This is a genomic window from Dyella mobilis (genome assembly GCF_016904945.1).
GTDB classification, from domain to species: Bacteria; Pseudomonadota; Gammaproteobacteria; order Xanthomonadales; family Rhodanobacteraceae; genus Dyella_B; species Dyella_B mobilis.
This window is the reverse complement of sequence record NZ_JADIKF010000040.1, coordinates 1,394,296-1,509,638: the sequence shown is the minus strand read 5'-3', so window position 1 is coordinate 1,509,638 and position 115,343 is coordinate 1,394,296. Positions and strand designations below refer to the sequence as shown.

Annotated in this window: 96 protein-coding genes and 1 pseudogene (2 of these 97 only partly in view); 56 read left to right on the top strand and 41 right to left on the bottom strand. The window is 61.9% G+C overall.

What is annotated here, in order from left to right:
• Nucleotides 1–226: the 3' portion of a DUF3828 domain-containing protein gene (locus ISS99_RS22990; protein ID WP_204633914.1), read on the top strand. Its footprint begins 230 nt before the window's first position; only the last 226 of its 456 coding nucleotides appear in the window; the start codon falls outside the window, past its left edge; its stop codon occupies nucleotides 224–226.
• A 53-nt stretch (nucleotides 227–279) separates the two neighbouring features.
• Here the strand turns inward: ISS99_RS22990 and ISS99_RS22985 are convergent, their stop codons facing one another.
• From ISS99_RS22985 to ISS99_RS22970, 4 genes are all read right to left on the bottom strand, one after another.
• Nucleotides 280–948: a hypothetical protein gene (locus ISS99_RS22985; protein WP_204633913.1), complete on the bottom strand. Its 669-nt coding sequence runs from the start codon at nucleotides 946–948 to the stop codon at nucleotides 280–282.
• Nucleotides 949–1,048: 100 nt separating this feature from the next.
• Nucleotides 1,049–3,208: an alpha-glucuronidase family glycosyl hydrolase gene (locus ISS99_RS22980; RefSeq protein WP_204634031.1), complete on the bottom strand. Its 2,160-nt coding sequence runs from the start codon at nucleotides 3,206–3,208 to the stop codon at nucleotides 1,049–1,051.
• A 5-nt stretch (nucleotides 3,209–3,213) separates the two neighbouring features.
• Nucleotides 3,214–4,338: a DNA polymerase IV gene (dinB, locus tag ISS99_RS22975; protein WP_425490495.1), complete on the bottom strand. Its 1,125-nt coding sequence runs from the start codon at nucleotides 4,336–4,338 to the stop codon at nucleotides 3,214–3,216.
• A gap of 12 nt (nucleotides 4,339–4,350) precedes the next feature.
• Nucleotides 4,351–5,277, bottom strand: a complete 927-nt coding sequence (locus ISS99_RS22970) for an ATP-grasp domain-containing protein (RefSeq protein ID WP_204633911.1) — start codon at nucleotides 5,275–5,277, stop codon at nucleotides 4,351–4,353.
• A gap of 326 nt (nucleotides 5,278–5,603) precedes the next feature.
• On the opposite strand from ISS99_RS22970, the gene ISS99_RS22965 reads away from it, so the two are divergent.
• Together ISS99_RS22965 and ISS99_RS22960 are read left to right on the top strand one after the other, a co-directional pair.
• The gene (locus ISS99_RS22965) at nucleotides 5,604–6,296 is read left to right on the top strand and encodes a type 1 glutamine amidotransferase domain-containing protein (protein WP_204633910.1); all 693 of its coding nucleotides are present in this window, start codon (nucleotides 5,604–5,606) and stop codon (nucleotides 6,294–6,296) included.
• A gap of 43 nt (nucleotides 6,297–6,339) precedes the next feature.
• Nucleotides 6,340–7,674 carry an APC family permease gene (locus tag ISS99_RS22960; RefSeq protein ID WP_204633909.1) on the top strand — a complete coding sequence of 445 codons (1,335 nt, stop codon included), beginning with the start codon at nucleotides 6,340–6,342 and terminating at the stop codon, nucleotides 7,672–7,674.
• Here the strand turns inward: ISS99_RS22960 and ISS99_RS22955 are convergent.
• On the bottom strand, nucleotides 7,671–7,925 hold the full coding sequence (locus ISS99_RS22955) for a hypothetical protein (protein WP_204633908.1): 255 nt from the start codon (nucleotides 7,923–7,925) through the stop codon (nucleotides 7,671–7,673). The genes ISS99_RS22960 and ISS99_RS22955 overlap by 4 nt on opposite strands.
• Nucleotides 7,926–8,197: 272 nt before the next feature.
• Here ISS99_RS22955 and ISS99_RS22950 point away from each other — a divergent pair, with 272 nt between their 5' ends.
• The 6 genes from ISS99_RS22950 to ISS99_RS22925 all read left to right on the top strand — a co-directional run bounded on the left by ISS99_RS22950 (nucleotide 8,198) and on the right by ISS99_RS22925 (nucleotide 17,703).
• The gene (locus tag ISS99_RS22950; RefSeq protein ID WP_284343703.1) at nucleotides 8,198–11,140 is read left to right on the top strand and encodes a ligand-binding sensor domain-containing diguanylate cyclase; all 2,943 of its coding nucleotides are present in this window, start codon (nucleotides 8,198–8,200) and stop codon (nucleotides 11,138–11,140) included.
• A 92-nt stretch (nucleotides 11,141–11,232) separates the two neighbouring features.
• Complete coding sequence (lexA, locus tag ISS99_RS22945; RefSeq protein WP_204633906.1) at nucleotides 11,233–11,853, top strand: transcriptional repressor LexA; 621 nt, start codon at nucleotides 11,233–11,235, stop codon at nucleotides 11,851–11,853.
• Complete coding sequence (gene imuA, locus ISS99_RS22940) at nucleotides 11,853–12,608, top strand: translesion DNA synthesis-associated protein ImuA (RefSeq protein WP_204633905.1); 756 nt, start codon at nucleotides 11,853–11,855, stop codon at nucleotides 12,606–12,608. Before lexA ends, imuA begins: the two co-directional genes overlap by 1 nt.
• A gap of 9 nt (nucleotides 12,609–12,617) precedes the next feature.
• Nucleotides 12,618–14,018, top strand: coding sequence for a Y-family DNA polymerase (locus tag ISS99_RS22935; RefSeq protein ID WP_204633904.1), 1,401 nt, complete (start codon nucleotides 12,618–12,620; stop codon nucleotides 14,016–14,018).
• The gene (locus tag ISS99_RS22930) at nucleotides 14,015–17,089 is read left to right on the top strand and encodes an error-prone DNA polymerase (protein ID WP_204633903.1); all 3,075 of its coding nucleotides are present in this window, start codon (nucleotides 14,015–14,017) and stop codon (nucleotides 17,087–17,089) included. Before ISS99_RS22935 ends, ISS99_RS22930 begins: the two co-directional genes overlap by 4 nt.
• A 20-nt stretch (nucleotides 17,090–17,109) precedes the next feature.
• Nucleotides 17,110–17,703, top strand: coding sequence for an alpha-ketoglutarate-dependent dioxygenase AlkB (locus tag ISS99_RS22925; protein WP_204633902.1), 594 nt, complete (start codon nucleotides 17,110–17,112; stop codon nucleotides 17,701–17,703).
• A 6-nt stretch (nucleotides 17,704–17,709) separates the two neighbouring features.
• On the opposite strand, the gene ISS99_RS22920 is transcribed toward ISS99_RS22925, so the two are convergent.
• Both ISS99_RS22920 and ISS99_RS22915 read right to left on the bottom strand, forming a co-directional pair.
• Entirely contained in the window at nucleotides 17,710–18,366 is a 657-nt protein-coding gene (locus tag ISS99_RS22920) for an HAD hydrolase-like protein (RefSeq protein ID WP_204633901.1), read from the bottom strand.
• A complete protein-coding gene (locus tag ISS99_RS22915; protein WP_204633900.1) occupies nucleotides 18,366–19,544 on the bottom strand; it encodes a phosphoglycerate kinase in 1,179 nt (392 codons plus the stop codon). The genes ISS99_RS22920 and ISS99_RS22915 overlap by 1 nt, the downstream gene beginning before the upstream one ends.
• Nucleotides 19,545–19,670: 126 nt before the next feature.
• Here ISS99_RS22915 and maiA point away from each other — a divergent pair, with 126 nt between their 5' ends.
• Nucleotides 19,671–20,339, top strand: a complete 669-nt coding sequence (maiA, locus tag ISS99_RS22910; protein ID WP_204633899.1) for a maleylacetoacetate isomerase — start codon at nucleotides 19,671–19,673, stop codon at nucleotides 20,337–20,339.
• 192 nt (nucleotides 20,340–20,531) lie between these two features.
• Here the strand turns inward: maiA and ISS99_RS22905 are convergent, their stop codons facing one another.
• The gene (locus ISS99_RS22905; RefSeq protein WP_204633898.1) at nucleotides 20,532–21,647 is read right to left on the bottom strand and encodes a PilT/PilU family type 4a pilus ATPase; all 1,116 of its coding nucleotides are present in this window, start codon (nucleotides 21,645–21,647) and stop codon (nucleotides 20,532–20,534) included.
• Between the two features lie 84 nt (nucleotides 21,648–21,731).
• On the opposite strand from ISS99_RS22905, the gene ISS99_RS22900 reads away from it, so the two are divergent.
• From ISS99_RS22900 to ISS99_RS22870, 7 genes are all read left to right on the top strand, one after another.
• Nucleotides 21,732–22,469, top strand: a complete 738-nt coding sequence (locus tag ISS99_RS22900; protein WP_239538314.1) for a DUF4398 domain-containing protein — start codon at nucleotides 21,732–21,734, stop codon at nucleotides 22,467–22,469.
• Nucleotides 22,466–23,092: a hypothetical protein gene (locus tag ISS99_RS22895; RefSeq protein ID WP_204633897.1), complete on the top strand. Its 627-nt coding sequence runs from the start codon at nucleotides 22,466–22,468 to the stop codon at nucleotides 23,090–23,092. Before ISS99_RS22900 ends, ISS99_RS22895 begins: the two co-directional genes overlap by 4 nt.
• 348 nt (nucleotides 23,093–23,440) lie before the next feature.
• The gene (locus ISS99_RS22890; RefSeq protein ID WP_204633896.1) at nucleotides 23,441–23,668 is read left to right on the top strand and encodes an HP1242/YdcH family protein; all 228 of its coding nucleotides are present in this window, start codon (nucleotides 23,441–23,443) and stop codon (nucleotides 23,666–23,668) included.
• A 171-nt stretch (nucleotides 23,669–23,839) separates the two neighbouring features.
• A complete protein-coding gene (locus ISS99_RS22885; RefSeq protein ID WP_204633895.1) occupies nucleotides 23,840–25,210 on the top strand; it encodes a pyridoxal-phosphate dependent enzyme in 1,371 nt (456 codons plus the stop codon).
• A 189-nt stretch (nucleotides 25,211–25,399) separates the two neighbouring features.
• On the top strand, nucleotides 25,400–27,229 hold the full coding sequence (gene glmS, locus ISS99_RS22880) for a glutamine--fructose-6-phosphate transaminase (isomerizing) (RefSeq protein WP_204633894.1): 1,830 nt from the start codon (nucleotides 25,400–25,402) through the stop codon (nucleotides 27,227–27,229).
• A 225-nt stretch (nucleotides 27,230–27,454) separates the two neighbouring features.
• Nucleotides 27,455–27,871, top strand: coding sequence for a hypothetical protein (locus ISS99_RS22875; protein WP_204633893.1), 417 nt, complete (start codon nucleotides 27,455–27,457; stop codon nucleotides 27,869–27,871).
• A gap of 101 nt (nucleotides 27,872–27,972) precedes the next feature.
• Nucleotides 27,973–28,362 carry a VOC family protein gene (locus tag ISS99_RS22870; RefSeq protein WP_204633892.1) on the top strand — a complete coding sequence of 130 codons (390 nt, stop codon included), beginning with the start codon at nucleotides 27,973–27,975 and terminating at the stop codon, nucleotides 28,360–28,362.
• Between the two features lie 15 nt (nucleotides 28,363–28,377).
• Here ISS99_RS22870 and ISS99_RS22865 read toward each other — a convergent pair whose 3' ends face one another.
• Nucleotides 28,378–29,784 carry an aminotransferase-like domain-containing protein gene (locus ISS99_RS22865; protein ID WP_204633891.1) on the bottom strand — a complete coding sequence of 469 codons (1,407 nt, stop codon included), beginning with the start codon at nucleotides 29,782–29,784 and terminating at the stop codon, nucleotides 28,378–28,380.
• Nucleotides 29,785–29,883: 99 nt separating this feature from the next.
• On the opposite strand from ISS99_RS22865, the gene ISS99_RS22860 reads away from it, so the two are divergent.
• Nucleotides 29,884–30,795, top strand: a complete 912-nt coding sequence (locus ISS99_RS22860) for a DMT family transporter (RefSeq protein ID WP_204633890.1) — start codon at nucleotides 29,884–29,886, stop codon at nucleotides 30,793–30,795.
• Between the two features lie 8 nt (nucleotides 30,796–30,803).
• On the opposite strand, the gene ISS99_RS22855 is transcribed toward ISS99_RS22860, so the two are convergent.
• From ISS99_RS22855 to ISS99_RS22820, 8 genes are all read right to left on the bottom strand, one after another.
• Nucleotides 30,804–31,319 carry a gluconokinase gene (locus ISS99_RS22855; RefSeq protein ID WP_239538312.1) on the bottom strand — a complete coding sequence of 172 codons (516 nt, stop codon included), beginning with the start codon at nucleotides 31,317–31,319 and terminating at the stop codon, nucleotides 30,804–30,806.
• Nucleotides 31,320–31,375: 56 nt separating this feature from the next.
• Entirely contained in the window at nucleotides 31,376–32,092 is a 717-nt protein-coding gene (locus tag ISS99_RS22850) for a peptidylprolyl isomerase (RefSeq protein ID WP_204633888.1), read from the bottom strand.
• On the bottom strand, nucleotides 32,089–32,796 hold the full coding sequence (gene narI, locus ISS99_RS22845; protein WP_204633887.1) for a respiratory nitrate reductase subunit gamma: 708 nt from the start codon (nucleotides 32,794–32,796) through the stop codon (nucleotides 32,089–32,091). The genes ISS99_RS22850 and narI overlap by 4 nt, the downstream gene beginning before the upstream one ends.
• 17 nt (nucleotides 32,797–32,813) lie before the next feature.
• Complete coding sequence (gene narJ, locus ISS99_RS22840; protein WP_204633886.1) at nucleotides 32,814–33,428, bottom strand: nitrate reductase molybdenum cofactor assembly chaperone; 615 nt, start codon at nucleotides 33,426–33,428, stop codon at nucleotides 32,814–32,816.
• 19 nt (nucleotides 33,429–33,447) lie between these two features.
• On the bottom strand, nucleotides 33,448–34,983 hold the full coding sequence (gene narH / locus ISS99_RS22835; RefSeq protein ID WP_204633885.1) for a nitrate reductase subunit beta: 1,536 nt from the start codon (nucleotides 34,981–34,983) through the stop codon (nucleotides 33,448–33,450).
• Between the two features lie 12 nt (nucleotides 34,984–34,995).
• Nucleotides 34,996–38,754 carry a nitrate reductase subunit alpha gene (locus ISS99_RS22830; RefSeq protein ID WP_204633884.1) on the bottom strand — a complete coding sequence of 1,253 codons (3,759 nt, stop codon included), beginning with the start codon at nucleotides 38,752–38,754 and terminating at the stop codon, nucleotides 34,996–34,998.
• 27 nt (nucleotides 38,755–38,781) lie between these two features.
• Nucleotides 38,782–40,023: an MFS transporter gene (locus ISS99_RS22825; RefSeq protein WP_204633883.1), complete on the bottom strand. Its 1,242-nt coding sequence runs from the start codon at nucleotides 40,021–40,023 to the stop codon at nucleotides 38,782–38,784.
• 255 nt (nucleotides 40,024–40,278) lie between these two features.
• On the bottom strand, nucleotides 40,279–41,610 hold the full coding sequence (locus ISS99_RS22820; protein ID WP_204633882.1) for an MFS transporter: 1,332 nt from the start codon (nucleotides 41,608–41,610) through the stop codon (nucleotides 40,279–40,281).
• 397 nt (nucleotides 41,611–42,007) lie between these two features.
• Between ISS99_RS22820 and cyoA the strand changes: the two genes are divergently transcribed.
• The 5 genes from cyoA to ISS99_RS22795 all read left to right on the top strand — a co-directional run bounded on the left by cyoA (nucleotide 42,008) and on the right by ISS99_RS22795 (nucleotide 46,941).
• Nucleotides 42,008–42,970 carry a ubiquinol oxidase subunit II gene (cyoA, locus tag ISS99_RS22815; protein WP_204633881.1) on the top strand — a complete coding sequence of 321 codons (963 nt, stop codon included), beginning with the start codon at nucleotides 42,008–42,010 and terminating at the stop codon, nucleotides 42,968–42,970.
• 19 nt (nucleotides 42,971–42,989) lie between these two features.
• On the top strand, nucleotides 42,990–44,981 hold the full coding sequence (cyoB, locus tag ISS99_RS22810) for a cytochrome o ubiquinol oxidase subunit I (protein WP_239538310.1): 1,992 nt from the start codon (nucleotides 42,990–42,992) through the stop codon (nucleotides 44,979–44,981).
• A gap of 4 nt (nucleotides 44,982–44,985) precedes the next feature.
• Nucleotides 44,986–45,624, top strand: coding sequence for a cytochrome o ubiquinol oxidase subunit III (gene cyoC, locus ISS99_RS22805; RefSeq protein WP_204633880.1), 639 nt, complete (start codon nucleotides 44,986–44,988; stop codon nucleotides 45,622–45,624).
• Entirely contained in the window at nucleotides 45,621–46,019 is a 399-nt protein-coding gene (cyoD, locus tag ISS99_RS22800; RefSeq protein ID WP_204633879.1) for a cytochrome o ubiquinol oxidase subunit IV, read from the top strand. Before cyoC ends, cyoD begins: the two co-directional genes overlap by 4 nt.
• Before the next feature lie 196 nt (nucleotides 46,020–46,215).
• Entirely contained in the window at nucleotides 46,216–46,941 is a 726-nt protein-coding gene (locus tag ISS99_RS22795; RefSeq protein WP_284343631.1) for an SURF1 family protein, read from the top strand.
• A gap of 271 nt (nucleotides 46,942–47,212) precedes the next feature.
• Here the strand turns inward: ISS99_RS22795 and ISS99_RS22790 are convergent, their stop codons facing one another.
• The gene (locus tag ISS99_RS22790; protein WP_204633877.1) at nucleotides 47,213–47,833 is read right to left on the bottom strand and encodes a TetR/AcrR family transcriptional regulator; all 621 of its coding nucleotides are present in this window, start codon (nucleotides 47,831–47,833) and stop codon (nucleotides 47,213–47,215) included.
• A 158-nt stretch (nucleotides 47,834–47,991) separates the two neighbouring features.
• Here ISS99_RS22790 and ISS99_RS22785 point away from each other — a divergent pair, with 158 nt between their 5' ends.
• The 7 genes from ISS99_RS22785 to ISS99_RS22755 all read left to right on the top strand — a co-directional run bounded on the left by ISS99_RS22785 (nucleotide 47,992) and on the right by ISS99_RS22755 (nucleotide 59,135).
• Nucleotides 47,992–49,131: an efflux RND transporter periplasmic adaptor subunit gene (locus ISS99_RS22785; RefSeq protein WP_439649141.1), complete on the top strand. Its 1,140-nt coding sequence runs from the start codon at nucleotides 47,992–47,994 to the stop codon at nucleotides 49,129–49,131.
• Nucleotides 49,128–52,304 (top strand): efflux RND transporter permease subunit, encoded by a 3,177-nt coding sequence (locus ISS99_RS22780; RefSeq protein WP_204633875.1) that lies wholly within the window; start codon nucleotides 49,128–49,130, stop codon nucleotides 52,302–52,304. Before ISS99_RS22785 ends, ISS99_RS22780 begins: the two co-directional genes overlap by 4 nt.
• Entirely contained in the window at nucleotides 52,301–53,755 is a 1,455-nt protein-coding gene (locus tag ISS99_RS22775; protein WP_204633874.1) for an efflux transporter outer membrane subunit, read from the top strand. Before ISS99_RS22780 ends, ISS99_RS22775 begins: the two co-directional genes overlap by 4 nt.
• A 90-nt stretch (nucleotides 53,756–53,845) precedes the next feature.
• Complete coding sequence (locus ISS99_RS22770; RefSeq protein WP_204633873.1) at nucleotides 53,846–55,006, top strand: VirK/YbjX family protein; 1,161 nt, start codon at nucleotides 53,846–53,848, stop codon at nucleotides 55,004–55,006.
• 14 nt (nucleotides 55,007–55,020) lie between these two features.
• Nucleotides 55,021–55,551 (top strand): RNA polymerase sigma factor, encoded by a 531-nt coding sequence (locus ISS99_RS22765; protein ID WP_204633872.1) that lies wholly within the window; start codon nucleotides 55,021–55,023, stop codon nucleotides 55,549–55,551.
• Complete coding sequence (locus tag ISS99_RS22760; RefSeq protein ID WP_204633871.1) at nucleotides 55,551–56,555, top strand: FecR family protein; 1,005 nt, start codon at nucleotides 55,551–55,553, stop codon at nucleotides 56,553–56,555. The genes ISS99_RS22765 and ISS99_RS22760 overlap by 1 nt, the downstream gene beginning before the upstream one ends.
• 132 nt (nucleotides 56,556–56,687) lie before the next feature.
• Entirely contained in the window at nucleotides 56,688–59,135 is a 2,448-nt protein-coding gene (locus ISS99_RS22755; RefSeq protein WP_204633870.1) for a TonB-dependent siderophore receptor, read from the top strand.
• 80 nt (nucleotides 59,136–59,215) lie between these two features.
• Here the strand turns inward: ISS99_RS22755 and ISS99_RS22750 are convergent, their stop codons facing one another.
• The 7 genes from ISS99_RS22750 to ISS99_RS22720 all read right to left on the bottom strand — a co-directional run bounded on the left by ISS99_RS22750 (nucleotide 59,216) and on the right by ISS99_RS22720 (nucleotide 66,254).
• Nucleotides 59,216–60,373, bottom strand: a complete 1,158-nt coding sequence (locus tag ISS99_RS22750) for an alkaline phosphatase family protein (RefSeq protein WP_239538306.1) — start codon at nucleotides 60,371–60,373, stop codon at nucleotides 59,216–59,218.
• A 111-nt stretch (nucleotides 60,374–60,484) separates the two neighbouring features.
• Nucleotides 60,485–61,897, bottom strand: coding sequence for a mannose-1-phosphate guanylyltransferase/mannose-6-phosphate isomerase (locus ISS99_RS22745; protein WP_204633869.1), 1,413 nt, complete (start codon nucleotides 61,895–61,897; stop codon nucleotides 60,485–60,487).
• 3 nt (nucleotides 61,898–61,900) lie between these two features.
• On the bottom strand, nucleotides 61,901–62,836 hold the full coding sequence (rfbD, locus tag ISS99_RS22740) for a dTDP-4-dehydrorhamnose reductase (RefSeq protein WP_204633868.1): 936 nt from the start codon (nucleotides 62,834–62,836) through the stop codon (nucleotides 61,901–61,903).
• A complete protein-coding gene (gene rfbC / locus ISS99_RS22735; protein ID WP_204633867.1) occupies nucleotides 62,833–63,390 on the bottom strand; it encodes a dTDP-4-dehydrorhamnose 3,5-epimerase in 558 nt (185 codons plus the stop codon). The genes rfbD and rfbC overlap by 4 nt, the downstream gene beginning before the upstream one ends.
• Nucleotides 63,387–64,274: a glucose-1-phosphate thymidylyltransferase RfbA gene (gene rfbA, locus ISS99_RS22730; RefSeq protein ID WP_204633866.1), complete on the bottom strand. Its 888-nt coding sequence runs from the start codon at nucleotides 64,272–64,274 to the stop codon at nucleotides 63,387–63,389. Before rfbA ends, rfbC begins: the two co-directional genes overlap by 4 nt.
• On the bottom strand, nucleotides 64,271–65,320 hold the full coding sequence (gene rfbB / locus ISS99_RS22725; protein ID WP_204633865.1) for a dTDP-glucose 4,6-dehydratase: 1,050 nt from the start codon (nucleotides 65,318–65,320) through the stop codon (nucleotides 64,271–64,273). Before rfbB ends, rfbA begins: the two co-directional genes overlap by 4 nt.
• A 97-nt stretch (nucleotides 65,321–65,417) precedes the next feature.
• Nucleotides 65,418–66,254 (bottom strand): hypothetical protein, encoded by an 837-nt coding sequence (locus ISS99_RS22720; RefSeq protein ID WP_204633864.1) that lies wholly within the window; start codon nucleotides 66,252–66,254, stop codon nucleotides 65,418–65,420.
• A 374-nt stretch (nucleotides 66,255–66,628) separates the two neighbouring features.
• On the opposite strand from ISS99_RS22720, the gene ISS99_RS22715 reads away from it, so the two are divergent.
• The 11 genes from ISS99_RS22715 (at nucleotide 66,629) to ISS99_RS22665 (ending at nucleotide 81,994) form a co-directional block, all read left to right on the top strand.
• Nucleotides 66,629–67,807: a trans-sulfuration enzyme family protein gene (locus ISS99_RS22715; RefSeq protein WP_204633863.1), complete on the top strand. Its 1,179-nt coding sequence runs from the start codon at nucleotides 66,629–66,631 to the stop codon at nucleotides 67,805–67,807.
• A gap of 181 nt (nucleotides 67,808–67,988) precedes the next feature.
• The gene (locus tag ISS99_RS22710; RefSeq protein ID WP_239538304.1) at nucleotides 67,989–68,813 is read left to right on the top strand and encodes an ABC transporter permease; all 825 of its coding nucleotides are present in this window, start codon (nucleotides 67,989–67,991) and stop codon (nucleotides 68,811–68,813) included.
• Nucleotides 68,803–70,227, top strand: a complete 1,425-nt coding sequence (locus ISS99_RS22705; RefSeq protein WP_204633862.1) for an ABC transporter ATP-binding protein — start codon at nucleotides 68,803–68,805, stop codon at nucleotides 70,225–70,227. Before ISS99_RS22710 ends, ISS99_RS22705 begins: the two co-directional genes overlap by 11 nt.
• Nucleotides 70,224–74,252, top strand: a complete 4,029-nt coding sequence (locus tag ISS99_RS22700; protein ID WP_204633861.1) for a methyltransferase domain-containing protein — start codon at nucleotides 70,224–70,226, stop codon at nucleotides 74,250–74,252. Before ISS99_RS22705 ends, ISS99_RS22700 begins: the two co-directional genes overlap by 4 nt.
• Nucleotides 74,249–75,277, top strand: coding sequence for a GHMP family kinase ATP-binding protein (locus tag ISS99_RS22695; RefSeq protein ID WP_204633860.1), 1,029 nt, complete (start codon nucleotides 74,249–74,251; stop codon nucleotides 75,275–75,277). Before ISS99_RS22700 ends, ISS99_RS22695 begins: the two co-directional genes overlap by 4 nt.
• Nucleotides 75,262–75,861 carry a D-sedoheptulose-7-phosphate isomerase gene (locus ISS99_RS22690; RefSeq protein WP_284343641.1) on the top strand — a complete coding sequence of 200 codons (600 nt, stop codon included), beginning with the start codon at nucleotides 75,262–75,264 and terminating at the stop codon, nucleotides 75,859–75,861. The genes ISS99_RS22695 and ISS99_RS22690 overlap by 16 nt, the downstream gene beginning before the upstream one ends.
• The gene (locus ISS99_RS22685; protein ID WP_204633859.1) at nucleotides 75,848–76,555 is read left to right on the top strand and encodes a nucleotidyltransferase family protein; all 708 of its coding nucleotides are present in this window, start codon (nucleotides 75,848–75,850) and stop codon (nucleotides 76,553–76,555) included. Before ISS99_RS22690 ends, ISS99_RS22685 begins: the two co-directional genes overlap by 14 nt.
• The gene (locus tag ISS99_RS22680; protein WP_204633858.1) at nucleotides 76,552–77,127 is read left to right on the top strand and encodes a D-glycero-alpha-D-manno-heptose-1,7-bisphosphate 7-phosphatase; all 576 of its coding nucleotides are present in this window, start codon (nucleotides 76,552–76,554) and stop codon (nucleotides 77,125–77,127) included. Before ISS99_RS22685 ends, ISS99_RS22680 begins: the two co-directional genes overlap by 4 nt.
• 5 nt (nucleotides 77,128–77,132) lie before the next feature.
• The gene (locus tag ISS99_RS22675; RefSeq protein ID WP_239538569.1) at nucleotides 77,133–78,227 is read left to right on the top strand and encodes an acyltransferase family protein; all 1,095 of its coding nucleotides are present in this window, start codon (nucleotides 77,133–77,135) and stop codon (nucleotides 78,225–78,227) included.
• 498 nt (nucleotides 78,228–78,725) lie between these two features.
• Nucleotides 78,726–80,735: a glycosyltransferase family 87 protein gene (locus ISS99_RS22670; protein WP_204633856.1), complete on the top strand. Its 2,010-nt coding sequence runs from the start codon at nucleotides 78,726–78,728 to the stop codon at nucleotides 80,733–80,735.
• Between the two features lie 329 nt (nucleotides 80,736–81,064).
• Nucleotides 81,065–81,994 carry a glycosyltransferase family 2 protein gene (locus ISS99_RS22665; RefSeq protein ID WP_204633855.1) on the top strand — a complete coding sequence of 310 codons (930 nt, stop codon included), beginning with the start codon at nucleotides 81,065–81,067 and terminating at the stop codon, nucleotides 81,992–81,994.
• 84 nt (nucleotides 81,995–82,078) lie between these two features.
• Here the strand turns inward: ISS99_RS22665 and ISS99_RS22660 are convergent, their stop codons facing one another.
• The 7 genes from ISS99_RS22660 to ISS99_RS22630 all read right to left on the bottom strand — a co-directional run bounded on the left by ISS99_RS22660 (nucleotide 82,079) and on the right by ISS99_RS22630 (nucleotide 90,658).
• Nucleotides 82,079–82,999 carry a class I SAM-dependent methyltransferase gene (locus ISS99_RS22660; RefSeq protein WP_204633854.1) on the bottom strand — a complete coding sequence of 307 codons (921 nt, stop codon included), beginning with the start codon at nucleotides 82,997–82,999 and terminating at the stop codon, nucleotides 82,079–82,081.
• A 109-nt stretch (nucleotides 83,000–83,108) separates the two neighbouring features.
• A complete protein-coding gene (locus ISS99_RS22655; protein WP_204633853.1) occupies nucleotides 83,109–83,531 on the bottom strand; it encodes a hypothetical protein in 423 nt (140 codons plus the stop codon).
• A gap of 73 nt (nucleotides 83,532–83,604) precedes the next feature.
• Entirely contained in the window at nucleotides 83,605–84,996 is a 1,392-nt protein-coding gene (locus tag ISS99_RS22650; RefSeq protein ID WP_204633852.1) for a sulfotransferase family protein, read from the bottom strand.
• 158 nt (nucleotides 84,997–85,154) lie between these two features.
• Nucleotides 85,155–86,099 (bottom strand): electron transfer flavoprotein subunit alpha/FixB family protein, encoded by a 945-nt coding sequence (locus ISS99_RS22645; protein WP_204633851.1) that lies wholly within the window; start codon nucleotides 86,097–86,099, stop codon nucleotides 85,155–85,157.
• 27 nt (nucleotides 86,100–86,126) lie between these two features.
• Nucleotides 86,127–86,873, bottom strand: coding sequence for an electron transfer flavoprotein subunit beta/FixA family protein (locus tag ISS99_RS22640; RefSeq protein ID WP_204633850.1), 747 nt, complete (start codon nucleotides 86,871–86,873; stop codon nucleotides 86,127–86,129).
• A 65-nt stretch (nucleotides 86,874–86,938) separates the two neighbouring features.
• Nucleotides 86,939–89,047 carry a glycosyltransferase gene (locus ISS99_RS22635; protein ID WP_204633849.1) on the bottom strand — a complete coding sequence of 703 codons (2,109 nt, stop codon included), beginning with the start codon at nucleotides 89,045–89,047 and terminating at the stop codon, nucleotides 86,939–86,941.
• A 9-nt stretch (nucleotides 89,048–89,056) separates the two neighbouring features.
• Entirely contained in the window at nucleotides 89,057–90,658 is a 1,602-nt protein-coding gene (locus ISS99_RS22630) for an electron transfer flavoprotein-ubiquinone oxidoreductase (protein ID WP_204633848.1), read from the bottom strand.
• A 180-nt stretch (nucleotides 90,659–90,838) separates the two neighbouring features.
• On the opposite strand from ISS99_RS22630, the gene ISS99_RS22625 reads away from it, so the two are divergent.
• From ISS99_RS22625 to ISS99_RS22580, 11 genes and pseudogenes are all read left to right on the top strand, one after another.
• The gene (locus tag ISS99_RS22625; protein WP_204633847.1) at nucleotides 90,839–92,236 is read left to right on the top strand and encodes an amidase; all 1,398 of its coding nucleotides are present in this window, start codon (nucleotides 90,839–90,841) and stop codon (nucleotides 92,234–92,236) included.
• Between the two features lie 77 nt (nucleotides 92,237–92,313).
• Nucleotides 92,314–93,219: a sulfate adenylyltransferase subunit CysD gene (gene cysD / locus ISS99_RS22620; protein WP_204633846.1), complete on the top strand. Its 906-nt coding sequence runs from the start codon at nucleotides 92,314–92,316 to the stop codon at nucleotides 93,217–93,219.
• Nucleotides 93,219–95,075, top strand: a complete 1,857-nt coding sequence (cysN, locus tag ISS99_RS22615; protein ID WP_204633845.1) for a sulfate adenylyltransferase subunit CysN — start codon at nucleotides 93,219–93,221, stop codon at nucleotides 95,073–95,075. Before cysD ends, cysN begins: the two co-directional genes overlap by 1 nt.
• Before the next feature lie 53 nt (nucleotides 95,076–95,128).
• Nucleotides 95,129–96,292, top strand: a complete 1,164-nt coding sequence (locus ISS99_RS22610; protein WP_204633844.1) for a DegT/DnrJ/EryC1/StrS family aminotransferase — start codon at nucleotides 95,129–95,131, stop codon at nucleotides 96,290–96,292.
• A 111-nt stretch (nucleotides 96,293–96,403) separates the two neighbouring features.
• Nucleotides 96,404–96,991: a class I SAM-dependent methyltransferase gene (locus ISS99_RS22605; protein ID WP_204633843.1), complete on the top strand. Its 588-nt coding sequence runs from the start codon at nucleotides 96,404–96,406 to the stop codon at nucleotides 96,989–96,991.
• A complete protein-coding gene (locus ISS99_RS22600) occupies nucleotides 96,972–97,616 on the top strand; it encodes an alpha-ketoglutarate-dependent dioxygenase AlkB family protein (RefSeq protein WP_204633842.1) in 645 nt (214 codons plus the stop codon). Before ISS99_RS22605 ends, ISS99_RS22600 begins: the two co-directional genes overlap by 20 nt.
• A gap of 82 nt (nucleotides 97,617–97,698) precedes the next feature.
• On the top strand, nucleotides 97,699–98,799 hold the full coding sequence (gene gcvT, locus ISS99_RS22595; protein WP_204633841.1) for a glycine cleavage system aminomethyltransferase GcvT: 1,101 nt from the start codon (nucleotides 97,699–97,701) through the stop codon (nucleotides 98,797–98,799).
• Between the two features lie 103 nt (nucleotides 98,800–98,902).
• The gene (gcvH, locus tag ISS99_RS22590; RefSeq protein WP_204633840.1) at nucleotides 98,903–99,304 is read left to right on the top strand and encodes a glycine cleavage system protein GcvH; all 402 of its coding nucleotides are present in this window, start codon (nucleotides 98,903–98,905) and stop codon (nucleotides 99,302–99,304) included.
• A gap of 578 nt (nucleotides 99,305–99,882) precedes the next feature.
• Nucleotides 99,883–100,077 (top strand): annotated as a pseudogene (locus tag ISS99_RS23435) (met regulon transcriptional regulator MetJ); the annotation flags it as partial.
• 39 nt (nucleotides 100,078–100,116) lie between these two features.
• Nucleotides 100,117–100,425 (top strand): hypothetical protein, encoded by a 309-nt coding sequence (locus ISS99_RS23430; protein ID WP_239538588.1) that lies wholly within the window; start codon nucleotides 100,117–100,119, stop codon nucleotides 100,423–100,425.
• 378 nt (nucleotides 100,426–100,803) lie between these two features.
• Entirely contained in the window at nucleotides 100,804–101,850 is a 1,047-nt protein-coding gene (locus ISS99_RS22580) for an energy transducer TonB (protein ID WP_204633838.1), read from the top strand.
• 69 nt (nucleotides 101,851–101,919) lie between these two features.
• Here ISS99_RS22580 and ISS99_RS22575 read toward each other — a convergent pair whose 3' ends face one another.
• Entirely contained in the window at nucleotides 101,920–103,245 is a 1,326-nt protein-coding gene (locus tag ISS99_RS22575; protein ID WP_204633837.1) for a serine hydrolase domain-containing protein, read from the bottom strand.
• Nucleotides 103,246–103,491: 246 nt separating this feature from the next.
• Between ISS99_RS22575 and ISS99_RS22570 the strand changes: the two genes are divergently transcribed.
• Complete coding sequence (locus ISS99_RS22570) at nucleotides 103,492–104,526, top strand: NTP/NDP exchange transporter (RefSeq protein WP_338081594.1); 1,035 nt, start codon at nucleotides 103,492–103,494, stop codon at nucleotides 104,524–104,526.
• A 234-nt stretch (nucleotides 104,527–104,760) separates the two neighbouring features.
• Nucleotides 104,761–105,117 carry a hypothetical protein gene (locus ISS99_RS22565; protein ID WP_338081593.1) on the top strand — a complete coding sequence of 119 codons (357 nt, stop codon included), beginning with the start codon at nucleotides 104,761–104,763 and terminating at the stop codon, nucleotides 105,115–105,117.
• A 10-nt stretch (nucleotides 105,118–105,127) separates the two neighbouring features.
• Here ISS99_RS22565 and ISS99_RS22560 read toward each other — a convergent pair whose 3' ends face one another.
• The 3 genes from ISS99_RS22560 to mtgA all read right to left on the bottom strand — a co-directional run bounded on the left by ISS99_RS22560 (nucleotide 105,128) and on the right by mtgA (nucleotide 107,379).
• Nucleotides 105,128–105,556, bottom strand: a complete 429-nt coding sequence (locus tag ISS99_RS22560; protein ID WP_204633836.1) for a CBS domain-containing protein — start codon at nucleotides 105,554–105,556, stop codon at nucleotides 105,128–105,130.
• A 44-nt stretch (nucleotides 105,557–105,600) separates the two neighbouring features.
• Nucleotides 105,601–106,569, bottom strand: coding sequence for a glycosyltransferase family 2 protein (locus tag ISS99_RS22555; protein ID WP_204633835.1), 969 nt, complete (start codon nucleotides 106,567–106,569; stop codon nucleotides 105,601–105,603).
• 63 nt (nucleotides 106,570–106,632) lie between these two features.
• On the bottom strand, nucleotides 106,633–107,379 hold the full coding sequence (gene mtgA, locus ISS99_RS22550; protein WP_204633834.1) for a monofunctional biosynthetic peptidoglycan transglycosylase: 747 nt from the start codon (nucleotides 107,377–107,379) through the stop codon (nucleotides 106,633–106,635).
• Between the two features lie 123 nt (nucleotides 107,380–107,502).
• On the opposite strand from mtgA, the gene hslO reads away from it, so the two are divergent.
• Entirely contained in the window at nucleotides 107,503–108,396 is an 894-nt protein-coding gene (hslO, locus tag ISS99_RS22545) for an Hsp33 family molecular chaperone HslO (protein ID WP_204633833.1), read from the top strand.
• 81 nt (nucleotides 108,397–108,477) lie between these two features.
• Here hslO and ISS99_RS22540 read toward each other — a convergent pair whose 3' ends face one another.
• The gene (locus ISS99_RS22540) at nucleotides 108,478–111,369 is read right to left on the bottom strand and encodes a bifunctional diguanylate cyclase/phosphodiesterase (RefSeq protein WP_204633832.1); all 2,892 of its coding nucleotides are present in this window, start codon (nucleotides 111,367–111,369) and stop codon (nucleotides 108,478–108,480) included.
• 284 nt (nucleotides 111,370–111,653) lie between these two features.
• Between ISS99_RS22540 and ISS99_RS22535 the strand changes: the two genes are divergently transcribed.
• Nucleotides 111,654–112,526 (top strand): hypothetical protein, encoded by an 873-nt coding sequence (locus ISS99_RS22535; RefSeq protein WP_204633831.1) that lies wholly within the window; start codon nucleotides 111,654–111,656, stop codon nucleotides 112,524–112,526.
• An 83-nt stretch (nucleotides 112,527–112,609) separates the two neighbouring features.
• On the opposite strand, the gene ISS99_RS22530 is transcribed toward ISS99_RS22535, so the two are convergent.
• The 4 genes from ISS99_RS22530 to ISS99_RS22515 form a co-directional block, all read right to left on the bottom strand.
• On the bottom strand, nucleotides 112,610–113,515 hold the full coding sequence (locus ISS99_RS22530; RefSeq protein ID WP_204633830.1) for a DUF4097 family beta strand repeat-containing protein: 906 nt from the start codon (nucleotides 113,513–113,515) through the stop codon (nucleotides 112,610–112,612).
• Nucleotides 113,516–113,536: 21 nt separating this feature from the next.
• The gene (locus tag ISS99_RS22525) at nucleotides 113,537–113,998 is read right to left on the bottom strand and encodes a hypothetical protein (RefSeq protein ID WP_204633829.1); all 462 of its coding nucleotides are present in this window, start codon (nucleotides 113,996–113,998) and stop codon (nucleotides 113,537–113,539) included.
• Nucleotides 113,998–114,546 carry an RNA polymerase sigma factor gene (locus ISS99_RS22520; RefSeq protein WP_204633828.1) on the bottom strand — a complete coding sequence of 183 codons (549 nt, stop codon included), beginning with the start codon at nucleotides 114,544–114,546 and terminating at the stop codon, nucleotides 113,998–114,000. The genes ISS99_RS22525 and ISS99_RS22520 overlap by 1 nt, the downstream gene beginning before the upstream one ends.
• Nucleotides 114,547–114,657: 111 nt before the next feature.
• Nucleotides 114,658–115,343: the end of a phosphoenolpyruvate carboxykinase (GTP) gene (locus ISS99_RS22515; protein ID WP_204633827.1), read on the bottom strand. 1,087 nt of this gene lie beyond the right edge of the window; only the last 686 of its 1,773 coding nucleotides appear in the window; its start codon lies off the right edge, out of view; its stop codon occupies nucleotides 114,658–114,660.

Below are 115,343 nucleotides of genomic sequence, written 5' to 3'. Positions count from 1 at the left end.
CGCCGGTCCGCCGCACGATGTCGATTATTTCCTCAAGGTGCAGGATTACGATCCGAAGGACTGGGCTGCCAACGTGGTGGTGCATCCGTCGACCACGCTCGGGGATGTCGTCGTGGTACCGGTGACGTTCGGTTCCAAGGACAAGATCAGCGTGTTGGTTTTCCTGCGCAAGCAGGATGGCCGTTGGAAAATCACCAAGGTGGACGACACCTGGGATTACGAATAACCGGAATCGACAGGCCGGCGCGCGGACCATTCGGTCCGCGCGTGGTTTGAAGCTTAGGTTCCCGCGGCCTGATCCGGCAAGGCGTCCTGCAGATGCTTCTGCAAGGTGGTCAGGCTGTTTTTGGCTTGGTCGAGCATCACCGCCATCTGCGCCACCACGTGCAGAAACTCGCGCGGTTGCACGTTGCCCGAGCGCAAGTCGGTGGAGACGTCGATCATCCTGGGACCGTTCATGGTCAGCGCAAGGTTCGCCGTAAAATTGCTGTTGGTCTGGCGCTGGTTGGCATAGGCGGCGGAGTAAGCGTACATGCGCTTGTCGTCGATCCAGCTGACCGACTGGTTCGCCACCGCCACGTCCCAGGCCTCCTGACGCAGGGTGGGCCAACGCAGGTTGAGATGAGAGATATCGTTGGGGCTTTCGGCCAGATTGCCTGTCTCGGCCATGATGTGTTGCACCATCACGGCATCCGGCGTATTGGCTTTCAGGTCCCGCTCCAGGCCGTCGCGAATCTTCGCCAGCATTTGCGCACGTTGGGCATCTTCCGCCAGTGCGCTGTTAACCTCGGCCAGATTGGCGCGGATTTCCGTGTCGATCTGTGCGCTGGCCGCCTCCGCCGCATGTTTGTGATGCGCATGTTCGATCCAGGCTTCCAACCCCAAGGCCGTGAGGATGCTGAGCACGATCATCAGATAGTGCTTGAGCGCGTCTTTCAGCGATTTCATTTGCGTTTCGGGCAATTCGAGATGCATGGCGGCAACCACTGGGCGGGACAGGTGCAAGCGTAACCAGTCTGGGCGCTGCGCGGAAAGTGAAACCGCAAGCTCACCAGGAAGAAAAGCCCGGCACATAGGGGAAGGAAAGCGACTGGTAATACTTGAGCGAATGCTCGGGCGGCGCATAGCCCGGTGGCAGGGGCTGGCCGGAGATGCTCTGGAAATAGGCGATACAGGCATCGCGCCACCACTGCGCTTCCTTTTCCTGGATCGCGAGGAAGCTGGCGGTCTGCTGGTAGCGCTGCTCGTCGACGTAGCCGTGCAGGCCGCGCCAGGTTTCGCGCATCCGCTTTACGTCTTCCACGCCTTGCGCGTAGTGCGCCACCAGCTCATACCAGAGGGTCTGGCCGGAGCGCATGCGATAGTCCCAAGGGACGTGGTGGAAGTAGAGCAGGAAGCGCTCGGGCGTTTGCTGGATGTCGCTGAACTGTGCGGCTACTGGCGGTGCATATTGCGCTGCCGCGTCGCTACCGCTGCGGGTGCGATCAAAGCCGATGCCTTGCTTGTCGGCGCGGTGGTAGTAGACCGGCCGCCAATCGGCTTCGGCTTCGCTGGCATCCCAGGGTGCCGGCCCATAGTGATGACCGGGGCCCATCAAGTGCACCAGGCCAAGCGGTGTCATGTAGTCGACGGCGGCTTCGCGCGAACCCATCATCATGTCGACCACGGGTTTGACGAAGGCGTCGTCGTTGCTGAAGGTCATGCGCACCCATTCTTCGGCAATGGTTCGCGATGACTGCGACGGGTTCCACGCGAGACGGCCGAAGACGTACCAGTTGGCCTGATTGAAATCCGAGCCGCACCAGTCGCGGTCCGTGCCGATGTTGGCATCGCCGGCCATGCCGGTCAGGCGATGGCCCTCCAGCGAACCGTCGATCACCTTGGCCACGGTGGAGCCTTTGCCGTGCGTCATGGTGTCGGACGACAGCACTTCTTCATACACCGGGCCGAGGTAGACCAGGTGCGTGGCGAAGCCGAGGTATTCCTTGGTGATTTCGAATTCCATCATCAGCGGCGTCTTCGGCATGGCGCCGAACAGCGGATGAAAAGGCTCGCGCGGTTGGAAATCGATCGGGCCGTTCTTTACCTGCACCAGCACATTGGCGCGAAATTGCCCGTCGAGCGGCTTGAACGCATCGTAAGCCTGCTTGGCGCGATCTTCCGGATTTGCCTGCGAATACACAAAGGCGCGCCACATCACCACGCCGCCGTGCGGTGCCAGGGCGTCGGCCAGCACGTTGGCGCCATCGGCATGCGTGCGACCGTAATCGGCCGGACCGGGCTGGCCTTCGGAATTGGCCTTGACCAGGAAGCCGCCGAAGTCTGGAATCAGGCGGTAGATTTCGTCGGCCTTGGCACGCCACCAGGCGCGCACCTGCGGGTCGAGCGGATCGGCGGTTTTCAATCCGCCGATTTCAATCGGTGCGCTGAAGCGGATGCTCAGGTATACGCGAATGCCGTAGGGCCTGAATACATCCGCCAGCGCCGCCACTTTTTGCAGATAGGTGGGCGTGAGAATGGTCGCACCGCCGGCGACATCGTTGAGCACGCTGCCGTTGATGCCGATCGATGCATTGGCGCGTGCATAGTCGGTATAGCGCGGATCGCGCCAGTCGGGCAGCTTCCACCAGTCCCAGATCGAAGCGCCGGCATAGCCGCGCTCCACCTGGCCGTTGAGATAATCCCAGTGGTCGAGCACGCGCAAGGTCAAATGCGGTGCATCGTGCAGGTCGAGTCGATCGATGTGTTGCCCGGTTTGCAGCAGGCGCAGAAAGCGGAAGGCACCATACAGTGCGCCGATATCGCTGTTGCCGACGATGGCGGTGGCGGCGTGTCCGTCGATCACTGCGCTGCGGATGAGATAGCCTTCACTGCCCAGGTTCCTGGTATCCCAGTGCAGCCGGGCGATCAGTGGCGAAGACGCGGCTGTGCCGACGACAATTGCACCATCGTGCAACACGGTTTGGGTGAGGGGAATGTCGCGCCCGAGCAATCCACTCAATCCACGTTGCAACTCATCCCGGGTCGCGCGCTGGGTGGGTGTGTCGGCGGCAAGCACCAATTGGGACGCCCGGCCGCCGTAAAGCTTCATCTGTGCCGGGGGCAGTGGACGATAGCGCAGCCACAGGTCGTAACCGTCTTCGGCACGCGCCCATCCTGCGCATGCCATCGTGAGCAGGATCACGGCAAACGCGATGCAGGCGCGCATCGGCTTCACGTAGGCGGCGCCGCGAGTGATTCAAACAGGTCCTCCTGCACCACGAAACTGTCCTGATCCACGAAGCCGGAAAGTCCCACGCCCACCAGGCGATAGCGGCTGTCGGCGGGGCGCTCGACGCGTGCGCGCAAGGCGCAGGCCACGTCGGCCAGTTCTTCCGCCGAGCGCGGATGCACGGAAGGGGTGAGGCTGCGGGTGAGGGTGTGGAAATCGGAGGTTTTCAGTTTCAGCACCACGGTGCGCGCCACGCGGCCACGTTGCACTTCGCGCTGGTGTGCGGCCCAGGTTTTTGCGGCCAGGTAGCGGATGTGCGGTTCGAGTTCGTCCAGCGTGAGGTCGTGCTCGAAGGTATCTTCGGATGACACCTGCAAGGTGAGCTGGTTGGGCTGCACGGCATGGTCGTCGATACCCAGCGACAGTTCGTGCAGGCGCACGCCCCAGCGGCCGAAACGTTGCTCCATTTCCAGTTCGGACAGGGCGCGCAGATCGCTCACCGTCTTGAGGCCCAATGCCTCCAGCTTCGCCTCCATCACCTTGCCCACGCCGGGCAGGCGCCCAACGGGGAGTGGCGCGAGAAAGGCCATCACCTGGTGTGGGCGTACCACGAACAATCCATCGGGTTTGTTCCAGTCGGAAGCGATCTTCGCCAGGAATTTATTCGGCGCCACGCCTGCGGATGCGGTGAGCTGCGTCTCTTCGCGGATCGCCGTGCGAATCGCCTCTGCCGTGGCGGTCGCAGAAGGCAGGCCGGTCTTGGTGACCGTGACGTCGAGATACGCCTCGTCCAATGACAGCGGTTCGATCAGGTCGGTGTGGCGCGCGAAGATCTCGCGCACCTGCCGCGATACCGCTTTGTAGCGCACGAAATCCGGCGGCACGAACACCGCCTGCGGGCACAGTCGTTCGGCGCGCACGGCCGGCATGGCGGAGCGCACGCCGAACTTGCGTGCTTCATAACTGGCCGCGCACACCACCGAGCGCGCGCCGCGCCACGCCACCACCACGGGCTTGCCACGCAACGACGGATCGTCGCGCTGCTCGACCGACGCGTAGAACGCGTCCATGTCGACGTGCAAAATTTTGCGTGATGGTGGGGTGGGCACGGCTGTGCATGGTGGGATGACGAACCGATTCTAGGGCGTCGTGCCGCTTCGTGCAGTGCCGCGCGAGCCGCTCAGCCCCTGTAGGCGTTCGAGCACACGTGCCGCAAAGCGCTCGGCGGCATCCGGCTTTATCGACATGAACAGCTGCGGCTCGGTCAGTTCCAGCTCCATGATGTGGAAGTGTCCGTTCATCACCACGCCGTCCACGCGGGCATAGTCCAGCTCGCAATGCCACAGGGCCGAAGTCGTCGCCAGGGCTTTATCCGCGGCCTGCACGATGGCCGCATCCGGAACCGCCAGGGCGGTGCTGCCGCCGTGCTCCTGCTGCACGCGGTAATCGCCGCTGGCGGGGCGTTTGAGCACGGCGTGGCTGTAGCGGCCGCCGAAGTAGAGCAGGGACCACTCGCCGTGCGCGGCGATCTCGGGCACGAACGGCTGTACCAGGAAATCCAGGTCCGCGGGGAGACCCGCCAGCGCTTGCTCGAACGCCGCGGTACCGCGCGTGCCGCGCACGGTATGCCAGGCGCCTCCGCTGACGGCGGGCTTGATCACCAGTTCGTCATCCACGGCGGTATGCACGATTTGCGCAAGCTGCCCGGCGGGCGCAATGCGCGTGGGAATGATCGCCACGCCGGCGCGCTCCAACTCCAGCAGATAGCGCTTGTCGGTGTTCCATCGGATCAGGTGCGTATCGTGAATGGCCGGTACGTGCAGCCGGTCGAGCGTATCGAGCCAGGCAAGAAAGGCCGTGTAATGCCGGAAATAATCCCAAATCGTGCGGATCAGCACGGCATCGAAGGCGCCCCAGTCCACCGCCGGGTCGTTCCAGATGCAAACGGTGGGTGTTATGCCAAGCTGTTCCAACTGCGTAACGAAGTACGCGTCGTCCGGGTAGACCTGCGGAAACTGCGCGCAGGTGGCGATGGCAAGGCGAAAACCGGAATGAGACAAAGACATGCGAACACCTCCAGTAACTGGGGTGGGCGCCCTTTGACGTTGTGGGTGGTCGGCCGGACCGAGCGTAGCGGACGCGATGTCCGTTGCAGCACCCCTCGGGGCCGATGCGCCAGCCAAAGCGGGTCATGGCGCGTAACGGGGGCGAGTATCCGGAGCGACGCCTTGGGGTGTCAATGGGACATTGGTCACTTCACGCCGATGCATCGTGCCGGGTGCGATCATCGGTGGCTGGTGCCCGATGCTCCGGAATGCTTGCCCTAGGCATCCTTACATCACCCTCCACGTGGGCGCTGATCGGGGCGCGCTTTTTACTCAAGGAGTGATCGATGAAAATTCTGATGGTTCTGACTTCGCACGACCGGCTCGGCAACACGGATCACAAGACCGGCTTCTGGCTGGAGGAATTCGCCGCACCGTATTACGTGTTCAAGGATGCCGGCGCCGAGATCGTGCTGGCTTCGCCCAAGGGCGGGCAGCCGCCGCTCGATCCCCGCAGCGACGAACCCGATTCGCAAACCGAAGCCACCAAGCGCTTTCACGCCGATGCTGCCGCGACCAAGGCGCTGGCTACCACGCTCAAGCTCGCCGATGCCGCCAAGGGCGAATACGACGCCGTGTTTTATCCGGGCGGCCACGGCCCGCTGTGGGATCTGGCCGAAGACAAGGATTCCATTGCGTTGGTCGAACGCACTTACGCGGCGGGCACGCCATTGGGTGCGGTCTGCCACGCGCCGGCCATCTTCCGCCACACGCGCGGCGCCGACGGTGAGCCGCTGGTGAAGGGCAAAGCGGTCACCGGCTTCAGCAACAGCGAAGAAGATGCCGTGGGCCTCACCAAGATCGTGCCCTTCCTGGTCGAAGACATGCTCAAGGCCAACGGCGGCCGTTACTCCAAGAAGGACAATTGGCAGTCGTACGCGATCACCGAGGGCAAGCTGATCACCGGCCAGAATCCGGCATCGTCGGTGGCGGCCGCGCAGGCGGTGTTGGCTTTGCTGGGTGGATCGCTAGGGCCATAGGTCACCAGACAATCGGTGCCGACTCAGGTTACTGTCGGCATCTATGACTGATACCAACTCGAACTCCTATCTTCGGCGGCTGGGCATTTGGGACGGCGCGGCGATTGTCGTCGGCGGCGTGATCGGCGGCGGCATCTTCCGCACCCCAGCCACCGTGGCCGAGCGCACCGCTTCGGGCCTGCCCTTGCTGGCGCTGTGGGCGATCGGCGGCCTGCTCACCCTGACTGGCGTGCTCTGTTACGCCGAACTCGGTGCGCGCAGGCCGCAGGCGGGCGGCATCTACATCTACCTGCGCGAAGCCTTCGGTCCGCTGCCTGCCTTCCTGTTCGGCTGGACCATGGCGCTGATCAATTACCCAGGCAGCGTTGCGGCCGTGGCCACGACCTTTGCCGACTACGCTTGCCGCGCCGCCGGCTTGCCGGGCTTGTGGGTGAAGCCGTTCGCAGTGGGCGCGATCGCCTTTATCGTCGGCGTGAATTTCTTCGGCATTCGCGCCGGTGCGTGGATGCAGAACCTGTTTACCGTGTTGAAGCTGGCGGCGATCACGATGCTGATCGTGGTGGGGCTGGCGATGGCGCATGGGCATCTGGGGAGCGTCGCGGAGGTGGATGTGGCGCATCCGGTGCCGCCCGGTGCGTGGATCGGCGCCTTGCTGCCGGTGCTGTTTGCCTATGGCGGCTTCCACTATCTCAACGATATGGCTGGTGAAGTGCGCGACCCGCAACGCACCTTGCCGCGTGCGCTGGCGCTGGGCATGACCGGCGTGGTGTTGTGCTATCTGCTGGTGAATGTGGCCTACCTGGTCGGCTTGGGGCACGCGGGGCTGGCATCGAGCATCGCGCCGGCCGCCGATGTGATGAGCCGCGTGTTCGGCTCGCACGGTGCCATGATCATGGCTATCGGCATCGCCTGTTCCACCTTCGGTTATTGCAGCATCGCCATCGCGGGCGGTGCGCGCGTGCTGCAGACGATGGGCGCCGACCGCATGTTTTTTCGCGCGGTCGGACAGATCGACTCGCGCTATCGCGCTCCGCAGATCGCGTTGGCGGTGCTGGGCGTCTGGGCGATCGTGCTGACCCTGTCCGGCAGCTTCAACCAGTTGCTGGATTACACCACGGTGGGCGAATGGCTCGGCCATGCCTTCGGCATCGCCACGCTGTTCTGGTATCGCCGCCATTTTGCCGACCAACCTTTGCCGTACCGCGTACCGCTGTATCCGCTGCTGCCGCTTGTCTTCGTCTGCACCGTGTCCTGCGTGATCGTCGCCACCGCGATCAACACGCCCGGCGATGCCGGCATGAGCCTGGTGATCATTGCCTGCGGCATCCCGGTGTACGCGCTGTGGCGGCGTTCGGAGAAGCGCCGGACAAGTACCTAAGGCTGCTCGGTCGAGTCGTTGTCCGCTTCGTGAGGGAGCGGATCGGAGCGGGACGCCTGCAGCGCGCGCAGGTTTTGTTCCAGCTCTGCGATGGTCAGCGGAAAGTAGCCGTCCTCGCCCTCCGACTTGAGCCACCCTTGCGCGCGCTTGCGCTCGACTCGAACGTCGGCCTTGGCCAGCGCCGAGACAACTTCGTCGACGCCGACGTGGCCGACGTCGCAGGTCAGTCGCCACAGCCAGTTCATCTTCATGGGATGGATTCCGCGATGAAGCGGAGGTGTCTTGTAACCCATGCTGGAATCCTCCCGCCGGTTATCCATGGCGCCGCGTGCGCGATGGACCATGGCACGTATTCCGGCGTGAAACGGGTGTGAAGCCCAGGACTTCGGGTCTGCCGATCCACCTTGGCTTATCATGCGCTTGGCTGAAAAGACGTTACGGACCTGCTCGCCCGCCCGGACTTGGCGCATGCGGGCCTGTAGCGGGGGGCATAGAGCGAACAGGGGCTCGCGCGTTGAAAGCGGTGGACGGTTTGCTGGACGGACCTGCGTGGGTGCGGCATTGCTGGCGCGCCCTGGTGGTCGTGCTCGTTGCGCTGGCCTGGCTGGGTTTGGCGCCGCCCGCTCGTGGGCAGGCAGCCAGTCTTGCTTCTTTTACCCAGGCGCAAGGTCTGGGGAGCCTTGAAGACAATTGCCTGCTGCAAGATCGCCAGGGTTTCGTCTACGTCTGCACGGAGTACGGGCTGTATCGCTTCGATGGCCGCGTGTTTCAGCGCATCGGCGCTGCCAATGGCTTGCAGGCCAGTTTCATTACCGCCTTGCATCAGGATGGCTCGGGCCGGCTGTGGGTGGGCACGAGTACGGGGCTCTACGTGGGCGATGGCGAACGTTTCGCGCCGGTTGCCGCTCCGGCGCATTCGCTGCAGATCGACGCGGGCGTCATGCTTGCCGACCAGGATGGCCGTCTATATGCCGTAAGCGAGCATCGGCTGTGGGTGATCGAGCCGGCAGGAAAAGGTTGGCGCGAGCGTTTGCGTTTCGATGATGCCGACGTGCGCGCGATGCCGGTGCTTGCCGACATCACCAGCGTATTCGCCGATGGGCGCGTGCTGTGGTTTGGCTGCGGCAAATCCCTTTGCCAGCTGACGGGCGACCACGTACAGGTGTGGGGCGGGCAGCAGGGCATTCCGCCGGATACGTGGACCTCTTATCTGCGTACGCGCGACGGCAGCTTGTGGGTGCGCAGTCCTTTCTACATTCGCGCGCTGGCGCCTGGTGCTCGCGTATTTACCAATCACGACCTGCCCGGCGCACGCGTCGCGACGGCCTACCTGGACATGGTCGAGGATGGCCAGGGGCGCCTGCTCACCCGTTCCAACGATGGCCTGGCTCGTTGGGATGGTCGCAACTGGAGCAACTTCAACGCCGGCAACAGCCTGCCCGACATCGGCATCAATGCGCTCCTGTATGACCGCGACCACGTGTTGTGGATCGCTACTTACGGGCGTGGCGTGCTGCAGTGGCGTGGCTACGACCAGATCCAGAGCTGGCAGATCGCGCAGGGCCTGGACAGCAGTCCTACCTGGTCGCTCGCGCGCGCCAGCGACGGCAGCTTGTGGGTGGGCGATGAACTGGGCGGCAGTGTGCTGAAGCCCGGCGCCAAGCGCCTGGAGCGTTGGCCTCTGAAGGCGCCGCCGCAAGCGCAGGAAACGATCGCGTTGCATGCATTGCCCAACGGCGATGTGCTGGCTGTTTATTATTCGGGCGAGTTGCTGCGCTATCGCGCCAGTGACGGAAGCACGGAAGAGTTGGCGCATTCGCCCGCTTATGCGCACGGTGCGTTTTTCGATAGCCAAGGGCGCACGTGGTTTTGTACTGAGCACGGCGTGTACGTTTACGACGGCCGTGCAGTGCAGCGCGCCGGCGAGGGCGTGATTCCCGACAGTGTTTTCTTTGCCGCAAAAGAAGATGCGCAAGGCCGGATCTGGGCCGTGGGCGATGCCGGGGTGTTTCGCTTCGATCACGGCCGCTGGGAGCGGGTGCACGTCGTGGGTACGCCATCGGATGGCAGTTATCTGGATCTGGATATTCTTTCAGATGGCGATTTTTACCTGGCCGGCACCTTCGACGGCTTGTGGCAGGGGCACATCACGGATGGCGACAGCATGCACGTGCAGCGTGTCGACAATCCGTTTCTGGATAACTCGCGCATCTATTTCATCCGGCACGATCGACGCGGCTGGCTGTGGATCGGCGGCAGCGACGGCGTGGAGTTTTTCAACGGCAAGCATTGGCGTCACCTGACCGAAGACGACGGCTTGATCTGGGACGACGTCACGGAAGGGGCGTTCCTGGAAGATCCGGACGGTTCGATCTGGGTGGGGACCAGCAGTGGCATTTCCCACATCCTGCATCCGGATTCGCTGACCACCTCCGAATCGTTGCGCGTGGTCATCAGCGAACTGAGTCTTGGCGGCGCAGCGCGGGCGCCGGCATCCAGCTATCGCTTCGATTTTTCGCCGGAGCAAGCGCTGACCGTGCACGTTGCCACGGTGGGCGCACCGACGCGCAGCACGCTGCAATTCCGCTATCGGTTGCGTGGACTGGAGCAGCAGTGGATGAGTTCGAGCCGATCGCAGATCGACTATCCGCCGCTCCCGCCCGGCGATTTCGTGTTCGAGGTGGCCGCGTACGATCCGGACAGCGGGCAGTTGTCGCCCGTCGCATCATTGCCGTTGAGCATCGTGCCGCCGTGGTGGCGGCGTACGCCGGCGATCGTCGGCGGATGCCTGTTGCTCGTGCTGGGCATCACGTTGACCTGGCTGCTGCGCACGCGGCATTTGCACGTCAAGGCGCGCAAGCTCGAGCAATTGGTGGCGCAGCGCACGCACGAACTGGAAGTGGACAAGAAAGCATTGGAAGAAGCGCGTGCCGCGTTGTGGCATCAGGCCAATCACGACACGCTGACCGGTCTACCCAATCGAGCCCGCATCTTCGACACGCTTGCCAAGGCCTTTGCCCACGCACAGGAGTGCGCTCAACCGCTGGCCGTGGCGTTGATCGACCTCGACCACTTCAAGCACATCAACGATCGTCACGGCCATCTGGCCGGCGACGCGGTGCTGGTCAAAATCACCTCGTATCTGTGCAAGGTGCTGCCGGCTACCGCCACGCTCGGCCGCTGTGGCGGAGAAGAATTCCTGGTCGTGTTGCCGGGCATGCAGCCGGGCGATCTGGCGCCTTTCGAAGCCTTCCGCCTGGCCATTGCCAACCATCCTCTCGATATCGAGGGTCTGCTCTTGTCGATGACCTGTTCCGTCGGCGTGACCTGGCTGGACCCGCGGGATCGCGTGGGGGTGGATCTGGTCCGGCGCGCCGATGCGGCGCTCTATCGCGCCAAGTCCGGTGGCCGCAATCGCGTGGTGGTGGGTGAGGTGCCGCCGGCGGATGCCGTCGCCCGCTCGTAGTTAGTACGCTAAAGCATTGATTATTCTACGCTAGTTCCAATGCACGGGTGGATCTTCTATTTTCACCCAAAAAGGTGAAAAATAGACTGGCCATGACCCTTCAGCTCACCAGCCGCCAGTCCAACATCCTCGCCTTTATCCGGGAGCGCACAGAGCGCGACGGCGAGGCGCCCACCTTGGAAGAAATCGGCCAGGCCATGGGGCTGCCGAATGTGAGCGCGGTGCTCAAGCACGTGCGTTCGCTGGAGGCGAAGGGCCGATTGGTGATCGAGCCCAACCGCACCCGCGGCATCCGCCTGGTGAAAGAGATCGATCCGCTGGCTTCGGACACGCTGGAGCTGCCGTTGATCGGCCGCATTGCCGCAGGCGAACCGATCTTCTCCGAGTCGCGGGTGGAGCGCAGCTTGCACGTCTCGCGTTGGCTGTTCCGCCTCAAGCCGGATTACCTGGTGCGCGTGATCGGCGACTCGATGCGCGACGAAGGCATTCTCGATGGCGATCTGGTGGCCGTGCATGCCACGCCAGTAGCGCGCCATGGACAAGTCGTCGCGGCGCGCGTGGAGGGCGAGCGTTTCACCATCAAGCGCCTGTACTGGCAGGGCGATGTGATTCGCCTGCTGCCCAACAGCCCCGGCTATCAACCGATCGATCCGGATCCCACCGAAGACTTCGCCATCGAAGGCTTGTTTGCAGGCTTGGTAAGAGGCAGCTGATGGGCGCGGTAGTCGCCCTCTCGAACCTGCTGGACGCGCGCCAGGTCTGGCGCGGTCACGCCGCGCCGCTGGCCGACGGCGAGCAGCCGACCGGCTGCGCGGCGCTCGATGCGGCATTGCCGACACGTGGCTGGCCGAATGCAGCGCTGACAGAAATCCTGCTGCCGGCCGATGGCGTCGGCGAATTGCGCCTGTTGCTGCCGACGCTGGCGCGGCTGACAAAAGGGCACCGTCCCGTTGTGCTGATCGCGCCTCCTTATGCACCGTGTGCGATGGGATGGCGTCAACGTGGCGTGGATCTGCAGCAACTGGAAATCGTCGACACGGAAGAAAAGCACGTGCTGTGGGCGGCCGAGCAATGCCTGCGCTCGGGCAGTTGCGCCGCCGTGCTGACGTGGCCGCAGCAGGCAGATGATCGCAGCCTGCGTCGCCTGCAAGTCGCTGCCGACACCGGTCGTGCACTCGCCTTCGTCATTCGCGACCGCAAGCATCTGACGAATGCGTCACCGGCATCGCTGCGGCTGGAATTGGATGGCGCGCCGAATACGCTCATCCGGGTGCGCAAATGCCGCGGCGGCAATCCGCCGACGCAGGCGATTCCGCTCGGGCACGTTCAAAGGTTTTCCGGCGAGGGCCGGCAGATGGCAGCGGCCATGCACGCGGTTCATCAGCGTGTGCATGGCGCTGCCGATGCCGGCCCTCGCGGGAATTACCTGCAGAGGCATTGGGTGGACTCCAAGCAGTCAGAAGCGTGAGGTCGGGCGATGCTGTGGGCCTGTCTGCTCTTGCCGCAATTGGCGCTGGATGGCGTCCTTCGCCGTCGCGCCGATGACAGCCCGCTGGTGCTGGTGGACGGTGCGGCGAATGCACGCAGCATCGTCGCCGCCAATGCGTCAGCTCGCGATGCGGGCCTGTATATCGGGCAACGCCTGACTGCCGCGCAAGCCTTGCTGGCGCAATTCGAAGCGATCCCTTACGACCCCTCGTCGGTCGCGCGCTGGCAACAATTCCTGGCCGGCGTGGCGTATCGCTACAGCTCGCAGGTGGCTTTGCTGCCGCATGCGATCGTGTTGGAAGTCAGCAAGAGCCGCAGCCTGTTTGGCGCATGGGCCGAGATGGAACGTTACCTGCGCCACGATTTCACCGCCCTGGGTTTTCGCCATCACGTGGCAGCCGCACCCACACCGCATGGTGCGTATGTGCTGGCGGGTATTGGCGAGGGGCTGGCGGTTTTCACGCAAGAGGCGCTGCAACGCGCATTGGATGATGTGCCGCTGTCCAGGAGTCGCCTGCCTGCAAGTGCGGTGGACGCGTTGCCGCGCATGGGTGTGCGCCGCCTCGGGCAACTGCTGCGCATGCCGCGCGATGGCCTGCAGCGCCGATTTGGCGCAGAACTGCTGCAAGCCATGGATCGCCTGAGCGGGGAGCGTCCCGCTGGACTCGATCTGTACCTGCCGCCCGATGCCGTGGATTGGCGCTTTGAGCTGTCGCACGAAGTGGAAAATGTCGCGGCGCTGATGTTTCCGCTCAAGCGCATGACGACTGACCTGGCGGCTTATCTTTCAGGGCGCGACGGCGGCGTGCAGCGTTTCGTATTGCGGCTGGAACATCGCGATGCCGAAGCCACCGACGTGCCGGTAGGCATGCTTTCGCCGGAACGTAGCGCCGATGTACTGTTCGATGCGGCGCGTGGCCGGCTGGAACGGGTGCAATTGTCATCGCCGGTATTGGCATTGCGTTTGATCGCCGACGATCTTCCCGGCTTCGTGCCTGCTGGCCGCGACCTGTTCGACGAACGTCCCGCCAACGCCTTGTCCTTCGAGCAACTGCGCGAACGCCTGCGCGCGCGGCTGGGCGATCGTGCCGTGTACCGCCTGGGCACCACCATCGACCCGCGTCCCGAACATTCGCAGCGCCTCGATACTCATAGCCAGGACTTCGTCGAGCCGCGTGCACGCCCCACCTGGCTGCTGAAGCGCCCCATTCCGTGGCGCGGCCCCATGCAGATACTGGCCGGTCCCGAGCGCATGGAAACCGGCTGGTGGGACAGCGATCCCATGCGCCGCGATTACTACGTCGTCGAAACGGCGCAAGGGCAACGCGCCTGGGTGTTCTGCGCGGCGGGCGAGCAGGGCGGCTGGATGCTGCAAGGGTGGTTCGCATGAGCGAATACGCCGAACTGCATTGTCTCTCCGATTTTTCCTTCCAACGCGGCGCATCCAGTGCGCGCGAACTGTTCGAGCGTGCCCGCGACTGTGGCTACGCCGCGTTGGCGATCACCGACGAATGTTCGCTTGCAGGCATCGTGCGTGCCTGGGAAGCTTCCGGCGACGTGGAAGTGCCGCTGATCGTGGGGACGGAAATCCAGTTGGCGGATGGGCCGAAACTGGTCTTGCTGGCGGAAAACAAACGAGGCTATGTCGCAATCTGCCGCCTTATCACCCAGGGCCGCAGGGCTTCGGAAAAGGGCACCTATTACCTCACCCGGGCGGACGTGGCCGCTGGCATGCCGGGTGCGCTGGCGCTGTGGATACCCGGACGGGAGCCGGATCGCGAGCATGGCGAATGGGTAAAGCAGCTATTTGGTGATTGTGCCTGGCTGGCGGTGGAGTTGCATTGCGATGGCGATGACGAGGGCCGTCTCGCTGAACTCGAAACCTTGGGAAATGTCTTGCAGTTGCCGCTGGTGGCCAGCGGCGACGTGCACATGCACGTGCGTGCCTGTCTCCCTTTGCAGCACGTGATGACGGCGATCCGTCACCATGCGACGATGGCCGACGCTGGCGACGTTTTGTTCCGTAACGGCGAACGGCACCTGCGGCAGCGCGCGGTGCTGGAAAAGATTTATCCCAAGGCACTGCTGGACGAAAGCGTGCGCATCGCCAGGCGCTGCACGTTCAACCTGAAAGAACTTCAGTACCAATATCCGAAAGAACTGGTGCCGGAGGGTTACACGGCCATGCAATGGCTGCGTCATCTGGTGGCTGAAGGTTCGGCGTGGCGGTGGCCGGACGGTGTTCCCGATCACATCAGTCCAAAGATCGAGCACGAACTGCGTCTGATTGAGAAGAAGGCCTATGAGGCATTTTTCCTCACCGTGCACGACATCGTGCGTTATGCGCGAAGCCAGCACATTCTTTGCCAGGGACGCGGTTCCGCGGCGAACTCCATTGTGTGCTTTGCATTGGGGGTGACGGATGCCGATCCGGGCAAGGTGGAACTGCTGGTGGAGCGCTTCATCTCCGTAGAGCGCGATGAGCCGCCGGATATCGACGTCGACTTCGAACACGAACGCCGTGAAGAGGTTATCCAGTACGTCTATAAAAAGTACGGGCGCGAACGCGCGGCCATCGCCGCAACGGTCATCAGCTATCGCTCCAAAAGCGCTGTGCGCGATGTCGCCAAGGTATTGGGCTTGCCGGAAGACCAGATCGACAAGCTTGGCCGCTGTTTCTTCCGGCTTGGAGATGCCTCCCTGGGCGCGCGGCTGCGCGAGCAAGGTTTCGATCCCGATGCGCCGGTCATACGCCAGATCCTGGTACTGACCGAGCAATTGCGCGGCAAACCCCGTCATTTGAGCCAGCACGTGGGCGGTTTCGTGATTCACGACGCGCCGCTGCACGAGCTGGTGCCGGTGGAGAACGCCACCATGGCCGACCGCACCATCATCCAGTGGGACAAGGATGACCTGGATCGGATGGGGTTGCTCAAGGTCGATTGCCTTGCGCTGGGCATGCTGACCTGTCTGCGCAAATGCTTCGATATGGTGAAGCATTATCGTGGCACGTCGATGAGCATCGCCACGATAGAGTCGGACGACAAAGACACCTACGCGATGATCCAGCGTGCCGACACCATCGGCGTGTTCCAGATCGAAAGCCGGGCGCAGATGGCGATGTTGCCGCGTCTGAAGCCGGCCAGTTATTACGATCTGGTCATTCAAATTGCCATCGTGCGCCCAGGTCCGATCCAGGGCGACATGGTGCACCCTTATTTACGGCGCCGGCGTGGCGAAGAACCTGTTGTCTATCCTTCGAAAGCGCTGGAGCCGGTGCTCGAACGTACCAAAGGCGTGCCGCTGTTTCAGGAGCAGGTGATGAAGCTTGCCATGGTTGCGGCTGGCTATACGCCGGGCGAAGCGGATCAACTGCGCCGGGCCATGGGGGCATGGAAACGTCACGGCGGCATGGAAAAGCACTATGAGAAATTCATCAATGGCATGTTGGAAAACAGCTACACGCGCGAATTCGCCGAGCAGATCTTCAACCAGATAAAAGGCTTCGGCAGCTACGGCTTCCCCGAAAGCCACGCCGCCAGCTTCGCCAATATCGCCTATGCAAGCAGCTGGCTGAAATGTCACGAACCAGCCATGTTCGCTTGCGCCTTGCTCAATGCGCAGCCGATGGGCTTCTACGGCCCCAGCCAGATCGTGCAGGACACGCAGCGCCATGGCATTCGTGTACTGCCGGTGGATGTGCGCTACAGCGACTTGGATTGCACGCTGGAATCCGATGCGCGCAGCACGAAGGGACTGGCGTTGCGTCTGGGATTTCGCCAGCTGCGCGGTTGCAGCGAGAAAGTGGCGGAGCGTATTTCAACGGCGCGCACGACCGGCGACTTCCTCGATGTCGTCGATCTATGCACGCGTGCGGAGCTGGATCGACGCCATCAGGATCTGCTGGCCGACGCTGGCGCATTGCGCGGACTGGCCGGCCATCGCCATCGCGCGCTATGGCTCACCGCCGGCGTGGAGGCGCAACTGCCGTTGTTCGGCCGGACCAGTCCTGCCGAGCAGGACATCGTGCTGCCGCTGCCGACGACCGTGGAAAACCTGAAAGCCGATTACGCGCACAGCGGCTTGAGTCTCGGGCCGCACCCGTTGCGTCTGCTGCGTAGCCGCCTGCGCGCAGACCGCTATCTCGATTCACGCAGCCTGCAGAAGATGCCGCATACCGCGCCGGTGCGCATCGCAGGCCTGGTCACCCAGCGGCAGCAGCCGCAAACGGCGAGCGGCGTCACCTTCATGACCATCGAAGACGAGTTCGGCCACGTAAACGTGGTGGTGTGGAGCCACGTCGCGCAGACCCAGCGCAGGCCTTATCTGGAAGCGCGGCTGCTGGCAGTCGAAGGGCGCTGGGAGACCGCCGATGGCGTCAGCCATCTGATCGCCCGGCGCTTGTGCGATCTCAGCGGTCTGCTGGCCGACCTGGATGCGCGCTCGCGCGATTTTCATTGATGCACACCGGTACACACGTCATGCAAACGCTACTTTTTGAACGCGATGTGCAAAGGATTGCCGACGACATCACCGGACCCATCACTTACCAACCGGATATCGTGCCGCCATCGCTGGCCGCAACGTGGTTCGAAACCTTGCGTGAGCAGGGCCGTTGGCACGAAAGCTCGCGCATGATGTACGAGCGGCTGGTAGGCGTGCCGCGCCTGCATGGTCATTACAGCGTCTCCGATCCTGCGTTGCCGGAAGTGCTGCGCCACGTACTGGCCTTCGTCAGGCAGCACGTCGATGCCCCCTTCAACAGCATCGGCCTGAATTTCTACCGCGACGAGCATGACAGCGTGGCGCCGCACAACGACAAGCTGCACGAACTGGTGCCGCACCAGCCGATTGCCCTGCTGTCGCTGGGCGCAACGCGAACCATGATCATTCGTCGCAAGAAGCCGCCGCATCTGAAAACGGAACTGGAACTGGAAGCCGGCAGCCTGCTGCTGATGGGATGGAATGCGCAATTGCATTACGACCACGGCATTCCCAAGTTGCCGTATCCGGTGGGGCCGCGAATCAGCGTGGCATTCCGGGTCAGGCCGACGCGAAATGCGGAAGGTTGGTAGGTTGGGCTATCCCCGCATCAAGTCCGGGGCAACCCCACCTACGAAATTCCCAAGCTGCGCGGGGTGCTCGATCACCGCACCTGCGCCGGCTGCTTCCAGCTCTTCGCGGCTGCCAAAGCCCCACAACACGCCAATGCCGTTTACGCCATTGGCGACTGCACCTTCGATATCGAAGCAACGGTCGCCGACCATGATGGTGTCCTGCGGCGTCGCGCCGAAATCGGCCAGCGCAGCGGCGATCATCGAGGCTTTCTCGCTGTGCGGGCTGGACGGATGCGGACCGTAGAGCTTCTCGAAACGATGCCCGAACGGCATCGATTCAATGATCGGCGCGGCATGGCGGTGCGGCTTGCTGGTGACTATGGCGAGTTGGTGCCCGCCGGCGTGCAAGCCATCGATCAGCTCGGCAATGCCCGGGTAGATGGCGTGTTCGCGCCAGCCCAGCGTGGCAAAGCGTTCGTGGTAATACTCCACGGCCTGCTCGATGCGCGTGGCATCGTTATCCAGCAAAGGCGCAAAGCTGTGGCGCAGCGGCGGCCCGATCCAGGAACGCAGTTCCGCCGGCTCCGGTACGTCCAGTTTGTGCAGGGCGTACCGGATACAGGCGCTGATACCGGGTTCGGAATCGATCAGGGTGCCGTCGAGGTCGAACAGGCAAAGCATTACTTTTCCGCGCGTGCCCTGAGGGCGGCCACGGCCGGCAATTCCTTGCCTTCCAGGAATTCCAGGAACGCGCCGCCGCCGGTGGAGATGTAGGAAATCTGGTCGGCAATGCCGTACTTGTCGACGGCTGCCAGGGTGTCGCCGCCGCCGGCGATGGAGAACGCCTTGGATTGGGCAATCGCCCGTGCCAGCACTTCCGTGCCCTTGCCGAAGGCATCGAATTCGAACACGCCCACCGGGCCGTTCCACACCACGGTACCGGCCTTTGCGATCAAGGCGGCGTACTGCCTGGCGGTTTCCGGACCGATGTCCAGGATCATCTCGCCATCTTTCACCTGGTCCACCGGCTTGACGGTGGCAGCCGCGTGGGCGGAGAACTCCGGCGCCACCACCACGTCGACCGGCATCGGCACTTCGGCGCCGCGGCGCTTGGCATCGGCCAGCACCTTTTTGGCGGCGGGCAGCAGATCCGGTTCGTACAGCGAATTGCCGACCGAGTGACCGGCGGCTGCAATGAAGGTGTTGGCGATACCGCCGCCGACGATGAGCTGGTCGACCTTGCCGATCAGGTTTTCGAGCAGGGTGAGCTTGGTCGAGACCTTGGAGCCGGCGACGATGGCGAGCAGCGGGTGGGCCGGTTGCTCCAGCGCCTTGCCCAGCGCATCGAGTTCGTCGCACAACAACGGGCCGGCGGCGGCGATGGGGGCGTATTTGATCACGCCGTGGGTCGATGCCTGCGCGCGATGGGCGGTGCCGAAGGCATCCATCACGAACACGTCGCACAGCGCGGCGTATTTCCTCGACAGCGTTTCTTCGTCTTTACCTTCGCCGACATTCATGCGGCAGTTTTCCAGCACGACCACTTCACCGTCGGCCACCTCGACACCATCGAGGTAATCGGCGACCAGGCGCACCGGTGCGCCGAGCTGCTCGCCCAGCCACTTGGCCACCGGCGCCAGCGAGGATTCCGCATCGAACTGGCCTTCCTTCGGACGACCCAGGTGCGATATCACCATCACCTTGGCGCCAGCGTCGCGGGCGGCCTTGATGGTGGGGAGCGCGGCGTCCAGGCGCTGGGTGGAGGTAATGCGGCCGTTCTCGATCGGCACGTTCAGGTCTTCGCGGATCAGCACGCGCTTGCTGCGCAGGTCCAGGTCGCTCATGCGGGTGACGGTCACGGGAAAACTCCAGGCAGCTTGAGGAAGTCGGCCACGGAGGCCGGAACTGCGTATTTTCCCGCCGGCATCGCAGCGATGCAAACGGGCTCGATTTACACTCGCCCTCTCACCAGCAAGGAAAGGCTCATGGCGTCCGATCTCGTCCTTTACAGCTACTGGCGTTCCAGCGCGGCCTTTCGGGTGCGCATTGCGCTGAATCTAAAGGGTTTGCGTTACGAAACGCGGGCAGTGCACCTGGTCCGCGACGGGGGGGAACAGCATTCGCCGGCCTACGCCGCGCTCAATCCGCAGGAGCTGGTTCCCACCCTGGTCGATGGCGACCGGGTGCTGACGCAATCGTTGGCCATCGTGGAATACCTGGATGAGACCCATCCGGAACCGCCGTTGCTGCCGAAGGACCCGGCGGGCCGGGCGCGCGTGCGCGCGCTGGCACAGCTGGTGGCTTGCGATATCCATCCGATCGGCAATCTGCGCGTGCTGCAGGAAATCGGCAAAGCGTTCGGTGCCGATGACGAACAGAAAAGTGCGTGGATGCGGCATTGGGTCGCCATGGGCTTGCAGGCATTCGAAGCCACGCTCGTCAATGGCAAGGAAACCGGCCGCTATTGCCACGGCGACACGCCAGGATTGGCCGACCTGTGCCTGGTGCCGCAGGTCTACAACGCGCGGCGCTGGAAGGTTCCGCTGGGCGATTACCCGACGATCCTGCGGATCGATGCGGCATGTGCGGCGCTGGATGCGTTTCACCGGGCGATGCCTGAGCAGCAGCCGGATGCGCCGTCGCCGGGCGCTTGAGCTTTTACTCCCTCTCCTCTCCGGGAGAGGATTGGGGTGAGGGACGCTCCTGCGTAAGGATGCATTTGGATCGAAGTGCCTTGAGCATCACTTCGAGTCGAAGTTGCGCGAGCTTGGCCCCTCATCCGACCCTTCAGGCCACCTTCTCCCCGGAGGGGAGAAGGCAATCATGAGTAGCCGTTGGCTACGGTTTTAGAAGCCCAGGCCGTACGGATCGTTGCCGGCCAACTCTGCATTCTCCGCATTGCCGCCTTCGGACAGGCGGATCTTCAGCGCCAGGCCGTCGCGCGAGTCGGCCTTGGCCAAGGCTTCTTCCAGTTCGATGCGGCCGCTCCGGTAGAGTTTGTAGAGCGACTGGTCGAAGGTCTGCATGCCTTCCTGCAGGCTGCGGTCCATGGCCTCTTTCACTTCGTGGATCTGGCCGCGGCGGATCATGTCGCGAATGAAAGGGGTGTTCAGCAGCACTTCCACCGCCGGCAGGCGGCGGCCGTCCTTGCCGGTCACCAGACGCTGGCTGATCACCGCACGCAGGTTCAGAGCAAGGTTCATCAGCACGTTCTTGTGTGCCGATTCGGGGAAGAAGTTGAGGATGCGTTCCAGCGTCTGGTCGGCATTGTTGGAGTGCAGGGTGGCCAGGCACAGGTGACCGGTTTCGGAGAAGGCGATGGCCGCCTCCATCGTGTCGGTGTCGCGGATTTCGCCGATCATGATCACGTCCGGCGCTTCACGCATCGCGTTGCGCAAGGCCTCGTGATAGGTGTGCGTATCCAGGCCCACTTCGCGCTGGTTGACGATCGATTTCTTGTGGCGATGCAGGTACTCGATCGGGTCCTCGATGGTGAGGATGTGACCGGGCGTGCTGCTGTTGCGGTGGTCGAGCATGGCCGCCAGCGTGGTCGACTTGCCCGATCCGGTGGCGCCCACCACCAGGATCAGTCCGCGCGGTTCCATGATCAGTTCGCGGAAGATCGCCGGCAGCTGCAACTGGTCGATGCTGGGGATCTCGCTCTTGATGGCGCGGATCACCATGCCCACTTCGCCGCGCTGCTTGAAAACATTGATGCGGAAACGGCCGGCTTCCTTGACCGCCAACGCCATGTTGAGCTCCAGGTCGCGCTCGAATTGCGGCACCTGGCCTTCGTCCATCAGCGAGTAGGCGATCTTTTTCACCATGCCGCTGGGTAACCCGGTATTGCCGAGTGGGTACAGCTTGCCCTCGACCTTGATGTTCACCGGGGCCCCTGTCGTCAGAAACATGTCCGACGCGCCCTTATCTACCATCAACTTGAGGAAGTAACCGATATCCACCTTAAAGACCCCAAAATTTTACGCATTGCATTCAAGGATTATGCCCGCTCACAATACGCCGTGATCCTCCGAGAGGAATGAGTGATGGTGCACACATTTTCCCCGTCGCTGGTGCGCGGTCTGCGTACCCGTGGGGTGGTTCCGGCGTTGTGGCTGGCGGTGTCGTTGAGTCTTGGCGGCTGTGCCAGCGTTCCCCCGCCGGATGGCGCGATGAACCAGGCCCAGTCGCAATTGCAGGCGGCCCGCGATGCGGGGGCGTCCGATTACGACCCGGTTGATTTTGGTTTCGCGCAAGACAAGTTCCAACAGGCGCAGGCCGCCATGGCCGATCGCAAGTATGCCCTGGCTTCAGACCTGGCTGACGAATCCCGAGCCGACTCGACACTGGCGCGTACCAAGGCGCAATTGGCGGCGGTACGTGCCCAAATTCAGTCCAAAACCGACGCAAACAGTCAGTTGCACGCGCAAAACGCCGAGGCGCAGTCGGAGAACGACCAGCATTACCAGCAGCAGAAGGCGCAACTGGCGGCGCAACAGGCCGCCGTGCAGCAGGCTGCCAACGGGGACAATGGCGATAACGGGGACAATGGCGACAACGGCGACAACGGCAACCCCGCGCCCTCCTCGACCTCGCCCGTACCGGTGCCGGCCCAGGGCGCCAGCTCGCCGTTGCCCGCCCAGTCCCCGATGCAGCAGGACATGCCGGCGCCGTCGTCCTCGGTGCTGGGCAACCCGCAGCCCCAGCAGCAACAAGGGCAGGGGTTCCAGACCTTGCCCGACTCTGGCCAGCAGAACCAGCAGAATCAGGGAGGCCAGCTATGAGCAAGCCCATTTCCAGCAAGCCTCTGTCGATCATTGCCATCGTCTTGTTGGCCGTTTTCGCCAGCACGGCCGTGCAGGCGCGCAAGGACGATATGGATGTCGACAGGCTCAACAACAGCTTGAACCAGCTGGCCAGCGATCCGACCCTGGGCAACTATGCGCAGGCCGATCAGGCGCTGGCTCGCGACGCCGTCAACCAGCTGACCCAGGCCAGCTCGCACGACCGCCCGCACGCGCTGTACATCGCCGAGCGACGCGTGAACCAGGCCCGGGCCGAGGCGGAACTGCAGGCGTCCCAGCGCCAGCTCAGCCAGCTCAGCCAGGAAAACGTGCAGTTGCAGCTTGATCGCAGCCGCATCGATGCCGCCGCCGCGCAGCAGCAGCTGGATATCCAGCGCATGCAATATCAGCTGGCCCAGCAGGAAACCGCGCGCCTGCAGGCCCAAGGCCAGGAGGCGGCGGCACAGGCTGCCCAGGCCCAGGCCCAGGCCGATCAGGCCCGCAAGCTGGCTGCCGCGCAGTCCCGTCTTGCAGCGGCCGCCAAGCGCCAGGCGGCGTTGGCCACCAAGGCCGCCCAGGCCGCCAGGGCCTTGCAGGAACAACCTTCGTCCGGCGGCAACTGAGTCCGCTGTCCCCTTCACTCCCCTCGGAGTGAAGGGACACTTTCGTAGCAGATACCTGTCCGAAATCGTTGCGATTCGAGCGCAACGTTTTACGAGTTTTTGACTACAAACCCAGCCTCTATGCGCCTTCCCGAGGGGGCCTTGTGCCCCCTACCAGCGGGGAGTAGGGTCGAAGCTGTCACGACGCCTCACCCGTCGTGGCCTATCGACTGAATCATGCGCATACCTACCCACTTCCCGTTTCCCGTGTCCTGCAAGCAGGGCCTGGGAGCGTGGCCATGCGCGCGATTTGCTTCTGTTCGCGGACGTAGCCGTACGCCCGCAGCCTTACCGCGAGGAGGTTGAACCATGTTCGAAGATCAGCAGCGTGATGCTGTCGAAGCCTTTATGAAAGCCGACGCTGAATTCCGTCGGCTTTATCAACATCATCGGGAACTCGACAGCAAGGTGCACGATGCCGAAATCGGCGTGCTTCCCATCGACGACGCGACTCTTTTAGGGATGAAGAAAGAAAAGCTCTACGCCAAGGAAAAGCTCCAGCGCATGTGGGACACCCGAACGCCTCGCATCAACTGAATCTGCTGATTTTTATCTGACGCACGGCCCCGGCGCGTAAGCTGCCGGGGCCGATTCGTTTCCGCCACGGGTTGCCGGGTCTCTGCAGGGCACGAGGGGCGGCTCGCCGGGCCTCGTTCCCGTTATGATGTCCCTTCATATCGCACCGCCAGCCCTGCCTACGGAGTTTTCATGACGGTCAACGCAAGCGTTCTCGAACTGATCGGAAACACGCCCATGGTGCGTGCCCAGCGCCTGGATACCGGGCGTTGCGAGCTGTTCCTGAAGCTCGAAAGCGCCAATCCGGGCGGTTCGGTCAAGGATCGCATTGGCCTGTCGATGATCGAGGGCGCCGAAAAGGCCGGCAAGATCAAGCCCGGTGCGACCCTGGTCGAAGGCACGGCGGGCAACACCGGCCTTGGCCTGGCGCTGGTGGCGCAGGCCAAGGGGTATCGCCTGATCCTGGTAGTGCCGGACAAGATGAGCCGCGAGAAGATCTTCAATCTCAAGGCCATGGGTGCCGAAGTGGTGCTGACGCGCTCGGATGTCGCCAAGGGCCATCCGGAGTATTACCAGGACATGGCCGAGCGCATCGCGCGCGAAACGCCCGGTGCGTATTTCATCAACCAGTTCGGCAACCCGGACAACCCCAAGGCGCACATCGAAACCACCGGCCCGGAAATCCTGCGCCAGATGGATGGCAAGGTGGACGCCGTGGTGGTGGGCTGCGGCTCGTCCGGCACGCTCAGCGGATTGTCCAAATATTTCGCCGAGGCGTCGCCCAATACGGAGCTGGTGCTGGCCGACCCGGTCGGTTCCATCCTTGCGCAATACATCAATGAGGGCGTGCTCTCCACCAAGTCCGGCAGCTGGATGGTCGAAGGCATCGGCGAGGATTTCCTGCCCAGCATCAGCGACTTCACCCGGGTCAAGAAGGCCTACGCGATTTCCGACAAGGAAAGCTTCCTCGCGGCGCGCGAACTGCTGGCGAAGGAAGGTGTGCTCGGCGGTTCGTCCACCGGCACTCTGCTGGCTGCCGCGCTGAAATATTGCCGCGAACAGACCGAGCCCAAGCGCGTAGTCACCCTGGTCTGCGATACCGGCAACAAGTACCTGTCGAAGATGTACAACGACTACTGGATGCTCGACAACGGCTTTATCGATCGCGAGCAGCACGGCGACTTGCGCGATCTGCTGCTGCGGCCGTTTGCGCGGCGCGATACCGTCGTGGTCGGTCCGAACGAATTGCTGATGACCGCCTACACGCGCATGAAACTCTATGATGTTTCACAGCTGCCGGTGATGGATGGCAATCGCCTGGTCGGCATTCTCGACGAGTCAGATGTGCTGATGCACGTGCACGCCCATGAGGAACGCTTCCGCGATTCGGTGTCCACCGCCATGATCAGCGACCTGCAGATGCTGGACGTGCGTTCGCCGATCGAATCCCTGTTGCCGGTATTCGAGCGCGGCCACGTGGCCATCGTGATGGACGGCGAGCAGTTCCTGGGTTTGATCACGCGTATCGATCTGCTGAATTACCTGCGTCGTAAAGTGCACTGAGTTTCTTGTTTTGCTCCTTCCCTGCTGGCGGGGGAAGGCTGGGACGGGTAGGGTTTTTACCGGTATTCATGGAACGCCGTCGGAATGAACCGACGGCGCGAAAGCCGGTCGAAAGCGGCAAGCCGGCAAAGTCGCCGGCTACATCGAAGCACCGTGCTTCGCATTGCTCGTTGCAAAGGAATATCGCCCATGTGTGGAATCGTCGCCGCCACCGCCCAGCGTGATGTCGCTCCGCTGTTGATCGCCGGATTGAAGGCACTGGAATACCGCGGTTACGATTCGGCCGGCCTGGCCGTGCTGGAAGCGGGGCAGGTTCGCCGCGTACGCGCCAAAGGCAAGGTGCGCGAGATGGAGGCGTTGTACCAGGCCGATCCGTTCCCGGGCGGTACCGGCATTGCGCATACCCGCTGGGCCACGCACGGCGTGCCCAACGAAGTGAACGCGCACCCGCACGTCATCGGCCGCGTGGCCATCGTCCACAACGGCATCATCGAAAACTATGCCTCACTGCGCACGCATTTGCAGGCCCAGGGTTACGTCTTCACCTCCGAAACCGACACGGAAGTGATGGGAGCGCTGATCGACGTCCATCTCGGCAAGGGCATGAGCCTGCGCGAAGCCGTGCTCGCCACGGTGCGCGAGCTCGAAGGCGCCTATGCCATTGCCGTAATGTGCCGTGACGAGCCGGGCCGCGTGGTGGGTGCTCGCCGTGGCGCACCGCTGCTGGTCGGCGTAGGCATTGGCGAACATTTCCTGGGCTCGGATGCGCAGGCACTGGTGCAGGTCACCAACAAGATCCTCTACCTCGACGAGAACGACGTGGTGGAGATTACGCGCGAAAGCGTGCAGGTCTATACCCTGGACGGCACGCCGGTCGAGCGTGAGGTGCACGAAAGCGAGCTCTCTGCTGACGCAGTGGAGCGCGGCGAATACCGCCACTACATGCAGAAGGAAATCTTCGAGCAGCCGCGCGCCGTGGCCGACACGTTGGAGGCGCGCATCAATGCCCACGGCGTGCTGCCCAATGTGTTTGGCGTAGGCGGCGACGAGCTGCTGGCGAAAGTGCAGGGCATGCACATCATCGCCTGCGGCACCAGCTATCACGCCGGCATGGTGGCCAAATACTGGATCGAGGAATACGCGCGGCTGCCAGTCAGCGTGGAAGTGGCCAGCGAATATCGCTACCGCGAGGCCGTGGTGCCGCCAGGCACTTTGTTCGTCGCCATTTCGCAATCCGGCGAAACCGCCGACACGCTGGCGGCCATGCGCGAATCGCGCCGTCGCGGGTACCTTGGCACGCTCGCTATCTGCAACGTGCCCGAGTCGTCGGTGGTGCGCGAGGCCGACCTGAAGCTGATGACGCGTGCCGGCCCGGAAATCGGCGTGGCGTCGACCAAGGCGTTTACCACCCAGCTTTCCGCGCTCGCGCTGCTTGCCCTGCACCTGGCCAAGCATCGTGGCCTGGAAACGCCGCGCTACCACGATCTTTGCGCGCAGCTGTTGCGTTTGCCGCGCGCGATCGACGATGCCTTGAAGCTGGAGCCGCAAATCATCGAGCTGGCCGAGCGGTTCGTGCACCGCCATCACGCCTTGTTCCTTGGCCGCGGCGCACACCATCCGGTGGCGCTGGAAGGCTCGCTCAAGCTCAAGGAAATTTCCTATATCCACGCCGAGGCCTATCCGGCCGGCGAACTCAAGCACGGGCCGCTGGCGCTGGTCGACGAAGACATGCCGGTAGTCGCCGTGGCACCAAACGGCCCGCTGCTGGACAAGCTCAAATCCAACCTGCAGGAAGTGCGCGCCCGCGGCGGCGAACTGATCGTGTTTGCCGACAGCACGGCGCAGATCGACGGCAACGCCACCCGCGGGGTCGTGCTTCGCATCGACGGTGGCGGCGAGTTCATCGCGCCCGCCGTGTTCACTGTGCCCTTGCAGTTGCTCGCTTATCACGTTGCCGTGCTGCGCGGTACCGACGTCGATCAGCCGCGCAATCTGGCGAAGTCAGTTACGGTGGAATAGTTTTCAACGGGGATAAGGTAATTACTGGATCGTTTTATTTCGTGATGCCAGCCTGCAATGCCGATGGCTGCGGACCGGGGAGCCCAGTCCGAAGCAAGGTCGTTATATGCAAATGAGTCGAGCAATTGACCGTGCTGCCGTTTTATTCGCAGCTGGCACGTGTTTGGCAATGGGGTTTCGCTCAGGGCGGCGCCAATGCATAGGCACATATCGACGATGCAGGGCATGACCAATTTCAGACGCAATCCACTAAACGAAAAATTTTCAAATTTTTTGGAGCATAGGGAGCTTGTGATTGTTGTCGCAATCGCGCTTGCAGTTGCCGGCTGCGCTTCTGGGCCAACTGATTTGAGGGTTGAGCCAAGGTCGATAGCGCAAAAACTCGGCTTGCCGGACTGCAAAGTGTCCGTTCCGTTGAGCCAGGCCGAGGTCATCGACGATGCGAAAAGAGTTGGTAATCCGAATCCGGAGAGGAATCAGGATTGGATCGAGATCACTAAGAACTTTCAGCCTGGGGATGAATTGCGTGCAGTGAACTGTTTGAGCGCAGCTCGATCAAAAGACGTTGGCGATCCGTACTATTACGCTTTGATTCGCAACGACGTCATTGTTCTCAAGTTTCACGTCGGTTTTTTCAATTAGCGCCCATGGTGCGCGCCACGAAGCGGCGCCGTAAGTCGCCGGAAAAAATGGCGAAGGCTCAAAGTTCAATACTTCCTGATGCCCAATATAAGGAGATTTGCGTGAAGCCAATGCTGTCGAGGGTGATCTTTTACGTACGCGACGTGAGCCGGCTGCGTTCGTTCTATCAAGAACACCTCTCTCTAGATGTCTGCGAGGAGATCGAAGGCGAGTGGGCGGTATTGAAAGCCGGAGATATTGAATTGGCGCTGCACCGGGTGGGAAAGCCCTATCGGGAAATGGAGCTGCAAAGCACGGCTTCCAATGTAAAGATTGTTTTCTCGGTCGAGTCGGGCCTGGTCGAGCTGCGCGAGAAGCTGGTGGGCAAGGGTGTGCGCATGCGAGAGCTGAAGCGCTATGGCGGCTTCCCTTATTTGCTTTGCGACGGCGAGGATCCGGAAGGAAACGTCTTTCAGTTGTCGCAGGTCTGTGACGCCGAAACGCCGGCATAAAAGCCGGCAAACACTTTAGCGCCTGTTTTTTGCTGCAAGTTTTCCCAGGCGCAGCAGTGCCCGGTCGAGAGTTTCGCTCCACGGCAATCCGCAACTCAATCGCAGGCAGTCTGCATAGTCGCCTCGACTGGAGAACAAAGTGCCGGGCGAAGTGCCGATGCCTTCGGCCAGTGCGGCTTCGAAGGTGGCGTAGGTGTCGATGTCCTGTGGCAGCTGCAGCCACAGGGATAATCCCCCGCTCGGATTACAGGTGCGTGTTTCGGCCGGCCAGTAGCGAGCGATGCCTTCGCGCAGCCGTTGCGCATTGTCCGCCAGCGCCTTGCGCAGGCGGCGCAGGTGGCGTTCCAGATCGTGTCGCTGCAGGTAATGGGCGAGTGCAAGCTGCTGCAGGCTTGCACCGCCCACCGTGGAAAAGTATTTGGCGCGCACCAGCGCGTCGGTCCAGTCTGCGCCGACTATCCAGCCCACGCGCAAACCCGGCGGCAGAATTTTCGAAAACGAACTGCACGTCACCACGATGCCGTGGCGGTCCAGACGGCGCAAAGGAGACGGCCGTTGCCCGGACCACGCCAGTTCGCCATAGATGTCATCTTCGATAACGATGGTGCCGTGCCGTGCACAGCTGGCCAGCAAGCTTCGTTTGGCGTCGTCGCCGGTCAAGCTGCCGAGCGGGTTGTTGAAATTCGGCACCAGCACCGCGGCACGTACCTGGTGTTTTTGCAGGAGCTGATCGAGACGCTCGACGTCGATGCCACGTTCGGGGAGATTCGGTACCTCCAGCACTTTCAAGTGCAGCGCGGCAATAGCCTGCAGGATGCCGTGGTAAGTGGGGGATTCCACCAGCACCACGTCACCGGGCTGAGTCAGGGTGCGCAAGGTCAGGCTGATCGCTTCCATCGCCCCGGCAGTGATGACGATTTCATCCGGGGATACCGACGCACCGAGCTGGGCATAGCGCTGCGTGATCTGTCGCCGCAATGCCAGATGGCCTTGCGGCGGGGCGTAGTCGAGCGCCGCCAGCGGCGCGTGCCGCAAGCAATGTGATAAGGCGGCCGTGATTCCGGACTGCGGCAATAACTCCGGAGCCAATGTCGCGCTGTGCAACGGCAACAAGTCGTCGCGCGAGAGCATGTCCAGCACGTCTTGCAACATCGGGTTGCTTACCGCGCCCGGTGCGCGTCGGCGGGAGGGGCGTGTCGCGGGTGTTGCCGTGGCGGCGGCCTGCACGAAGTAACCGGAGCGCGGCCTTGCCTGCGCGATCCCTTCGCGTTCCAGTTGCAGGCAAGCCTGTACCGCGGTCGCTGCGCTTACGCCATGGCTGCTGGCCAGTTGCCGAATCGATGGCAGCCGTTCGCCGGCGCGCAGCGCGCCCTGTGCGATCTGCGTGCGCAACTGGTCGGCCAGTTGTTCGTAGAGCAGCATGACGGCATCTCATCTGTACTGGTCAAAATTCATCATATCTGAATCTGTATTGGTTGCGAGAGCGGGCGTAGGCTGATCTTCACCGCAAGAGGAGATGCCATGACCCCGATCTCACACACCGATCCGGCCCGTGCCGCGCTGGGTCGACTGCTGCTCGGCGAGTTGCTGATCGGTTCGGTTGGCGTGTTTGTGGCGGAGAGCGGCCAGGACGTGGTGACAGCCGTGTTCTACCGTTGCCTGTTCGGCGGTTTGTTTTTGCTTGCCTGGGGATTGGCGCGCGGCCATCTGCGAGGTGTGCTGCAAGACCGTGCGTTGTTGCGCGGAGCCCTGTTCAGCGGCGTGCTGCTCGTGCTCAATTGGGTAGCGCTCTTTGCGGGCATGGCGCGTTCGTCGATCGGCGTGGCGACCATGGTGTATCACTTCTATCCGTTCGTGATGCTGATACTCGCGACCGTGTTGCAAGGTGAGCGAACGCGTCCGGCGGATCTGCTGTGGGTGCTGGTGGGGTTTGCCGGCGTGGCGTGTTCGGCTGATCCTTTGCGGCTGTGGCGCCATGCCGATCCCCATTATCTTGCCGGCATCGGCCTGACCTTGCTGGCGGCGGTGCTCTGCGGCACCTCTTTGTTGATGTCACGGGAAATCGGCAAGCAACGTCCGTTTGCGCTGGTCATGATCCAGTGCTGGGTTGGCGTTGCCATGCTGGCCGGATTTTCCAGTCCGCAGGTTTTTCATCTTGGCTGGCACTGGGGCTGGCTGCTTGGCCTGGGCGTGATCCACAGCGGCATTGTGTATGTGTTGTTCTATTCGTCCTACTCGCGCTTGCCGGTGGTGACGATTGCGGTGATGGCGTTTGTCTATCCGCTGGTGGCGTTGCTGCTGGATTTCCTGATCTACGGGCACCGGTTGGTGCCGGTACAGATGGCGGGTCTGGTGCTGATCGTGCTGGGTACGCTGGGTGTCAATCTGAAATGGGTGCCGTGGCCCATGCGCAAGCAGCAGGTGTGTGCGTAGTCGAGGCGTCAACTTCCGGTATCTAGCGTTCGCGGCCACCAGGCCATCACCTCATCGACGATGTCGGTGACTGGCTGGGTGGCCGAAAGCGTCAGCACATTTGCTTCGTCGTGGGGCGGTTCCAAATCGTCGAACTGGCTGCGCACCAGGGAGGCGGGCATGAAATGTCCGGGGCGATGAGTGACGCGTTGCGTGGCTTCCGCTTCGCTCAGTGCCAGGAAGACGAAGCCGATGTAGGGAATACCTTGCTGCAGCGTTTCGCGATAACTTCGCTTGAGTGCCGAGCAGGCCACGACGACGTGCTGTGTCGTGGCAAGGCGTTCGTTGGCGGCTTTTACCAGCAACTCGAGCCAGCCCTGCCTGTCCTCATCGTTGAGCGGAATGCCTGCCTGCATCTTCTGGACGTTGCGTGCGGGATGGAATTGATCGCCTTCGATCATGGTTGCACCGGAACGCGAGCAAAGGGCCTGAGCAACGGTCGATTTGCCGGAACCGGACACGCCCATGACAACCAGGGCGCGCATGTCATCGGGCGCGTGACTCTCGCCTGAGCTAAATGGCATAGCGCCGACCGGCGTCGTCATTGCACCAGCGGCGAGGAAGCGGCATCGAGCTCGACCCCTTGCAACTGCGCCTTGCCGGCGATCACGCGCACGTATTGATGGATGGCCAAAGTCTCGGCTTCCCGACGCAGATCCTCGGCAACGCGTTCGCGGACGTGCTCGAAGGGCAGTTGCACGCCGGGAATGCGTTGGTCCACCGCTACGATGTGGAAGCCGAAGCGGGTCTTTACCAGTCGCGGCAGCACGCCCAGTGGCGCATCCTCGAACAGCGCCTGCTCGAATTCGGGCACGGTGGCGCCGCGCTGCAACTGGCCCAGCTCGCCGCCGAGTTCGCCGGATGGGCAGTTGGATTGGCTGCGTGCGCGTTCGGCGAACAGCTCCGGTTGTGCGCGAAGCTCGCCCAGCATGGCTTCAGCAACGGCACGCATGGCAGGGACCGATGTACCGGGTGTGATCTGGAGCAGGATGTGGCGCGCGGATACCAGCTCGCCGCTGCGATAGCGCGGCAGATGCTGCGCGTAGTAACGCCGGCAGGCAGCTTCGTCGGGATCGGGTACGTGGACCTCTTCCGCCAGTACGCGCTCGATGGCTTGCTCCACCAATTCCGGCGCAGCATCGTCATCGAGCCAGCCGCGCATCACTGCATGCTGGCGCAGCAACTCATGCGCGGCGGCCAGTTGTGGCGAGGGCCAATCCTGCTCCTGCACTTCGACACCATTGACCAGGATCGTCACGTGCGCACCTCGCGTTTGCGTGTACGCACCAGTTGATACGGGCGGAACAGATAGGCCAGGGTGCCGACGCCGCTCCAGATGTGCACCATGCGGGTAAACGGCGAGACCAGGAAGATGGTGAAGCCAAGCAGGATGTGAACGCGGTAAACCCAAGGAACTTGTAGCAGAAGTCCGGCGACGCCGCTCTGGAAGGTCACGATGCCCTTGACGTAGGTGGTGAGGATTTCGAACTCGGCACCGTCCACGTGCTGCGCCGACAAGGGCACAGTGATCAGGCCAAGCAGCAGTTGCAGCCACAACATGAAGACGATGGTGAAATCCCACTTGCGGCTGTTGCGGCGAATGCGCGGATCGGCAATCCGGCGATAGATCAGCATGCTCAGCCCGATGATCGCCACCACGCCCGCGACACCGCCGCCTACCATGGCGAGCAGTTGGTGCTGCGAGGGATTCAAGGCCCAATCGATCGCCCAGTGCGGCATCAGGAAGCCGAGGAAATGTCCCATTACCACTACCAGGATGCCGTAGTGGAACAGGTTGGAGCCGATGCGCAGGGCACCGGCGCGCAGCAGCTGCGAGGAGTCGCTTTTCCACGTATACGGTTCGCGGTCGAATCGCACCAGGCTGCCCAGCAGCAGTACCGAGAGGCAGATGTATGGATAGATGCCGAACAGGAAGAGTTGCAAGCCGGTGGTCGCGTTCATGTCAGTCATCCTGTGGATCAGGTCGGGCGTTGCGCGGTGGACGTCTGGACGGGCGGCTCGAAAGCCGGCCGTTCTTCCCAGCTCTTGTCGAGGTCTTCCGGTGCCGGAATCGGTGCGTGCGGATCGAGTCCCTTCACTCCGGCGATATCCAGCAAGGCAGCGAAAACAGCGGCGTAGTGGCTTTGCTTGTGCAGTAGTCGGTTACCGATGGCGCGCAAGATGTGCGCGCAATCGGCCAGGGTTTCGCGCACTTCCGCCGCATCGCGACAGCTCAGGTATTCCAGCAAGACGGGGAGATGGTCGGGCAGCTCATTGCCCAGCGGCTCCAATCCCGCATCCAGGTAGCGCTGGCGCAGGTCGAGCATGGCGGGGCCGCGATCCCTACCGTCGCCATGTACGTGCTCGAACAGGTTCAGCGTCGTGCTGCGACCACGATCGAACAGGTCGACGTAACGGGCTTCCGCGTCATACGGATCGGTGCGATGCAGATCGCCGACCAGCGCCAGCAACTCCTTGCGCACGGTGGGTGAGAGACCACGCGCGGCACGGATGACCTCGTCGATCTCCTTCCATGCATCGTGCAAGGCCTGGTCGGGATAGGTAAGCAGCGCGGACAGGGCACGCAGCAACATGGCTTGATCGCCGCGCATCTCAGTGGTCGTCCAGTATGCGGATTGGGATGATCTTGCGGCGACCCATACGCCCACCGAACAGGCTGGATTCGGTTTCCACCCCGTCGCAACCGTTGCCGAAAGAGAAGCCGCAGCCGCCACGCAACGCGTAGGCGTTTTCAGCTTCTTCGCGATGCGAGGTGGGAATCACGAAGCGGTCTTCATAGTTGGCGATGGCCAGGTAGCGGTGCATCGCTTCGACGGTCGCGACATCCAGCCCATGTTGTTGCAGCAGGGCTGGGTCCGGCTGATCGCCGAGTTGCAGCGCGCGGAACCATGCGCGCATGGCCAGCAGGCGTTTCAGCGCGCTACTGACTGGCGCTTCGTTGCCGGCGGTGAGCAGGTTGGCCAGATAGCGCACCGGAATGCGCAGCGAGTCGACATCCGGCAGGCCATCCTTGCTGTCGATCGCGCCGGCATGCGCATGCGCCTGAATCGGCGACAGCGGCGGCACGTACCAGACCATGGGCAAGGTGCGGTATTCCGGATGCAGTGGGAAGGCGATCTTCCACTCCACCGCCATCTTGTAGGTCGGCGATTGCCTGGCTGCTTCCAGCCATGCTTCAGGCACGCCATCCGCCAACGCCTGCTGCTGTACCTGTGGATCGTTGGGGTCGAGGAAAACGTCAAGTTGCGCCTGGTACAAGTCGTGCGGATTTTCCACCGCCGCCGCGTCGGCGATCCGGTCGGCATCGTAAAGCAACACACCCAGGTAGCGGATGCGCCCCACGCAGGTTTCCGAGCACACTGTCGGCATGCCGGCTTCGATGCGCGGATAGCAGAAGGTGCATTTCTCGGCTTTGCCGCTGGTCCAGTTGTAATAGATCTTCTTGTAAGGACAGCCGGAGACGCACATGCGCCAGCCACGGCATTTGTCCTGGTCGATCAGCACGATGCCGTCTTCTTCGCGCTTGTAGATCGAACCGGAAGGGCAGGACGCCACGCAGGCTGGATTGAGGCAGTGCTCGCACAGGCGCGGCAGGTACATCATGAAAGTGTTTTCGAACTGGCCGTAGATGTCCTTCTGCACGGCTTCGAAGTTGTAGTCGGCACTGCGCTTGTCGAACTCGCCGCCGAGGATTTCCTCCCAGTTCGGCCCCCACTCGATCTTCTCCATGGTGCGCCCGCTGACCAGCGAGATCGGGCGCGCCACCGGTGCGGTCGGCAGTTCGGGTGCTGTCTGCAGGTTTTCGTAGTCGAAGGTGAAGGGCTCGTAGTAGTCGTCGATCTCAGGCAGGTGCGGGTTGGCGAAAATCTTCGCCAGCACTGCCAGCCGTCCACCTTGCTTGGGTTGCAGCTTGCCATTGGGCTTGCGCACCCAGCCGCCGTGCCAGCGTTCCTGGTTTTCCCAGTCCTTGGGATAGCCGACGCCGGGCTTGGTTTCAACGTTGTTGAACCAGGCGTATTCCATGCCCTTGCGCGAGGTCCATACGTTCTTGCAGGTGACCGAACAGGTATGGCAGCCGATGCACTTGTCCAGGTTCAGCACCATCGCGATTTGCGCGCGGATCTTCACGTGTTTCTCCCGTCAGGCCGAGCGGCTTTTGAGTTGTGCTTCACGGTCTTCGCGTTGAACCCTGTCCATCCAGTCCACCTTGGCCATCTTGCGCACGATCACGAATTCGTCACGGTTCGAACCCACCGTGCCGTAGTAATTGAAGCCCCAGCTGAGCTGGGCGTAGCCGCCGATCATGTGGGTGGGCTTGAGCACCGTGCGCGTCACCGAGTTGTGGATGCCGCCGCGCATGCCGGTGATTTCCGACCCGGGCACATTCACGATCTTCTCCTGCGCGTGGTACATCATCACCATGCCTTCCTGCACGCGCTGGCTGACCACGGCGCGCGCAGCGATGGCGCCATTCACGTTGAACAACTCGATCCAGTCGTTGTCGACAATCCCGGCACGCTTCGCATCGGTTTCGGACAGCCAGACGATCGGGCCGCCGCGCGATAGCGTGAGCATGATCAGGTTGTCGGTATAGGTGGAATGGATGCCCCACTTCTGGTGTGGGGTGATGAAGTTCAGGGTCAGCTCCGGATTGCCGTTGCTGCGCTTGCCATACAGCGCAGCGACCGAACGGGTATCGATCGGCGGGCGATAGAGCGCGAATCCCTCGCCGAAGTCGCGCAGCCAGGGATGATCCTGGTAGAACTGCTGCCGGCCGCTAAGCGTGCGCCAGGGGATCAGTTCGTTGATATTGGTCCAGCCGGCGGTGTAACTGACATGCTCGCTTTCGATGCCAGACCAGGTGGGTGAGCTGATGATCTTGCGTGGCTGCGCCTGGATGTCGCGGTAGCGGATTTTTTCATCTTCGCGTGTTTCGGCGAGATGGCGATGGTTGCGGCCGGTGATGCGCGACAAGGCATCCCAGGCTTTTACGGCCACCTGGCCGTTGGTTTCCGGCGCGAGGTACAGGATCACCTCGGCCGCATCGATGTCGCTCATGATCCGCGGCCGGCCTTTGGTGGGGCCGTCTTCCACCGTGTAGTTCAACGCGGCCAGGCCGCGCACTTCTTCTTCCGTGTTCCAGCCGATGCCTTTGCCGCCGTTGCCCAGTTTTTCCAGCAGCGGGCCGAGGGAGGTAAAGCGTGCGTAGGTGGCTGGATAGTCGCGTTCGACGAAGACGATATTGGGCGCGGTCACGCCGGGAGTAAACGGGCATTCCCCTTTCTTCCAGTCGCGCACTTCGAAGGGTTGCGCCAGTTCGCCGGCGGTGTCGTGCAGGATCGGCGTCAGCATCACATCCTGTTCCACACCCAACTGGTTTTCCGTCAGTTCGGAAAAGCGCTTGGCAATCGCCTTGAAGATTTCCCAGTCGCTGCGCGATTCCCACACCGGATCCACCGCCGCCGACAGCGGATGGATAAAGGGATGCATGTCGGAGGTGTTGAGGTCGTTCTTCTCATACCAGGATGCGGTGGGTAGCACGATGTCCGAGTAGAGGCAGGAGGTGGACATGCGGAAATCGAGCGTCACCACCAGGTCCAGTTTTCCTTCCGGCGCTTGCTCGTGCCAGACGACTTCTTCCGGCTTGTGGCCGCCTTCTTCGCCCAGGTCCTTGCCTTGCAGACCGTGCTTGGTGCCGAGGAAGTGGCGCAGGAAATACTCGTGTCCCTTGCCGGAAGAGCCAAACAGGTTGGAGCGCCAGATGAAAAGATTGCGCGGGAAGTTGACGGGATTGTCCGGATCTTCGCAGGCCATGCGCAGTTCGCCCGATTGCAGCGATTGGGCGACATAGTCACGCGGCTCCATGCCGGACTGCTTGGCTGCGCGCGCAACGTCAAGCGGGTTGCGCGCCAGCTGCGGCGCGGAAGGCAGCCAGCCCATGCGCTCCGCCCGCACGTTGCAGTCGATCAGGCTGCGGCCGTATTTGCCGCGCGGTGCGAGGGGTGACAGCAATTCATCGACGTCGAGTTTTTCGTAGCGCCATTGATCCGAATGCGCATAGAAGAACGAGGTGCCGTTCATGTGGCGCGGCGGACGCACCCAATCCAGCGCGAAGGCGAGCACGCTCCAGCCGGTTTGCGGGCGCAGTTTTTCCTGTCCCACATAGTGCGCCCAGCCGCCACCGGAAACGCCGATGGTTCCGCACAGCATCAGCATGTTGATGATGCTGCGGTAGTTCATGTCCTGGTGGAACCAGTGGTTCATGCCGGCGCCGATGATCACCATCGACCGCCCGCGCGTTTTCTCGGCATTGGCGGCGAAGGCGCGCGCCACGCTGATGGCATGCTCCGCGGATACGCCGGTGATCGCCTGCTGCCACGTAGGTGTGTAGGGGATATTGTCTTCGTAGCAGCTGGCGCAGGCACCGCCGAGTTTGCGGTCAAGGCTGTAATGCGCGCACAGCAGGTCAAACACCGTGGCGACCATCAACTCGCCATCGCGGGTGGCGACACGGCGTACCGGCGTGCGGCGCAGCAGTACGTCGCCATCCTGTTCGTTATGCGGGAAATGTTCGTGCGGCGTACCGCCGAAATAAGGGAAGGCCACCTCGAGTACATCGTCGCTATGGTCGATCTGGCTCAGGCTCAGTTCGATCTCGCTTCCGTCCGCAGCCTTCTGCTCGAGATTCCATTTACCGTGATCCGGACTGTCCTTGCCCGGCCAGCGGAAGCCGATCGCACCTTGTGGCACGACCAGCTTGCCATGTTGGTCGAAGCCGACGGTTTTCCACTCGGCGTGGCCGGGGCTGCCCAGCGCATCGGCAAAATCGCCGGCGCGCAGATAGCGATCCGGAATCCAGTGTTCGCCATCGCGGCGCAGGGTGACCAGCAAGGGAAGGTCTGTATAGCGTCGACAATAGTCCTGGAAATAATCGCTCTGGCGATCCAGGAAGAACTCGCGCAGGATCACGTGGCCCATCGCCATCGCCAGCGCCGCGTCGGTGCCTTGCCGCGGATGCAGCCACAGGTCGGACAGCTTCGCCACTTCCGAATAATCGGGAGTGACGGCGACCACTTGCGTGCCGTTGTAGCGGGCTTCGACGAAGAAATGCGCATCGGGCGTGCGCGTTTGCGGCACGTTCGAGCCCCAGGCGATGATGTAGCCGGCGTTGTACCAGTCGGCCGATTCGGGCACGTCGGTCTGCTCGCCCCAGGTCTGCGGGCTGGACGGGGGCAGGTCGCAATACCAGTCGTAAAACGACAGCATGGTGCCGCCGATCAGTCCGAGGTAGCGTGCGCCGGCGGCGAAAGAGACCATCGACATCGCGGGAATGGGCGAGAAGCCGATCACTCGATCCGGACCATGCTGCTTGATGGTGTGAACGTTGGAAGCGGCGACGATCTCCAGTGCTTCTTCCCAGTTGGCGCGCACGAAGCCGCCAAGGCCGCGCGCGGCTTTGTAGTCGGTGCCTTGCGGATCGGCCATTAATGCCGCCCATGCATCCACCGGGGCCATGTTTTTGCGTGCTTCGCGCCAGCGCCGCAGCAGACGGCCGCGGATCATCGGGTACTTCAGGCGATTGGCGCTGTACAGATACCAGGAGTAGGAAGCGCCGCGCGAACAGCCGCGCGGTTCGTGATTGGGCATGCCGGGGCGGGTGCGCGGATAGTCGGTCTGCTGGGTTTCCCAGGTGACGATGCCGCCTTTGACATAGATCTTCCAGCTACATGAGCCGGTGCAATTTACGCCATGGGTGGAGCGCACGATCTTGTCGTGTTGCCAGCGGTTGCGGTAACCGTCTTCCCATTGGCGGTTCTCGGCGCGGACTTCGCCAAGTCCGTTCGCAAAAGGCTCGCGGCGCCGCGAGAAGTAGCGCAGGCGGTCCAGGAAGTGACTCATGCAAATCTCCAGGCGATGCGGCGGTGCTCAGGACTGCGGGTTGGCTTTGCGTCCGCGGATGTCCATTTGGCGCACTTCGGTGAAATAGATCAGGATCAGCGACACCCACACGATGCCGTACAAAAGCATGAAGGCGCTCGAGCGAATGCCGAGCAGATCCAGCAGGCCACCCCACAGGATCGGCAGCAGAAAGCCGCCCAGGCCGCCGGCAAGGCCGACGATGCCGGTAACGACGCCGAGCGAGTCGGAAAAATCATCGCCGAGATATTTGAAGGTCGACGCCATGCCAAAGGCCAGCGCGACGCCCAGCACAAACAGCAGCGGCGTGAAGGTCCACAGATTCAGTCCGATGTGGAAGCTGGCCGGTCCGCGGATGGTCTGCACCACCATCTGCGTTTGCGGATAGGAAAGCAGGAACAGGGCGATCCACGCCAGCCACAACACCCACCAGGTCAGCGCGTGCGCACCGACGCGATCGGAGAGCACGCCGCCGACCGCACGCAGCGCGCCGGCGGGCAGCGAGAAGCTGGCCGCCAGGGCAGAGGCCATGGCGATGCCGAGTCCGTATTCGCCGGAAAAGTATTGCGGCATCCACAGCGACAAGGCGGTAAAGCCGCCGAAGGTCAGCGAGTAATACTGGCAATACTTCCACACGCGCGGATCGCGCAATACTTTCATCTGTTGCGCAAAGCCCGGCGGCTTCTGCTTGCCGCCAAGCCCCGGGTCCGGCGCGGAAAGCAGCCAGAAGATCGCCGCGGTAACCAGCAATGCGATGGCGTAGATGTGCGGTACGGCGCGCCAGCCCCACCTGTCCACGATAATCGGTGCCACAAACATGTTGAGCGCGGCGCCGCTGGTGCCGGCACCGAAGAAGCCCATGGCAAAGCCGCGCCGGTTGGCGGGAAAGAAGCGTGCGACATAAGGAGTGCCGACTGCGAAGGAGGCACCCACGGCGCCAAGGCACAATCCGATGGCGAGGAATTGCCACAGTTGCGTGGCATAGCTCACCAGCCACACCGGGATGGCGGCGACCACCAGCAGGATGGTCATTACGCTGCGGCCGCCGAAGCGGTCGGTCCAGATGCCCAGCGGCAGGCGCAGGGCTGCGCCGCTCAGCACAGGAGTGGCGGTAAGAAAGCCGAACTCGGTGGCGTTGAGATTGAGCTCGTGGCGGATGGGAATGCCGATGACGCCGAAGGCCATCCAGACCGCAAAACACGTGACGAACGCAAACGTGCTGACGAACAACACCCTGTACGCGGCACTCATACCCTCTCCCTTGAGTGTTTTGTCGCCACAACGCGCCCGCCGCAGCCAGACGGTGCGGCCAGTCCTTGGAACCTGTGTTCGTGCAACGTGCGAGATGGCAACGACAACTCGCCTGGCGCACCACAATACGTAGAGCGCGCGGGTTTGTCTTCGCTGCCTCGAAGAATTATGGAGCGCTCGTTAGCGCAAGGTGACGCCGCCGTTAACGTCTCGGCACCGCATTCCCACGTGCCGAGTTTGCCTTTCCGTGGATGGCTATTCTTTGGTGGCGAGTGCCTTGTTCACCCGCAATGCGATCAGTGTGCAGGCCACGCCGGAGAGCAGATACACGCTCACTGCGACCAGGCCGAAGCGCGTGGACAGGCCAAGCGCTATCAGCGGCGCAAAGGCTGCGCCGAGCAGCCAGGCAAAGTCGGAAGTCAGCGCGGCACCGGTGTAGCGAAGCCGGATCTCGAAATTCGACGTGACGCTGCCCGCGGCCTGACCATAGGAAAAGCCCAACAGCAGGAAGCCGATGATGATGAAGGCATCCTGCGCCGCCTTGCTGCCGCCCAGCAGCCACGGCGCAAACAGCGCGAATACTCCGATCAGCGCAGCCGCCGTGCCGAGGGTGGTGCGGCGGCCGATGCGATCGGCCACCAGGCCGGAGGCGATGATGCCGATGATGCCGGCGAAGGCGCCGATAATCTGCACACCGAGCAGCTCATCGACCGACTGAGTGGTACCCAGTGCGATCCACGACAGCGGGAAAATCGTGATCAGATGGAACAGTGCATAGCTGGCGAGCGAGGCGAAGGCACCCAGGAAAATGTTGTAGCCCTGGCGCTGGATCATGGCGATGATGCCGATCGGCGCCAGCTCGCGCTCTTCCATGGCGCGGGTGTATTCCTCCGTCACCACCAGGCGCAGGCGCGCAAACAGCGCCACGACGTTGATGGTGAAGGCCACGTAGAACGGATAACGCCAGCCCCAGTCGATGAAGTCGCTGTTCGTTAGTTCGGTGCGCAGGAACAAGAACAGCCCGCCGGCGATGAGGAAGCCGATCGGTGCGCTGAGCTGACCGAGCATGGCATACCAGCCGCGCCGCTCTGGTGGCGTATTGAGCGCGAGCAGGGACGGCAGGCCGTCCCACGAGCCGCCCATGGCGAGCCCTTGCAGCAACCGGAAGAAGGCCAGCAGGCCAATCGCCCAGCCGCCAATGGTATTGAAACTGGGCAGGAACGCCATGCCGGCGGTGGCGCTGCCGAGCAGGAACATCGCCATGGTGAGCTTGGTGCCGCGGCTCCAGCGCCGCTGGAAGGACATGAACAGCGTGGTGCCGAGCGGGCGGAAAATGAAGGCCAGCGAGAAAATCGCGAACGACAGCAGCATGCCGTTGAGCGGGGTTTCGAAGGGAAAGAATACCGATGGAAACACCAGCACGCAGGCAATGCCGAATACGAAGAAGTCGAAATACTCCGCGGTTCGTCCCACGATGACGCCGACGGCGATTTCGCCGGGTGCCAGTCGGGCATGGGCGTGAATACGCCCCAGGTCTTCCGGGGTGAAGCCGGCGGGTTCGCGCTGATCCTCAAACGTACTGGACATCGTCGTTGCTCGGATAGGGAGATGCGGCGGCCACAGCATGGCACCGTTGCGACGTCAAGGCTAGGGGCCCGTTCGCGGCGTCGTGGCGTTTGGGCCCGCATCGGCACGGCCATGCGGACCCCATACATCCTGCACACGAAGCATTCATGGGTCGACTTGGCATCATGCGCGGCAAATCGAACGAGCCCTGCACATTCCGGCAGCGTCCCTCCCGCTGGGGGATGACGCGGCGTTGCGCGCTCGACGAGAGGTCGTGACAAGCACGTGGCAGGCAGGCGAAATGCCGCAGTGCGATGCCTCGGGTGCTCGAACCATTTGCGTGCTGCCCATTGATCGGCGTACCTTGTTCGCACAGCAGTACCCCCCCCTTTTTCACTCGGTTGCGTCGGTCGTGTCCATGAAGACTCTCCGCGGACTGCTACTGCTAGCCCTGCCCCTGGCCTTGTCTGGGTGCCACACGGTGTTGATGTCGCCGTCCGGTGACGTCGCGCTGCAGCAGCGCAATTTGATCATCACCTCGTTCGTGCTGATGCTGCTGATCGTGGTGCCGGTGATCATCGCCACCCTGGTGTTCGCCTGGCGATATCGGGAATCCAATCACAAGGCGCACTACGACCCCGAGTGGGATCACTCCACCATCGTGGAACTGATGATCTGGTCGGCGCCGCTGCTGATCATCATTGCGCTGGGCGCGATCACCTGGGTCAGCACGCACAAGCTCGATCCCTACCGCCCGCTTGATCGCATTGCGGCGGGGAAGGCGGTGCCGGCGGATACCAGGCCGCTGGACGTGGACGTGGTTGCGCTCGATTGGAAGTGGCTGTTTATCTACCCCGAGCAAAATCTGGCGGTGGTAAACGAGTTGGCGGCGCCGGTGGATCGGCCGATTCGCTTCCATCTCACGGCCTCCACGGTGATGAATTCGTTCTTCATCCCTGCGCTGGCCGGGCAGATCTACGCCATGCCGGGCATGCAAACCACGCTGCAAGCGGTAATCAACAAGCCGGGCGACTATCAGGGCATGTCGGCCAACTACAGCGGCGATGGCTTCTCGTACATGAACTTCATCTTCCATGGCATGAGCGAGGATGATTTCGCCAAGTGGGTGGCGCAGGCCAAGAGCCATGGCGGCATGCTGGATCAAGCTACGTACACGACGCTGGAAGCGCCCAGCGAAAAGGATCCGGTGCACTACTACGGCAGTGTGGAGCCCGGACTATACCGTTCCATTGTCAATCGCTGCGTTCACCCTGGTCCCGACTGCATGGACATGCTTCGCATGCCGGGGCCTGGCGGGGGCGGTGAGGCATCCGCTTCGACCGACAGCCATGCGGCCATGCCGATGGCTCATCCGCAGTGAACTCAGCATGGGTGCCGCGATGACTCTTCACTCTCCCGACCTCGCCAGGCTGATTTTCGGACGCCTCTCGCTGGAGTCCATCCCGTACCACGAACCCATCTTGATCTTCACCTTCATTGGCGTGGCCATCGGCGGCATCGCCGTACTGGGCCTGGTGACCTACTACCGCAAGTGGGGCTATCTCTGGCGCGAATGGTTCACCAGCGTGGACCACAAGAAGATCGGCATCATGTACATCGTGCTGGCGCTGGTGATGCTGCTGCGCGGTTTCGCCGATGCGCTGATGATGCGCGGGCAACAGGCGGTGGCCTTCGGTTCCCACGAAGGCTTTTTGCCGGCCTCGCACTATGACCAGATATTCACCGCGCACGGCACGATCATGATCTTCTTCGTCGCCATGCCGTTCATCACCGGCCTGATCAATTTCGTCATGCCGTTGCAGATCGGCTCGCGCGACGTGGCGTTTCCCTTCCTCAACAACTTCAGTTTCTGGATGACCGTGGCCGGCGCCTTGCTGGTGATGACATCGTTGTTTATCGGCGTCTTTGCGCGCACCGGCTGGCTGGCCTATCCGCCGCTGTCGGAGTTGCCTACCAGTCCGGATACCGGAGTGGATTACTGGATCTGGGGATTGCAGGTGGCAGGCGTGGGCACCACGCTATCGGGCATCAACATGATCGCCACCATCGTGAAAATGCGTGCGCCGGGCATGAACATGATGAAGATGCCGATCTTCACCTGGACGGCGTTGCTGGCCAATGTGCTGATCGTCGCCGCCTTCCCCGTGCTCACCGCCACGCTTGCCCTGTTGACGCTGGATCGCTACGCGGGTACGCATTTCTTTACCAACGATCTTGGCGGCAACTACATGATGTACGTCAACCTCATCTGGGTGTGGGGACACCCGGAGGTGTACATCCTGATACTGCCAGCGTTCGGCGTTTTCTCCGAAGTCACCGCCACATTCTCGCGCAAGCGCCTGTTTGGCTACGCCTCGATGGTATACGCCACCGTGGTGATCGCGGTGCTTTCCTACCTGGTGTGGCTGCACCACTTCTTTACCATGGGTTCGGGTGCCAGCGTCAATTCGTTCTTCGGCATCACCACGATGATTATCTCCATTCCCACCGGAGCGAAGATCTTCAACTGGATGTTCACCATGTACCGCGGCCGCATCGTCTTCGACGTGGCGATGATGTGGGTGGTGGCGTTTATCGTGACCTTCGCCATCGGCGGCATGACCGGCGTGTTGCTGGCGGTACCGCCAGCGGACTTCGCCTTGCACAACAGCCTGTTCCTGATTGCGCACTTCCACAACGTGATCATCGGCGGCGTGCTGTTCGGCATGTTCGCCGGCGTCAACTACTGGTTTCCCAAGGCGTTCGGCTTCCGGCTCGATCCGTTCTGGGGCAAGGTCTCGTTCTGGTTCTGGGTGGCCGGCTTCTATTTCGCCTTCATGCCGCTGTATCTGTTGGGCCTGATGGGCGTGACGCGCCGCTTGCGTCACTTCGACGACCCTTCATTGCAGATATGGTTTGAGATCGCGGCGTTCGGCGCGGTGCTGATCCTGATCGGCATTGCGGCGATGATCGTGCAGTTCGGCGTGAGCATTCTTCATCGCGACAAGCTGCGCGACACCGATGGCGATCCCTGGCATGGGCGCACCCTGGAGTGGTCCACCTCTTCGCCGCCGCCACCCTACAACTTCGCCTTCACGCCGCAGGTGCACGACATCGATACCTGGTGGCAGATGAAGCAGCACAAGTGGACCAGGCCGACGCAAGGTTTCCTGCCCATCCACATGCCGAAGAACACCGGTACCGGCGTGTACCTGGCGGCGCTGAGCTTTGTCTTCGGCTTCGCCATGGTCTGGTACATGTGGCTGATAGCGATCGTCTCTTTCGTGGCGCTGCTGGCAGTGGCCATCCACCACACTTTCAATTACGACCGCGACTATTACATTCCCGCCGACGAAGTGGGTCGCGTCGAAGCTGCCCGCGCCGGAGCCTGATGTTATGTCCGACATGACCATGACCGTAAACGGGGGTAATGGCGGGGAAGCGGCACTGAGCTTCCACGTCACCGAAGATCACCATCCGGAAAACGCCACGCTGTTCGGATTCTGGATGTACCTGATGAGCGACTGCCTCATCTTCGCGTGCCTGTTCGCCACCTACGGCGTGCTCGGGCGCGAATATGCCGGCGGGCCTTCGGCGGCGCAGGTGTTGGAGCTGCCCATCGTTGCGGTGAATACCACGCTGCTGCTGCTCTCCTCGATCACCTATGGCTTTTCGGTGCTGGAAATGCAGCAGAATCGGCGCGGGCCGATGATGGCGTGGCTGATCGTTACGTGGTTTCTGGGTGCGGGCTTTATCGCATTGGAACTCACCGAGTTCGCGCACCTGGTTTCCATTGGCGCGGGTCCGCAGCGCAGTGCCTTCCTGTCTTCGTTCTTTGGCCTGGTCGGCACGCACGGCCTGCACGTCACTTGCGGGCTGATCTGGATGATCGTGTTGCTGGTACAGGTCGGAAAGAAAGGATTGACTGCCGCCAACAAGCGCCGGCTGATGTGCCTGTCGATGTTCTGGCACTTCCTCGACGTGGTCTGGGTGGGGGTCTTCAGTTTCGTTTACCTGATGGGAGTGCTGACGTGAGCGACCATGCCCAGCATGCGCACGATGACGGCCATCACGATGAAGCCCACGATGGCGTGAGCGAAATCCACGTCAGCCTGAAAGGCTATATGACCGGCTTTGCCGCCGCGGCGTTTCTCACCATTCTGCCGTTCTGGCTGGTGATGTCCGGTGCATTTTCCAAGACCGGTCCGGCGGATGCCTTCATTCTGTTGTTCGCCGCGGTGCAGATCGTGGTGCACATGGTGTACTTCCTGCATCTGAATGCGAAGTCGGAAGGCGGGTGGAACATGCTCGCGTTGGTGTTCACCATCGTGCTGGTGGTGATTACATTGAGCGGGTCGATCTGGATCATGTTCCATCTCAACAGCAATATGTTGCCGTCGATGATGCCGAATCCGCAGAATTTGCCTTGACGCTACGCTTGCGAAGAAGCTGACATTGCGTAGGTTGGGTTAGCGCAGCGTAACCCAACAGGAAGTTTGCAAATCGCCTCGCACCGTTGGGTTACGCTGCGCTAACCCAACCTACGAAGCGGTGACGTGCGATCATTGGCGCATGCCATCCCCCCCTATTTCCGTTGAAGACAGCGTACGTGGACCCCGCGGCCCCGTGGCCCTGGTCCTGCTTGCCTTGTTCGGCCTCTGCCTGTTCGTCGGCTTCATTGAGCTAGGCAACTGGCAGGTTCGTCGCCTGGCCTGGAAACGCGACCTGATCGCGCACGTGGACCAGCGCGTACATGCTCCACCCGTGGCGCCACCGGCACCCGCGCAATGGCCGCAAGTGAATGCGGAACGGGACGAATACCGGCACGTGAGCGTCACCGGCGAATTCCTGCACGATCGCCAGACCCTGATCTGGGCCGCCTCCGACACTGGCAGCGGTTATTTCGTATTGACGCCGCTACGCATGGCCGATGGCTCCATCGTGCTGGTCAATCGCGGTTTTGCGCCGGAGGGGTGGTGCGGCCGCGACAACCGTTGTGCAGCGGGACCGAGCGGCCAGGTAACCGTGACCGGCTTGCTGCGCATGTCCGAGCCCTCAGGTCTTTTTCGCCGCAACGATCCGGCGCACAACAGCTGGTACACGCGCGACGTGCCGGCGATCGCCGCCGCGCGCGGCCTTTCACGTGTCGCGCCGTACTTCATCGACCAAGATGCTGTGCCGGGGGCTTCGGCGCAGGATTGGCCGAAGGGCGGCACCACGGTCATCAACTTCCCGAACAACCATCTCAGCTACCTGATCACCTGGTATCTGATGGCGCTGCTGACCCTGGTCGCCGGGGCGTACGTGGGTTACGACGAATACCGGCTTCGGCAAGCTTCGAAGCGGACCTAGGGCCTGTTAGCACTATTTTCGTAGCCCGCGTTGTCGTTGAGTGGTCGTCAGGTGGTAGTGCGTGGCACTGACTTGGCTGGCTGCCAAGCCGGTGCCGCGCGCTGCCGCATGGCGGCCACTCAACGGCAACCCGAAGGGCCGGGTCTGTTTGGCCGCCATCCGGCGTCATCGCGCGGTCGTGTACGGACGTACACTCCCTCACTCTTTCTCGGCTGGCGCGCAAACAGCTCCCGGCGCGGGCCACGAAAATAGTGCTAACAGGCCCTAGAGATCAGGCCGGCAGGCTGCCGAAGAAGGTCTTGCTGAACATGGTGCTCAGCACGGACTCGGCCGATGCATCGGGCAATTCGTTGGGCATGATGATGTTGAAATAAAGCATGCCGTCCATCAGGGCGATGGTGGCGAGCGCATAGTCGCCGGCCGGGCCGGGCAGCGACATGTTCATGCGCTTGCAGAATTGCTCGATGAAGTACGCGATCATGTCGCGCTTTTCCAGGCACAGCGCGTTCATGCGCTGGCGGAACTTCGTGTCGCGCAACGCCTGCAAGCGCGCTTCGGCCCAGATCACGTAGTTGTTGTCGTCGCGATAGCACTGGGCATAGAACAAGGCCAACTGCTTTTGCAGGTCCTCCACCGAGAGGTCGGCGTCCAGCAATTTCTGCAGGTCTTCCTGGATGTTCTGGTGGTCGAGCCGAAGCAGCTCTATGAACAGGTCGGTCTTGCTGTTGAAGTTCGAATAGAACGCGCCGCGCGTATAGCCGGCGTTCTCGGCGATGTCCTCCACGCTGGTGGCGGACAGTCCTTTCTTGGCAATCATCACGGCCGCGGCGTCCAGCAGGCGCTGGCGGGTCTGTTCGCGGCTTTCTTCCCGGGTCAATCGTTTGCGTGGCATGCGGCATGGTATCACGACGCCTGGCACGTGTATTTCGATGGTAGGTTGAACTCAAATACATAACTGTATTAGAGTTCGTTGCCGTATTTATGGTGATGGCGTCTTTGGGAGGGTCCCGTCGCAATCGCCAACGCCCCCATCATCCCCAGGAGCGGCTCGTGATCGACCAAGAATTTCCCAAGCCCCGCGGGCTTACGTGGCGGCATGCCTGGCTGCCTTGCGCCATGGCCGTTTCACTGGCGCTGCTGGCTGGCTGCGGCCGCAAGGCCCCCGAGGCGGATGCGGCTTTTCCGGTGATTGCCTCGCCGGTGCAGGTTGCCGATGGGGTGACTGCCGATCGCTTTCCCGGCGAGGTGCATGCCCGCTACGAGATGCCATTGTCGTTCCGGGTCGGTGGGCAGTTGACCGCGCGCTATGTGAATCCCGGAGACGCGGTGAAAAAAGGCCAGCCGCTGGCCCAGCTCGATCCCACCGACGCGAGCAATCAGCTGGCCGCCGCCAAGGCGGTGCTGGAAGCGGCCGAGCACCGGCTGGTGTTCGCAACCCAGCAGCGCGATCGCGACGAGGCGCAGGCCAGGCAGAACCTGATCAGCCAACTGCAGCTTGAGCAGACACAGGACTCCTATGCCTCGGCCTTGGCGGCGCGCGATCAGGCCCGACAGCAGTTTGCGCTGGCCCAGAACCAGTCGCGCTACACCACCCTGGTGGCCGATCACGATGGCGCCATCACCAGCCGGCAGGCGGAAGTGGGGCAGGTGTTGGCAGCCGGGCAGCAGGTATTCGGCTTCGCCTGGACCGGAGAACGCGAGGTGTATCTGGATATCCCTGAAAGCCGGATCGACCGCGTCGTCAACGGCCAGCCGGCCAAAATCACTTTGCCAGCCTTGCCGGGCCAGGTTTTCAGCGCACACGTGCGCGAAATCGCACCGGCGGCGGACCCGCAGTCGCGCACCTATCTGGTCAAGCTGACTATCGATCAGCCAAGTGGCGCGCTGCAGCTGGGCATGACGGCGGATGCGGCGTTGCAGGGCACGAAGTCCTCGCACGCCACCATCCGGATTCCGTCCACCGCCTTGTTCCACCAGGGCGAGCATCCCGCGGTGTGGGTGGTGCGCCCCGACGATTCCACGCTGGAATTGCGCCCCGTCACGGTGGCCCGCTACGGCGAAAGCGATGTGTTGATTGCCGACGGGCTCGAACCTGGCGAGAAGGTGGTGATGCATGGCGTGCACACGGTGTCGACTGGCGAAAAAGTGCAGCCGATTGCGCCGCCTCATCCCGAGGATGCGCCGCAATGAGCAGCGAAGAGCGCTTCAATCTTTCGGCCTGGACGCTGCGCCATCAGTCGCTGGTGTTTTTCCTGATGGGCATGATCGCGTTGTTCGGCCTGTTGTCGTACAAGAACCTGTCGCAATCGGAAGACCCGCCGTTCACCTTCAAAGTGATGGTGATCCAGACCTACTGGCCGGGCGCCAGCGCCAAGCAGGTGCAGGAGGAAGTGACCGACCGCATCGCGCGCAAGCTGCAGGAAACACCGAATATCGACTTCTTGCGCAGTTATTCGCGTCCGGGCGAATCGCTGATCTTCTTCAACATCAAGGATTCCGCCCCTTCGTCCATCGTGCCGGAAACCTGGTACCAGGTGCGCAAGAAGGTGGGCGATATCGCTGCGCAATTGCCGCAAGGCGTGCAAGGCCCGTTCTTCAACGACGAATTCGGCGACGTTTACACCAACATCTATGCGCTGGAGGGCGATGGCTACACGCCTGCGCAATTGCACGATTACGCGGACGAGCTGCGCGCCGAGCTGTTGCGCGTGCCCGGTGTCGGCAAAGTCGATTACTTCGGCGACCAGAACCAGCACATCTATATCGATATCCCCAATGTGCAGCTGGCCAAGCTGGGCATCAGTCCGCAACAGATCGGTGCGGCGATCAGCGAACAGAACTCGGTGGCGTCGACCGGCGTGCTGACTACGCCGAACGATCGCGTCTTCGTGCGGCCCAGCGGCCAGTACGACGATGTGCATGCCTTGGCCGACACCTTGCTGCACATCAACGGCAAGAATATCCGGCTAGGCGACATCGCCACGATCCGCCGCGGCTATGACGATCCGCCCAGCCAGACCATGCATTTCATGGGACAGCAGGTGCTGGGTATCGGCGTCACCATGCAGGCCGGTGGCGACGTGATCAAGCTGGGCAAGGCGTTGGATACGGAGGTATCGGCCTTGCAGAAGCGTCTGCCCGCAGGCTTGAAGCTGGCAGAAGTGACCAGCATGCCGCATGCGGTATCGCATTCCGTCGACGATTTCCTGGAATCGGTGGCCGAAGCGGTGGCGATCGTGCTGGTGGTCAGCCTGCTCAGCCTGGGCTTCCGCACCGGCATGGTGGTGGTGATCTCGATTCCGTTCGTACTGGCGGCCACGGCGCTGTGCATGGACATTTTTGGCATCGGCCTGCACAAGGTGTCGCTGGGCACGCTGGTGTTGGCGCTGGGCCTGCTGGTGGACGATGCGATCATCGCCGTCGAAATGATGTCGGTGAAACTGGAGCAGGGTTGGGGCAGGGTGCGCGCTGCCGCATTTGCCTACACCAGTACGGCGTTTCCGATGCTGACCGGTACGCTGGTTACGGTATCCGGGTTCCTGCCGATCGCGCTGGCCAAGTCGAGCACCGGCGAATACACCCGCTCGATCTTCGAGGTCTCCGCGATCGCTTTGCTGGTGTCGTGGCTGGCGGCCGTCATCGTGATTCCGTTGCTGGGCTATCACTTGCTGCCGGAGCATCACGAACGGGCTGCGCCGGGACAGGAATGGTGGGCGCGTTTTCTGCCGCAACGCTGGCGGGATGCGCGTGCCGCAAAGGCCCTTCCGGTGGTGCACAACGGCGATGAGATCGAAATCTACGATACCGCCTTCTATCGGCGCTTCCGTGGCTGGCTGCATTTCTGCCTGAGCAATCGCTGGCTGGTGCTGGCCTCGACGGTGGTGTTGTTTGTGATCGCACTGGCCGGCTTCGGCCTGGTGCCCAAGCAGTTCTTTCCCAGTTCGGATCGCCCGGAACTGCTGGTCGATCTGCGCCTGCCGGAAGGCGCTTCATACGCGGCCACGCTGCGCGAGACCAAGCGTTTTGAAGCGGTCATCCAAGGGCGCAAGGACATTGCCAACTACGTGAGTTTTGTCGGCAGCGGTGCTCCGCGCTTCTATTTGCCGCTGGACCAGCAATTGGCGCAGCCCAATTTTGCGCAGTTCGTGATTACCGCGAAGGATGTGCAGCAGCGCGAGCAGCTTGCTGCCTATCTGGAGGGCGAGCTGAAGCGTGATTTCAGCGCCGTGCGCACCCGTGTCAGTCGCCTGGAGAATGGTCCGCCGGTGGGGTTTCCAGTGCAGTTCCGCGTGGATGGCGACGACATCGCCAAGGTTCGCGGGATCGCGGACCAGGTGGCGACGGTGATGCGCGCCAATCCCGATACGACCAATGTGCAGTTCGACTGGGACGAGCCTGCCGAACGCTCGGTGCGCTTCGAAGTGGATCAGGTCAAGGCACGACAGCTAGGCATCAGTTCGCAGGACATCGCCGACTTCCTCGCCATGAGCTTGTCGGGCACCACGGTGACGCAATACCGCGAGCGCGACAAGCTGATCGCCGTCGATCTGCGCAGCATGGATGGCGACCGCGTGCATCCGGATCAGATCGAGCGACTGGCGATTCCCACATCCGGCGGCAAGGCGATTCCGCTGGCACAGCTTGGGCACGTCACCTACGGCCTCGAATACGGCGTGATCTGGGAACGAGACCGGCAGCCGTCGATCACCGTGCAATCCGATACGCGCCATGGCGCGCAGGGGCTGGATGTGACCAACGCCGTCGACGCGAAGCTGGCCGATATCCGCAGCCATCTGCCGGTGGGCTATCGCGTCGAGGTGGGCGGTTCGGTCGAGCAGAATGAGAAAGCGCAGAGCTCGATTAATGCACAGATGCCGCTGATGATGATCGCCGTGCTGACCTTGCTGATGATCCAGCTGCAGAGCATGGGCCGCACCTTCATGGTGGTGCTGACGGCACCGCTGGGCCTGATCGGCGTGATCGCCGCATTGCTGCTGTTTCACCAACCGTTCGGCTTCGTCGCCATGCTCGGCACGATTGCGATGTTCGGCATCATCATGCGCAATTCGGTGATCCTGGTGGATCAGATCGAGCAGGACATCCGTGCCGGCCATCCGCGCTGGGAAGCCATCATCGGCGCAACGGTGCGCCGCTTCCGGCCGATCACGCTGACCGCGGCGGCCGCCGTGCTGGCATTGATCCCGCTGTTGCGCAGCAACTTCTTCGGCCCGATGGCGACGGCTTTAATGGGCGGCATCACGGTGGCGACCGTGCTTACGTTGTTTTACCTGCCAGCGCTTTACGCCGCGTGGTTCCGCGTGCGCGACAACGAGCCTGCCAGCGAGCCGGAGGTGGCAGCATGAAGCACGCAATCACGACCCGTGCAAGTCATGCAACGGGCTTGGCAATCGCCTTGGCGCTGGCCGGATGCGCCTTTGCGCCGCCCGCGAAGCCGCCCGCGCCACCTGCGCCGGAGCACTACGCGGCGCAGCCGACACCGCCCGATACCGCCAAGGTGGATGGCGTCGCCCAGCACTTCAGTCTCGGCGCGCGTGCCGTGCCGCAGTGGTGGCGCCTGTATGGCAATGACACGCTGGATGCGTGGGTGGAAGAAGGACTGCGCAACAATCCTTCACTGACCGCGACGCGTCACACACTGGAAGCGGCGCACCAGCAATTGCGCGCCCAGGTGGGCAGCCGGATGCTGCCGACGCTGGACGGGCAAGCACAGAGCAGCCGCCAGCGCGCCCTGGGTTTTCCCGACTTTGGTCCTCCGACCAATCTTTACGATGTGTATGCCGGGCAGCTTTCGCTGAGCTACGACTTTGACCTGTTCGGTGCCACGCGTCACGGCATCGAGCAGACCGCGGCGCAGGTGGATCAGCAGTCCTACGAATTCGACGCGGCGAAGCGTGCCCTGGCCGCGAATATTGTAATTGCTGCGATCAACGCGGCTTCACTTGCCGAGCAACTGAGCACCAGCGAACGCTTGTCCGTGTTGGCGCATCAGCAGGCGGATCTGACTGAGCGTTCCTACCGGCTTGGCGCGGCATCGCGTGACGATCTGCTTTCGTTGCAGCAGCAGGCCGCGAGCATCGATACGTCGATTCCCGGGTTGCGCGCGCAGTCCATGCATGCACGCCACGTGCTGGCGGTGTTGCTGGGGCGCACGCCGGATCAGGCGCCTTCCAACCTGAGCCTGGCCCAACTGCATCTGCCGGCAGAGGTGCCGCTAAGCGTGCCCTCCGAATTGTTGCAACAGCGGCCGGATGTGCTGGCGGCGGAAGCGGCGGTGCACGCGGCGTCTGCCCAGGTGGGCGTCGCCACGGCCAACCTGTTTCCGCATATTTCGTTGTCGGCGTCGATCGGCACCGAGGGCTTCAAGCCATCGAGCCTGTTTACCGGTGCAGGCGCGGTCTGGAGCGTGGGAGCAGGGCTGACCCAGCCCATCTTTCATGGCGGCGCGCTGATTGCGCAGCGCAAGGCAGCTATCGCCGAATACGACGCCTCCCTGGCGCAATACCGGCAAGCCGTACTCAACGCTTTCCAGAACGTGGCCGACACCCTGACTGCGTTGGATCAGGATGCGCTCGCGCTCCGGGCGGCCCAGGACGAGGCGTCGAGGGCGCAGCAGTCCTTCAGCGATGTAGATGCCCGCTATCGGCTCGGGGCGATGTCCTACCCGGAGGCCGTACTCAGCGAGCAACACCTGCAAACCGCAAGGCTGACCGAAATCCAGGCGCGGGCGGCTCGCCTGTCCGATACCGCGGCCCTGTTCCAGGCCATGGGGACTCCGCCGGCGGTCAGGCGCTAGGAGTGCCCCTTCCCCAGCCGCGGGGGCATTTCAAAATTCCGGTGCTCGAACGTCTTAAGGGGAAATGTTGAAACCCTTGGTTCGAATACTGTGAACAAGCCAAATCATCCTCCCGCCGGTGTCCTGGGTATTGGCCGGGAAGGTCTCCTTCCCACCGGTGCCTATCTGTCGATCCCCCGCCTGCAAGGGCGGAGGTCATCGTCGCCGGCTGAAAAGAGCCTCGCCGCGGCGGCCATGCTGTATGTCGGCGCGGTCGATGAGATTCAGGATGGTCCGCTGGCGACCATCTTGCATTCCTTGCGCGACCGCAGCGATTGGACGGGTCCCTGGTACAGGCGCGCCGTGACGGCGCTGAAATATCTGGCGCGTAGCATCTGCATACCAGTGCGGCACAGCCGTTTTCTTTCGTTCATCGGCGCCCATCCGCAGATGCTCGCTTACCGGCAGCGCGATCCCCGCTTGCAGGAGCGGCACATGCACCGTTATGTGAACGCTTACTGGCATCGTCGCCAGCGCCTGGCGCAGTTGCACCAGCACTATCGCTTTGCGCTGACGCATCTGCCGGCCACACTGTTTGAACAGGTTTATGAGTTGGGCTACGCCAAATTAGGAAGCCTGACGGCCAAGGATGGCTCCTTGCTGACCTTGTGCATGCGTCCACCGATTCTCAAGGGATGCGAGGGCGAGCTCTGCTTGCAGCTTTGCGACGCCGAGGGGCACGTGCTGTACAGCGTGGTGTTGACCGTATCCGACGAAACCCCGTCGATCATGATTGGCTGCCTGCAAGGGCCGCGCGGCGAAAACGCGAAAGAGGTCGTGCGCGAGTTGACTCGCAACATGCACGGCCTGCGCCCCAAGCAGCTGATGCTGTCGCTGGTCTATGCTTTTGCCCGGCACTACGACATCAAAACCTTGCTGGCCATTGCCAACGATGCGCATCCGCTGCGCCGGAGCGGTCGGCCGGTGCACGCCGATTACGATGCGTTCTGGACCGAACAGCACGGCAAGCGGATCGACGGCGGGTGGTTTGTCCTTCCGGCAGAGCAAACGCACAAATCGGTGGCGGAGGTACCAAGCCACCATCGGTCTGCTTTCCGTCGGCGCGAGGCGCTCCGGTTGCAAGCCGAACAGATGTTGATTGAAGCTTTGCAGCGGCCAGCGCCATCGTCTCCGACCTTCTTGCAGCAGGTGCGCCAGGCGGTCGAACGGCCACTGCGGCGCATCCAGGTCGAAACATCTTGGGTAAGCTAAGCACATCGGCCCCCATGGCTATGAGTACGGTGACACTCTCCGTGCACGTGGACGAGATAGAAAAACTGTTTCGTGAGCACAACCGCGCCCTGATCGCCTTTCTGCAATGTCGGCTGAGCTCGCTTTCCGACGCGCAGGAAGTCGCCCAGGAGGCCTATTTGCGCGTGCTTACGATGGATAACCGGGAAGATATCGATTCCCTGCGCAGCTATTTGTTCAAAGTGGCGGGAAACCTGGCCATCGATCGCCTGCGCAAGCGCAAGGTGCGCAGCGATTTCGCCGCAGCCCAGGCGAGCGATGAGCCGATGGGGGAGGCCACACCGGTCCATCACGCGATGGCCGTGCAACAGGTGGCCGGCATTCGCCATGCCCTGCGCGAACTGCCGGCCAAGACCAGCCAGGCTTTTGTCATGCACGTGATTGAAGGGCGCGATTTTGGTGCTGTCGCGCAAACGATGAACCTCAGCGAGCGCATGGTGCGCTACCACGTCTCCAACGCGCTGGCACATTGCCGCGCGCGGGTAGACGAGAAGGAGATGCCGTAATGGCAACGAGTAAACAAAACGACATTCTGCACGTAGCCGCCGATTGGTGGGTGCGACTGCGCGCCCCCGACGCTAATGACGACACTGTCGATCAATGGCTGGCCTGGACCCAGGAGGACGCTCGTCACCTGGAGACGTTCGAACGCGTGAGCGATCTTGCCTCGCGGCTGGGAACGTTGGACCAGGTCTCGCGTCAGAGCCTGATCCAGGCTTTTGCCCGTCCGTCCGCACGCCAGCGTCGCTGGCTGCCGTTGGCGGCTGCGGCTTCGGTCGCCGTGGCCTTGCTTTCCGGCGGGCTCTACCTGGGCTGGATGCGGCTCGTGCCCGGCATCACCACCCAGGTCTACAACAGCGCCATCGCCCAAAACCGGGATTTCACCTTGTCCGATGGCACCAAGGTGGCACTGGGTGCGGCATCGACCATGACCACGCAATTTGGTCGTAATCAGCGGCGGATCGAGCTGAAGGATGGCGAGGCCTTCTTCCAGGTGGTTCACGACAACAGCCGTCCATTTGTGGTGGCTGCCGGCGACATTGCGGTGCGCGACATCGGTACGGCGTTCGATGTGCGGCGCACCGGCGAGCGGGTCACCATCGTGGTCACGCAAGGGCGTGTGGAAATCAGCGACGTGAACCAGAAGCCGGGACAGACCCAGCGCGGCACTCTGGAAGTTTCGGCCGGGCAGATGGTGTCGTACGACCCGAATGCATCGGGCATGACAGTGGGAAGCATGACGCCTGAGCAGGCCACCGCCTGGCGCAGTGACCGCCTGGAATTCATCGATGAACCCTTGGCGGTGGTGATTGCCAATCTGAACCGCTACAGCCCGCGCCCCTTGCACATTGCCGACACCGACCTGGACAAGCTCAGCTACACCGGCAGCATCCGCACCGATGCGATCGACAGTTGGCTGGGTGCCCTGCCGCAAGTGTTTCCCCTGCGCGTAAATGAAAAAGCCGGTGGAGTGACGCTTTCGGATGCGGAGCATCCCTCGCGCCGCTGAATGGGGCATCTTTTGCCTGAAAAAGCGGCTGTGAAGGGCGCGCGAGAAGCGTAAAAAAAACATCTCCGGGACGTGAAAAGCGCCTCGCCGCATGTCAGACTGATGACTCTCCCGTGGAGTCGATCACCTGACATGAGCCGGTTTGCCTGGCTGCCCGCTTACGGGTGCCTGACGTTGATGTTTGCCGCCGGCGGTGTTGCTTCGGCACCGGCTTGCGCGGCAGAGCAACCGGTCGGCATGCGTTTCGCAATACCTGCGCAGTCGCTATCGACGGCGCTGATCGCCTTTGGCAAACAGGCGAATGTGCAGGTGCTTACTGCCGGGCAAACGGTCGAGGCGCTGCGCTCGCACGCGGTGGCCGGCGCGTTGAGCATGCAGGCGGCGCTGGGCCAGTTGCTCGAAGGTACCGGCATGGTGTTCGCCTTTGCCGATGCACGCACCGTCGTGATCAAGCCGGGCAAGGCAGCCGCTACAGGCGGAAAATCGAACCCCGCTTCATCTCTGGACCAGACCAGGGCCACGTTGCTGCCGCCGATCCAGGCAATCGGCCTGGTGGGCAAGGACGAGGGTTTCATGGCGGATGTCAGCAGCGGCCCGACGCGCACCGTGTCCGATCCGCTGGACGTTCCGCAGTCGGTGGGCATCGTGACGCAGGATCTGCTGCAGTCGGAGCAGGTGCAGACCATCGCCGAAGCGATCCGCAACATTGCCGGCGTGCAGTACTACGACGGTTCGAGCGGGCTGCCGATTTTTGACGTGCGCGGCTTCACTACGGGCAACGGCATGACCGACGGCATGCCCAACAACATTCTGGGCATCGGTGACTTTCCGCCGATGATCGGCGTGGAGCGGATCGAAGTGTTGAAAGGGCCGGAGGCCATTCTTGGCGATACGTCGGCTTACAATAATTTCGGCGGCCTGATCGACGTCGTGCTGAAGAAGCCGCAGGCCGAGCCGATCCACCAGCTGTTCTATTCGATCGGCCCGCACGGCGAAAAGCAATTGGGCGTGGATCTTGCCGGCGCCTTGAATACGAGCGGATCGTTGAGCTATCGCTTGATCGCCAACGGCGACTATGCGGATCGCACGATGCAGGGCATGCGTGGCCGGCGCAACCGATACGTGGCGCCGTCGATCGGCTGGTCGTCGCCCGATACGACGTTGATCGTCGGCGCGTCGTGGATGATGAACCACACGCCGATTCCGGATCACGCCATCTTGTTGCGCGATACGGTGTCCTCCGCGTCGCCGCCCGGCATCTTGCTGGACAACCCCGACGATCACACGGCGATCGAGACGCGGCGCCTGTATTACATGCTGGAGCATCGCTTCAACGAGATATGGTCGTTTCGCAGTCGCGCGCAATATGTGCGCGAATCGATCGACTCCAAATACTGGTACATGGACGGCATGGATCCCGCCGGCGATCTCAACGCCACCGCGCTGGATTATCGAACCTCCGACGCTTATTACGTGTTACAGAACGACGTGACGGCATCGTTTGGCAATAGCTGGATGCAGCATTCGCTCGTGCTCGGCGTCGATTATTCGCGCATCCAGCTCGGCGGCGGCGAATATGCGTTGAGCAACGGCGGCGCCGGCATGTCGTACAACATCTTCAGTTCCGGTCCATTGGCGCCGGCAGCGTCGGCCTTGTCTGCGGACGATTATGCCGAGGGTTATTTTTCCGGCAATCCATGGACGACGGAAACGGGCCTGTTCATCCAGGACCAGATCGCGTTGGGCACGCAATGGGAGGCGCTGCTGGCTTGGCGCCGTACCGGCTATGAGTTGCAGACCACGTATCCGGATGGTTCGCCGTGGAATCCGCACAAGGTGCAGTGGGTGCCGAACTTCGGCCTAGTGTACAAGCTTACGCCCGAGGTCTCGATCTACGCCAATACGTCCAACGGGTTTCAGCCCGATACCGGCCTTGGCAAGGACAATCACCCTTTGGCGCCGGCCTTGTCGCGGCAGATAGAAATCGGCACGAAGATGAATCTGTTTCAGGACAGGGCTCGTCTTACTGTCGCCGCTTATCGCATCATGCTCAACAACAGTGCGGACCTGATTTCGCTGCAGCCGCCGTATTACTTCATCACCGGGCCTGGGCAGTCGAACAAAGGTATCGAGGTGGAATTCAATGGGCGGATTCTGCCGGGATGGGACCTGAGCGCAGCCTTCACCAACGCCGTGATCCACAATAACGACGGCACGCCACCCCTGGGTGCTTCCAGGCAGCGCTTCAACCTGTGGAGCAGCTATACGCTCCAGCAGGGAGCTCTGCGTGGTTTCGGTGTCGGGCTCGGCGTATTGGCGCGCAGCCGCAGCCTGGGCATCATGTCCGGCGATTTCAACGACTACGTTTCGATAGCCGGCGGCGATGGCACCGACTACATTTCGATTCCCGGGCAAGCCAGCGTATCGGCCAATGTGTTTTATCGGGCGCCGCGCTGGAGCGTCACGCTTGGCGTGAAAAATCTGCTCGATCGCAACTTGTACGGGCCGCAATTCGACGAGACGTTCGTGCCGCTGCGCAATCATCGCTCGTTCTTGCTGAGCGGCACGTACAGCTTCTAACCCGCAGTTGCCGTCTGCGGGCGACGCGACGATAAAAAAGCCCCGGCTGACCGGGGCTTTTTTGCATATGCGAACGTGGCTTATTTCGATGCCGCGGGATGCGCGGTAAAGATGTCGCTGCCGAGCGTATGCAACTGGTCGTCGCCCGCGTAGCCCAGGTGCGACAGGCCGAAGATGTTCTCCAGGCTGCGCAACAGGCTGTAGTGGTTGTACTCCACGTCGGACGTGGTGCCCGGAGCGATAAAGGGCGAGAGCATCACGGCACCGATCTTGCCGCCGCCCGGGCCGATCTTGCCGCCCGGTTGCGGGCCACCCGGCAGGGGCTTTTCGTTGCAGCAGGACGTGCCGTCGTTGCCTTCGTCGAAGGTGATGACCAGCAGGCCGTCGCGCTTGAATGCCGGCGAGTTGACGATGCGCGGCACCCAGGTGCGCAGGAACGCGTCGGCTGAAATCAGGCCGCCTTGTTCGCCGTTCTTGCAGGGTGCGTCGTGGCCGTCGTGGCAGAGGTTGGGCGTGATGTAGACGAAGTTGGGCGTGGTGTTGGCCTGGGCCAAGTCCTTGCTCAAGTGATCCAGATTGACCACGCGGCTGTCGCAGTAGCTTTTGCTGTCGATGACCGAGTGGAAGTAGACGAAGGGATTGTGCTTGGTGGCGTATTGATCTTTCGGCGTTGCCTTCTCGGTGGCGTCGACGGCGCCGATGGCCGGATGCCCGCAGGTGGCCGCTTCGCGCGTCGGGTCTGCGCCCATGTCTTCCATGTAGGCCTTCCAGCTGAGGCCGGCGTCGGTCAGCTGGTTGGCAAGCGTGCGCACGTGCTTGGGATAGACGCAGCCCTTGCCGGGCAATTGTCCGTTCGCATTGAGCTTGCCGGTGGTGGAGACGAATTCGTTGAACGTGGTGCAATCGTCCTGCGTGTCGGCGTTGGGTGCCTGTCCGCTGATCATTGCGATGTAGTTGTCCAGGCTGTAATGGCCGACACCGTAATACTGCGTGAGCAGGGCGCCTTGCTTGGGCAGCTCGTGCGCCAGATAGGGCGCGATCGAGTTGGGGCCGAACGTGACCTGGTAGGACTCGTTCTCCAGCATGATGATGAAGACGTGGTGCACCGGCGCAGGGCTGTGGCCGTGCACGGGCGCGGCAGCAAGCGTTGCCGACGCGCCGAGCATGCCGGCTGCGGCAAGAGCGGGGAAGAAGGTGCGCGCCATGCGCTGGCGCAGCCTGGAACTGATTGAAGACATCCGCGATTTCCTTTGGTCCATGGACCGCCTCGCGAGATGCGGGGCGGCACCCGCCTATTGCAGCGGTCTAATGCGGCAGGATCAAGTCGTGCGGATGTCAGGGTGTGCCGGTCAGGCGCGCCCGTAGACGTCGTCGAAGCGGACGATGTCGTCTTCGCCGAGGTAACTGCCGGACTGTACTTCGATCAATTCCAGCGGCACTTTGCCGGGATTGCGCAGGCGATGCACGCTGCCCAGCGGGATATAGGTGCTCTGGTTCTCGGTGAGCAGGAACACCTTGTCGTCGCAGGTGACCTCGGCGGTGCCGGAGACCACGATCCAGTGCTCGGCGCGATGATGATGCTTCTGCAGGCTCAGGCTGGCGTCCGGCTTGACCACGATGCGCTTGACCTGGAAGCGGTCGCCGGCTTCGAGCGAATCGTAGCTGCCCCACGGTCGGTGCACGACGCGGTGAAAGGAGTGCTCGGTGCGCCCGGACGCCTTCAACTGGTCGACCACCTTCTTGACGTCCTGGGCGGCATCGCGATGCGCCACCAGGGTGGCATCCGGTGTGCTGACCACGATCAGGTCGTCCACACCGACGGTGGCGATGACGTGGCGGTCGTGCGAGCGCAGCAGCGAGTTGCGGGTATTGACGGTGAGGGTGTCGCCCTCGCGCTGATTGCCTTGCTTGTCGTGCTTGCCGGACAGCCACAGCGCCGACCACGAACCGATGTCGCTCCACGCGCAGCTCACCGGAATCACCGCGGCGCGTGCGGTTTTTTCCATCACGGCATAGTCGATGGAATTGTCCGGCACCTTGGCGAAGGCATCCTTGTCCACGCGGACGAAATCCAGGTCGCCACGTCCGGTGGCATAGGCAGCGCGCACGGCAGCGAGCATCTCCGGCGCGTGTTGGCCCAGTTCTTCCAGATAGCGGGCCGCCTTGAACAGGAACATGCCCGAGTTCCAGTCGTAGCCGCCGTGCTCCAGATACGACTGCGCGGTGGCCTGGTCGGGTTTTTCGACGAACTGCTCTACGCGGAAGGCGTTGTCGCCGATGGACTCGGCACGACGGATATAGCCGAAGCCGGTTTCCGGGCGGTCCGGCCGGATGCCGAAGGTCACCAGCCAGCCGTCGCGCGCGGCCGGAAGGGCCTGCCGCACGGCATCGGTGAAGTTTTCCGTATCGCCGATCAGGTGATCGGCGGGCAGCACCAACAGCAGGGCCTGCGGATCGCGCTCCAGCGCTTTGAGTGCGCCCAGGGCGATGGCGGGGGCAGTGTTGCGTGCCACGGGCTCCAGCACGATGGCTGCACCCTCCACGCCCGCTTCCAGCAACTGGTCGGCGGCGAGAAAGCGGTGATCCTCGCTGGCCACCACGATCGGGGCGCCGACATCCGGTAGCAGCCGGGTGCGGGCTATCGTCTGCTGGAACAGCGTTCCGTTCCCGCTGAGCGAGAGGAACTGCTTTGGCAGGTTTCTGCGCGAAACGGGCCACAGGCGGGTACCGCTCCCGCCACTGAGGATCATGGGAATCAGCATGGTTCAACCAGCCTGGGTAAGGAGCTTCTCGATGACGTGATGCAGGCCGTCCTGCCACTCGGGCAGAGCATAGCCGAAGCGCTGCTGGAACCCCGAGTTATCGAGCACGGACCAGGCCGGCCGCTTGGCTGGCGTGGGAAATTCCGCGGTGGCGATGGGGGTGACCTTGGGCATGCGCGCCAACAATCCTTTTGCGTGCGCGGTATGGAGAATGGCGGAGGCGAAGCCATGCCAGCTGGTATGGCCGCCGGCAACCAGGTGATGCGTGCCGGCCATGGCGCGCCGTTGCGAGGGGCTGGCCTGCTGCCAGGCTTCAATCGCCGCCAGCGTGCCTTGCACGATCAGCGACGTGGAAGTCGGGGCGCCGATTTGATCGGCGACCACCCGCAGCTCGTCGCGCTCGGCACCCAGGCGCAGCATAGTCCGCAGAAAATTGTGGCCGTGCGGCGCATAGACCCATGCGGTGCGGAAAATCAGGTGGTCCGCGCCGCTATCGCGCAGGGCCTGTTCGCCAGCCAGCTTGCTGCGCCCATAGGCGCCCAGCGGGGCGGTGGGCGCTTCGACCGGGTAGGGTTGGGTGGCCTGGCCGTCGAACACGTAGTCGGTGGAGTAATGCACTACCAGGGCATCGTGCGCAGCGGCCCAGCGGCCCAGCACGCCCGTTGCCTCGCCATTGACGCGGGTGGCCAGGGCTTCTTCCTGTTCGGCACGGTCGACCGCGGTATAGGCGGCGGCGTTGATGATGAGCTGCGGCTGCATGCGGTCGAGCAGCACCGCCAAGGTGTCCGGGGCGGCCATGTCGGCGATTTCAGCGGGGCCGCCATCGAAGCGCTGTCCGTTGCGGGTCGCGGCAACCAGGCTGCCGCGCCTGACCCATTCACTGCATTCAATGAAGCTGCGGCCGAGCTGGCCGTTGGCGCCAAGCAGCAAAACCCTCATGCCGCGTATACCGGCAGGCGTTCGGCAGGCACTTCGGCCAGCAGCGGTGCCTTGTTGTCTTTGTCCGACAACAGCGGTGAGCTGACCGGCCAGTCGATGCCGATGGCCGCATCGTTCCAGCGCACGCCTGCATCGGCCTTGGCGTCGTAGAGCGAGGTGCATTGGTAGGCGAAAGTGGCGTGCTCGGAAAGCACGCAGAAACCATGTGCGAAGCCTTCCGGTATCCAGAAGTGGCGATGATTTTCCGCGGTGAGCATCACGCCGGCCCATTGCCCGAAGGTCGGCGAGCCGCGGCGGATATCCACCGCCACGTCATACACTTCGCCCTCCAGCACGCTCACCAGCTTGCCCTGCGGGTTGGGCCACTGATAGTGCAGGCCGCGCAATACGCCCTTGGCCGAGCGCGATACGTTCGATTGCACGAAGCGGCGGTCAATGCCGGCTTCGCGGTACTTGGCCTCGTTGTAGCCTTCGTAGAAAAAACCCCGGGAGTCACCAAACACTTGCGGCTCGATAACCACTGCGCCGGGGAGATTGGTCTGTATCACTTTCATCGAGCCACGCCTTCTTTCGACAACTGCTGCAGATACTGGCCATAGCCGGTCTTGGCCAGCGGTGCGGCCAGGCGCAACAACTGCTCCGTATCGATCCAGCCGTTGAGGTACGCGATTTCTTCAGGGCAGCAAACCTTCAGCCCTTGGCGGTTTTCGATGGTCTGGATGTAATTGCCCGCCTCCATCAGGGACTCGTGCGTGCCGGTATCGAGCCATGCATAGCCGCGGCCAAGCTGTTCCAGATGCAGCGAGCCGTCATCGAGGTAGCGGCGGTTGAGATCGGTGATTTCCAGCTCGCCGCGGGGCGAGGGCTTGAGTTCTGCCGCGTAGTCGCAGACCCGTGCATCGTAGAAATACAAGCCGGTGACGGCATAGTGCGATTTGGGCTTGGCAGGTTTTTCCTCCAGTCCGACGACACGACCTTCGGCGTTGAATTCGGCTACGCCGTAGCGCTCCGGATCTCTAACCCAATAGCCGAACACTGTTGCGCCGTGCGTGCGTGCGGCTGCGCGCTTCAGTCGCTCGGTGAGGCCTACGCCGTAGAAGATGTTGTCGCCCAAGACCAGGCAACTGGGATCCTTGCCGACGAAATCGCGGCCGATCAGGAACGCCTGGGCCAGGCCGTCGGGCGAAGGCTGCACGGCGTACCGGATATCGATACCCCATTGCGAGCCGTCGCCGAGCAGGCGCTGGAACAGCTCCTGCTCGTGCGGGGTGTTGATCATCAGGACCTGGCGGATGCCCGCCAGCATCAGGGTGGCCAAGGGGTAGTACACCATCGGCTTGTCGTAGACCGGCAACAGCTGTTTGCTGACGGCCTGGGTGATCGGATACAGCCGGGTGCCGGATCCGCCCGCGAGGATGATGCCCTTGTGCATGCTCATGTGCCGAGCCGCTCCATTCGGTAGCTGCCGTCGAGTACCCGTTGCACCCACGGCTGGTTGGCAAGGAACCACTGCACGGTTTGTGCAATGCCGCTTTCGAAGGTCTGCGAGGGGCGCCAGCCCAGCTCGCGTTGCAGCTTGCTCGAGTCGATCGCGTAGCGGCGGTCGTGGCCAGGGCGATCCTTCACGTAGGTGATCAGCGACTCGCGGGGGCGGCCATCCGCCAACGGGCGGTGCTCATCGAGCAGGGCGCAGATGGTTTTCACCACCGTGATGTTCTCGCGCTCCGCGTTGCCGCCCACGTTATAGGTTTCGCCGACCTTGCCGGCATCGAGTACGCGGCGAATCGCGCTGCAATGGTCGCCGACGAACAGCCAGTCGCGGATGTTCTTGCCGTCGCCGTAGACGGGCAGCGGCTCGCCGGCCAGCGCCTTCTGGATGACCAGCGGGATCAGCTTTTCCGGGAACTGGTACGGCCCATAGTTGTTCGAGCAGTTGGTAGTGAGCGTGGGCAGCCCATAGGTGTGATGAAAAGCACGCACCAGGTGATCCGACGCCGCCTTGGAAGCGGAGTACGGCGAGTTCGGCGCATAAGGCGTGGTTTCCGTAAACTTGCCCTCGGCGCCCAGCGAGCCGTATACCTCGTCGGTGGAGACGTGCAGGAAGCGGAAACCACCCCTGTTTTCCTCTGCCAGGCCGCGCCAGTAGTCGCGGGCGCATTCGAGCAGGCCCAAGGTGCCCACGACATTGGTTTCGACAAAGGCGGCCGGGCCGTCGATGGAGCGGTCCACGTGCGATTCGGCGGCGAAGTTGACGATCGCCTCGGGTCGGTGCTCGGCCAGCAGCTTGGCTACCAGTGCGCGATCGCCGATGTCGCCCTGTACGAAGACGTGCCCTTCTTGGCCTTGCAGCGGGGCCAGGGTGTCCAGGTTGCCGGCGTAGGTGAGCTTGTCGAGATTGACGATGCGCAGGCCGTCGGCAACGGCCTGTAAGACAAAGTTGGCGCCGATGAAACCGGCTCCGCCGGTGACGAGCAGGGTCTTCATGCATGACTCCGAAACGGCTCAGTATTGTGTCATACGAAACAATAACGTGTAGCCATGCCCTGATGTTTCCCGGCGCGAGCCCCGATGATGGCCGCGGTTAAGCGGCGGTTCCAACGTGGATAGGCGCAGCTTCTTTCGTATCCACAGGCGAAGAGACCCGGAGCTTCTCTCGTTGCGCCGCGGACGCAAGCACGGACTGGGCGTGCGCATGCAGTGCGAGGTCGAGGCGATTGGCTTCCATGAAATCTTCATAAAGGCCGTTGCCCAGCATCTGCCTGAGCTGATCGACGCGCTCATCCACCGCAACGGGGTTTCGGTGGGTGGCGTTTTCCCAGCGCGCGTGGAGGTCCAGACCGGGTAAATGCGGACCATACGTGGCCTGAAAGACCTGGATCGAAAGTTCGAACTGGTCCACGACGCCCGCTACACCCCATTCGGTCAACAGCCGACACGCCTGGTCCAGATCCGCTGCGCCCGCTTCGGCATCGAGGATGTGTTTCGTGCGCCACGAGGCGTCGGAAAGGTGCACGACCTGGTAGTCGCGGATCACGATGCTGCCGGGCTCCTTCCTGAGCGCCCAGGCGATGTACTCGGCAAAGCCTAGATCCTGCGCGACGTCCGAATAAGGTTGTGAGGCATCCGTGCGGGTGAAGCTATAGACCGAATAGGCACGCAACAACGGGTGCCTGATAAAAACCATCGGCAGGCAACGGGGATGCGGTATGGGCGGGCGGGCCAGGTGGCTGGAAATGGCGATCAATTGCGGATTGGCGGCCAGATGCTGGCCGAGTTGTGCACTGGACTGGATAGCGTGAGCGTGCGGCCCCTCGAAACTGCCCCATCGATCGCCGAAGGAGTGCTGCAGACTGGCGTCCACGCTGCTGCCGGCGTTCTTGAAGATGTGATAGTGAATTAAAACGGGGTGATCGGGCATGGGCTCGGCTCTTATTAGAATAAAAGGCAGGGTGTGCAACACGGCCGGTGATTTGAGACAGCTAGCCGCAAGATAGCTGAAAGCTTGCAAGTTCCGCGACAGCTTTCGCTTTCCCGTGGTCCGTGGCGAGGGTTGCTGTTCAGATCACTCCGTAAAACAGAGTCCGAAGCCAAGGGTTTACGCACGGTGGCGGGTCGGTTCAGCTTGTCGATAGGCTGAACGCCGGGAATTGGCTATATATCAGGGGTAAAGGTCTATCCGCCTGCGTGGCCGGGTAGCAGGTAAATGAATGCGCGGTGCGTCGTGGCTCTGCTGTCGACGCACATGCAGGTAAGATTAATGGTTAACATCGAGCCCGACGGGGTGCTGCTGGCATGAAAAAAGTAAAAGGGGGCCCTGCAGGGGGCGCAAAGCTGGGTCCAGGGACGCTGGCCATTCACGCGGGACAGCATCCCGACCCTGCGACGGGCGCCATCATGACGCCCATTTATGCGACCTCGACTTATGTGCAGGAAAGCCCTGGCGTCCACAAGGGCTACGAGTATTCGCGCACGCAGAACCCTACCCGCATGGCCTATGAGCGCTGCGTGGCTGCGCTCGAGGGCGGTTGTGCAGGCTTCGCCTTCGCCTCGGGGCTGGCTGCCGCTGCCACCGTCCTCGACCTGCTCGACTCGGGTAGCCACGTCATTGCGATGGATGATCTCTATGGCGGGAGCTATCGCCTGTTCGAGCGGGTGCGGCGTCGTTCTGCGGGCTTGGATTTCAGCTTCGTCGATCTCAACGATGCGCAAGCGCTAAAGGCTGCATTGCGACCCAACACCCGGATGATCTGGGCCGAGACGCCTACCAATCCCATGCTCAAGCTCGTCGACTTGGGCAAGTTGGCCGCCTTTGCGAAGAAGCATGGTCTGATTCTGGTGGTGGATAACACCTTCTGCTCGCCGATGTTGCAGCGACCGTTGGAGCATGGCGCGGATTTGGTGGTGCATTCGGCTACCAAGTACCTCAACGGCCATTCCGACATGGTTGGCGGGATCGTCGTGGCCGGCCAGGACGGGTTGGCCGAACGGATGGCGTTCCTGCAAAACTCCGTAGGCGCGGTATCGGGGCCGTTCGATGCGTTTCTCGCCATGCGTGGCCTGAAGACGCTGCATCTGCGCATGCGCGAACATTGCGCGAGTGCGATGGAACTGGCCCGATGGCTGGAGAAGCACCCTGCGATAGAGCGCGTGATCTACCCGGGCCTGAAGAGTCATCCGCAGCATGCGCTGGCGCGTCGGCAGATGGACGGCTTTGGCGGGATCATCAGCATTGAAGTCAAGGGCGGGCTGAAGAAGGCGCGCCGCATGCTTGAGCGCTGCGAATTGTTCGCGCTGGCCGAGTCGCTTGGAGGCGTCGAAAGCCTGATCGAGCACCCTGCCATCATGACGCATGCCTCGGTGCCGCCGGCCAACCGCAAGCGGCTGGGCATCAGCGACGGGTTGGTGCGACTTTCGGTCGGTGTAGAAGATCTCGTGGATCTGCGCAACGAGCTAGAGCGTGCCCTGAGCTAAGCGTGCGGTGGTGCAAAGGCACCACCCGAGTGACAAAATGCCGCAGTCAAAGCGGGATTGATGTCTTTGACGCGGCCAGGAGCCGGCCATCGCGGTTCGCATAGGACGCGATCTTAGATGTGTGTCAGTAGATGGGCGATCTTTCAAGGAAGGCTGTCCACTTAGAGAGTAGATGACTTAGATGCTTTCAGCTTATCGCCTCGTTGATCCTATTTCCCCATATCGGGCGCTGCTGCGCCACTTTGCCTTGGTATGGCAGATGTCCAAGCGTGACGTGGTCGGACGATACCGGGGGTCGTTCATCGGTCTGCTGTGGTCGTTCTTCAACCCGCTGCTGATGCTGATGATTTACACGTTCGTATTCGGCTACATCTTCAAATCCCACTGGGTGGGGCAGACGGGAGGGCGCATTTCATTCGCGGTGATTCTGTTCGCCGGTCTGAACATCAATGCGATGTTTGCCGAATGCGCCAACCGCGCTCCGACCTTGATCGTCGAAAACCCCAATTTCGTCAAAAAGGTCGTTTTTCCGCTTGAGACGCTGTCTTGGAGCACGCTGGGGTCGGCGCTGTTTCACCTGGTGGTGTCAACTCTGGTGTTGCTGGCCATTTCCATTTTTGCAAGTGGATACATCCCCTGGACGGTGGTCTTGTTTCCGATCGTGTTGCTCTGTTTCGTCCCATTCCTGGTCGGGATCATGTGGCTCTTTGCATCGCTGGGTGTCTATCTGAGAGACCTCAAGCAGGCGGTGGGAATCATCACCACGGCGCTCATGTTCCTGGCGCCGATCATGTATCCGATGAGTGTGATTCCGCTCCGGTATCAGCATTTCGTGCTTCTCAATCCCCTGACTGTCATCGTGGAGGCATCGCAGGACGTTCTGGTTTGGGGAAAGCTGCCCAATTGGGGCTTGCTTGGGGGGTATCTGCTTTGTTCGTGCGTGTTTGCATGGCTGGCATTTGCTTGGTTCGAGCGTACTCGTAAGGGGTTTGCGGATGTCCTCTGAGATGCTTCTCGACGATCTGAACATTTACGCTGAACGTTTGAGCAAGCGCTATGAAATCTATGCGCAGCCTGCGGATCGGCTCAAGCAGATGCTTTTGCCGCGGCTGTGGCGTGCCATGGGGCGCGTCGAGCAAAGTTACTTTCGCGAGTTCTGGGCTCTGCGTGACGTAAGTTTCAGCGTAAGGCGCGGAGAAACGGTCGGTATCATCGGGCGCAATGGCTCCGGCAAGTCGACCTTGCTGCAAATGGTGTGCAACACCTTGCACCCCACCGAGGGCGTCGTGCGGGTCCACGGGCGCATTGCTGCGCTGCTCGAGTTGGGCGCGGGTTTCAACCGCGAGTTTACCGGCAGAGAAAATGTGTATCTCAGCGGGCTGCTGTACGGCATTCCCGAGGATGAGCTGCGCAAGCGTTTCGATCTGATCGTCGATTTTGCCGACATCGGCAATTTTATCGATCAACCGGTCAAAACCTATTCGAGTGGCATGTACGTTCGCCTCGCCTTTGCGATCGCGGCACACGTGGATGCCGATACTCTGATTATTGATGAGGCGCTCAGCGTAGGCGACGTACGATTTACCCAGAAATGCATGCGCTATCTGAGGGAATTCCAGAAGCACGGCACGCTTCTCTTCGTCAGTCACGACACGACGGCGGTGATCAATCTGTGCAGTCGTGCAATCTGGCTGGATTCCGGGCGCATGATCATGGACGGGGCCGCCAAGGACGTGGTCGAGCAGTACCTTGCCGCGCAGCACGCGGCGGACCGCAAATCGCTGGGGGACAGCGTCGCTCTTCGGCCTGGCGCGTCAAAGACGCGCGGCGAAGACAAGCCGGATGCGAGTGGCAGCGAAGTATCGGCCGATGTCGTCGATTCGAGGATGGATATCCTCAATGGCACGGCACAGCGCAATCTCGTTGAAGTTTTTGAGTTTGATGCTTCGAACATCAACTCGGAATTCGGCGCGGGAGCATTGCGTATCCAAGACGTGCGGCTGCGCGACGAAGCGGGCGTTCTTTGCCGCATGACTTACGGCGGCGAACTCGTTGACATAGAGATCGAGGCGCAAGTGCTCGAGCCCATGCAGCGGCCGATATTCGGCTTCTTCATCAAGGATCGGTTGGGACAGCGCCTGTTTGGCGACAACACCTATATCAGCTATCACGATGACCTGATCCAGGCAGAGCCTGGGCAAAGGCTCCTTGCGCGCTTTCGCTTTCGTATGCCGATATTGCCGACCGGTGATTATTCCGTGGACGCGGCGGTAGCGACCGGAACGCAGGAAAACCACACCCAACAGCATTGGATCCACGACGCGTTTACCTTCAAGGCAAGCGAGAGCACGATGCGGCATGGTCTCGTTGGCATTCCCATGCACACGATCGGCATCGAGCGTATCGAGGAGACCGAATGAAGTTTACGGGCGAGCGTTACGTACCTACCGAGGCCGGCGAAATCAGGCACGAGCACCTGCACCGTTATGCCTGGTGTGCGCCATTGGTCGAAGGCAAGGACGTTCTGGATATCGCCTGTGGCGAAGGTTACGGCAGCGCCATGCTCGCGCGCAGCGCGCGCAAGGTGACGGGCATGGACATTTCGGATGAGGCGGTTCAGCACGCCCAGGCCGAATATCGCGATGTTCCGCATTTGGAATACCGGCGCGGCGACGCGGCGGAAATCCCCCTACCGGATGACAGTGTCGATGTCGTGGTTTCGTTCGAAACCATCGAGCATCACGACCGGCATTCAGAGATGATCGCCGAAATCCGCAGGGTTCTGCGCCCGGATGGCGTGTTGATCATTTCCTCTCCGAATCGAGTCGTTTACACGGAGCTGGCCGGCCATCACAACGAATTTCACATCAAGGAACTCGATTTCGGCGAATTCAATGCGGTCTTGAAGGAGCGATTCGACCGTGTGACGTATTTCGGGCAGAGACTTGCCGTCGGTTCCTCGATCTTCACCCTGCAAAGCGCCGACGGCATCCGGCAACTCGGTGCATTGACGGACACCGGGTCGGAAGTCGTGGAGCGGGCGGCATCGTTGAGCGATCCCGTTTATTTCATAGCCATCGCCGGTGCCTTGGAGGAAAACGCCGCGGCCAGATTGCAACCTTCTGTGCTGTTTTCCGAGGCTGAGGATCTTTATACCCACCATCGTGAAGTGGCGCGCTGGGCTGTCGGCATCGATGGTGAATTGAAGGCATTGCGCGAAAGGCACGGGCAGCTGGTCAAAGAGCATGCCGATGCGATGAACTGGGGCAAGTCGCTTGACGAGGAGTTGGTCGTCGCTGGCGGCCACGTCAAGCGCTTGCAGGGAGAAAAGGAAGAGCTCATCGGCTGGGCGCGGGGGCTGGACAAAGAACTGGAAGACTTGCGCAAGGCTTACGGAAACGCGGCAAAAGACCAGGAAAGGGCCGCCGCCTGGGCACGGGGCCTGAATGAAGTTTTCGAGAAGGCAGGCTGGCGCAATTTGTGGCGGACGGACCGCGAGAAGCCGGATGTGCTGGCGAAGGAGCTTGCAGAGGCAAAACAGGACGTAGAAAAACTGAAAGAAAACTGCAACGAAGCGGGGGCTTTGGCGCGTGAGCTCGAATTGGCGCTGTCGCAGGCGCGCAATGAGCAATCAGGCGCAGAAGCTGCGCGGGAGCAACTTGAAGCCAAGCAACTGCTGCTGTTGTCCGAAGTAGCTTCGCTGAATGATCAACTCATTGAAATCAAAGTTAGTTTTGAGCGTGAGCGGGAGTGCTCCGCACGTGCGCTGGCCGAGCGAGCCGCAGTCTATGAGAAGCACCTCGACGAACTTGCTGGCGAACTCAAGTCTGCGCAAGGAGAGGCTGATAACTGCAAGGCTGTGCTGCGCGAACGTGATGTACGCCTCGGTATTGCATATGATGAGCTCAAGGCTACACTTGAATATGTTGCGAAATTGGAGCAGGGACGGGGAGACATGGAGCAGTGGGCTAGGGAGGTCGAGCAAAAACTCGATCGGTTGGGTACCAACCTTTTTGGCGAGGAGTACCACGAAAAAGAGATGCTGCTGGGTGGCAGCCTGCTCTCGCGTCACTTCACGCTGACTGACCAGGTCGTCAGTCACAACGCCGAGAACCAATGGTTGAAAGAGCGCATTTCTTCTCTTGAGGGCAAACTCGAGGGGCAGGTTGCGCTGAACGAATCCCGTGAGCGGCACGAGCGCGACATCCGCGAGATCATCGGAACCCTGCGCGACGAGATTCAGCAACTGCGGCAAAAGAACGAAATAATAGAGCGCTCCCATTCGTGGCGGCTGACGCGACCGCTGCGATTTGCAGGGCGCCTGGTGCGCGGAGATTGGAGCGGCGCCGCGACCTCGTTGCGGGGAAGCAAATTGGCGAATTTGAAGCTGCTCGGTCCCATCAAGGGGCGCGCCAAAAAATGGCTCATGCGCAAGGTGGAAGAGGCGCAGCCCGCGCCGGTGCGGATTGAAGCGCCCACCACCGACGAAGCCATTCGGATGTCAGCCGACCTGGCTTTTCCCGAAGTCACGCGTCCGGTCGTCAGCATCATCATCCCGACCTATGGCCGCCTGGATTACACCGCCGCCTGCTTGCGCTCGATCATGGCGAACGCGCCGAAGGTCGACGTCGAAGTGATCGTGGCAGAGGATTGCTCGGGTGACGAGCACATCGGTGCGCTGGCAAATGTGCCGGGGCTTCGTTACGAGGTGAATCCGCAAAACCTGGGTTTCATCCGGTCCTGCAATCGCGCAGCAGGCATGGCGCGAGGCGAATTCCTCTATTTTCTGAACAATGACACCGAGGTCACTTCCGGCTGGCTGGATGCCATGTTGGACGTGTTCGAACGCTTCGACGATTGCGGCATGGTTGGATCCAAGCTGGTTTATCCGAACGGTCAACTGCAAGAGGCCGGGGGCATTATCTGGTCCGACGCCAGCGGTTGGAATTTCGGCCGGCTCGCCGATCCCGACGAACCTCAATTCAACTATGTGCGAGAGGCTGACTATTGCTCGGGCGCCTCGTTGCTTGTGCGCAAGCGCACGTTTGACGAAGTGGGCAGGTTTGACGAGCTTTATGTTCCGGCCTATTGCGAAGATTCCGACCTTGCGTTCAAGGTTCGCGCAACGGGCGCGAAGGTTTACTACACACCGTTTTCCAAGGTGGTCCATTACGAAGGCATCTCCCACGGCACGGACGAAAACAGCGGTATCAAGTCCTACCAGGTCGAGAACCAGAAAAAATTCCTGCAGCGCTGGCACGAACAGCTGACCAACGGCCATTATCCGAACGCCCAGAATGTTTTCAGGGCGAGGGAGCGTAGCGGAAGCAAGCCGGTCGTACTCGTCATCGATCATTACGTTCCGCAGCCCGACAGGGATGCAGGGTCGCGCACGATGATGCAGTTCCTGCAGGGCTTGTGCAGCCTGGGCTGCTCCGTCAAATTCTGGCCGGAGAACCTTTGGTTCGACCCGAGCTATACGCCGCCGTTGCAGGCCATGGGCGTGGAAGTCCTTTACGGCGCCCAATGGGTAAACGGCTTCGAGCGGTATTTGCGCGAATTCGGCGATCAGCTCGACCACGTCTTGCTCAGCCGCCCGCACATTTCCGTGCACTTTATCGATTTGATCAAGCAGTTTGCCCCGAAGGCTCGAGTCGTGTACTACGGGCACGACCTGCACTTTGCGCGCCTACTGCAGCAATACGAACTAAGCCGGGAACCTGCCTGCCTCGAGCAGGCGCGGAAGTTCGAAGCGATCGAGCGCGATCTTTGGAGCAAATCGGATCTCGTGCTCTATCCAACGTCCGATGAAGCGGCGGAGGTAGCTCGCCTCGCCCCGAAAGTATCGAGTCGGGCGATCCAAGCCTATTGCTACGACAAATTTGGCGGCGACGGCCGCGAGTTGTCCGAACGCTCGGGCATATTGTTCGTGGCAGGGTTTGGGCATCCGCCCAACGTCGATGCGGCAGTATGGCTCGTGGAGGAAATTCTTCCGCAATTGCTGGAGAAAAACCCTTCTGCCCGGCTTTATCTGGTTGGATCGAACCCAACCGAAAAGGTATTGGCGCTGGCCTCTGCGCACGTCGTCGTGACCGGCTATGTGGCTGACAAGGTCCTGCACGATTTCTATCAGCACAGCAGGGTGGCCGTGGTGCCGCTGCGCTTCGGCGCCGGGATCAAATCCAAGGTTGTAGAGGCATTGCAGCAAGGTTTGCCGCTGGTCACGACCAGCGTCGGCGCGCAAGGTCTCGATGGGCTGGATAGCGTGGCAAGAGTGGCGGACGATGCGACATCTATCGCCAACGCCATTCAGGAATTGCTGGCCAATGACGCAGATTGGCGTCAATTGTCGGCTTCTTCCAGCGCGTATGCCGAACAGCGTTTTTCGCGGCGCTCCATGCGAAAGGCGCTCGCAGAGATATTTCACATCGAGGTTGTTCAATGATCGTTCGTTCGCGGGCGCCGCTGCGTCTGGGGCTGGCGGGAGGTGGCACGGACGTGTCGCCCTATTGCGACGTGTACGGTGGGAGCGTGATGAACGTGACCATCGACAAATACGCTTATGCGATTTTGTCGCCGTCCGACTCCGGTCGATGCGAATTTGAGGCGTTGGACGTTGGTGTTTCCGAAGTTCACGATTGCGGAGCCATTCCCTCCCAGGGCGGCCCGCTGCAACTGCTGAAAGGCGTGCATGCGCGCATATGCCGCGATTTTCTTTCCGGCGAGTCGCAGCCTCTGAAAGTGCAGACGTTTTCAGATGCGCCGCCAGGCTCCGGCCTGGGGTCGTCGTCGACGATGGTCGTGGCCTTGGTGCAGGCTTTTGCAGAGTACTACGCTCTCCCGCTGGGTGAGTACGAAGTGGCGCATCTTGCTTACGAAATCGAGCGCAACGATCTGAAGTTGGCGGGTGGCAAGCAGGACCAGTATGCCGCGACCTTCGGCGGCTTCAACTTCATGGAGTTCTACGCGGAAAATCGGGTCATCGTAAACCCGCTTCGCGTGAAAGATTGGGTGTGGTCGGAGCTGGAAGCTTCGCTGGTACTTTATTTCACGGGAGTGTCGCGCGCTTCTGCAGATATTATCGATCAGCAATCGCGCAACGTCACGTCCGGCAATCAAACCTCCATTGATGCCATGCACAGTCTCAAGAAGGAGGCCGTGCAAATGAAGGAGTGCGTGCTGCGAGGAGATCTTCCTGGTCTGGCCAGGACGCTCCAGGCCGGTTGGGAAGCCAAGAAAAACATGGCCAGCTCGATCAGCAATCCGTTGATCGAAGAAGTGGAGCGAGTGGCGTTTGCCAACGGCGCCCACGCCGCCAAGGTTTCGGGAGCCGGCGGCGGCGGCTTCATGATGTTCGTGTGCAGTCCTGAAAAACGGATTGGACTCATCAGAGCACTTGCCGAGCAGGGTGGCCGGCTGCTTGATTTTCACTTTACGCAACAAGGAGCCGCCTCGTGGCGAATCACGTAAAAGCCATGCTGGACGCAGAGTTCGGCAAGTCGATTCAGTTGCTGACCGACATGTCGAAAGACGCCCAATTACCGGCTCAAGTCGCCTTGGCCCTCGAGCATTCGGTCGCGGCGCTCAAAGCCGGATGCAAGCTTTTGTTCGCCGGCAACGGCGGCAGTGCGGCCGATGCGCAGCATTGGGCGGGTGAGCTCGTCAGTCGATTCTACTTCGATCGTCCGGGCCTGCCGGCGATCGCTCTGACGACCGATACGAGCATCTTGACCGCGATTGGCAACGATTATGGTTACGACTACGTGTTTGCACGCCAGGTCGAAGCCTTGGGTCAAAAGGGCGACGTGCTGTTCGCCATCTCGACCTCGGGCAATTCCAAGAACGTCCTGCGCGCCATCGAGGCTGCTCGTGCCAAGGATATGCTGGTCATCGGGTTCACGGGGCAGCATGGCGGACTGATGGGCGACAAGTGTGACGTTTGTTTCCGCGTGCCCTCTACCGAAACACCTCGTATTCAAGAAGGTCACGAGGCCCTGGGCCATCTGATCTGCGCACTGATCGAGCAAGAAATGTTCGGCCATGCCAAGGGTTGACGAGGCCATCATCCTTGCGGGGGGCTTCGGTACGCGTCTGCAGAGTGTCGTCAAGGATGTTCCGAAACCGTTGGCGCCAGTGGCTGGCAGGCCGTTCATCGAGTACCTGCTCGATCTGCTTGCGAAGCAGGGAATTCGCAAAGTCGTGCTGGCCACCGGCTATCTGGCCGAAGTGGTCGAGCGGACGCTGGGCGACAGCTGGAAAGGCATGTCCTTGGCCTACTCGGTGGAAAACGTTCCGCTGGGAACGGGCGGTGCGCTCGCGCAGGCAATCAAGCACCTTGTCGGGGACGCTTTCTTCGTCCTCAACGGCGACACCTTTCTCTATTTGAACTATGAGGACTTCGACCGGAGCGCCGAGCGGGAAGGTTCGCCAATATGCATGGCGCTTGCCGATGTCGCCGACGTCGGTCGCTACGGCGCCGTGGAAACAGTTGGCTCCCAAGTGGTCGGTTTTTCGGAGAAAGGGGCTCAGGGCAGAGGGCGGATCAATGCCGGCGTCTATCGCATCGCGAGGAGTCTGACTAATGAATTTCCCCGGGTCGATAGTTTTTCTTTTGAACAGGCGGTGCTCGTTCCGCAAGCAGCGCAGCGATCGGTAACTGCCTATACCGATACGAGCGACTTTATTGACATAGGTGTTCCGGAAGATTTCGAGCGTGCCCAGTCGCTGTTTTCCCAGGTGCCGCGATGAATGGCATACCGACGCCCGGTGTATTTCTGGGAAGCGGCGAACCTGTTGTTGTCCAAAAGGCGAGAAAGGCGCTTTTTTTGGATCGCGATGGCGTGATCAACGTTAACCACGGATACGTTCATACCGCAGATCAAACCGAATGGGTGCCTGGTATTTTCGAGCTGTGCAAGACGGCGGCGTCTGCGGGTTACGCGCTGGTTGTCGTTACCAACCAGGCCGGCATCGCGCGCGGATACTATTCCGAAGAGGCATTTCGTCAATACACGTCGTGGTTGCACGAGCAGTTCGAATTGCGGGGCATTCATTTGTCTGCAACGTACTACTGCCCACACCACCCTGAGTTCGGGGTTGGCGAGTTCAAAGTCCAATGCAATTGCCGCAAGCCTGGGCCGGGCATGCTCTTGGCAGCGGCCGATGACCTGTTTCTGGATCTGGGCCGTAGTGTGCTGGTGGGTGATATGCCCTCCGATTTGGAAGCGGCGAAAGCCGCTGGGGTACGATCTTCGTTTTTTGTAGACGCTGCATTGGCCGATGTGGCGCGAATTGTCGATGATGGGGGCGATGAGGCGTGAATCTGATGCACAGGGGATTTCATGAAAGTATTAAGGCGAAACCCGTTGAAAGGTTCGTTTCCTGGCTGAAATCGATCATGGAAGGCGTCAGTGTCGAGGCCGCTCTCGCGCGCCGCGCGGACAATTTCCTCATTTTGAGAATAATTGCCGCGACGCTCGTCATCTACGGCCACGCTCCGCACATCGCGCCGGCAGTGGAAAACGTCGATCTCTTCGTGCGCCTGGGATGGGGGCATTACAGCGGTGATATTGCCGTCGACGTGTTTTTCCTGATAAGCGGCTTTCTCGTAACCGGAAGCTACATACGTCAAAAGAGCCTTTATAAGTTCGCCAAGGCGCGCTTTCTGCGGGTTTTTCCCGCTTTTTTTCTCAACGTCACCGTTCTGGCACTCGTTTACGGGTTGATGCTTACCACCCTGCCGAAGCTTGATTATTTGCGGCAGGCGGATACCTGGAGCTACATCACGACGAACCTGAAGATGGCCTCGGATATGGCCTGGACTTTGCCAGGCGTGTTCGCGGAGGGCCTGAAAACTTCAACGATCAACGGTTCGCAATGGACGTTGCCCGCCGAAGTTCGCATGTACGTCTTGCTGGGTGTGATGGGAGCGCTTGGGCTATTTGCGTCAGCGCGGATCGGAACCTTGGTGCTCATTGCAGTTTTTTTTGCCGGTCTCCTTCATCCCGAATTTTTCCCGCTGCACCCCGACTGGTTTCGTATTGGTGGCTTTTTCCTTCTGGGTGTACTCGTCTACATACATCGATCCAGTATCAAGATACGGCTCGAACTGGCGGTGGCGTTGGTTTTGCTGGCCGTGCTCACGCATCACCTGGCGATTTATTCGGTGACATTTGCATTGGCGCTCGCCGGAGTGGTGTTCAGTCTTGCTTACCTGACGCCTGTTATGCGTTGGCTCGAACGTTTTGGCGATCCGTCGTATGGAATCTACTTGTGGGGTTGGCCGAGCCAGCAACTGGTCGCACATTTCGTGCCCCGAGCCGGTCTGGCACTTCACGTGACGCTGGCGATCATGCTGGCGACGAGCTTTGGTTATCTCTCGTGGGCGTTCCTTGAGAAGAGGATGCTGCGGTTTAAGTGACAAACCGGAATCCCGGGCGGCAGCCCGGGTGCCGATGTGGCGTGGCCGTCGGAGTCGCTACGAGGGAAGAATGTGCCAAACTTCGCGTTGTGCCCGGGCAGGCTTGCATGACGGGGCGAGTGCTCACAAGGCTTCGTTCGAACTGGTCGATCTGAGGAAAAACGTGCCGCTCCAACCCTTTGGTGGAGCAGGTCGTTAAAAGGTAAGGAAGGGGCTGACTGCGTGTGGGGAGCGTTGAGCCGTCATCAGCCGCCAGGCCGTGGCATACGGTGGGGCGAGGCAGCTGTTGGAAGTTCACGACCAGAAACGATCATGGCGCCGGAGTGACTTTCGTCGTGGTAAACGGGTGCTGAGAAGCCGGCTTTAATCGGGGCAGTCGTGATGGATGTTTCGTCTCGTGCAGGCGAGCTTGTAAAGCGGGGCGAGGGTCCCGCCGCGTGTGCAAGTAGTGACGGTGATTGAGGTTGTGCGTATGTGGGTGGTTCGCGGGATTTGTTCTTGCTGGTCAGCGAGGCGACTGTCTGGGGTTTTGAAGGCGCAATGATGAAGATGAGATTGAATCTTGCTTTTTATTTTTTGGCCATTGCGTGCTTCATTTCGTTGTGCCTGGGCCAGGATAATAATTTCGATTTGCAGAATTACCACCTGTATAACGCGTGGGCGATTACCTCTGGCAGGTGGCATCGTGACTTCATCGTGTCGGGGTTGCATACATTTTTTTCCCCGGTATTGGATACGCCTTATTTCGCTTTGTCGAACTACCTGCTTCCCAACTATGGCGCGCTGTTGGTTGCGCTTGCAGGTATACCTTACGCAGCGCTTCTCTATGTCGTTTACCTGATAAGCGCCAGGTTTGCCGATCGTCTTGGCTTTTACGAAAAATGGGATCGCACTGGTTTTCTGGGTGCGTCCGTGCTCTTGGCTGGCACTGGGGCAGCCACTTGGTCGCAAATTGGCACGACCACGAATGACATTACCGTAGCCGCCATTGTCCTGCTCGGGTTTTACCAAGTAATCAGAGGAGGGAAAAATCGGGAAAGCGACTCTCCCGATTTGACCCGGCTGGTTATAGCCGGCGCATTGCTCGGCCTTGCAGTGGGTTTGAAATTGACGGCGGCGATCTACGCATTGCCGCTAGCGGCGATGATTTTTGTATTGATGCCAAATCTACGCGATGGCGTGCGGGGCGTCGTTGTATGTGGCTGCGGTGCGCTTCTTGCCTTTGTTGTCGCTTATGGCCCTTGGGCTTGGATGTTGTACAAGCTCACGGGAAATCCATTTTTCCCGATGTTCAATGGCGTATTTCATTCCGATTGGCTGACAAATGTGCCTATGCGGGATACGAGATTTCTTCCTCGTTCTCCAATGCAGTGGCTGTTTTATCCTTTTTACTGGGTAACTTTGCAAGAGTCCCTGGTGACCGAATTGCCGTTTCGGGACGCGCGTTATGCGCTGGGATATGTCCTCGTCGTTTTCTATGCACTGAAAGCGATTTTCGACAGGATTCGTCCCGTAGTCGGGGGAAGTGCGAAAAGCCGGCTGGTCGGCGCCAGTATTTTGTTCGTATTTCTCTCGTACGTTCTTTGGGAGTGTGAGTTTTCCATTCTCAGATATTTGGTTGCGGTTGAATGCTTGATTGGCACGTTCATAGCTGCCGCCGCGATGACGGTGGCCAAGAAGCTGGATCGCGTTAAAGTGTGGTTGCCGGCCGCTTGTACTTTGGGTGTGGCGATCTTGATTGTGTGCGCATGCGTGAGCCCGGATTGGGGCCGCATCCCGACGGGAACCGATTTTTTGGCCGTGCGCGCACCCTCAATTGAAAATGGCTCCCTGGTCATATTTGCCGACGAGCCTATGTCTTACTTGGCGCTTGGATTGAAGAGGGATAATCGCAGTCTCCGCTTCGTGACTATTCCAAGGGATTTTGAGAAAGGCGGGGTGTTGGGCGCGGACCCACTTCAATATGGTTTGGGGAGAGGGGTCAGGGCCGAATTGAACAAAAATCATGGCGGGCTGTATGTATTGTTCTATACGTCCCATTTGCCACCTGGACCGAGTCTGGCGGCTTTTAACGTTCAATTGGATGCGCAGAGTTGCAAACCAGGAGAATCGGCGCTAGGGCCTGATTTCTTCGTCTGCCAAGCTTCCTACGGAGCCGCGCCGATCTCGTCAACAGGCCAGAGTTCTTCCTATAGGTTGCATGCCAATGTGTCGGAGCTGCGACCCGGAGTTTCAGTGCATTTTGATTGGCTCAGCGACGATTGCGTGGCGCACGCGACGACCGGGCAAGCGACCATCCGGTGGAATGTGGCTGGGTCGAGCGACGCCATGAGACTTTATATCGGCAGTTCTTTAGAGGAATCGAAATTGATGCTGGAGGGGGCTCCGGCGGGCGAGATTCAGACGGGCCCCTGGATTAATGGCGGTATGCATTTGGACCTCGTCGACGCAAAGAGCTCGGATAAAATGGCGCACGCAGATGTAACATATGAAAAATGCGACAATTGAACGGGCAAATCCAGTTGGCGCATTAGAAAAAATCTCCGTGACTGGCTCGGTATGCTCACGCCTGTTTCGGGCTTTCAGGTTGGCGGGGCAGGGGGCATAGGCGCGTGGGGTGTTGCAGGCTTGCGTCGTTGCTCGGGGAACAGGCGGAAACGTATGAGTGTTCAACGGTAATCGATGTCTGGAGCGAGGCCATCGATTGTTCGTCGGCGACGGGTGCCTGCTGGCGAGATTGGAAGTAAGTTAAGATTTGAAAGTTTGCGTTTTGAAGCGGTCGCAAGGCTGCCTAATCACCTTTTCTTTGTTCTGGCTTTAATTTGGAATTTTGCGCCATGACGCAACCTACTGTTGCCGTACTCATCCCTTGCTACAACGAAGGTGCCGCGATTGCCCGCGTCGTTGCCGATTTTAAATCGGCCTTGCCGGCAGCGACTATCTACGTGTACGACAACAACTCAAAGGATGATACGGTCGCCGCGGCGCAGAAAGCAGGTGCTGTAGTGAGGAGCGAGCATCAGCAGGGAAAGGGTGCGGTAGTGCGCCGTATGTTTCGCGATATCGAAGCAGATTTCTATCTCATGGTCGACGGAGATCACACGTACGATGCGTCTCTTGCGCCAAAACTGCTCGAATTGGCAGTCACGGAGCGTAGCGATCTGGTCAATTGTATTCGGCGCGATACCGAGCAAGCGGCGTATCGCGCGGGCCATCGCTTGGGTAACGTGATGCTAACCGGTGCCGTGAGGCGGATCTTTGGCGATCGCGTTCACGACATGCTGTCGGGCTACAAGGTGTTTTCCAGGCGTTTCGTCAAGTCGTTCCCGATAACGTCCATTGGTTTCGGCATCGAAACCGAATTGACGGTTCATGCTCTCGAGCTCCAGATGCCCGTCTCGCACCTGGATGGTCCTTACAAAGGTCGCCTCGAAGGATCCGTCAGCAAGTTGAATACATACCGTGACGGCTTTCGCATTCTCTGGCTCATTGTCCAGCTGTTCAAGCACGAGCGGCCACTCACGTTTTTTTCGATAATCGGTTTGTTCTTTGCCCTGCTTTCCATTGCTTTGAGCATTCCTCTGCTCGAGGTTTATTTGCAGACGGGACTGGTTCCTCGTCTACCGACAGGCGTGCTGGCTACGGGCATCATGCTGCTCGGTTTCCTCAGTTTGGTTACCGGTCTGGTGCTGGACACCGTCACGCGAGGAAGGCGCGAGGCGAAGATGCTTGCTTATCTTGGCCAACCGTTTTTCGAGGGCGGCTGAGTGAGCGGCGGGCTGCTTTCGTTCACCTGACGCGCTACAGCGTCAGGTGAACTCGTGGTTTGCACGATGAGCGGTCGCGAGTCACTACGGAGTGACGTGGCGCTTTAAGAGAAAATCGAGGCTGAGCGCCCACTTTGCTCTTTGTGCAGACTCATCTTGAAAATAGTAAGAGCGGGCCGATTCGAACGCCGCGATATAAAGCAGCCCCGACTCTTCCAGCAATGCTTTGTTATAGGGAAGGGGCTTGTAGAAGCGGTCGGCAGTGAATGTTTCCGGTGATGTCGACGGGGAATATTCGGCCAGGAACGCGAATGATTTGCCCGGAAGCGCAATGACTTCGAAATTCGATTCGCTGAACATCTTGCGCAGGCCTTTGAGGCCATAAGAAACGACGTGCCCGCGGCCGCGCGGATCGAGGTAGCCGGGATCTTCGTGGCGCACGTAGGACGGCATGCCCGTATTGAATAACCACGTACTGTCAGGTGCGCTGATCGCGGCCAGGCTTTTTATCAGGCCCTGGAGCATACGTGGAGTGAGATGCTCAATGACTTCTATGCATACGCCGGCATCAAATTTGCCAGGAAGTGTGCCGGCATCCCCGACGACGTAGTTGGGGTGCTTGCTGTGCTCGTGCGGCGGAAACAATTCCACGGCGTGAAAAGTATCGGAGTGACCGGGGAACGTGTTTGCCAAACTATCCAGCAGAAACCCCGGGCCGGCCCCCACATCCAGGAAGCGGTGAACTTCGCGCCTCGCGTAGAGGACTACTTCGCCGGCCCGCACCAGGCCATCTCGCACCGAGCGTTGGCGCGCAGACTTGATTTCCTCGTCCCAGTATTCGTGATCGTAATTGCGCGGCGATTCGCCGTTGTCCATCGCGTCTAGTACGGCCGGGTCTATGAAAATCGAGTCGCAGTGTGAGCACGCATAATAATTGAAGTCGTCAATTAGCTGATAAAAGACTCCCGAGCGTGAGCTCGTACAAATCGGACAGTTAACGGCCATGCTGATTTCCTTTGCACCCCCCATTTTGCTCGGCGAGCTCGGCTAGGGGATAGTGGAGTTCATTCTGTAGCCATGCATCCTCGTTCGAGGGATGGGGTCTCTAGCAACATCACTTACACGCCGGGCCCCCGACAACAGCTTCCCCAAGAGATTTGCCGTCTTGCTTGTTCTTCAACAGAAAGTGGGTACCGGGATGCGTCCAGGGACCGGTTTTTGCTTCTCCGCTCGCGCCGCCAGCCGAAAAAAGTTGCATGGAAGCATCATCGGCACCAACCCAGATTTCGGTGCCGTTGGTAGTGACCTTGGCTTTGCTGGCATCCCATTTGACGGTTGCCGCGACACCATTGTCGCAATCCTGCAGTGACGCTGGCGTCACGGATATGACGGAGCTGGAGGAGGCGGGAGTGCTAGCTCTGGCGGCGGCCGGTTGCGATGCGCTCGAGGAAGTTTGCAGGGGAGGAGCGGATTCTTCCTGGCAGGCTGCCAGTAAAACGATGAAAGGAGCGAGGATCAAGGCACGTTTCAACAACATCAGCGACCTCCGGTATTAATTTGAATAGGCGATCTTGGCCGCTGCCGGTAGAGGGCCGGATCTGAGGGGAAGTCTATAGGATGTTGGAAGCAATATCAGACGAGGGCTCATCCACGAGCGGCGTGGAATGTGGATCAGGAAACTCCTCGTCCCGAATAGGCGATGGCAGGATGAGGGCGTAAATGCTCGCGGTCGCCTCTCCATAAAATTGGCTTCTGAGAACGAGTTCGAGCGAGCGGGGTGCTGCCGTCAGGAAAGCGGGTACGTTGGCAGTTACCAGCTCACCGTCAGCATGCGTTGCCGTAGGGAGGACCACTCCATCCAAGATGACCTCGGTATCCCACGGTGCGTTGAGCGTCTTGATCCACACGGCATTGGAGCCATCCTCCTGCGGGTTGAAGCTTGCTCCAGCCTGAATATCTTGAGGACCCCAATCCAGGATGGTCAGGGGCCTGGAAAGGCGCTTCAATTGGCACTGAAGTTCGAGGGTGGATCTTTCCAGTTCGTTGTTGGCCTTCGAAAGACGCTCGTTGGTAGCGGGGAGAAGGCTTTCACTGTATTCGTTCGTGGTGTGCCACAGTTCGTGTCTGGCCATGGCTGCATTGCCATCGATGGCGCCACGTCCTTCGAGCAGGCGTTTATACAGTTCGTAAGCGCTTCGGATCCAGGGCGCATCGGATTGGATGTTGGCCGCGATGCTGCAGTCTCCGGCAGAGTCGTAACGCGAGCTGTTTATCTTGTCCTTGAGCGGCTTGAGGCAGTCGTCGCGATATTTCTCTCCGATGAATTGGAGGCAGCGCGCGAGGGTGCTTTGCGGAGCGTCGACGAGCTCTTCGTGCAGCACCCGCATGATCCGCGTGGCACCGAGCGCCTGTTCGCTTAGGGCGCAAGCGTATGCCAGGCGGCTCCACGTCTCGTAGGCGTCTTTTTCCGTGTAGTCGTGCGCCCCCATCGTGGAGAAGTGCATGAGCGAGGTGGCGACGCTGCGAGGATTTCGAAGAATGTGAATGAACCGCGCATGCGGAAAGAGCCGCAGCAGGGGTAGAACATAGTGGGAGTTCTCGGGGGTGCCGTCGATCCAGCGTCGCTTGGGTTGCCACCAGCCCCGATGGAGTTTGATGTTTGGCGAATGGGCTTGACGGTTTTTCAGCGCTTCTGCGTAGCTTCGCTCGACTATGCGTTTTCGCGACCCCAGGATCAGTGCGTTGCAGGCGTTGCCGAAATGATTGCGAAAGTGCCGACGGGTGTAGTCGGCTGAACCAAGAAACGAGCGGGGCCCCTGGCCGGCTCCAATTTCGTATAAGTACTCGAGATCGACTGCAAGCTTGTACAGGAAGTGCGTTTCTTCAATTGGAAATATGTTTGGGTGCTGGCCCAGCGCCCAGGTCAATGCACTAGTAGCTGATCGATACGAGCCAATGACAAAAACAGGCCGGGCATCGCCCGGCCGTTTGAATTTCCACATGTCTGCCCCCCGGTAGACAAACCGCAGGCGGTCCCTGTGCCGGAATGCCGGCGATGCGGAACCCTGCCTTACGATAACCTGACATTTTCAAGATAATGGCAGTATCGCGGGGGATGCTGCAAGCACGCTTGCAGCAATTTCAGGCCTTGGCGTGGAGATCAGCCGATGGCTTGTTCAAGCTCAGGGATCAGCTTGAACAGATCGCCTACGAGACCGAAATCGGCGACCTCGAAAATCGGCGCTTCGGCATCCCTGTTGATCGCGACGATGGTGCCGGCATCCTTGATGCCGGTCAGATGCTGGATGGCGCCAGAGATGCCAATGGCCACGTAAAGCTCGGGGGCGATGATCTTGCCGGTTTGCCCGACCTGCAGGTCGCTTGGGACATAGCCTGCGTCCACCGCAGCGCGTGAGGCGCCCACGGCGGCTCCGATCTTGTCAGCCAGCTTGAAGATGACATCGAAGTTTTCCTTCGAGCCCACGCCGCGGCCGCCCGAGACCACCTTGCTGGCGCTCTGCAGATCCGGGCGATCACTTTTGCCCTGCTGCAGCTCAACGAAGCGAGTGTGCGCCGGGAGCGCCACATCCACCGTCAGCGATTCGATCGATGCGGAGGCGTCGCCATTGCCCGAAGCAGGCCAGGATGCGGTACGAATGGTGGCAACTACCGTCTGCGACGCGGGGGCCTCGACCGTGATGATCGCGTTGCCGGCGTAGATCGGGCGCTTGAAGGTATGCGGACCTTCCACACTCATCACGTCGCTGACCTGGGCGACGCCCAGCAAGGCGGCAACGCGAGGCAGGACGTCCTTGCCAAAGGTGGTGGAAGGGGCAAATACGTGGCTGTAGCCCGCCGCGGCCTTGGCGATCTGCGGCGCGAGCGTGGCTGCCAGCGGGTGCGCGTTTTCCGGTCGGACCACGGTGAGCACGCGGCTCACGCCAGTGATCTTTGCTGCCTCAGCAGCAATCGCATCCGCATCGTGTGAAAGCACCAGCACGTCGACGGCTTCAGGTTTGAGTGCAACGGCGGCGCTAACGGCGCGGGCAGTAGATGGATTCAGCTTGCCGTCCAGGTGTTCGGCGACGATCAGAACTTTGCTCATGGGAATTTCTCCTCGTCCGGACGCTGCTTACAGCAGCCCTTTCTGCTTCAGCGCCGCGACCAGCTCGGCCGCATCCTTCACCATCACACCCTTGCTGCGCTTGGCTGGGGCGGCGTAATGGGAGGTCTTCAAATGGTCGCCCGAGTCGACGCCGAGCGCTGCGAGCTCGATCGTGTCGATCGGCTTGGATTTCGCCTTCATGATGTCCGGCAACTTGATGAAGCGCGGTTCGTTGAGGCGCAGATCGGTAGTGATGACTGCCGGCAAATCCGCTTCGATTACCTCCAGGCCGGCGTCAACCTCGCGCGTCACCGTGACCTTGTCGTTTGCGATTTCCACCTTGCTGGCGAAGGTAGCTTGCGGCCGATCCCACAGTGCAGCGAGCATCTGGCCGGTCTGATTGGCATCGTCATCGATAGCCTGTTTGCCAAGAATCACCAGGCCAGGCTGCTCCTTCTCGATGAGTTTGAGAAGGATGCGCGCCGCAGTAAGCGGCTGCACCGCATCGCCGCTGACCACGTGGATGGCGCGATTGGCGCCCATGGCCAAGCCGTTGCGCAGGTGCGCGGTAAGGTCGGCCGGGCCGATACCGACCACGACGACTTCTTCGGCGATGCCCTTTTCACGCAGGCGCAGCGCTTCTTCGAGAGCAATATCGTCGAACGGATTGGCGGAGAGCTTCACGCCATCGGTTACCACACCAGTGCCGTCAGGTTTGACCTGGATGCGCACGTTGTAATCTACGACGCGCTTGTAGCCAACGAGAATCTTCATCTGAGGGTCCTGTGCTCGTGGCCGCCTGGAGCGGCCCAAATGGCTATTGTAGCGGGCCTGGGACGCTAGTTTGTAGGCCGGTGCCGGCGATGCGGCCCCAAAGCCGTTTCAAGCGTTTTGCGAGCCACGTCGAAGGAGAAGTGATCCCGGATGTTGGCCATCCCCCCCTCGGACAGTCTGTACCACAGCGCGCTATCGTCATAGAGCCTGAGCACTGCATCGGCGAAGCCCTGGGCATCGTCGGCCAGCATGGCATTCTCGCCATCGCGCAGCCACATACCTTCGGCTGCGATGCTGGTGGCGACCACCGGCAGGCCGTAGCTCATCGCGCTGTTGACTTTGCCTTTGACACCGGCGCCGTAGCGTAGTGGTGCGAGGGAGATGCGGCTTCCGGCCATCCATGGTTCCAGGTCCTCGACGCGGCCGTGGATGGTGACGCCCTCGCTTTGGAGCTCGGCCCGCGCAGCGTCGGGGATCTGGCCGATGAGATGCAATTTGATATCCGGGCGTTTCATGCGCACCCTGGGATAGATGTCCTCGATGAGCCAATGCACGGCATCGACATTCGGCGGATGGCCGAAGCCGCCGACAAAAATCAGCCCTTCGCGCTCTTCCAATTCACGCTTGCGGCCGTGTACGGGATGCATGTTCGGAAGCAGCATTACGTTGACGTCAGGCAGTTCCTTGCGAAGCAGTTCGTGCTCCATGGAACTCACCACGAAGGTGACGTCGCAAGCGCGCATCAACGCGAACTCCCGCTTCTGCGAAGCGGCGGCCTGGCGCTGGAGATTGACGTTTCCCGTATGCTGCGCAGCGCGGCGCTCCCGCAAGAAATGCAGGTCTTCCGTGTCGAACAGGATCTGCGCGCCGGGCGCCAGTTGCTTGATCAATGGCAGATTTGCATCGGCGACATAGTGGCGGCACAGCATGACGGCCTGCAGCCCATCGCGTTCGCGCTTCAGCCATGCATCGAGCGTGGGAGACCAGGGATTGCACAGGACTTCGACGCCAATGCTGCCGAGGGCGCGGATGTCTCGCGGGGCGGCCGTACGATTGTCGGCCATGAAGGTCACTCGCCAACCCATTTCCCGCAGCAGGCGCATGATGCTGAACACCTGTAGCGAACCTGCATCCCTTGCGAGGTCCGGGGTCAGCGCATCGATGACCAGGATGTGCCTGTCCTGGCGGTGCAGCGATTTTGTTTCGGGGGTATGCGGCTGCGGTTGCTGCCGCAATGCATCAGACCATTTTTCGGCGAATGTTTGAAGGTTGGTCAGTTGATGCTGCTTCACGCCGGAGAATACGTCGGTACCGGAGCTGATCCCTTCGTAATGCACGATCACGCTGCCTGGGTCGTAGATCACGCGACGTCCTTTTGCGCGCACCGCAAAGGCCAGGTCCGCATCTTCACAGTAGGCCGGTGCGTAGCGCGCGTCGAAGCCGCCCAGCTCCTGGAACAGCGATTTTTCGATGAGTAGCGAAGCACCCGAAACATAGTCGACATCTCGTCGATAGAGATAGCGAGGGTCGTCGCGTTTTTCGTAACGCCCGACGCTCCACGCTTCGCCATTGGCGAAAGTCAGGGCTCCCGCTTCCTGTATGCGGCCATCCGGATAGACCAGCTGACTGCCGACGATGCCGCAATGAGGTTCCTGTTGGTAGGTTTCCAGCAAGCTGTCCAGCCAGCCGGGGGTTACCTGTGTGTCATTGTTGAGGAAGAGCAGGAATGGCGCACGTGCGATGGCTGCACCGGCGTTGCTGCTGCCGATAAAGCCGAGGTTGGTTTCGTTCTGCAACAACCGGACGCCGCCGACCTGCATCAGCTTTGACGCGCTGTCGTCCGGCGATGCATCGTCAACGACGATGACTTCAAATGGAGTGTCCGCGCCGTGGCGGCTGATGGAGCGCAAACATGCGACGGTCCACGCGCATTTGCCGTATACGGGAATGACGACGGACACCAGCGGCGTGTCGCTGACGGGCAGCGTGAATGGCGCAAACGGAGTCTCCAGCGACTCCAGCCTCAGCGTGTCGTCTTCGCTTGGTGTCGATTGGAACTCTTGTCGAATTCGCGCCAGCGTTCCTTGGAAGCCGCGCTGCGCCAGGCTGCCTCGTATGCGCTGCAGCAGGTAATACGTGCGCCTGGCGCGCCACGCTAGGGTGCTAAGAGACATCGACGCTCACTACAGATTCTGATAATTCGGCCCCGACCCACCCTCTGGCGTTACCCAGTTGATGATCTGGTACGGGTCCTTGATGTCGCAGGTCTTGCAGTGCACGCAGTTGGCGGCGTTGATCTGCAAGCGCTTGCCCGCTTCATCGTTGACGATTTCGTAGACGCTGGCGGGGCAGAAGCGGGTGCAGGGGTTGCCGTATTCCTGGGCGCACTTGGTTACGCAGACGGAGGTATCGGCAACGTGCAGGTGGATCGGCTGGTCTTCGTCGTGTTCGGTGGCGGCGAAATACACGCCGGCCAGACGGTCGCGCGGCGGCAGCTCGCGTTGCACGTAGTCGCGCTTGGGTTCTTCTTGCTGGCCAAGCTTGTGCAGCGAGGACCAATCCGCCTTGTTCTTCAAGGTCCAGGGCGATTTGCCCTTGGTGAGGGTCTCCCAGGCGGCATTGAGCAGGCCGAACCACAGGCCCTTCTTGAAGGCGGGCTTGATGTTGCGCACCTGCTTCAGTTCGGCCATGACCTCCGAGCCGCGCAGCTTGCTGTCGAAGCCGGCGGGATTGAGCTCGTTCGCGGCCAGGTGTTCGGCGGCGAGCATGCCGCTCTTGATCGCCTGGTGGGTGCCCTTGATCTTGGGCACGTTGAGCAGGCCGGCGGTGTCGCCGATCAGCAGGGCGCCGGGCATCTCCACTTTGGGCAGGGATTGGTAGCCGCCGGTGACGATGGCACGTGCGCCGGCGGAAACGATGGTGCCGCCTTCGAGCAGCGACTTGATCATCGGGTGATTCTTCCACTGCTGGAAGGCTTCCCAAGGCTGGTAATTCGGATCGCTGTAGTCCAGGCCGCTGACGTAGCCGAGCGCGATGCGATCCTTGTCCAGGTGATAGAGGAAGCTGCCGGCATAGGTATGGTTGTCTGCCGGCCAGCCGAAGCTGTGCACGATCTTGCCGGGCGTCACGCGTCCGGCGGGTACTTGCCACAATTCCTTGATGCCGATCGAGTAAGCCTGCGGATCGCTTGTCGCATCCAGCGCGAAACGCTTGATCAGCTGCTTGGTCAGGCTGCCGCGCGCGCCTTCGGCCAGCACCGTGACCTTCGCCTTGATGTCGATGCCTTGCGTATAGCCGGGTTTGTGCGCTCCGTCTTTGGCCACGCCCATGTCGCCGATGCGCACGCCAGCGACCGAGCCGTCGTCGTTGAAGATGGTGTCGGCGGCGGCGAAGCCGGGAAATACGTCCACGCCCAGGGCTTCGGCCTGCGGTGCCAGCCAGGCGCACAGCGCGCCGAGCGAGACAATGAGGTTGCCGTGATTGTTCATGCCCGGAGGCACTGGCAACTTGCGGCCGCCGGTCTTGTTGAGCAGCCAGAACTCGTCTTCGGTCGCGGGCACGCAGATCGGCGGCGGATTCTCGCGCCAGCCGGGCAGCAGGGCGTCCAGCGGCTGCGGTTCGATCACGGCGCCGGACAGGATCTGGGCGCCGATGGTGGAGGCCTTTTCGATGACGCAGACCGTCAGCTCGGGCTTGAGCTGCTTGAGGCGAATGGCGAAGGACAACCCGGAAGGGCCGGCCCCGACGACGATGACGTCGTATTCCATCGTTTCGCGTTCGGTCATGGGGGCTCCGTCGTTTGGCTGGTGGCTATGTGGCTTGGGCTGGGCGGTGTCGCGAGGCGCTCGGGGGCGACAGCCCGGACGGTATTCTCCGGGTTCGCCTACTGCGCGGCAAACGGTCGCCCGCTTGCGGGTCGTTTGCGCGGGGGGACATAGTGGGGCCGAATCCCCTCTGGAGCGTATATGAGCTCTTTGCCCCCCGTCAGCGATCTCGATGTGCGCCGCGCGAGCCTTTGCCAGCTTCTGCATTGGCTGGCCATCGGCCGCGTATCTCCCATGGCGCTGGCTGAAGCCCACATCGAAGCCATCGAACGGATCAATCCGCTTCTCAATGCCTATGTGGAACACAGCCCCGCCTTGCTGCGCGACCAGGCGCGTGCCGCGGAATATCGGCGCCGCGAGGGCGTCATCGGCCGGTTGGACGGTATCCCCGTGGCACTCAAGGACAACTTCGACATGGCCGGGTGGCCCACGCGGGCCGGCCTGCCGGGGCGTACCCGGCCGGTACCGGAGGATGCGCACGTGGTGGCGCGCTTGCGCGCTTCCGGTGCGACGCTGATCGGCAAGACCAACATGGACGAAGGTGCGCTCGGCGCCGTCACCGACAACCCGCACTTCGGCGCTACGCAGAATCCGCACCGTGCCGGCTACACCGCGGGCGGCTCGTCAGGCGGTGCGGCGGCGGCAGTGGCGGCCGGATTGGCGGTGGCGGCGATCGGTTCGGACAGCCTTGGCTCGATCCGCATTCCCGCAAGCTACTGCGGCCTGTTTGCGTTGAAACCCACGCGAGGGGAAATATCCGCCCGCGGCATGGTGCCCGCCTCACGATCACTGGACACCGTGGGATTGCTGGCGCGCAACGCGGAAGATCTGGTGGTGCTGTTGCAGGTGCTAGTCGGCTACGACGCCGACGATCCGCGATCGCGCCGGCGTCGGGTTGCGTTGTCGCCACCGGATTGGGAGCCGGGCAATCTCCGCTGCGGATTGCTGCCCGATCTGGCGGCGGTAGGCGTCGAGCCGGAAGTGATCGCGGTCTTTGAGGCGGCATTAGCGAAGTTGCCGCGAGAGCTGGGCGAGCGGCGCAAGGTGGATTTCGACGACTGGCCGCTGGCCCGTACCCGCCGCGCCGGGCTGCTGCTGATGGAGGCGGAAATGCTTGGCACCTTCGCCAGCGATCTGGCCGATGCCGAACGGCCGGTGTCCCCGCGGTTTCGCCAATGGCTCGGCTATGCCGAACGCAAGACTGCTGCCGACTACGTCGCAGCCGATCGGGTGCTGGACGCAGCCACCCTGAAGATGCGCCGGCTGTTTGCCCAGGTCGACGTGCTGGTATTGCCCACCACGCCACAGGGCGCGTTTCCGCTCGATGGTCCGGTGCCCGATTCGCAGGGCGATCTCACCAGCTTCGCCAGCCTCGCCGGCTGCCCGGCAGTGAGCATTCCCATGGGCAATCTGAGCAACGGCCTGCCCGTGGGCTTGCAACTGGTGGGGGCGCGCGGCTCGGATTTGCGCCTGCTGGAGCTGGCGTCCGTGTGTGCCGCCACGCTGGATGCGGCACCAGCCTATCCGGTCGTGGTTTAGAACCTGGTAGGTGTGTCCAATGCCCGGATCCGGTCGGCCGTGGCAGAATGCTTGGATTTCCCGCGCGACCCAAGTCGATGACGTCATCCTTTACCCACCTGGATCAACTGGAAGCCGAGAGCATCCACATCTTTCGCGAGGTGGCAGCCAGCTTCCAGCGTCCGGTGATGCTCTATTCCATCGGCAAAGATTCGTCGGTGCTGCTGCACTTGCTGCGTAAGGCGTTTTATCCGGCGCGGCCGCCGATGCCGTTGCTGCACGTGGATACCACCTGGAAATTCCGCGAGATGATTGCATTCCGCGACGAGGTAGCCGCGGCCGGCGACGTCGAGGTGCTGGTGCACATCAATCAGGATGGCGTGCGGCAGGGCATCTCGCCGCTCACCCACGGCGCGGCGGTGCACACCGACGTCATGAAGACGGTGGCGCTCAAGCAGGCATTGGACAAATACGCGTTCGATGCCGCGATGGGCGGCGCCCGGCGGGATGAGGAAAAGTCGCGCGCCAAGGAGCGCGTGTTTTCGTTCCGCAATGCGCAGCACCGCTGGGATCCCAAGCGCCAGCGCCCGGAGCTGTGGAACGTCTACAACACCCACATCCACAAGGGCGAGAGCGTCCGCGTTTTTCCCATGTCGAACTGGACGGAAATGGATGTGTGGCATTACATCCGGCGCGAGAACATCCCCGTGGTGCCGCTCTATTTTGCGCGCGAACGGCCCGTGGTGGAGCGCGACGGCGCACTGATCATGGTCGACGACGATCGTTTTATTCTGCGCGAGGGCGAGAAGGTCCAGATGCGCATGGTCCGCTTTCGCACCCTGGGTTGCTATCCATTGACCGGCGCGGTGGAATCCACCGCCAGCACGCTGGATGCCATCATTGACGAAATGGCGCAGTCGCGCAGTTCCGAGCGCCAGGGGCGGGTGATCGACCACGATCCGTCAGCGTCCATGGAGCGCAAAAAGCAAGAGGGGTATTTCTGATGAGCCAGGGAAATACCTCTGCGCGCAGTTCGCTGCGCTTCATCACTTGCGGCAGCGTGGATGACGGCAAGAGCACGTTGCTCGGCCGCCTGCTTTACGACGCAGGCATGCTCGCGGATGACCAGTTGGAAACGCTCACCAAGGAAAGTCGCCGGCAGCATCCCGATAGCGACGTGCTGGATTTTTCCCTGCTGACCGATGGCCTCGATGCCGAGCGCCAGCAGGGCATCACCATCGATGTGGCCTACCGCTATTTCCACAGCGCCCGCCGCAATTTCGTGGTGGCCGATTGCCCGGGGCACGAGCAGTACACGCGCAACATGGCCACCGGCGCATCGCGTGCGGATCTGGCCGTGGTGCTGGTGGATGCGCGCAAAGGCCTGCTCACCCAGACGCGGCGCCACACCTACATCTGCGCGCTGTTGGGCATCCGCAAAATCGTTTTGGCGGTCAACAAGATGGATCTGGTCGACTATCGCCACGAGATTTACCAGAGGATCGAAACCGCCTATCGCGATCTGGCCGATCCATTGGGTATCCGCTCGGTGCATGCCTTGCCGGTTGCGGCATTGACCGGCGACAACGTGGGCGCGCGTAGCGGACGTATGCCGTGGTACGACGGTCCGTCCCTGCTTGAGCTGCTCGAATCCATCGAGGTGGAGCCTGCGCAGGCCACTGATTTCCGGATGCCGGTGCAATGGGTGAACCGGCCGAACCAGGATTTTCGCGGTTACGCCGGCACGATCTGCAGTGGACGCATCAAGGCGGGCGACGAGGTGATGATCCAGCCCGGTGCACACAAGGCCAGGGTGGCGCGTATCGTCACCGCGGATGGCGACCTCCCGCAGGCGCACGCTGGCCAAGCCGTCACGCTGACCCTGGACAGGCAAGTGGATGCAAGCCGCGGCGACGTCCTTACCGATGCCGCGCGCCCTGCCGCCGAGGCTGATCAGTTTGCCGCGCACCTGCTGTGGATGGGGGACGAGCCCTTGCTGCCCAATCGCGGCTACTGGCTCAAGCTGGGCACGCGCACCGTCAACGCGCGCATCACCCAGATCAAGCACAAGGTCGACGTGAATACGCAGGCGAAGCTCGCCGCGCACCGCCTGGCCCTCAACGAAGTGGGTTACTGCAACCTGGACCTGGATCATCCGATTGCATTCGAGCCCTACGCCACCAACCACGAGCTCGGCGGTTTCATTCTGATCGACCGGCAGAGCAATGCCACCGTTGCCTGCGGCATGCTCGACTTTGCCTTGCATCGCGCGAGCAACGTCCACTGGCAGCATCTGGACGTCGACAAGCTTTCGCGCGCGCGCAACAAGGGGCAGGTGCCGCGCTGCATCTGGTTCACGGGTTTGTCCGGCGCGGGCAAGTCGACGATCGCCAATCTGCTGGAGCGCAGGCTTTGTGCGCTTGGCTATCACACCTATCTGCTCGACGGCGACAATCTGCGCCATGGCCTGAACCGCGATCTGGGCTTTACGCCCGAGGCGCGCGTGGAGAACGTGCGACGCGTGGCTGAAGTGGCAAACCTGATGGTCGACGCCGGCTTGATCGTGATCGCCTGCGTCATTTCTCCCTTCCGCAGCGAGCGGGAATTCGCCAGGAACCTGTTTGACGAGGGCGAATTTCTGGAAGTGTTCGTAGACACCCCGCTGGAGGAATGCGAGCGGCGCGATCCCAAGGGGCTGTATCGCAGGGCGAGGGCCGGCGAAATAAGCAATTTCACAGGTATCGATTCTCCCTACGAAGCGCCCCTGCAGCCGCAGGTTCATTTGCGTACCGACCGGATGCAGCTCGAGGCCGCCGTGGACGAGTTGATGGCCCATCTGCTGCCGTCTTCCAGTGACTGAGGCGTGATGCAGGTGGCCGATGCGGCGATTGTGATGTCAGCGCGAGTTTGATCATGGACTCATCACCTCCCTTTCTGGTTTTTGGCGCGCCGCAGATCGATGAGGCGGAAATCGACGAAGTCGTCGCCTGCCTTCGTTCGGGTTGGCTCGGCACGGGGCCGCGCGTGGCGCAGTTCGAGCGCGATTTCGCGGCGTTCCGCGGTGTTCCGCCAGAACGCGTTGCGGCAGTGAATTCGTGCACGGCCGCGCTGCACGTCAGCATGTTGGCGGCAGGTATCGAGCCGGGCGCGGAAGTGATCACCACCCCGCTTACCTTCTGCGCGACCGTCAATGCCATTTTGCACGCGGGGCTCACCCCGGCGTTGGCGGATGTTGATCCGGCGAGCCAGAACATCGATCCCGCAGCGATCGAGGCGACCATCACCCCGCGTACGCGTGCGATTCTTCCCGTGCATTTCGCGGGGCGGCCGTGTGCGATGGATCAAATCATGGCGATCGCCCGCAAGCACGATCTGGTGGTCATCGAAGATTGTGCGCATGCCGTCGAAGCGGAGTTTGAAGGTCGCGCGCTGGGTACGTTTGGCGATTTCGGCTGCTTCAGTTTCTATGTCACCAAGAATGTCGTGACGGGCGAGGGTGGCATGATCGTCGGGCGCAGCGAGGAGCGCGTGGCGCGGGCCCGAATTCTGGCTCTGCACGGCATGAGCAAGGATGCCTGGCACCGCTTCGGCGACAAGGGCTACAAGCATTACCAAGTGGTCGAATGCGGTTTCAAGTACAACATGATGGACCTGCAGGCGGCGATCGGCCTGCATCAGCTGTCGCGGGTGGAGCAGAATTGGCGTCGCCGTAGCGCCATCTGGCAGCGTTACGACGAGGCTTTCGCCGAGCTGCCCATCGGATTGCCGGCGCCGGCAGACGCCAACACCCGCCACGGCCGCCATTTGTATACCGTCATGATCGACGTGGCGCGCAGCGGCGTCGAGCGCGATGCATTTTTGGAGGCCATGAATGCCGCGCGGATCGGTACGGGCGTGCATTACCTCTCCATTCCCGAGCATCCGTATTACCAGGAGCGCTTCGGCTGGCGCCCCGAACAGTGGCCCCATGCCACGAAGCTCGGGCGGGAGACGGTGAGCCTTCCGCTGTCTCCTTCGATGTCGGACGGCGACGTGGAGCGCGTGATCGCCGCCGTCAGAGGCATCGTGCGCAGCTGATCCGGTGCCGTCATGCCGGGATGGCCCGAATCCGGCCGTCCCGGCAGGCAGTGACAACGTTTTGTTACACCCAAGCCGTTAAAGTGGCGCCAAATCACCAGGCTTCCCCCTATGTCTGCCAACGAACAACAGCTCACTTTCTTCCGGGAGTGGATGAAGCACCCGCTGCAGATGGCCTCGGTGTTGCCCTCCGGACGACCGCTGGCCCGCATGATGGTTTCGGCGATGCCGGCCAAGGCGAGTTGCGTGGTGGAGCTTGGCGCCGGTACCGGGGTGATTACCGAGGCGCTGCTGCACCATGGCGTATCGCCGTCGCAGCTGCTGGTGTTGGAAATGAACGCTACGCTGCATGGCGTCCTGCGTCGCCGTTTTCCTCAGGCCCAAGTGCTGTGCGCGGATGCACGCCACGTGAGCGAACTGGCTCAGCGCACCGGCGTACTGGCCCCTGCAGGTGCCGATGCCATTCTCAGCAGCCTGGGGTTGCTCGCGATGCCGCCTGAAGTGCAGCGCGATATCGTCGCGGCTGCCTTTGCCGTGTTGCGGCCCGGCGGTGTATTCGTGCAGTACACCTACGGCTGGCGCAGCCCCCTGGACGAACAGGTGCGGCGCCAGTTGCGCTTGCGTTGCACCCGGGTCGGCATGGTGTGGCGAAACCTGCCGCCGGCCCACGTCTATGTCTATGTCCGCGACGACGAATGAGCCGGGCGGCGACGGCTGGTTGGCATTGCCGTTGCCCGATGCAGATATCCGTTATGCCCAAGCCTGGCTCCGCAAGGATGAGGCCGATGCGTGGTTCGAGCGCTTGTTGCACGACATTCCCTGGGAGCGGCACCGGCTGAAATTATTCGGCCGCGAGGTGGATTGTCCGCGTCTGAGTTGCTGGATCGGCGATCCGGGCGCCGCTTATGTGTATTCGCAGACCCGGTTCGAGCCGCATCCCTGGACGCCGGCGCTGCAATCCTTGCGCGAACGCGTGCAGGCATCCTGTGGCGCATCATTCAACAGCGTGCTGGCGAATCTTTATCGCAATGGCGAAGATTCCATGGGCTGGCACAGCGACGACGAGCCCGAACTCGGGCCGCAGCCGGTGATTGCCTCGTTGAGCCTGGGCGTTGAGCGCAGGTTCCGCCTGCGGCGAAAATCGCTCCGCGAGGCCAAAGCGAAGCCGCTTGGCCTGCCGCTTGCGCACGGCAGCCTGCTATATGTGGCGGGCGATACCCAGAGCCACTACCAGCACGATCTGCCGAAGCTTGCCGGACTATCCGGTGCCCGCATCAACCTCACGTTCCGCTTCATCCACGGGTCGGCCCAACGGCGCCCATGACGCCTTGCAGCTTGGATTGGCCTGCGACCGTGGCGATAATGCGGGACTCCTTTCCCACCTTCTATCCCTGGCAGGCCCTGCAATGACCGAGAAGACCGTACTCAATGCCACTCATCGCGAGCTGGGCGCTCGCATGGTCGACTTCGGTGGCTGGGACATGCCGATCAGCTACGGATCGCAGATCGAGGAGCACCACGTCGTGCGCCGTGATGCCGGCATGTTCGACGTCTCTCACATGACCGTGGTCGACCTGCATGGTGCCCGCGTGCGGGAGTTTCTGCGCCATCTCCTGGCCAACAGCGTCGACAAGCTCAAGGTGCAGGGCAAGGCGCTGTACTCGTGCATGCTCAACGAGCAGGGCGGCGTGATCGACGACCTGATCGTTTATTTCCTGGGGGACGAGTTCTTTCGCCTGGTCGTGAACGCGGCCACCCGTGCCAAGGACCTCGCCTGGATCGAACAGCAGGCGAAGGCTTTCGGTGTTGCCGTGCAGGAGCGCCCCGAATTCGCCATGGTGGCCGTGCAGGGCCCCAATGCCCGCGTCAAGGTGATCGGCCTGCTGCATGAAGTCGATCGCGCCCGCATCGAAAAGCTGGGTCGCTTCGCCGCCGCCGCCGCACAGGGGCCGCACGGCGTGCCGCTCTTCATTGCGCGCACGGGCTACACCGGCGAAGACGGTTTCGAGATCCTGGTGCCGCAGGAGCAGGCGGTGACCTTGTGGAAGGAACTGGTTGGAGCGGGTGTTGCACCCTGCGGACTAGGCGCGCGCGACACCTTGCGCCTGGAGGCCGGCATGAATCTCTACGGACAGGACATGGATGAAAGCGTCACGCCGTGGGAAGCCGGCCTGGCCTGGACCATTGCGCTGGACGAGGGGCGCGACTTCATCGGCCGCAAGGCACTCGAGGCGCAGAAAGCCGCCGGTGTTCCGCGCACCATGGTGGGCCTGGTGATGGACGACAAGGGCGTGCTCCGCCATGGACAGAAGGTGCTGACCGATCGCGGCGAGGGTGAAATTCTGTCGGGCAGTTTTTCGCCGACGCTGAGCAAGTCGGTAGCTTTCGCGCGAGTGCCTGCCGGTGTAACCGAAGGGCTGCGCGTGGATATCCGCGGTCGCGAAGTGCCCGTGCGCCTAGTCAAGTTTCCGTTTGTGCGCGACGGCAAACCTTGCGAAGGCATCTAAGTAGTAAAAACGGCTTTACGGATGCGGGTGTGGAGTCGCCGCGGAAGCGGTTAGAATCCACGCCTCCACCCCTGATCGAAACCAACGACGACTGGACCTGACCATGAGCTCGAAAGAGATTCCCGGCGATCTGAAATTCCTCAAGTCCCACGAATGGGCCCGTGTCGAAGACAACGGCCTGATTCGCGTGGGTATCTCCGACCATGCCCAGGAGCAGCTTGGCGACCTGGTTTACGTGGAGCTGCCGGAAATCGGCGCCGAAGTGAAGGCAGGTTCCGGCGCGGCGACCGTCGAATCGGTAAAGGCAGCCTCTGACATCTACTCGCCGGTGTCCGGCGAGGTGGTCGAGGTGAACGAAATCCTGAGCGACAAGCCGGAAACGATCAACGAAGACGCCTACAGCGCCGGCTGGTTGTTCGTGGTCAAGGCGAGCGATCGCGGCGAGCTCGACGAACTGCTCAGCGCGGACGATTACGCCGAATTGATCGAACACGAAGACGACTGATCGCCCGATCGGTTTGTCCCGCAACGGCCGCTAGTGCGGCCGTTGCTTTTTCACGGAAGGCTCACCCGCACGACTCCGCAACCAGGATGTGCGAAGGGTGTCGGGGCGATGTTCGGGAGCGTCAGCGGCACCGCGATGCTGCTCGGAAGACGACTCGCTCGATGATCGGTCCGGTGTGCACGACGGGTGCTCGGGGACGTTTCCGACCGCTTTCGGCATCGCTCGGGGGCATTTCGGTCTAAATTCGTTCATGCTCCGAATGACCCTGTTCAGGCGGTCGGATCGGTGCCGTGCGCAGCGTGCCGTTCGTGTTGTTGCAAGCGTTTGGTTTGTATCAGCACGGATGAGAAAAATTACAATTTTTAGCTTGTTTTTGGCATTTTTTGAGAATGCGAAAAGTTGTTGCCACGAATGTTTGGATGGCTGTTCAAATGGATTTTCGTGATCGAAATTTGCCCTGCGAAGCCGACGCCGCCGACCCGTCGCGGAATCGAAGGGATTGATTTCATGATGAAAATTTATTGACAGTTGAAATGTTCAGGAATAGCTTTCGCACCATATAACGGGGAACGGCACCAATGGTGGATTCGAGATTTATCAAGCCATACGTAGAACACGGTGAAAAAGCCGGCGCGGTGAGAAAGATCACTGTATCGATCCCAATGCACGTACTTCGACTGCTGTCGGACTTGCGCACTTACCGACAGGTGAACAATTTGAGGCACGCCACGAACAGCGATTTGCTGGTTGAGGCGTTCCTCCACGCTTTTACTGGGCAACCACTGCCAACTGATGAGGAGCTGAGACGAACTATGGCCACTGCCAAGAAAACTGCTAGGAAATCGGCTAAGAAAGCCGCCAAGAAGACCACCCGTAAAGTTGCCGCCAAGAAGCGGCCGGTCGCCAAGAAGGCCACCGCTAAGAAGCGCACCGTGCGCAAGACCGCCAAGAAGGCGGCTGCCAAGCGCGTAGGCGCGAAGAAGGCAACTGCCAAGCGCGTTGCCAAGAAGACTGCAACCAAGAAGGCTGCCCGCAAGCGCACCGCAAAGCGCGCTACCCGCAAGACCGCGGCGGCTGCCAAGGTGGTGAAGGCCACCAAGACCGCGAAAGCCAAGAAGTAAGCAAAACAAAAAGTAGTTCTATCGATTTGTCTCCCTGCGGTGCCCAGCGCGGGGAGGTGCTTCGAAAGCGTTTCGTCCCGGCCTCGGCCGGGACGCTTCGTTTTCGGTCCCCGAAAACGAACGAAAGCATGAGAGCCCCTGCGCGTACTTGGCGGCTCGTTACGGAGGGACGCTTGCGGGGTCCTCGTTTCCGGCGGCGAGCTTCTCCACCGCCTATCAGTTCTTCCTTCCCCCCAGCCGTGACCGGCTGCCCATTTGCCGTGCCGACTCAATCGCGATACCTTTCCTCCATCCGCGCCGCGGCGAACCTGGGGAAGCCGCTCCTGGATAACAGGGGGGAAGCGCGGGTATCTGATGCCACGTAGTCAGTGAGAGATCATGGATACCCGAAATAGTCGTTATGCGCGCTCGCGTGCGCGTGGGGCCGTCAAGCCCGTCATTTACGTCATTCTTGCCATTGTTGCCGGGCTGGCCATCGCCTCCTGGATCTTCATCATCAAGCCTCACGAAGACCTGGTGAGCGCCGATGCGGGTGGGCATCCGTCCACGCCGGTCGCCGCCAGCCAGCAGGCGGCTCCGCCGGTGAACGTGGAGGCGATGAGCATCAACGATCTGTTGTCCGAGGCACGCAAGGCGATGAACGCGCAGCGCGTGATTGCCCCGGCCGGCAACAACGCCTTCGAGTTTTACCTGAAGGTGTTGCAGAAGCAGCCCGGCAACCAGACCGCGGCGGATGCCTTGCGCGAGACGTTCCCGTTCGCGGCCAGCAACGTCGAGCAGGTGATCAACCAGCGCGACTTCAACGAAGCCGAGCGCGAGATCGATCTGCTGGCAAAGGTCGACCCGGCCAATTACACCCTGACCATCCTTCGCTCCAAGCTCGATGCCCAGCGCAAGACGCTCGACGAAGAGCAGCAGAAGCAGCTCGATCAGCAGCGCCAGGCCGATCTTGCTGCGCAGAAGGCCGCGTCGGAGAAGGTTGCAGCGGACAAGCTGGCCGCCGACAAGGCTGCTGCCGACAAGGCTGCGGCCGCACAGGCGGCCCTGCTGGCCCAGCAAGCGAAGGCCAAGCAGGACGAAGCTGCCAAGGAGAGGGCTACCGCGACTGCGGATACGGGAGCCGGCACGGCTTCGGCTGGCGGCGAAACACGCGACCCGATGCCCATTGCAAGCATCCGCCCGCGTTATCCGACCTCCGCGCTGCGTAACGGCCAGGAGGGCTGGGTGGATGTGCAGTACACGGTCAACGCCGATGGCAGCGTAAGCAATGTCTCCGTCGTGCAGGCCGAGCCGCGTCACGTCTTCGACAGTGCCGCCATCGAGGCCCTGCGTCGCGCCAAATTCTCGCCGGCGATGCGCGATGGCGTGGCGGTAGCCGCGCAGCAGCAGAAGAAGATCGAGTTCAAACTATCCAACCAGCAATAGCCGATACGTGAAAAGCGGAGCCGCCATGGCTCCGCTTTTCTTCACGCACAGTAACGACGTCGAGAACGGTCAGTTGTGGTGACGGTGTTTGCGGTGCGTTTTTGCCGGCGCCGCCTTGGATGCCGGCGGGTCGCCTTCAACCCCCGCCCAATCGACGCCAGGCAGTCCCAGCATGCTGTCGAAAACCATCGGCATCAGATCGGTGCCGATCGCACCGGGCGAGTTCCACATCGACACCATGCCGACCCGATACTTCGGGAAGAAGGCGATCATGGTGCGGTACCCCTCTACCTCGCCGGCATGGAAGATCATGGTTTCGCCGGCGTAAGTGAAAACGCGCCAGCCCAGGCCGTAGCTGGCCGAACTCAGGCGCGCGCGTCGCCATGGTGTTGCACGCAGTTCGGTGGGAGTGGGTATGCCGGGTGCGTGCAGGTAGTCCAGCAGGGCAGGCGGCAGCACATCGGGGCGTCCGCCCATCTGTGCGATCAACCATTGCTCCATGTCGCGCAGGCTGGCGTTGACGCCGGCGGCGGGAGCGACCCGGTAATAGGCTTCCTTCGGATCGATGGGCTTCCAGCCGCGCTTCCCGTCGGGACGGTGCGGTCGCGCCCAGCTCTTGCTGTCTTCCAGCGCATCGCGGCCGTAGCTGGCGGAAGTCATGCCCAGGGGGAAAAACAGTCGCTTGTCCACCTGGTGATAGAAGAAGTCGCCCGTCTCGGCGTAGATCAGGTCGCCGATCAGACTGAAAGCGACGTTCTGATAGCCGTAGCATTGCCCGACGTTGCAGGTAAGGGTGACTTCGTCGAGCTTGCGCACCAGCTCTTCGTAGGGAACGTTGTCTTCGAGCAGATCGTCGTAGGTGTTGTGCGGCAGCCCGAGGCGTTGTCCCAGGATGTCTTGCACCGTGGCTGCGCTGGAGGCTTGCGCATCTTTCAGCTGGAAGAACGGCAGCACGTCGGCCAGCTTGGTATTCCAGCTGAAGCGGCCGTCGTCGATCAGCAGCCCGGTCACCGCGGTGGCAAAGGCTTTGGAAAGGGAGGCCAGACGGAATACCGTGTCTGCCGTGATCGGCTCCTGCGTATCCGTGTCGGCGTAGCCAATCTCGCGCTCGAACGCCACTTTGTCGTCGACCACCACGGCGGTGGCAAGGCCGGCAACTTCGTTGCGTTGCGCCACGACATCGAGCCAGTGCGAATAGTCCTCCAGCGTGGCCTTGATCCGCTCGGGCGGAAGACTGGCGGGCAACTGCGTCGTGGCGGAACCGACTTGCGCCGGCGGTGTGGCCGGGGCCAATTGGCCGCCGGCGACGGCAGCACGTGCCGCTGACGTCGGAATCAGCGCGATGGTCAAGCCGAGCGAGCCGGCGATCAACGAGGAAAGCTTACGGAACTGCATGCGACTCCGCGGTACAAAGGGCGTGGATCACGCCTTTGGTCATAGGGCTGGCGGTGGGGCCGTCCATGGGAGTGAGTGCTCGATTGTCCTGCACTTCCGGCAACGTCACAACGCTGAAGCGCTCCTGGGGCTGCCCAGGTGTTCATCGACCAGCAGCCGACGTGAATGTTTCTTCTCGTCGGGTGACGGAAAGGCGCGCCGCGCCGGCATGGTAGTCTTGCACCCGCCTGTTCCCGGAAGCGCACCGTGAGTCCGCCGTCCGTTGTCGCAGCACGCAAAGACTCCGCGCCCGTGGTGGCTGCGCTGGCTTTCTTTTTCTTGTTGACTGCCTACTACATCGTGCGTCCCGTGCGGGACCAGCTCGCCGGTGCAGTCGGCTCGACTCAGCTACCGGTGTTTTACGCGGCCATCTTCGTCGCCACGTTGCTGCTGACGCCGATCTTTGGCGTACTCGTGGCCAAGTTTCCGCGGCGGAAACTGTTGGTATGGAGCTACAGCTTTTTCATCTTGTGCCTGTTCGCCTTCGTCCCGGCATTCCTTGCGCAGGATCACGTGGGTGCCCGTTCGCTCGGCGTGGTGTTTTTTATCTGGGTCAACGTTTTCAATCTGTTTGTCGTGTCGCTGTTCTGGAGTTTCATGGCCGATGTCTTCGACAGCCGGCGCGCGCGCGAAGTGTTCCCGTTGATAGCGCTGGGCGGAATGGCCGGCACGCTCTCCGGGCCGGTGCTGACTCGGTGGTTGGTGGGGTGGCTCGGCGTAGCTCCGCTGTTGCTGGTTTCGGCGCTCGCGCTGGGCAGCGCGCTGATACTGTTGCTGCGACTGTCAGCTCGGCATATACCGAGCGAGAAAGTCGATGAGCCGGTAGGCGGCTCGCCGTGGGCGGGTGTTCTTGAGCTGTGGTCGCGGCCGTTTCTGCGCTACATGGCGGTTCTGATGCTGCTGGGCGATGGGGTGGGTACGCTGGCCTATGCGCTGGTCGCGGACTACGCAAGGGCTCATCTTGCTTCTGCTACGGTGCGAACGGCCTTCTATGCCGATATCGATCTGGCCGCGAACGTGCTCGGCGCCGTTCTGCAGCTGACCCTCTCGCGCTGGCTGCTGGTGCACCGCGGTGCGGTATGGGCACTCGTGCTGCCGCAACTGGTCAATGTTGCGCTGCTGGTTATGGTCACGTTGGCGGGGCACGCAATGGACCGTGCTCGGTTACGGCGTACCCTTGCTGGTCGCGATGATGGTGGGCACGCGCGGTTTCACGTACGGCATGACCAAGCCGGCGAGTGACGCCCTCTACACCAGGGTGCCGCGCGAAACGCGCTACAAGGGCAAGAATTTTGTGGAGACGGCCGTGTGGAGACTCGGCGACCTGGTCGTTGAACGTGCTCGGCGCCGTTCTGCAGCTGACCCTCTCGCGCTGGCTGCTGGTGCACCGCGGTGCGGTATGGGCACTCGTGCTGCCGCAACTGGTCAATGTTGCGCTGCTGGTTATGGTCACGTTGGCGGGGCACGCAATGGACCGTGCTCGGTTACGGCGTACCCTTGCTGGTCGCGATGATGGTGGGCACGCGCGGTTTCACGTACGGCATGACCAAGCCGGCGAGTGACGCCCTCTACACCAGGGTGCCGCGCGAAACGCGCTACAAGGGCAAGAATTTTGTGGAGACGGCCGTGTGGAGACTCGGCGACCTGGTCGTTACCAGTGGTATCAGCGGCCTAGGCAAGCTGGGTGTCGGGCTGGCCGGCATCGCCTTGATCGGCACGGGTGCATCGACCTTGGGTACGTGGGTTGCGCGCAAGGCGGCCACGTCGCCCGATCTGGCGCCGGAAATAGGCAACGCGCCCCCACCGGATTTCGGCGAAGCGGCGCGTTCCTGAGGGAGCGCGGTCAGCTGGTGATGTAGCGTTGCAACTGGTCGATCTGCTCGGCCTGCGCGCTGATCACTTCTTTGACCAGGTCGCCAATCGAGATGACCCCCAATACCCGATGGCCATGCACCACCGGGAGGTGGCGCACGCGGCTGTCGGTGCACATACGCATGCAGTCGAACGCGTCGGTGTCCGGCTCTACCGTAAGTACGGGGCTGCTCATGATTTCCGATACCGCCGTCTGGGCGGACGAGCGTCCTTGCAGGATTACCTTTCGTGCGTAATCGCGCTCGGAAACGATGCCGACCAGTTGCTCGCCACGCATGACGAGCAGGGCGCCGACACCTCGCTCGGCCATGTGCTTGATCGCATCCAGTACGGGTGCTTCCGGCGCGACGGCGAAGATGTCGTTGCCTTTCGTAGCCAGCAAGTGCTTGACCTGACGCATGCCAAACCTCCCGGGCGGCCGCAGCGTGGCCGCGTGAGGACAGTTTAGCGCTGGCGCGTTGGATCGGTGTGAAGCGGAGGCCTTCCGCCCGGAAGATGCTCTTCCTCGATGAAGTACAGGGGGCGCTGCTTGCTCTCGGCGTAGTTGCGGCCGATGTATTCGCCGATGACACCGATCGCCAGCAACTGGATGCCGCCGAGGAACAGCACCACCACCATCAGGCTGGGATAGCCCGGCACCGGGTCGCCGTGCAGCAGTGCCTTGATCAGCACCTTCATCCCCATCAGGAACGCCAGCAGCGAGGCAGCCAGGCCGGTCCAGGTGGCGAGCTTCAACGGAGCGCTGGAAAACGAGGTGATGCCTTCAATGGCAAATTGCGTCAGGCGCCAGTAGTTCCACTTGGTTTTGCCGGCCAGGCGCGGGTCGCGCATGTACTTGATCGAAGTCTGGCGGTAGCCGATCCAGGCGAACAGCCCCTTCATGAAGCGCTGCCGCTCGCGCAATTGTGACAACGCAGCAAGGGCTCGGCGCGACAGCAATCGGAAATCGCCGGTGTCGCGTGGCACCGCCACGTCCGACATGATCTCCATGGTGCGGTAGAACGCGGCGGCTGTGAATCGCTTGAAACCGGTTTCGCCGGCGCGCGCGCTGCGCGTGGCGTAGACCACGTCATAACCGGCCTGCCATTGTTCGACGAGTTGCGGAATCAGCTCCGGCGGGTCTTGCAGGTCGGCATCGATCACCACCGCCGCATCGGCGTCGACGTGATCGAGCCCCGCGGTAAGCGCGATCTCCTTGCCGAAGTTGCGCGATAACTTGAGCGTTCCGACGCGGGAATCGGCGGCGGCCAGCGCCTGCATGAGCGACCAGGTGTCGTCGCGGCTGCCGTCGTCCACATAAAGCACGTCGCTTGGCAGCGGAAGCTGATCCAGAACCTTGGAAAGCCGCTCGTGAAACGCCGCCAGCACGGCTGTTTCATTGTAGGCGGGGACGACAACGGTTAGTCGCGGCATGCGGAGATCCCTGAACGAGGAGGGAATGCTAGCGAAGTGCACGCTTCACCGCGAGCGCAGCCGTCAGCGTCGACGGTTGCGTCCGGTGTCGCGGGGAGGTTGCCTGCTTTGCAAATAGGCGGGGCCGCCGAGCTGGTTCATCTGTTGCTCGATCCAGCGGCTGCGCTCCATGACATAGGCGCTGGGACGGTCGACCAGGAAGCGGTCCGGATTGGGCAGCACGGCAGCCAGACGGGCCGCCTGCGCGGGTCCGAGCTGCGACGGTGGAACGTGAAAGAACGCCTCGCTGGCCGCGCCCACGCCATAGACGCCATCACCCAACTGGGCGATGTTCACGTATACCTCCAGGATGCGGCGTTTGGGCCAGGTGGCTTCCAGCAGCACCGTGAAATACGCCTCCAGGCCCTTGCGCACGAAGCTGCGGCCGTTCCACAGGAAAAGGTTCTTGGCGGTCTGCTGGCTGATCGTGCTGGCGCCGCGCAGGCGCCGGCCGTCATCCGCCGCATCGATGGCGTTCTGGATGGAGTCGAAATCGAAGCCGTGGTGAAACGGGAATTTCTGGTCTTCGCCGGCCACCATGGCGATCGGCACCCACGGCGAAATGTGCGACCAGGGCACCCAGTGATGCTGTAGGTGGAAGTCCTTCTCGCCGTGGATCAGCGCGTCGACCTGCCGCTCCATCATCACGGCGGAGGTCCACGGGGGAACGAAGCGCAGCACCAGGACGACCAGCCAGCTCAGGGCGATCCACGACAGCACGACGATGCCGGCATAACGCAACAGCCGGCGGAATGAGGGAAAATTCAGCATCGCCTATCCTGCAGAAAAGCCGGGCGGATTATAAGCGGCCAATCTGGAGGGTGCCCTTGGGTATTGCCGAGGCCCAGGCGAGCCCCCATGTTTCGCAGCTTGGGTTTCTAAGAGGTCAACGACGTGGAAACGGTGCTTGTGGAAGATGTGCTTCATCGCTTTTTGCTCGAGCGCGCAGGTGTTCGAGGGGTGATCGTGCGGCTGGGCGCGGCGTGGCGCGAGGTTGCCGGCCGGATGGACTATCCCGAACCGTTGCGGAATTTGCTGGGCCAGTCGCTGGCGGCCAGCGCGCTGCTGACCGGCAACATCAAATTCGAAGGTGCCTTGTCGATCGAATTGAAGAGCGCCGGCGCCCTGCGCCTGCTGTTCACCGAATGCTCCGACGCCGGCCGCCTGCGCGGTCTGGCGCGGTGGAGCGACGCCATACCCGCGGATCTGCCGCTGAGCGAATTGCCCGGCGCCGTGATGGCGATCACCATCGGGCACGCCGAGCGTGGCCAGCGCTACCAGGGGCTGGTCGATCTCAATCACGACGAACTGGCGGGTGCGCTGGAAAACTACTTCCAGCAGTCGGAGCAATTGCCGGCACGCATCGTGCTGGCGGCGAACGCAGAGCACGCCGTGGGCCTGATGCTGCAGAAGCTGCCCAGCGAAGGCGGTCACGACGTTGCCGAGGACGAAGATGCCTGGCCGCGTATCGAGCACCTCACCGCAACGCTGGGCGCCCAGGAGCTGCTCGACACGCCTTCCCAGCAATTGCTCTATCGCCTCTATCACGAAGAGACGGTGCGCCTGTTCCAGCCGCGCCCGCTGGCGTTTGGCTGCAGCTGTTCGCGCGAGCGCGTGGAGGCCATGCTGCGTTCCCTGGGGCGCGAAGAGGTCGAGGCCACGCTGGAGTCGCAGCAGGGCATCATCGAGGTGACGTGCGAGTTCTGTGCGCGCAACTACACGTTCGATCGCGTGGACGCACAGCACTTGCTGAGCGGCAGCACGGCAACCAACTCCACGGTGCAGTGATCGCAAAATTGGGAAAATCCAGGGCCCGTTAGTGCTTAGCTCTTGCGGCGTCCGATTTTCCAGGCCCTCCCGCGAAGGGCATCAGCTGACCACGATCGCCTGGTTCAACCAAATTTCCGCGGGCTGCGGCCGGGCAAACAAAAAGCCCTGGCCGAAGCGGCAACCGATGTTTTGCAACGTTTGCCGCTGCGGTTCCTCTTCGATGCCTTCGGCGATCACCTGCATCTGCAGCGAATCGGCAAGCACCTGAATGGCGCGCACGACCGGCTGGCTGTGGCTGCCGGCGCGGGCGAGTTCGGTGATGAAACTGCGGTCGATTTTCAGGGTCTCGATGGGATATTGGTGCAGGTAACTCAACGACGAATAGCCCGTGCCGAAATCGTCGAGGGCGATGCCGACACTGTGCCGGCGCAGATTGTCGAGAATACGCTTCACCTGCGCGGGATTTTCCAACAAGGTGCGTTCGGTAACTTCGATGCGCAGCGAGCGTGGATTGACGCGATGCGCGCGCAACAGATCGAGGATGCGCTCGTCCAGATCCGGTTGGCGGAAATGGCGGCCCGAGACGTTCAGGCTCACGAAGCCGTGGGCGCCGGCCAGCATGCTTACTTGGGACGCTACTTGCTCGAAGATCTGCCAATCGATGCTTTCCGCGCTGCCGTTTTCTTCGGCTACGGCGAGAAAGTCGCCGGGGCAGAGCAGGCCGCGATCGGGGTGGCGCCAGCGCAGCAGCGCTTCGTAGCCGACCGTGCGGCTGTCGTCGAGACAGACGATCGGTTGGTAGAACGGAACGAATTCGTTGCGGCTCAAGGCGCGCCGCAAATCGCCTTCCATTTCCAGCAAGGACAGCACTTCGCGGCGCAGGCGATCGTCGAACGTGGCCGCGCGGTGACGGCCCTCGTCCTTGGCGCGGTACATGGCCGCGTCGGCGTCGCGCAGCAATTCCTCCGGCTGCTGGTAATGGGGGCCGGGCAGCGCAATGCCGATCGAGGCGGAGGTGAAAATTTCCTTGACGCCGAGGCGGAACGGCACGTGCAGTTCGGCGATGATGCGCTCGGCGATCATGCTGGCCTTGCTGGCGTCGCTGATACCTTCCAGCAACACCGCAAATTCGTCGCCGCCCAGGCGCGCCACCAGGTCGCGGGTTTTCAGGCAGGCGCGGATCCGGCTGCCGGCCTGGAACAGCAGGTCGTCGCCAATCAAGTGGCCGACCGAATCGTTGATCACCTTGAAGCGATCCAGGTCGATGAACAGCACGGCGAACAGCTTGTTCGGATCGGCGTGGTAGGCCTGCAAAGCCTGGCCGAGGCGCTGCAGCAACAGGGTGCGGTTAGGCAATCCGGTCAGCGAGTCGTGCAGGGTTTCGTACATCAGCCGGCGTTCGACGCGCTCGCGCTCGGCGATCTGTTCGCGCAGGTCGCGGTTGGCCAGTGCCAGCGCGCGCGTGCGCTCGGTGACGCGGCGCTCGAGGTTGACGTATGCCTGTTTCAGCGATTCGCTGGTCTGCTTGCGCTGTAAGGCATTGGCGATGTGGTAACTGACGAAGGTGAGCAGTTCCTGGTCGCGTGCATCGTAGATGTGCTTGGGCGAATAGCTTTGCACGGCCAGCACGCCCATCACCTTGTCGTCCCACACCAGCGGCACGCCCAGCCAGCAAACGGACTTTGCACCGATCTGGGTGCATTCGCCGCGAAGTACGAGCTGGTCGAAAAGCGATCGATCGGCCAGCAGAGGCTTGCCATGCTTGAGAACGTATTCGGTGGCGCCCGCGCTCATTCGTCGCGGCAGGCGCGTGGTCTCGATTTCGTCCACCGAATAAGGGAACGTAATGTTCTCGCCGCTTTCATCCAGCAGTGCGATATAGAAATTGCGGGCGTAAATCAGCCCGCCGACCACGCGATGCACGGCAGCGTAGAAGTTTTGCTGGCTTTCCGGTGCGCTGGCCAGTTCTGCGATGCGAAACAGCGCCGATTGCAGGCGTTCGCCGCGCTGGCGTTGCAGTACCTGTTGCCGCAACACGCGATTGGTGGCACGCAGCGCCGCGGTCCGGTCGGCGACCCGGCGTTCGAGTTCGGCGTGTGCCTCGCGACGTTCCAGCGCCGTTTGCACGTGCTGGGCAACGTAGCTGAGCAGGTCGCGATCGTGGTGGGTATAGCGGGTATCGGCGCGATAAGTCTGCACGGCGATGCCGCCTACCACCTGGCTGCCGCGCAGCAGCGGCACGCCAAGCCAATGCTCGCAAGGCGGCCCGACCAGGGCAAAGCGACCTTCAAGTTGCCGTGCGAGCTCTTCGACCGATCCCATGATCGGTTGGCCGCCCTGCAACAGGTTCCAGGTCAGGCTGTGCCGCAGGTCCTGCAGCGGGTAGTTTTCATCGGGGGCTGGCGGCTTCGGGTCGACCGTGTCGACGTAGTACGGGAAGCGCACGCTGTCGGAGGCCGTGTCGTACAGAAAGATGTAGAAGTTTTCCGCATACATCAGCATGCCGACGATGGCATGCAGGGACTGCATCATCTCGGTCACGTTGTGCGCCGAGCCGGCCAGTTCTGCAATGGCGTAGAGGGCACGTTGCAGGCGCTCGGCCATGGCGAGGCGCGAAATGGCTTCGTACAGGCGGCCGGTTTCGCTCAACTGGCGCAGGCGGATGCCGGCCATCCTGCCAAGCCAGCCCAGCTCGGCACTCAGGCGTTCGTTGAGTTGGGTGGGGTCGCAAGCCAGCACCAGGGCCTGCAGGCTATGCGGATCCCTGGCCACGATGAGCCGGCCGGGGGAGGGCGGCTTGCCACTGGTTTCCCCTGGCAGCCACTGGAGTTGCCCGCGAATGCCCAGTTGGCCCAGGGCGGCCTGGCAGGTTTCCAGCACCGTATCCGCGTCCGCCGCCCGAAACAGTCGCTCCGTGGCGTCGCGCAAGTCCGCCCGGAGAGATTCCGGGGGCGCGGGCGGTGCTTCGGGATTGTCGGGCCGTGAACTCATGACCGGTGAGCGGGTCCATGCGCTGTATACGGGATGACTATATCTCGTGAGGATCTTGTCATGTCGCCATGGCTCGCAGCAGTCCGGGGCCCCATGGGCCGTATCTTTTCGTTATGCATGGGTCGTGCCAGCAAGTGCTTGTTCAGGTGGATGTTTTGGCGAGTGTCGTGCAAAAATGCGATCCCGTCGGGGTGTTATTAAAAAGTAAAATGAGATACACTGACCTCGGGAGTCCATCCCTTTTCGAGGGGTGGAAGAGGTCTGTCACGTCAATACGAATGTTCATGCGCCGACTGTTGCTGACATTGCCGTTGTGCTGCGTGCCGCTGATTGCGGCAGGGCAGACCATGGGCGGTGACCAGGCCAGCAATGCAGCCTGGTTGCAGCAGCAGACGACGTTGAAAACCACTCAGCCGGCGCAGGGCTCGCTATTGGTGCAGTCGTCCAACGGCTCCACCGGCGGTGCGCAGAACGACTCCACGTTGGCCGTCAATCCGCTTTCGGGCGGCACGGTGAACTCCAGCAGCCTGCAGTACGGGATTGCGCCGAATGTCACGGCGCAGGCGGGCGTGACTCAGCGTTCGTGGATAACCCAGCCGCGCATCGTCGGCAGCGAAGTGGGCGCTACCTATAGCGCAGGACGCTACAGCCTGGGCGTAAGCGTTGCCCAGGATCAGGTGCCCAACACGACGCCACTGCCGCGCGTGGTGCCCGGCGCCGTCACGGGCGTCAATGGGTTGCCCGATTTCGACAGCAGTACGCAGGTCAATGCGCGCGGTCGTTTTGCCTTCGATAACAACAGCGGCGTATTGCTCGGTGCGAGCATGGGGCGCATCCATCTGTTGCCCGGCAATCTGATGGGGCTGACCACGCTGGACCAAAAGGCATTGAGTTTCGGCATCGATCACGGCCCGATCAGCGGCAGCATCATCGGTCGCACCATGCAGCCCGAACCCGGGGTGCCCAACAGCTATACCGCGGATCGTCGCTGGAACAGCATCGACCTCGGTGTGACGTGGCGCCTGCCGTGGCAGGGGTCGCTGAGTTTTGGTGCGCAGAATCTCTGGTCTTCCGGCAATTCGACGAATACGCCGGTCGGGCCGCCCGAGCCGGATCAGGGACGCACGCCGTACGTGCAATATCACCAGGATCTGTGACCCAGGTTTGAAGCACAAAAAACGCCCCCGCTGGTCGGGGGCGTTTTCTTTTCGTCAGTCGCATCGCTAGTCGTTCGCGCCTATCAATCCTGCTTGCGTATGCGCATGTCGCCGCTGAAGGTCTCGAGGTTGATTTTGCCGTCGCCGTGGCCGGCTACGTAATCCAGCCGGCTGCCCGGCCCGTGTTCGGGCTGCGTCGGAGTGCCGAAGTCGCTGCGCAGATCGCCGCTGAAAGTGCTGGCGTGAATGCTGCTGCTGAGGGATGCAGGTAACTGCAACTGCACGTCGCCACTCATGCTGTCGACACTCATGCTGCCGCCGGTGGCGAGTCCGCCACTGAGCTGCACGTCGCCGGAGACCGTGCTGAGGTTCAATTGTTGCCAGGGCCCGCCATTGGCCTGGATGTGACCGGAAACGGTCTGCAGGTCCACGGCATGACCCAATGAGGGCGCGAGAATATCGCCGCTTACCGTTTGCAGTTTGGCGCGCTCCGCGTGGCCGGAAAAGGCGATGTTGCCGCTTACCGTTATCACGGAGAGGTCCGGCGTCTGCGCATGGATGCGGATTCGCCCGCTCACCGAATTCACTGCAATGTCGCCGCCGTCGATACCGTCGACGCTCAGTGGCGCGCTGACCACATTCACCTTGACGGACGCGCCGCGCGGCACGTTGACGTCCAGTGTGGAGTCGGACATGGAATTGTCGCCATTCCAGTTGAGCCAACCGCCGTGACCTTGCGCCTGCACCTTGATCGACAGGTTGTTCTCGCTGCCGTCGATGTTCAGCGGCTGCGTGCCGCTGCCGAGCTCGCCACCCACGTGCACTTCGTTGCGATCCCACGCAGTGACGGTGACCTCGCCTTTGATATTGGTGATTTCCACGTGCACCGTGGGCGCCGCTGGATGGCTCAGGTCAATGGACGTGTCGGCGAGTGCCGGTGCTCCCCAGCACAGGCAGCACACGAGCGGCAGATAGCGGATGGTTTTCATAGTTATTGTTTCCTGGGTGCTTCAGCCGGCGTGTTTCTCAAGTTCGCGCAGCATGCTCTGCTGGGCGTCGGTCCGCTGCAGCAGGCGCTGCAGCGCGGGTGAATCGGGAGCTTGCTGGATGGCTTGTTGCAATTCCATGCGCGCGGCGTCCAATTCCACCGCGGCGCCGGCCAGGCGCGGGTCGCTGGGTTTCCACGGTGCAGTGTTGCCGGGGGACAAGGCGGCGATCGATGGATTGGAGGCGGACTGGATCGGCTGTTCGCGCCACGTAATGCCGCAGGCCAGTGCGAAGGTGGCGGCAAGACTGGCTGCCACGACCCAGGCGAGATGACGGCGCGGCGGTTTGATCGGCGTGACGACGTCGTCGTTTCCGCTCGGCTCCGCGGCATCGAGCGCAGCATCGATGCGCGCCCAAAGATCGTCGGGTGGGGGAGCGGACTGATTCAGTCCGCGCATCTGGCGCAACCATTCGAATTCGTTCATCACACTTCTCCCAACGCTTTGCGCAACAAGCCGCGTGCACGATGCAGCTGCGCCTTGGACGACCCTACCGCCATCTCCAGTTCGCTGGCGATTTCTTCGTGGCGCCAGCCTTCCACGTCGTGCAATACCAGCACTGCGCGAGCCCGCGGCGGCAGCTTGCCGATAGCTCGCTCCAGTTCTTCGCGCTCGGCCGCGCAGAACGGGGTTTCGCCGCGTTCGGGAACGTTGTCTTCGTCGACATAGCCGACTGGATCGGCGCCCCGCGCCCGTATGTCCATCAGTGCCACGTTTACCGCCAGCCGATAAAGCCAGGTGCCGAATGCGCTCTGCTCGCGGAAGCTGTCCAGCTTCTGCCAGGCGCGCACGAAAGCTTCCTGCGTGAGATCTTCGGCGCGTGCATGGTCGTACCCGGCCAGCCGCAGCATGGCGCCGTGGATGCGGCCTGCGTGCTGGCGATACAGGCGTTGGAAAGCCTTGCGGTCGCCTGCAGCGGCCGCACGCACGTCATCCACATCGTCGTTTTTTCCTGCAGCTAGGGCAGGTGGCATGGCGCTTCCGTTGGCGATGCAAGCAGCATTCATCTTGCCAGTTTGGATGCGCCAGCGGGACGAAAGGTTTATGCCGCCGCGAGCGGGGCTCGCGGCGGCACAAGGGCCTGATCAGGCGTGGGCAGCCGCCTTGCGCGGCGTTTCGAGTGCCTGGGCGACGCGTTGCTGCTCCTGCCGCAGGTTGGCGGGCAGGCGAGTGCCGAAACTGTCGAGGTACTCGCCGATGGCATGCAGTTCGGTCTGCCAGCCGGCATGGTCGACGGTGAGCAGTTCGGCGAGGGTCTCGCGCGGCAGTTCCAGGCCTTCCAGCTTGAGCTCGCCGTGTGCGGGCAGGGTGCCGATCGGTGTTTCCACGCCGCCGGCCTTGCCTTCGACGCGAGCGATCATCCACTCCAGCACGCGCAGGTTTTCACCGAAACCCGGCCACAGGAACTTGCCGTCTTTCCCTTTGCGGAACCAGTTGACGTGGAAAACCTTCGGCAGCTTCGCGCCGGGTTTGTCCAAGGACAGCCAGTGCGCGAAATAGTCGCCATAGTGGTAACCGCAGAACGGTTTCATCGCCATGGAATCGCGACGCAGCACGCCTACGGCACCGGTGGCTGCCGCGGTGGTTTCCGAGCCCATGGCGGCACCCATCAACACGCCATGGGTCCAGTCGCGCGCTTCCATCACCAATGGCAGCAGCGAAGGGCGGCGGCCGCCGAACATGATGGCGCTGATCGGCACACCTTGCGCATCTTCGGCTTTCGGTGACCAGGTGGGGCACTGTTTGGCGCTGACGGTAAAGCGCGAGTTCG

Excerpts from the sequence above, each read along its gene's own strand:
- narI (WP_204633887.1), bottom strand. The coding sequence starts at position 32,796 with ATGAACGCGACCACCGGCTTGCAACTCTTCCTGTTCGGCATCTATCCA.
- ISS99_RS22745 (WP_204633869.1), bottom strand. The coding sequence starts at position 61,897 with ATGCTGATTCCCATGATCCTCAGTGGCGGGAGCGGTACCCGCCTGTGG.
- ISS99_RS22520 (WP_204633828.1), bottom strand. The coding sequence starts at position 114,546 with ATGCCACCTGCCCTAGCTGCAGGAAAAAACGACGATGTGGATGACGTG.
- ISS99_RS22955 (WP_204633908.1), bottom strand. The coding sequence starts at position 7,925 with ATGAAGATGAACTGGCTGTGGCGACTGACCTGCGACGTCGGCCACGTC.
- ISS99_RS22610 (WP_204633844.1), top strand. The coding sequence starts at position 95,129 with ATGGACTCATCACCTCCCTTTCTGGTTTTTGGCGCGCCGCAGATCGAT.
- ISS99_RS22720 (WP_204633864.1), bottom strand. The coding sequence starts at position 66,254 with ATGCCCGATCACCCCGTTTTAATTCACTATCACATCTTCAAGAACGCC.
- ISS99_RS22600 (WP_204633842.1), top strand. The coding sequence starts at position 96,972 with ATGTCCGCGACGACGAATGAGCCGGGCGGCGACGGCTGGTTGGCATTG.
- ISS99_RS22985 (WP_204633913.1), bottom strand. The coding sequence starts at position 948 with ATGAAATCGCTGAAAGACGCGCTCAAGCACTATCTGATGATCGTGCTC.
- ISS99_RS22860 (WP_204633890.1), top strand. The coding sequence starts at position 29,884 with ATGACCCCGATCTCACACACCGATCCGGCCCGTGCCGCGCTGGGTCGA.
- ISS99_RS22925 (WP_204633902.1), top strand. The coding sequence starts at position 17,110 with ATGCAAACGCTACTTTTTGAACGCGATGTGCAAAGGATTGCCGACGAC.
- ISS99_RS22645 (WP_204633851.1), bottom strand. The coding sequence starts at position 86,099 with ATGAGCAAAGTTCTGATCGTCGCCGAACACCTGGACGGCAAGCTGAAT.
- ISS99_RS22695 (WP_204633860.1), top strand. The coding sequence starts at position 74,249 with ATGATCGTTCGTTCGCGGGCGCCGCTGCGTCTGGGGCTGGCGGGAGGT.
- ISS99_RS22715 (WP_204633863.1), top strand. The coding sequence starts at position 66,629 with ATGAAAAAAGTAAAAGGGGGCCCTGCAGGGGGCGCAAAGCTGGGTCCA.
- ISS99_RS23430 (WP_239538588.1), top strand. The coding sequence starts at position 100,117 with ATGGCCACTGCCAAGAAAACTGCTAGGAAATCGGCTAAGAAAGCCGCC.
- cyoB (WP_239538310.1), top strand. The coding sequence starts at position 42,990 with ATGACTCTTCACTCTCCCGACCTCGCCAGGCTGATTTTCGGACGCCTC.
- ISS99_RS22525 (WP_204633829.1), bottom strand. The coding sequence starts at position 113,998 with ATGAACGAATTCGAATGGTTGCGCCAGATGCGCGGACTGAATCAGTCC.
- ISS99_RS22650 (WP_204633852.1), bottom strand. The coding sequence starts at position 84,996 with ATGTGGAAATTCAAACGGCCGGGCGATGCCCGGCCTGTTTTTGTCATT.
- rfbD (WP_204633868.1), bottom strand. The coding sequence starts at position 62,836 with ATGAGGGTTTTGCTGCTTGGCGCCAACGGCCAGCTCGGCCGCAGCTTC.
- ISS99_RS22765 (WP_204633872.1), top strand. The coding sequence starts at position 55,021 with ATGGCTATGAGTACGGTGACACTCTCCGTGCACGTGGACGAGATAGAA.
- glmS (WP_204633894.1), top strand. The coding sequence starts at position 25,400 with ATGTGTGGAATCGTCGCCGCCACCGCCCAGCGTGATGTCGCTCCGCTG.
- ISS99_RS22890 (WP_204633896.1), top strand. The coding sequence starts at position 23,441 with ATGTTCGAAGATCAGCAGCGTGATGCTGTCGAAGCCTTTATGAAAGCC.
- gcvT (WP_204633841.1), top strand. The coding sequence starts at position 97,699 with ATGACCGAGAAGACCGTACTCAATGCCACTCATCGCGAGCTGGGCGCT.
- maiA (WP_204633899.1), top strand. The coding sequence starts at position 19,671 with ATGGCGTCCGATCTCGTCCTTTACAGCTACTGGCGTTCCAGCGCGGCC.
- ISS99_RS22790 (WP_204633877.1), bottom strand. The coding sequence starts at position 47,833 with ATGCCACGCAAACGATTGACCCGGGAAGAAAGCCGCGAACAGACCCGC.
- ISS99_RS22675 (WP_239538569.1), top strand. The coding sequence starts at position 77,133 with ATGCACAGGGGATTTCATGAAAGTATTAAGGCGAAACCCGTTGAAAGG.
- ISS99_RS22625 (WP_204633847.1), top strand. The coding sequence starts at position 90,839 with ATGAGCTCTTTGCCCCCCGTCAGCGATCTCGATGTGCGCCGCGCGAGC.
- ISS99_RS22865 (WP_204633891.1), bottom strand. The coding sequence starts at position 29,784 with ATGCTGCTCTACGAACAACTGGCCGACCAGTTGCGCACGCAGATCGCA.
- ISS99_RS22855 (WP_239538312.1), bottom strand. The coding sequence starts at position 31,319 with ATGCGCGCCCTGGTTGTCATGGGCGTGTCCGGTTCCGGCAAATCGACC.
- ISS99_RS22660 (WP_204633854.1), bottom strand. The coding sequence starts at position 82,999 with ATGGCCGTTAACTGTCCGATTTGTACGAGCTCACGCTCGGGAGTCTTT.
- ISS99_RS22680 (WP_204633858.1), top strand. The coding sequence starts at position 76,552 with ATGAATGGCATACCGACGCCCGGTGTATTTCTGGGAAGCGGCGAACCT.
- ISS99_RS22640 (WP_204633850.1), bottom strand. The coding sequence starts at position 86,873 with ATGAAGATTCTCGTTGGCTACAAGCGCGTCGTAGATTACAACGTGCGC.
- gcvH (WP_204633840.1), top strand. The coding sequence starts at position 98,903 with ATGAGCTCGAAAGAGATTCCCGGCGATCTGAAATTCCTCAAGTCCCAC.
- ISS99_RS22575 (WP_204633837.1), bottom strand. The coding sequence starts at position 103,245 with ATGCAGTTCCGTAAGCTTTCCTCGTTGATCGCCGGCTCGCTCGGCTTG.
- ISS99_RS22535 (WP_204633831.1), top strand. The coding sequence starts at position 111,654 with ATGCGCCGACTGTTGCTGACATTGCCGTTGTGCTGCGTGCCGCTGATT.
- ISS99_RS22530 (WP_204633830.1), bottom strand. The coding sequence starts at position 113,515 with ATGAAAACCATCCGCTATCTGCCGCTCGTGTGCTGCCTGTGCTGGGGA.
- ISS99_RS22900 (WP_239538314.1), top strand. The coding sequence starts at position 21,732 with ATGGTGCACACATTTTCCCCGTCGCTGGTGCGCGGTCTGCGTACCCGT.
- ISS99_RS22965 (WP_204633910.1), top strand. The coding sequence starts at position 5,604 with ATGAAAATTCTGATGGTTCTGACTTCGCACGACCGGCTCGGCAACACG.
- ISS99_RS22875 (WP_204633893.1), top strand. The coding sequence starts at position 27,455 with ATGACCAATTTCAGACGCAATCCACTAAACGAAAAATTTTCAAATTTT.
- lexA (WP_204633906.1), top strand. The coding sequence starts at position 11,233 with ATGACCCTTCAGCTCACCAGCCGCCAGTCCAACATCCTCGCCTTTATC.
- ISS99_RS22820 (WP_204633882.1), bottom strand. The coding sequence starts at position 41,610 with ATGTCCAGTACGTTTGAGGATCAGCGCGAACCCGCCGGCTTCACCCCG.
- ISS99_RS22970 (WP_204633911.1), bottom strand. The coding sequence starts at position 5,277 with ATGTCTTTGTCTCATTCCGGTTTTCGCCTTGCCATCGCCACCTGCGCG.
- cyoA (WP_204633881.1), top strand. The coding sequence starts at position 42,008 with ATGAAGACTCTCCGCGGACTGCTACTGCTAGCCCTGCCCCTGGCCTTG.
- ISS99_RS22755 (WP_204633870.1), top strand. The coding sequence starts at position 56,688 with ATGAGCCGGTTTGCCTGGCTGCCCGCTTACGGGTGCCTGACGTTGATG.
- ISS99_RS22935 (WP_204633904.1), top strand. The coding sequence starts at position 12,618 with ATGCTGTGGGCCTGTCTGCTCTTGCCGCAATTGGCGCTGGATGGCGTC.
- ISS99_RS22580 (WP_204633838.1), top strand. The coding sequence starts at position 100,804 with ATGGATACCCGAAATAGTCGTTATGCGCGCTCGCGTGCGCGTGGGGCC.
- cyoC (WP_204633880.1), top strand. The coding sequence starts at position 44,986 with ATGTCCGACATGACCATGACCGTAAACGGGGGTAATGGCGGGGAAGCG.
- ISS99_RS22930 (WP_204633903.1), top strand. The coding sequence starts at position 14,015 with ATGAGCGAATACGCCGAACTGCATTGTCTCTCCGATTTTTCCTTCCAA.
- ISS99_RS22775 (WP_204633874.1), top strand. The coding sequence starts at position 52,301 with ATGAAGCACGCAATCACGACCCGTGCAAGTCATGCAACGGGCTTGGCA.
- ISS99_RS22780 (WP_204633875.1), top strand. The coding sequence starts at position 49,128 with ATGAGCAGCGAAGAGCGCTTCAATCTTTCGGCCTGGACGCTGCGCCAT.
- ISS99_RS22885 (WP_204633895.1), top strand. The coding sequence starts at position 23,840 with ATGACGGTCAACGCAAGCGTTCTCGAACTGATCGGAAACACGCCCATG.
- rfbC (WP_204633867.1), bottom strand. The coding sequence starts at position 63,390 with ATGAAAGTGATACAGACCAATCTCCCCGGCGCAGTGGTTATCGAGCCG.
- ISS99_RS22825 (WP_204633883.1), bottom strand. The coding sequence starts at position 40,023 with ATGAGTGCCGCGTACAGGGTGTTGTTCGTCAGCACGTTTGCGTTCGTC.
- rfbA (WP_204633866.1), bottom strand. The coding sequence starts at position 64,274 with ATGAGCATGCACAAGGGCATCATCCTCGCGGGCGGATCCGGCACCCGG.
- ISS99_RS22540 (WP_204633832.1), bottom strand. The coding sequence starts at position 111,369 with ATGAGTTCACGGCCCGACAATCCCGAAGCACCGCCCGCGCCCCCGGAA.
- ISS99_RS22750 (WP_239538306.1), bottom strand. The coding sequence starts at position 60,373 with ATGTCTTCAATCAGTTCCAGGCTGCGCCAGCGCATGGCGCGCACCTTC.
- ISS99_RS22830 (WP_204633884.1), bottom strand. The coding sequence starts at position 38,754 with ATGAGTCACTTCCTGGACCGCCTGCGCTACTTCTCGCGGCGCCGCGAG.
- ISS99_RS22960 (WP_204633909.1), top strand. The coding sequence starts at position 6,340 with ATGACTGATACCAACTCGAACTCCTATCTTCGGCGGCTGGGCATTTGG.
- ISS99_RS22920 (WP_204633901.1), bottom strand. The coding sequence starts at position 18,366 with ATGCTTTGCCTGTTCGACCTCGACGGCACCCTGATCGATTCCGAACCC.
- ISS99_RS22665 (WP_204633855.1), top strand. The coding sequence starts at position 81,065 with ATGACGCAACCTACTGTTGCCGTACTCATCCCTTGCTACAACGAAGGT.
- ISS99_RS22630 (WP_204633848.1), bottom strand. The coding sequence starts at position 90,658 with ATGACCGAACGCGAAACGATGGAATACGACGTCATCGTCGTCGGGGCC.
- narJ (WP_204633886.1), bottom strand. The coding sequence starts at position 33,428 with ATGTTGCTGCGTGCCCTGTCCGCGCTGCTTACCTATCCCGACCAGGCC.
- imuA (WP_204633905.1), top strand. The coding sequence starts at position 11,853 with ATGGGCGCGGTAGTCGCCCTCTCGAACCTGCTGGACGCGCGCCAGGTC.
- ISS99_RS22705 (WP_204633862.1), top strand. The coding sequence starts at position 68,803 with ATGTCCTCTGAGATGCTTCTCGACGATCTGAACATTTACGCTGAACGT.
- ISS99_RS22655 (WP_204633853.1), bottom strand. The coding sequence starts at position 83,531 with ATGTTGTTGAAACGTGCCTTGATCCTCGCTCCTTTCATCGTTTTACTG.
- mtgA (WP_204633834.1), bottom strand. The coding sequence starts at position 107,379 with ATGCTGAATTTTCCCTCATTCCGCCGGCTGTTGCGTTATGCCGGCATC.
- cysD (WP_204633846.1), top strand. The coding sequence starts at position 92,314 with ATGACGTCATCCTTTACCCACCTGGATCAACTGGAAGCCGAGAGCATC.
- ISS99_RS22760 (WP_204633871.1), top strand. The coding sequence starts at position 55,551 with ATGGCAACGAGTAAACAAAACGACATTCTGCACGTAGCCGCCGATTGG.
- ISS99_RS22710 (WP_239538304.1), top strand. The coding sequence starts at position 67,989 with ATGCTTTCAGCTTATCGCCTCGTTGATCCTATTTCCCCATATCGGGCG.
- rfbB (WP_204633865.1), bottom strand. The coding sequence starts at position 65,320 with ATGAAGACCCTGCTCGTCACCGGCGGAGCCGGTTTCATCGGCGCCAAC.
- ISS99_RS22560 (WP_204633836.1), bottom strand. The coding sequence starts at position 105,556 with ATGCGTCAGGTCAAGCACTTGCTGGCTACGAAAGGCAACGACATCTTC.
- ISS99_RS22685 (WP_204633859.1), top strand. The coding sequence starts at position 75,848 with ATGCCAAGGGTTGACGAGGCCATCATCCTTGCGGGGGGCTTCGGTACG.
- ISS99_RS22980 (WP_204634031.1), bottom strand. The coding sequence starts at position 3,208 with ATGCGCGCCTGCATCGCGTTTGCCGTGATCCTGCTCACGATGGCATGC.
- ISS99_RS22605 (WP_204633843.1), top strand. The coding sequence starts at position 96,404 with ATGTCTGCCAACGAACAACAGCTCACTTTCTTCCGGGAGTGGATGAAG.
- ISS99_RS22635 (WP_204633849.1), bottom strand. The coding sequence starts at position 89,047 with ATGTCTCTTAGCACCCTAGCGTGGCGCGCCAGGCGCACGTATTACCTG.
- cysN (WP_204633845.1), top strand. The coding sequence starts at position 93,219 with ATGAGCCAGGGAAATACCTCTGCGCGCAGTTCGCTGCGCTTCATCACT.
- ISS99_RS22700 (WP_204633861.1), top strand. The coding sequence starts at position 70,224 with ATGAAGTTTACGGGCGAGCGTTACGTACCTACCGAGGCCGGCGAAATC.
- ISS99_RS22895 (WP_204633897.1), top strand. The coding sequence starts at position 22,466 with ATGAGCAAGCCCATTTCCAGCAAGCCTCTGTCGATCATTGCCATCGTC.
- ISS99_RS22555 (WP_204633835.1), bottom strand. The coding sequence starts at position 106,569 with ATGCCGCGACTAACCGTTGTCGTCCCCGCCTACAATGAAACAGCCGTG.